General features: G+C 76.0%; 111 protein-coding genes, 2 tRNA genes, 2 pseudogenes and 1 riboswitch. Of the genes and pseudogenes, 59 read left to right on the top strand and 56 right to left on the bottom strand.

The window, feature by feature from the left end; all coding sequences use genetic code 11:
* Window positions 1-13 precede the first annotated feature (13 nt).
* The 5 genes from HL189_RS19835 (at window position 14) to HL189_RS19815 (ending at window position 3,167) form a co-directional block, all read left to right on the top strand.
* Window positions 14-157 carry a DLW-39 family protein gene (locus tag HL189_RS19835; RefSeq protein WP_369135451.1) on the top strand — a complete coding sequence of 48 codons (144 nt, stop codon included), beginning with the start codon at window positions 14-16 and terminating at the stop codon, window positions 155-157.
* A gap of 29 nt (window positions 158-186) precedes the next feature.
* Window positions 187-259 (top strand) — tRNA-Ala (locus HL189_RS19830).
* A 425-nt stretch (window positions 260-684) separates the two neighbouring features.
* Window positions 685-1,704, top strand: a complete 1,020-nt coding sequence (locus tag HL189_RS19825; RefSeq protein ID WP_369135450.1) for a S49 family peptidase — start codon at window positions 685-687, stop codon at window positions 1,702-1,704.
* Between the two features lie 45 nt (window positions 1,705-1,749).
* Window positions 1,750-2,286 (top strand): peptidylprolyl isomerase, encoded by a 537-nt coding sequence (locus HL189_RS19820; protein WP_369135449.1) that lies wholly within the window; start codon window positions 1,750-1,752, stop codon window positions 2,284-2,286.
* 56 nt (window positions 2,287-2,342) lie between these two features.
* Entirely contained in the window at window positions 2,343-3,167 is an 825-nt protein-coding gene (locus tag HL189_RS19815; RefSeq protein WP_369135448.1) for a rhomboid family intramembrane serine protease, read from the top strand.
* Between the two features lie 6 nt (window positions 3,168-3,173).
* On the opposite strand, the gene HL189_RS19810 is transcribed toward HL189_RS19815, so the two are convergent.
* Window positions 3,174-3,572 (bottom strand): PH domain-containing protein, encoded by a 399-nt coding sequence (locus HL189_RS19810; protein WP_369135447.1) that lies wholly within the window; start codon window positions 3,570-3,572, stop codon window positions 3,174-3,176.
* 92 nt (window positions 3,573-3,664) lie between these two features.
* Between HL189_RS19810 and HL189_RS19805 the strand changes: the two genes are divergently transcribed.
* Entirely contained in the window at window positions 3,665-4,825 is a 1,161-nt protein-coding gene (locus tag HL189_RS19805; RefSeq protein ID WP_369135446.1) for an acetyl-CoA C-acyltransferase, read from the top strand.
* Between the two features lie 567 nt (window positions 4,826-5,392).
* Here HL189_RS19805 and crgA read toward each other — a convergent pair.
* On the bottom strand, window positions 5,393-5,665 hold the full coding sequence (crgA, locus tag HL189_RS19800) for a cell division protein CrgA (RefSeq protein ID WP_369135445.1): 273 nt from the start codon (window positions 5,663-5,665) through the stop codon (window positions 5,393-5,395).
* Window positions 5,666-5,823: 158 nt separating this feature from the next.
* On the opposite strand from crgA, the gene HL189_RS19795 reads away from it, so the two are divergent.
* A complete protein-coding gene (locus tag HL189_RS19795; RefSeq protein WP_369135444.1) occupies window positions 5,824-6,564 on the top strand; it encodes a DUF881 domain-containing protein in 741 nt (246 codons plus the stop codon).
* 49 nt (window positions 6,565-6,613) lie between these two features.
* A complete protein-coding gene (locus HL189_RS19790) occupies window positions 6,614-7,285 on the top strand; it encodes an aminodeoxychorismate/anthranilate synthase component II (RefSeq protein ID WP_369135443.1) in 672 nt (223 codons plus the stop codon).
* Between the two features lie 93 nt (window positions 7,286-7,378).
* On the opposite strand, the gene pknB is transcribed toward HL189_RS19790, so the two are convergent.
* From pknB to HL189_RS19755, 7 genes are all read right to left on the bottom strand, one after another.
* The gene (gene pknB, locus HL189_RS19785; protein WP_369135442.1) at window positions 7,379-9,157 is read right to left on the bottom strand and encodes a Stk1 family PASTA domain-containing Ser/Thr kinase; all 1,779 of its coding nucleotides are present in this window, start codon (window positions 9,155-9,157) and stop codon (window positions 7,379-7,381) included.
* A 142-nt stretch (window positions 9,158-9,299) separates the two neighbouring features.
* Complete coding sequence (locus tag HL189_RS19780; RefSeq protein WP_369135441.1) at window positions 9,300-11,033, bottom strand: protein kinase; 1,734 nt, start codon at window positions 11,031-11,033, stop codon at window positions 9,300-9,302.
* On the bottom strand, window positions 11,033-12,466 hold the full coding sequence (locus HL189_RS19775) for a peptidoglycan D,D-transpeptidase FtsI family protein (RefSeq protein ID WP_369135440.1): 1,434 nt from the start codon (window positions 12,464-12,466) through the stop codon (window positions 11,033-11,035). Before HL189_RS19775 ends, HL189_RS19780 begins: the two co-directional genes overlap by 1 nt.
* The gene (locus HL189_RS19770; protein WP_369135439.1) at window positions 12,463-13,830 is read right to left on the bottom strand and encodes an FtsW/RodA/SpoVE family cell cycle protein; all 1,368 of its coding nucleotides are present in this window, start codon (window positions 13,828-13,830) and stop codon (window positions 12,463-12,465) included. The genes HL189_RS19775 and HL189_RS19770 overlap by 4 nt, the downstream gene beginning before the upstream one ends.
* Before the next feature lie 56 nt (window positions 13,831-13,886).
* Window positions 13,887-15,266, bottom strand: a complete 1,380-nt coding sequence (locus HL189_RS19765) for a PP2C family serine/threonine-protein phosphatase (protein WP_369135438.1) — start codon at window positions 15,264-15,266, stop codon at window positions 13,887-13,889.
* The gene (locus HL189_RS19760) at window positions 15,263-15,718 is read right to left on the bottom strand and encodes an FHA domain-containing protein (RefSeq protein WP_369135437.1); all 456 of its coding nucleotides are present in this window, start codon (window positions 15,716-15,718) and stop codon (window positions 15,263-15,265) included. The genes HL189_RS19765 and HL189_RS19760 overlap by 4 nt, the downstream gene beginning before the upstream one ends.
* Window positions 15,719-15,785: 67 nt before the next feature.
* Complete coding sequence (locus HL189_RS19755) at window positions 15,786-16,568, bottom strand: FhaA domain-containing protein (protein ID WP_369135436.1); 783 nt, start codon at window positions 16,566-16,568, stop codon at window positions 15,786-15,788.
* A gap of 280 nt (window positions 16,569-16,848) precedes the next feature.
* On the opposite strand from HL189_RS19755, the gene HL189_RS19750 reads away from it, so the two are divergent.
* From HL189_RS19750 to HL189_RS19725, 6 genes are all read left to right on the top strand, one after another.
* A tRNA-Leu gene (locus tag HL189_RS19750) sits at window positions 16,849-16,931 on the top strand.
* Window positions 16,932-17,074: 143 nt separating this feature from the next.
* Window positions 17,075-17,734 (top strand): GntR family transcriptional regulator, encoded by a 660-nt coding sequence (locus tag HL189_RS19745; protein WP_369135435.1) that lies wholly within the window; start codon window positions 17,075-17,077, stop codon window positions 17,732-17,734.
* A 138-nt stretch (window positions 17,735-17,872) separates the two neighbouring features.
* Window positions 17,873-19,297, top strand: coding sequence for an MFS transporter (locus HL189_RS19740; RefSeq protein WP_369135434.1), 1,425 nt, complete (start codon window positions 17,873-17,875; stop codon window positions 19,295-19,297).
* Window positions 19,298-19,324: 27 nt separating this feature from the next.
* Window positions 19,325-20,200, top strand: coding sequence for a transketolase (locus HL189_RS19735; RefSeq protein WP_369135433.1), 876 nt, complete (start codon window positions 19,325-19,327; stop codon window positions 20,198-20,200).
* Window positions 20,197-21,249, top strand: a complete 1,053-nt coding sequence (locus HL189_RS19730; protein ID WP_369135432.1) for a transketolase family protein — start codon at window positions 20,197-20,199, stop codon at window positions 21,247-21,249. The genes HL189_RS19735 and HL189_RS19730 overlap by 4 nt, the downstream gene beginning before the upstream one ends.
* Window positions 21,250-21,284: 35 nt before the next feature.
* Window positions 21,285-22,046, top strand: coding sequence for an SDR family NAD(P)-dependent oxidoreductase (locus HL189_RS19725; protein ID WP_369135431.1), 762 nt, complete (start codon window positions 21,285-21,287; stop codon window positions 22,044-22,046).
* Between the two features lie 16 nt (window positions 22,047-22,062).
* Here HL189_RS19725 and HL189_RS19720 read toward each other — a convergent pair whose 3' ends face one another.
* Together HL189_RS19720 and HL189_RS19715 are read right to left on the bottom strand one after the other, a co-directional pair.
* Complete coding sequence (locus tag HL189_RS19720; protein ID WP_369135430.1) at window positions 22,063-22,722, bottom strand: response regulator; 660 nt, start codon at window positions 22,720-22,722, stop codon at window positions 22,063-22,065.
* Window positions 22,719-23,723 (bottom strand): histidine kinase, encoded by a 1,005-nt coding sequence (locus HL189_RS19715; protein WP_369135429.1) that lies wholly within the window; start codon window positions 23,721-23,723, stop codon window positions 22,719-22,721. Before HL189_RS19715 ends, HL189_RS19720 begins: the two co-directional genes overlap by 4 nt.
* 157 nt (window positions 23,724-23,880) lie before the next feature.
* Here HL189_RS19715 and HL189_RS19710 point away from each other — a divergent pair, with 157 nt between their 5' ends.
* Window positions 23,881-24,213, top strand: a complete 333-nt coding sequence (locus HL189_RS19710) for a hypothetical protein (protein WP_369135428.1) — start codon at window positions 23,881-23,883, stop codon at window positions 24,211-24,213.
* A gap of 24 nt (window positions 24,214-24,237) precedes the next feature.
* Here HL189_RS19710 and HL189_RS19705 read toward each other — a convergent pair whose 3' ends face one another.
* A complete protein-coding gene (locus tag HL189_RS19705) occupies window positions 24,238-24,762 on the bottom strand; it encodes a DUF1707 domain-containing protein (RefSeq protein WP_369135427.1) in 525 nt (174 codons plus the stop codon).
* Window positions 24,763-24,901: 139 nt separating this feature from the next.
* Between HL189_RS19705 and HL189_RS19700 the strand changes: the two genes are divergently transcribed.
* Genes HL189_RS19700 through HL189_RS19690 form a run of 3 tightly spaced genes read left to right on the top strand, consistent with a single transcriptional unit; the run spans window position 24,902 to window position 26,817 of the window.
* The gene (locus HL189_RS19700; RefSeq protein ID WP_369135426.1) at window positions 24,902-25,864 is read left to right on the top strand and encodes an aldose epimerase; all 963 of its coding nucleotides are present in this window, start codon (window positions 24,902-24,904) and stop codon (window positions 25,862-25,864) included.
* Window positions 25,861-26,583, top strand: a complete 723-nt coding sequence (locus tag HL189_RS19695) for an MOSC domain-containing protein (protein WP_369135425.1) — start codon at window positions 25,861-25,863, stop codon at window positions 26,581-26,583. Before HL189_RS19700 ends, HL189_RS19695 begins: the two co-directional genes overlap by 4 nt.
* 18 nt (window positions 26,584-26,601) lie before the next feature.
* Window positions 26,602-26,817 (top strand): RNA-binding S4 domain-containing protein, encoded by a 216-nt coding sequence (locus tag HL189_RS19690; RefSeq protein WP_369135424.1) that lies wholly within the window; start codon window positions 26,602-26,604, stop codon window positions 26,815-26,817.
* A gap of 187 nt (window positions 26,818-27,004) precedes the next feature.
* Here the strand turns inward: HL189_RS19690 and HL189_RS19685 are convergent, their stop codons facing one another.
* Window positions 27,005-28,036 (bottom strand): endonuclease/exonuclease/phosphatase family protein, encoded by a 1,032-nt coding sequence (locus HL189_RS19685; RefSeq protein WP_369135423.1) that lies wholly within the window; start codon window positions 28,034-28,036, stop codon window positions 27,005-27,007.
* 11 nt (window positions 28,037-28,047) lie between these two features.
* On the opposite strand from HL189_RS19685, the gene HL189_RS19680 reads away from it, so the two are divergent.
* The 5 genes from HL189_RS19680 (at window position 28,048) to HL189_RS19660 (ending at window position 33,512) form a co-directional block, all read left to right on the top strand.
* On the top strand, window positions 28,048-29,283 hold the full coding sequence (locus tag HL189_RS19680) for an FAD-dependent monooxygenase (protein WP_369135422.1): 1,236 nt from the start codon (window positions 28,048-28,050) through the stop codon (window positions 29,281-29,283).
* Between the two features lie 121 nt (window positions 29,284-29,404).
* Window positions 29,405-30,994, top strand: coding sequence for a CHAD domain-containing protein (locus HL189_RS19675; RefSeq protein ID WP_369135421.1), 1,590 nt, complete (start codon window positions 29,405-29,407; stop codon window positions 30,992-30,994).
* A gap of 22 nt (window positions 30,995-31,016) precedes the next feature.
* Window positions 31,017-32,303 (top strand): metallophosphoesterase, encoded by a 1,287-nt coding sequence (locus HL189_RS19670; protein WP_369135420.1) that lies wholly within the window; start codon window positions 31,017-31,019, stop codon window positions 32,301-32,303.
* A 93-nt stretch (window positions 32,304-32,396) separates the two neighbouring features.
* Window positions 32,397-33,137 (top strand): GntR family transcriptional regulator, encoded by a 741-nt coding sequence (locus tag HL189_RS19665; protein ID WP_369135419.1) that lies wholly within the window; start codon window positions 32,397-32,399, stop codon window positions 33,135-33,137.
* Between the two features lie 39 nt (window positions 33,138-33,176).
* Window positions 33,177-33,512: an EthD family reductase gene (locus tag HL189_RS19660; protein WP_369135418.1), complete on the top strand. Its 336-nt coding sequence runs from the start codon at window positions 33,177-33,179 to the stop codon at window positions 33,510-33,512.
* Here HL189_RS19660 and HL189_RS19655 read toward each other — a convergent pair whose 3' ends face one another.
* A complete protein-coding gene (locus HL189_RS19655; RefSeq protein ID WP_369135417.1) occupies window positions 33,513-34,601 on the bottom strand; it encodes a GAF domain-containing protein in 1,089 nt (362 codons plus the stop codon).
* Between the two features lie 153 nt (window positions 34,602-34,754).
* Here HL189_RS19655 and HL189_RS19650 point away from each other — a divergent pair, with 153 nt between their 5' ends.
* Window positions 34,755-36,614, top strand: a complete 1,860-nt coding sequence (locus HL189_RS19650; protein ID WP_369135416.1) for an EAL domain-containing protein — start codon at window positions 34,755-34,757, stop codon at window positions 36,612-36,614.
* On the opposite strand, the gene HL189_RS19645 is transcribed toward HL189_RS19650, so the two are convergent.
* Entirely contained in the window at window positions 36,575-37,213 is a 639-nt protein-coding gene (locus HL189_RS19645) for an MBL fold metallo-hydrolase (protein ID WP_369135415.1), read from the bottom strand. The two genes, HL189_RS19650 and HL189_RS19645, sit on opposite strands and share 40 nt — an antisense overlap.
* A gap of 157 nt (window positions 37,214-37,370) precedes the next feature.
* Here HL189_RS19645 and HL189_RS19640 point away from each other — a divergent pair, with 157 nt between their 5' ends.
* Complete coding sequence (locus HL189_RS19640) at window positions 37,371-37,586, top strand: hypothetical protein (protein WP_369135414.1); 216 nt, start codon at window positions 37,371-37,373, stop codon at window positions 37,584-37,586.
* A gap of 69 nt (window positions 37,587-37,655) precedes the next feature.
* Here HL189_RS19640 and HL189_RS19635 read toward each other — a convergent pair whose 3' ends face one another.
* The 4 genes from HL189_RS19635 to HL189_RS19620 are packed head-to-tail and all read right to left on the bottom strand — an operon-like array spanning window position 37,656 to window position 43,234.
* Window positions 37,656-37,946 (bottom strand): hypothetical protein, encoded by a 291-nt coding sequence (locus HL189_RS19635; RefSeq protein WP_369135413.1) that lies wholly within the window; start codon window positions 37,944-37,946, stop codon window positions 37,656-37,658.
* Window positions 37,947-37,997: 51 nt separating this feature from the next.
* Complete coding sequence (locus HL189_RS19630; RefSeq protein ID WP_369135412.1) at window positions 37,998-38,777, bottom strand: enoyl-CoA hydratase-related protein; 780 nt, start codon at window positions 38,775-38,777, stop codon at window positions 37,998-38,000.
* A 60-nt stretch (window positions 38,778-38,837) separates the two neighbouring features.
* On the bottom strand, window positions 38,838-41,333 hold the full coding sequence (locus HL189_RS19625) for a LuxR C-terminal-related transcriptional regulator (RefSeq protein ID WP_369135411.1): 2,496 nt from the start codon (window positions 41,331-41,333) through the stop codon (window positions 38,838-38,840).
* Entirely contained in the window at window positions 41,330-43,234 is a 1,905-nt protein-coding gene (locus tag HL189_RS19620) for an Hsp70 family protein (RefSeq protein WP_369135410.1), read from the bottom strand. The genes HL189_RS19625 and HL189_RS19620 overlap by 4 nt, the downstream gene beginning before the upstream one ends.
* A 303-nt stretch (window positions 43,235-43,537) precedes the next feature.
* On the opposite strand from HL189_RS19620, the gene HL189_RS19615 reads away from it, so the two are divergent.
* From HL189_RS19615 to HL189_RS19605, 3 genes are all read left to right on the top strand, one after another.
* Window positions 43,538-44,536 (top strand): IniB N-terminal domain-containing protein, encoded by a 999-nt coding sequence (locus tag HL189_RS19615; RefSeq protein ID WP_369135409.1) that lies wholly within the window; start codon window positions 43,538-43,540, stop codon window positions 44,534-44,536.
* 118 nt (window positions 44,537-44,654) lie between these two features.
* A complete protein-coding gene (locus HL189_RS19610; RefSeq protein WP_369135408.1) occupies window positions 44,655-46,508 on the top strand; it encodes a dynamin family protein in 1,854 nt (617 codons plus the stop codon).
* Window positions 46,505-48,010 carry a dynamin family protein gene (locus HL189_RS19605; RefSeq protein WP_369135407.1) on the top strand — a complete coding sequence of 502 codons (1,506 nt, stop codon included), beginning with the start codon at window positions 46,505-46,507 and terminating at the stop codon, window positions 48,008-48,010. The genes HL189_RS19610 and HL189_RS19605 overlap by 4 nt, the downstream gene beginning before the upstream one ends.
* Here HL189_RS19605 and HL189_RS19600 read toward each other — a convergent pair.
* Window positions 47,978-48,556, bottom strand: coding sequence for a hypothetical protein (locus tag HL189_RS19600; RefSeq protein ID WP_369135406.1), 579 nt, complete (start codon window positions 48,554-48,556; stop codon window positions 47,978-47,980). The genes HL189_RS19605 and HL189_RS19600 overlap by 33 nt on opposite strands.
* Window positions 48,557-48,812: 256 nt before the next feature.
* On the opposite strand from HL189_RS19600, the pseudogene efeO reads away from it, so the two are divergent.
* Window positions 48,813-49,934: pseudogene (gene efeO, locus HL189_RS19595) on the top strand (iron uptake system protein EfeO); the annotation flags it as partial.
* A gap of 79 nt (window positions 49,935-50,013) precedes the next feature.
* Window positions 50,014-51,180: pseudogene (locus tag HL189_RS19590) on the top strand (Dyp-type peroxidase); the annotation flags it as partial.
* 155 nt (window positions 51,181-51,335) lie between these two features.
* On the opposite strand, the gene HL189_RS19585 reads toward HL189_RS19590, so the two are convergent.
* Complete coding sequence (locus HL189_RS19585; protein ID WP_369135480.1) at window positions 51,336-52,238, bottom strand: thioesterase family protein; 903 nt, start codon at window positions 52,236-52,238, stop codon at window positions 51,336-51,338.
* A gap of 24 nt (window positions 52,239-52,262) precedes the next feature.
* On the opposite strand from HL189_RS19585, the gene HL189_RS19580 reads away from it, so the two are divergent.
* Entirely contained in the window at window positions 52,263-53,378 is a 1,116-nt protein-coding gene (locus HL189_RS19580) for a glycerate kinase (RefSeq protein WP_369135405.1), read from the top strand.
* 184 nt (window positions 53,379-53,562) lie between these two features.
* Window positions 53,563-55,257, top strand: a complete 1,695-nt coding sequence (locus tag HL189_RS19575) for a protein kinase (RefSeq protein WP_369135404.1) — start codon at window positions 53,563-53,565, stop codon at window positions 55,255-55,257.
* Between the two features lie 14 nt (window positions 55,258-55,271).
* Here HL189_RS19575 and HL189_RS19570 read toward each other — a convergent pair whose 3' ends face one another.
* Window positions 55,272-55,625: a hypothetical protein gene (locus HL189_RS19570; RefSeq protein ID WP_369135403.1), complete on the bottom strand. Its 354-nt coding sequence runs from the start codon at window positions 55,623-55,625 to the stop codon at window positions 55,272-55,274.
* Window positions 55,622-56,461, bottom strand: a complete 840-nt coding sequence (locus HL189_RS19565; RefSeq protein WP_369135402.1) for a hypothetical protein — start codon at window positions 56,459-56,461, stop codon at window positions 55,622-55,624. Before HL189_RS19565 ends, HL189_RS19570 begins: the two co-directional genes overlap by 4 nt.
* Window positions 56,462-56,629: 168 nt before the next feature.
* Between HL189_RS19565 and HL189_RS19560 the strand changes: the two genes are divergently transcribed.
* The 4 genes from HL189_RS19560 to HL189_RS19545 all read left to right on the top strand — a co-directional run bounded on the left by HL189_RS19560 (window position 56,630) and on the right by HL189_RS19545 (window position 60,794).
* Entirely contained in the window at window positions 56,630-57,913 is a 1,284-nt protein-coding gene (locus HL189_RS19560) for a competence/damage-inducible protein A (RefSeq protein ID WP_369135401.1), read from the top strand.
* Window positions 57,914-57,963: 50 nt separating this feature from the next.
* Window positions 57,964-58,356, top strand: a complete 393-nt coding sequence (locus HL189_RS19555; protein WP_369135400.1) for an SRPBCC family protein — start codon at window positions 57,964-57,966, stop codon at window positions 58,354-58,356.
* 36 nt (window positions 58,357-58,392) lie between these two features.
* Window positions 58,393-60,012, top strand: coding sequence for an acyl-CoA dehydrogenase family protein (locus tag HL189_RS19550; RefSeq protein WP_369135399.1), 1,620 nt, complete (start codon window positions 58,393-58,395; stop codon window positions 60,010-60,012).
* A gap of 92 nt (window positions 60,013-60,104) precedes the next feature.
* Window positions 60,105-60,794, top strand: coding sequence for an NYN domain-containing protein (locus HL189_RS19545; RefSeq protein ID WP_369135398.1), 690 nt, complete (start codon window positions 60,105-60,107; stop codon window positions 60,792-60,794).
* A 157-nt stretch (window positions 60,795-60,951) separates the two neighbouring features.
* Here the strand turns inward: HL189_RS19545 and HL189_RS19540 are convergent, their stop codons facing one another.
* Together HL189_RS19540 and HL189_RS19535 are read right to left on the bottom strand one after the other, a co-directional pair.
* A complete protein-coding gene (locus tag HL189_RS19540) occupies window positions 60,952-61,299 on the bottom strand; it encodes a PRC-barrel domain-containing protein (RefSeq protein ID WP_369135397.1) in 348 nt (115 codons plus the stop codon).
* 85 nt (window positions 61,300-61,384) lie between these two features.
* On the bottom strand, window positions 61,385-61,873 hold the full coding sequence (locus tag HL189_RS19535) for an ATP-binding protein (protein ID WP_369135396.1): 489 nt from the start codon (window positions 61,871-61,873) through the stop codon (window positions 61,385-61,387).
* Window positions 61,874-63,000: 1,127 nt separating this feature from the next.
* On the opposite strand from HL189_RS19535, the gene HL189_RS19530 reads away from it, so the two are divergent.
* Window positions 63,001-64,821 carry a gamma-glutamyltransferase family protein gene (locus tag HL189_RS19530; protein WP_369135395.1) on the top strand — a complete coding sequence of 607 codons (1,821 nt, stop codon included), beginning with the start codon at window positions 63,001-63,003 and terminating at the stop codon, window positions 64,819-64,821.
* On the opposite strand, the gene HL189_RS19525 is transcribed toward HL189_RS19530, so the two are convergent.
* On the bottom strand, window positions 64,803-65,930 hold the full coding sequence (locus HL189_RS19525) for a hypothetical protein (protein WP_369135394.1): 1,128 nt from the start codon (window positions 65,928-65,930) through the stop codon (window positions 64,803-64,805). The two genes, HL189_RS19530 and HL189_RS19525, sit on opposite strands and share 19 nt — an antisense overlap.
* A gap of 125 nt (window positions 65,931-66,055) precedes the next feature.
* Here HL189_RS19525 and HL189_RS19520 point away from each other — a divergent pair, with 125 nt between their 5' ends.
* Complete coding sequence (locus HL189_RS19520) at window positions 66,056-68,602, top strand: SpoIIE family protein phosphatase (protein ID WP_369135393.1); 2,547 nt, start codon at window positions 66,056-66,058, stop codon at window positions 68,600-68,602.
* Between the two features lie 7 nt (window positions 68,603-68,609).
* On the opposite strand, the gene HL189_RS19515 is transcribed toward HL189_RS19520, so the two are convergent.
* The 7 genes from HL189_RS19515 to HL189_RS19485 all read right to left on the bottom strand — a co-directional run bounded on the left by HL189_RS19515 (window position 68,610) and on the right by HL189_RS19485 (window position 73,875).
* On the bottom strand, window positions 68,610-69,047 hold the full coding sequence (locus HL189_RS19515; RefSeq protein WP_369135392.1) for an ATP-binding protein: 438 nt from the start codon (window positions 69,045-69,047) through the stop codon (window positions 68,610-68,612).
* A 99-nt stretch (window positions 69,048-69,146) separates the two neighbouring features.
* On the bottom strand, window positions 69,147-69,782 hold the full coding sequence (locus HL189_RS19510; RefSeq protein ID WP_369135391.1) for a thiamine phosphate synthase: 636 nt from the start codon (window positions 69,780-69,782) through the stop codon (window positions 69,147-69,149).
* Window positions 69,779-70,579 (bottom strand): thiazole synthase, encoded by an 801-nt coding sequence (locus HL189_RS19505; RefSeq protein ID WP_369135390.1) that lies wholly within the window; start codon window positions 70,577-70,579, stop codon window positions 69,779-69,781. Before HL189_RS19505 ends, HL189_RS19510 begins: the two co-directional genes overlap by 4 nt.
* Window positions 70,580-70,581: 2 nt before the next feature.
* Window positions 70,582-70,788, bottom strand: coding sequence for a sulfur carrier protein ThiS (gene thiS / locus HL189_RS19500; RefSeq protein ID WP_369135389.1), 207 nt, complete (start codon window positions 70,786-70,788; stop codon window positions 70,582-70,584).
* Window positions 70,785-71,918, bottom strand: coding sequence for a glycine oxidase ThiO (gene thiO, locus HL189_RS19495; RefSeq protein ID WP_369135388.1), 1,134 nt, complete (start codon window positions 71,916-71,918; stop codon window positions 70,785-70,787). Before thiO ends, thiS begins: the two co-directional genes overlap by 4 nt.
* Window positions 71,915-72,538: a thiamine phosphate synthase gene (gene thiE, locus HL189_RS19490; protein ID WP_369135387.1), complete on the bottom strand. Its 624-nt coding sequence runs from the start codon at window positions 72,536-72,538 to the stop codon at window positions 71,915-71,917. Before thiE ends, thiO begins: the two co-directional genes overlap by 4 nt.
* Window positions 72,535-73,875, bottom strand: coding sequence for a cytosine permease (locus HL189_RS19485; RefSeq protein WP_369135386.1), 1,341 nt, complete (start codon window positions 73,873-73,875; stop codon window positions 72,535-72,537). The genes thiE and HL189_RS19485 overlap by 4 nt, the downstream gene beginning before the upstream one ends.
* A riboswitch (TPP riboswitch) is annotated at window positions 73,866-73,976 on the bottom strand. Its footprint overlaps the gene before it by 10 nt.
* A gap of 45 nt (window positions 73,977-74,021) precedes the next feature.
* On the opposite strand from HL189_RS19485, the gene HL189_RS19480 reads away from it, so the two are divergent.
* The 4 genes from HL189_RS19480 to HL189_RS19465 all read left to right on the top strand — a co-directional run bounded on the left by HL189_RS19480 (window position 74,022) and on the right by HL189_RS19465 (window position 78,492).
* Window positions 74,022-74,618, top strand: a complete 597-nt coding sequence (locus tag HL189_RS19480) for a TenA family transcriptional regulator (RefSeq protein ID WP_369135385.1) — start codon at window positions 74,022-74,024, stop codon at window positions 74,616-74,618.
* The gene (locus tag HL189_RS19475; protein WP_369135384.1) at window positions 74,615-75,229 is read left to right on the top strand and encodes a TenA family protein; all 615 of its coding nucleotides are present in this window, start codon (window positions 74,615-74,617) and stop codon (window positions 75,227-75,229) included. The genes HL189_RS19480 and HL189_RS19475 overlap by 4 nt, the downstream gene beginning before the upstream one ends.
* Window positions 75,230-75,335: 106 nt before the next feature.
* Window positions 75,336-76,091, top strand: coding sequence for a 3-oxoacyl-ACP reductase FabG (gene fabG, locus HL189_RS19470; protein WP_369135383.1), 756 nt, complete (start codon window positions 75,336-75,338; stop codon window positions 76,089-76,091).
* Between the two features lie 118 nt (window positions 76,092-76,209).
* Entirely contained in the window at window positions 76,210-78,492 is a 2,283-nt protein-coding gene (locus tag HL189_RS19465) for a hypothetical protein (protein ID WP_369135382.1), read from the top strand.
* A gap of 2,064 nt (window positions 78,493-80,556) precedes the next feature.
* Here HL189_RS19465 and HL189_RS19460 read toward each other — a convergent pair.
* The 3 genes from HL189_RS19460 to HL189_RS19450 are packed head-to-tail and all read right to left on the bottom strand — an operon-like array spanning window position 80,557 to window position 82,641.
* A complete protein-coding gene (locus HL189_RS19460; RefSeq protein WP_369135381.1) occupies window positions 80,557-81,339 on the bottom strand; it encodes an SDR family NAD(P)-dependent oxidoreductase in 783 nt (260 codons plus the stop codon).
* Between the two features lie 49 nt (window positions 81,340-81,388).
* Window positions 81,389-81,946 carry a dihydrofolate reductase family protein gene (locus tag HL189_RS19455; protein WP_369135380.1) on the bottom strand — a complete coding sequence of 186 codons (558 nt, stop codon included), beginning with the start codon at window positions 81,944-81,946 and terminating at the stop codon, window positions 81,389-81,391.
* 11 nt (window positions 81,947-81,957) lie between these two features.
* Entirely contained in the window at window positions 81,958-82,641 is a 684-nt protein-coding gene (locus HL189_RS19450; RefSeq protein WP_369135379.1) for a DUF5701 family protein, read from the bottom strand.
* Window positions 82,642-82,736: 95 nt separating this feature from the next.
* Between HL189_RS19450 and HL189_RS19445 the strand changes: the two genes are divergently transcribed.
* A complete protein-coding gene (locus tag HL189_RS19445; RefSeq protein WP_369135378.1) occupies window positions 82,737-83,225 on the top strand; it encodes a hypothetical protein in 489 nt (162 codons plus the stop codon).
* 31 nt (window positions 83,226-83,256) lie between these two features.
* On the opposite strand, the gene HL189_RS19440 is transcribed toward HL189_RS19445, so the two are convergent.
* Window positions 83,257-84,540, bottom strand: coding sequence for an Nramp family divalent metal transporter (locus HL189_RS19440; protein ID WP_369135377.1), 1,284 nt, complete (start codon window positions 84,538-84,540; stop codon window positions 83,257-83,259).
* A 116-nt stretch (window positions 84,541-84,656) separates the two neighbouring features.
* Window positions 84,657-85,070, bottom strand: coding sequence for a VOC family protein (locus HL189_RS19435; protein ID WP_369135376.1), 414 nt, complete (start codon window positions 85,068-85,070; stop codon window positions 84,657-84,659).
* Window positions 85,071-85,124: 54 nt separating this feature from the next.
* Here HL189_RS19435 and HL189_RS19430 point away from each other — a divergent pair, with 54 nt between their 5' ends.
* Entirely contained in the window at window positions 85,125-85,679 is a 555-nt protein-coding gene (locus tag HL189_RS19430; protein ID WP_369135375.1) for a dihydrofolate reductase family protein, read from the top strand.
* On the opposite strand, the gene HL189_RS19425 is transcribed toward HL189_RS19430, so the two are convergent.
* Both HL189_RS19425 and HL189_RS19420 read right to left on the bottom strand, forming a co-directional pair.
* A complete protein-coding gene (locus HL189_RS19425) occupies window positions 85,664-86,284 on the bottom strand; it encodes a GNAT family N-acetyltransferase (protein ID WP_369135374.1) in 621 nt (206 codons plus the stop codon). The two genes, HL189_RS19430 and HL189_RS19425, sit on opposite strands and share 16 nt — an antisense overlap.
* Window positions 86,281-87,045: a Mut7-C RNAse domain-containing protein gene (locus HL189_RS19420; protein ID WP_369135373.1), complete on the bottom strand. Its 765-nt coding sequence runs from the start codon at window positions 87,043-87,045 to the stop codon at window positions 86,281-86,283. Before HL189_RS19420 ends, HL189_RS19425 begins: the two co-directional genes overlap by 4 nt.
* A 63-nt stretch (window positions 87,046-87,108) precedes the next feature.
* Between HL189_RS19420 and HL189_RS19415 the strand changes: the two genes are divergently transcribed.
* From HL189_RS19415 to HL189_RS19405, 3 genes are read left to right on the top strand one after another with little or no spacing between them, the layout of a single operon-like run.
* Window positions 87,109-87,654, top strand: a complete 546-nt coding sequence (locus tag HL189_RS19415; protein WP_369135372.1) for a GNAT family N-acetyltransferase — start codon at window positions 87,109-87,111, stop codon at window positions 87,652-87,654.
* Between the two features lie 46 nt (window positions 87,655-87,700).
* Window positions 87,701-88,351, top strand: coding sequence for a GntR family transcriptional regulator (locus HL189_RS19410; protein WP_369135371.1), 651 nt, complete (start codon window positions 87,701-87,703; stop codon window positions 88,349-88,351).
* The gene (locus HL189_RS19405; protein ID WP_369135370.1) at window positions 88,341-89,357 is read left to right on the top strand and encodes a 1-aminocyclopropane-1-carboxylate deaminase; all 1,017 of its coding nucleotides are present in this window, start codon (window positions 88,341-88,343) and stop codon (window positions 89,355-89,357) included. The genes HL189_RS19410 and HL189_RS19405 overlap by 11 nt, the downstream gene beginning before the upstream one ends.
* On the opposite strand, the gene HL189_RS19400 is transcribed toward HL189_RS19405, so the two are convergent.
* From HL189_RS19400 to HL189_RS19390, 3 genes are all read right to left on the bottom strand, one after another.
* Complete coding sequence (locus HL189_RS19400) at window positions 89,358-90,098, bottom strand: alpha/beta fold hydrolase (RefSeq protein ID WP_369135369.1); 741 nt, start codon at window positions 90,096-90,098, stop codon at window positions 89,358-89,360. It lies immediately after the preceding gene.
* A 30-nt stretch (window positions 90,099-90,128) separates the two neighbouring features.
* Entirely contained in the window at window positions 90,129-90,365 is a 237-nt protein-coding gene (locus tag HL189_RS19395) for a hypothetical protein (RefSeq protein ID WP_369135368.1), read from the bottom strand.
* Window positions 90,366-90,477: 112 nt separating this feature from the next.
* On the bottom strand, window positions 90,478-91,329 hold the full coding sequence (locus HL189_RS19390; protein ID WP_369135367.1) for an SDR family NAD(P)-dependent oxidoreductase: 852 nt from the start codon (window positions 91,327-91,329) through the stop codon (window positions 90,478-90,480).
* Window positions 91,330-91,393: 64 nt separating this feature from the next.
* On the opposite strand from HL189_RS19390, the gene msrA reads away from it, so the two are divergent.
* From msrA to HL189_RS19375, 3 genes are all read left to right on the top strand, one after another.
* The gene (msrA, locus tag HL189_RS19385; RefSeq protein ID WP_369135366.1) at window positions 91,394-92,056 is read left to right on the top strand and encodes a peptide-methionine (S)-S-oxide reductase MsrA; all 663 of its coding nucleotides are present in this window, start codon (window positions 91,394-91,396) and stop codon (window positions 92,054-92,056) included.
* 67 nt (window positions 92,057-92,123) lie between these two features.
* The gene (locus HL189_RS19380) at window positions 92,124-93,242 is read left to right on the top strand and encodes a class I SAM-dependent methyltransferase (protein ID WP_369135365.1); all 1,119 of its coding nucleotides are present in this window, start codon (window positions 92,124-92,126) and stop codon (window positions 93,240-93,242) included.
* A gap of 41 nt (window positions 93,243-93,283) precedes the next feature.
* The gene (locus HL189_RS19375) at window positions 93,284-94,366 is read left to right on the top strand and encodes a cyclopropane-fatty-acyl-phospholipid synthase family protein (RefSeq protein ID WP_369135364.1); all 1,083 of its coding nucleotides are present in this window, start codon (window positions 93,284-93,286) and stop codon (window positions 94,364-94,366) included.
* 59 nt (window positions 94,367-94,425) lie between these two features.
* On the opposite strand, the gene HL189_RS19370 is transcribed toward HL189_RS19375, so the two are convergent.
* From HL189_RS19370 to uraD, 3 genes are all read right to left on the bottom strand, one after another.
* Window positions 94,426-94,917 carry a phosphoribosyltransferase gene (locus tag HL189_RS19370; protein WP_369135363.1) on the bottom strand — a complete coding sequence of 164 codons (492 nt, stop codon included), beginning with the start codon at window positions 94,915-94,917 and terminating at the stop codon, window positions 94,426-94,428.
* Between the two features lie 48 nt (window positions 94,918-94,965).
* Window positions 94,966-95,283 (bottom strand): hydroxyisourate hydrolase, encoded by a 318-nt coding sequence (gene uraH, locus HL189_RS19365; RefSeq protein ID WP_369135362.1) that lies wholly within the window; start codon window positions 95,281-95,283, stop codon window positions 94,966-94,968.
* 79 nt (window positions 95,284-95,362) lie between these two features.
* Window positions 95,363-95,890, bottom strand: a complete 528-nt coding sequence (gene uraD / locus HL189_RS19360; protein ID WP_369135361.1) for a 2-oxo-4-hydroxy-4-carboxy-5-ureidoimidazoline decarboxylase — start codon at window positions 95,888-95,890, stop codon at window positions 95,363-95,365.
* 327 nt (window positions 95,891-96,217) lie between these two features.
* Here uraD and HL189_RS19355 point away from each other — a divergent pair, with 327 nt between their 5' ends.
* On the top strand, window positions 96,218-97,228 hold the full coding sequence (locus HL189_RS19355; protein ID WP_369135360.1) for an anti-sigma factor RsbA family regulatory protein: 1,011 nt from the start codon (window positions 96,218-96,220) through the stop codon (window positions 97,226-97,228).
* Window positions 97,229-97,245: 17 nt separating this feature from the next.
* On the opposite strand, the gene HL189_RS19350 is transcribed toward HL189_RS19355, so the two are convergent.
* From HL189_RS19350 to HL189_RS19340, 3 genes are all read right to left on the bottom strand, one after another.
* A complete protein-coding gene (locus HL189_RS19350) occupies window positions 97,246-97,788 on the bottom strand; it encodes a sugar O-acetyltransferase (protein WP_369135479.1) in 543 nt (180 codons plus the stop codon).
* Window positions 97,789-97,862: 74 nt separating this feature from the next.
* The gene (locus tag HL189_RS19345) at window positions 97,863-98,291 is read right to left on the bottom strand and encodes an STAS domain-containing protein (protein WP_369135359.1); all 429 of its coding nucleotides are present in this window, start codon (window positions 98,289-98,291) and stop codon (window positions 97,863-97,865) included.
* A 29-nt stretch (window positions 98,292-98,320) separates the two neighbouring features.
* Window positions 98,321-98,878 (bottom strand): NUDIX domain-containing protein, encoded by a 558-nt coding sequence (locus HL189_RS19340; protein ID WP_369135358.1) that lies wholly within the window; start codon window positions 98,876-98,878, stop codon window positions 98,321-98,323.
* A gap of 41 nt (window positions 98,879-98,919) precedes the next feature.
* Between HL189_RS19340 and HL189_RS19335 the strand changes: the two genes are divergently transcribed.
* Window positions 98,920-99,411, top strand: coding sequence for a DUF1992 domain-containing protein (locus HL189_RS19335; RefSeq protein ID WP_369135357.1), 492 nt, complete (start codon window positions 98,920-98,922; stop codon window positions 99,409-99,411).
* A gap of 99 nt (window positions 99,412-99,510) precedes the next feature.
* On the top strand, window positions 99,511-99,666 hold the full coding sequence (locus HL189_RS19330) for a hypothetical protein (RefSeq protein WP_369135356.1): 156 nt from the start codon (window positions 99,511-99,513) through the stop codon (window positions 99,664-99,666).
* Window positions 99,667-99,685: 19 nt separating this feature from the next.
* Here the strand turns inward: HL189_RS19330 and HL189_RS19325 are convergent, their stop codons facing one another.
* Entirely contained in the window at window positions 99,686-99,862 is a 177-nt protein-coding gene (locus tag HL189_RS19325; RefSeq protein WP_369135355.1) for a hypothetical protein, read from the bottom strand.
* A 117-nt stretch (window positions 99,863-99,979) separates the two neighbouring features.
* Between HL189_RS19325 and HL189_RS19320 the strand changes: the two genes are divergently transcribed.
* Window positions 99,980-100,147: a hypothetical protein gene (locus HL189_RS19320; protein ID WP_369135354.1), complete on the top strand. Its 168-nt coding sequence runs from the start codon at window positions 99,980-99,982 to the stop codon at window positions 100,145-100,147.
* A gap of 29 nt (window positions 100,148-100,176) precedes the next feature.
* Here HL189_RS19320 and HL189_RS19315 read toward each other — a convergent pair whose 3' ends face one another.
* Complete coding sequence (locus tag HL189_RS19315) at window positions 100,177-102,027, bottom strand: hydantoinase B/oxoprolinase family protein (protein ID WP_369135353.1); 1,851 nt, start codon at window positions 102,025-102,027, stop codon at window positions 100,177-100,179.
* A complete protein-coding gene (locus tag HL189_RS19310; RefSeq protein ID WP_369135352.1) occupies window positions 102,024-104,099 on the bottom strand; it encodes a hydantoinase/oxoprolinase family protein in 2,076 nt (691 codons plus the stop codon). The genes HL189_RS19315 and HL189_RS19310 overlap by 4 nt, the downstream gene beginning before the upstream one ends.
* A 48-nt stretch (window positions 104,100-104,147) precedes the next feature.
* Between HL189_RS19310 and HL189_RS19305 the strand changes: the two genes are divergently transcribed.
* Window positions 104,148-104,522 (top strand): VOC family protein, encoded by a 375-nt coding sequence (locus HL189_RS19305; protein WP_369135351.1) that lies wholly within the window; start codon window positions 104,148-104,150, stop codon window positions 104,520-104,522.
* A 4-nt stretch (window positions 104,523-104,526) separates the two neighbouring features.
* On the opposite strand, the gene HL189_RS19300 is transcribed toward HL189_RS19305, so the two are convergent.
* The 3 genes from HL189_RS19300 to HL189_RS19290 form a co-directional block, all read right to left on the bottom strand.
* The gene (locus HL189_RS19300) at window positions 104,527-105,375 is read right to left on the bottom strand and encodes a dienelactone hydrolase family protein (RefSeq protein WP_369135350.1); all 849 of its coding nucleotides are present in this window, start codon (window positions 105,373-105,375) and stop codon (window positions 104,527-104,529) included.
* Between the two features lie 47 nt (window positions 105,376-105,422).
* Window positions 105,423-105,833, bottom strand: a complete 411-nt coding sequence (locus HL189_RS19295) for a hypothetical protein (RefSeq protein WP_369135349.1) — start codon at window positions 105,831-105,833, stop codon at window positions 105,423-105,425.
* An 81-nt stretch (window positions 105,834-105,914) separates the two neighbouring features.
* On the bottom strand, window positions 105,915-106,334 hold the full coding sequence (locus HL189_RS19290; protein ID WP_369135348.1) for a MarR family winged helix-turn-helix transcriptional regulator: 420 nt from the start codon (window positions 106,332-106,334) through the stop codon (window positions 105,915-105,917).
* A 73-nt stretch (window positions 106,335-106,407) separates the two neighbouring features.
* Between HL189_RS19290 and HL189_RS19285 the strand changes: the two genes are divergently transcribed.
* Genes HL189_RS19285 through HL189_RS19275 form a run of 3 tightly spaced genes read left to right on the top strand, consistent with a single transcriptional unit; the run spans window position 106,408 to window position 110,335 of the window.
* A complete protein-coding gene (locus HL189_RS19285) occupies window positions 106,408-108,255 on the top strand; it encodes an ABC transporter ATP-binding protein (RefSeq protein WP_369135347.1) in 1,848 nt (615 codons plus the stop codon).
* A gap of 58 nt (window positions 108,256-108,313) precedes the next feature.
* Entirely contained in the window at window positions 108,314-109,189 is an 876-nt protein-coding gene (locus HL189_RS19280; protein WP_369135346.1) for a diguanylate cyclase, read from the top strand.
* Window positions 109,190-110,335 carry an alkene reductase gene (locus tag HL189_RS19275; RefSeq protein ID WP_369135345.1) on the top strand — a complete coding sequence of 382 codons (1,146 nt, stop codon included), beginning with the start codon at window positions 109,190-109,192 and terminating at the stop codon, window positions 110,333-110,335.
* A gap of 70 nt (window positions 110,336-110,405) precedes the next feature.
* Here HL189_RS19275 and HL189_RS19270 read toward each other — a convergent pair whose 3' ends face one another.
* Window positions 110,406-111,467, bottom strand: coding sequence for a M24 family metallopeptidase (locus HL189_RS19270; RefSeq protein ID WP_369135344.1), 1,062 nt, complete (start codon window positions 111,465-111,467; stop codon window positions 110,406-110,408).
* 273 nt (window positions 111,468-111,740) lie between these two features.
* Here HL189_RS19270 and HL189_RS19265 point away from each other — a divergent pair.
* Window positions 111,741-111,883: ATP-binding cassette domain-containing protein (locus HL189_RS19265; RefSeq protein WP_369135478.1), on the top strand; the 143-nt coding region annotated here is incomplete at its 3' end.

Below are 111,883 nucleotides of genomic sequence, written 5' to 3'. Positions count from 1 at the left end.
GAGGAGGTTCCGCGTGCTGAAGAAGCTGGCGGTGGCAGCGATCGCTGCCAGCGCCGTGATCGCGGTCCGCAAGCGCGTGGCCGGCAAGGGCGACGCCGACCTGTGGGCCGAGGCGACCAGCGGCCCGGGCGCGGTCAGCACCCCCCGGGCCTCCTGAACCCGCGGGCGCGGCTCCCGCGCCCGTCCGGGGACGTAGCTCAATTGGCAGAGCACCGCCTTTGCAAGGCGGGGGTTAGGGGTTCGATTCCCCTCGTCTCCACCCATCGTCTCCACCCACCGTCGACCCCGGCCTGCCGGCGCGCGACCCGTGGTCCCGGCGCAGCGGGATGGTCACGTGGTGGGGACGTCGCGGCGCGGGAACGGACCGCTGTCGGCGCCCACGGATATCGTCGCGGCCTCGCTGTCCCGTGACCTGTCCTGAGCTCTGGAAGGACCCCGATGAGCACGCCGCCGCCGGCACCCGACGCACCCCAGCCGCCGGCCTCCGACGCACCCCGGCCGCCGGCCTCCGACGCACCCCGGCCGCCGGCCTCCGGTGCGTCCCCGCCGCCAGTGCCGGCCTCCGACGTGCCGCCGCCTGCCTGGCGGCCGGTACCGGCACCTCCGGTCCGTGAACGCGGCTCGTTCAAGCGCGGGTTCGCGCTCGGTTTCGGGGCGAGCCTGGGCGCCGGTGTGGTGCTGGCCGTGCTCGCTCTCGGACTTGCGGTGGTGATGGTGCTGGCTCTGGTCGGGCTGACCTCGGCGGCCGGCGACAGCGTGCCCAGCGGGCCGACGACCGAGACCGTGTGGGGTGCGGCGGACGCGCCGGACCGGCTGGTCGCCGTCCCGGTCACCGGCGTCATCCTGGGCGGCGAGAGCGACGGCGTCCCCTTCGGTGGCGCGACCTACGGCTACGACGTCGCCGAGACCATCGACGGGCTGGAGGCCGAGGACGCCGACGGGCTCATCCTGGAGCTCAACACCCCGGGTGGCACCATCTACGGCTCCCGCGCCATCGCCGACGCCGTCGAGCGCTACCAGAAGCGCACCGGCAACCAGGTGATGGCCTACGTGCAGGGCATGTCGGCCTCGGGCGGGATGTACGCCATGGCCGGCGCCGACCAGATCGTGGCCGACCACGGGAGCCTCGTCGGCAGCATCGGCGTGATCATGGGCCCGTTCCAGCGCTTCCGGGACGTCACCGGCATCCCGGGCTCCCTGCTGGAGCCGGGCGTGACCACCGAGGGCGGCGTCACCGAGGAGTACCTCAGCCGGGGGCGCGGCAAGGACTTCGGCAACCCCTACCGCGACATGACGCCGGAGGAGCGCGCGGTCCTGGGAGCCGGTCTGGACCGCGAGTACGGGGAGTTCGTCAGCTGGGTCTCCCAGGCGCGGGGCATCCCGGCGCAGACGATCGTCGACGAGCTGGGTGCCTTCGTGTTCGACGGCAACACCGCCGTCGACCGTGGCCTGGTCGACCGGGTGCTCGGCCGCGAGGAGGCGTACCGCTACGCCGCCGAGATGAACGGCGCCGACCCCGACGGCACCCGCGTGGACCGGATGGTCGGTCCGGGCTTCCTCGAGTCCCTCCTCGCCGCCGAGTCGCCGATGGGCGGCGCCGGTGCCGGCGCGGTGGCGGGCGAGCCCGGCCGCAGCATCGTGTGCACGGGCACCCCGCTGGTGCTCGCGTACCACGGGGAGCTCTCGGCCGCCTGCACGCGCTGAGGCACCCCCGGGTCGCGGCCGGGCGGTGAGTGGGAGAGTGGTGCCGTGACCGACTCGACCTCCGCCGCCCGGCGTGCCGTCCTGCACACCAACCACGGCGACATCACCATCGACCTGTTCCCCGACCACGCGCCCAAGACGGTCGCGAACTTCGCGGACCTCGCCGAGGGCCGCCGCGAGTGGACCCACCCCTCCACCGGCGCGAAGAGCACCGACCCGCTCTACGACGGGACGATCTTCCACCGGGTCATCAACGGTTTCATGATCCAGGGTGGCGACCCGCTGGGGCAGGGCTTCGGTGGTCCCGGCTACCAGTTCGGCGACGAGTTCCACCCCGAGCTGGCGTTCACCAAGCCCTACCTGCTGGCCATGGCCAACGCCGGCCCGGGCACCAACGGCTCGCAGTTCTTCATCACCGTCGCGAACACCCCGCACCTCAACCGGAAGCACACGATCTTCGGTGAGGTCGCCGACGAGGAGAGCCGCCGGGTCGTCGACGCGATCGCCAACGTCCGCACCGCCCGCGGCGACAAGCCCGTCGAGGACGTCGTCATCGAGTCCGTCGAGGTGCAGCGCAGCTGAATCCGCCCGACGTCCCCGGGGGTGCCGGCGCGGGTGAACCGCAGCCGGCGCCCCCGGTGTCCACCTGCTACCGGCACCCGGACCGGCCCACCGGCGTCCGCTGCGTGCGCTGCGGCCGGCCGATCTGCCCGGACTGCATGAACCCGGCCGCGGTCGGCTTCCAGTGCCCGGACGACGTCCGGGCCGGCAACGCCGGCGTGCGCCGGCCCAGCCGCCGGGCCGCGGTCCGCCGGGCCGGGCGCCGCTGGGGGCCGGTCACGCTGTCCCTCATCGCGCTCAACGTGGCGCTGTTCCTGCTCACCGCGGGGCTCGCCGTCCTGGGCGGCCGCACCCCGCTGGACAACTGGTCCTCCCGGCTGTTCCAGGAGCTGGCCCAGGTCCCGGTCCTCGTCGACGCGGGCCAGTGGTGGCGGCCGCTGACGGCGGCCTTCCTGCACTACGGGCTCCTGCACCTGGCGCTGAACATGCTGGCCCTGCTGGTCTTCGGCTCCGAGCTCGAGCGGACGCTCGGCCGGGCCCGCTTCCTGACCGTCTACCTGGTGTCGGTGCTGGGCGGCGCGGCGTCGGTGCAGCTGTTCGAGGTGCCGTTCGGCCAGGTGGCCGGCGCCTCCACGGCCATCTACGGGCTGATGGGTGCCCTCGGTGTCGTGCTCCTCCACCAGCGGCAGGAGCTGCGCGGGCTGCTGACCCTGCTCGCGGTGAACCTGCTGATCAGCTTCCTGCCGGGGGTCTCCCTGGCCGGGCACGTGGGCGGCCTGGTGGCCGGCGCCGCGGCGACCGGCGTCCTGGTCGCCGCCCGGCGGCAGCGCCCGCTGGCCATCTCCGGGATCGCGGCGCTCTCCGTCGTCCTGCTCGTCCTGGTCTACTCCGGGCTCGGCTGACCCCGGTCAGCCGGCCCCGGCCGCCTGCAGGGCCTCGGCCACGATCCCGGGGTCCTGACCCAGGTCGCGCCGGCCGAGCACGACGAGGACCGCGTCGTCGCGGGTGTCCTCCAGCTCCAGCGTCCGGGACCGCACCCCCCAGCGCCGCTGCTCGCGCAGCCGGGCCCGCAGCGCGGGCCAGGGGATCGTCCGTGCCCCGCCCAGCGCGCGCACGGTCACCCCGGCCGCGTCGGCGCGCACGCGCGGCCGCAGGACGGCGTCCCGGGCGGCCAGGGCGAGCGCCACCAGCGCGGCTCCGCCGAGCAGGACCCGGCCCAGCGGGTCGACGAGCAGGACGGCGAGGGCGAGCGCGAGCCCGACGACCGCCGTCGCGACCGTCTCGCCCACCCGGGGGGACCACTGCACGGCGTCAGCTTCCCAGCAGGTGGGCACCGCCTAGCATCGCGGGCACCGGAGCGGTCCTCCGGTGCGGGTCCGCGTCGACACGAGGAGAGCCCATGCGCGATGCCGTCATCTGCGCCGCCGTCCGCACCCCGGTGGGCCGGCGCGGCGGAGGGCTGGCCGGCGTGCACCCCGCCGACCTCTCCGCCGTCGTCCTCGCGGCGCTGGCCGAGCGCGCGGGCGTCGACCCGGCGGTCGTCGACGACGTGATCTGGGGGTGCGTGAGCCAGGTCGGCGAGCAGAGCGGCAACATCGGCCGGGTGGCCGTGCTGGCGGCCGGCTGGCCGGAGTCTGTGCCCGGCACCACCATCGACCGGCAGTGCGGCTCGTCCCAGCAGGCGGTGGCCTTCGCCGCCGCGGCCGTGGCGAGCGGCCAGGCCGACGTGGTGGTGGCCGGCGGGGTGGAGTCGATGAGCCGGGTGCCGATGGGCTCTCCCGTCGGCGACGGCTCGACCGGGCGCCCGCTGGGTCCGGCCTTCCTCGCCCGGTACGACGGCGTCGAGCCGCACCAGGGCACCGGGGCGGAGATGATCGCGGCGCGGTGGGGCCTCAGCCGCACGCAGCTCGACGAGTACGCGCTGCGCTCGCACGACCGCGCCGCCAAGGCGCAGGCCGACGGCGCCTTCGACGCGCAAGTGGTCCCGGTCCGGACGCCGGAGGGCACGGTCGTGACCGCCGACGAGGGGGTCCGCGTCGGCGGCACGCTCGAGACGCTCGCGGCGCTGCGGACACCGTTCCAGACCGACGGCGTGGTCAGCGCCGGCAACGCCAGCCAGATCTCCGACGGCGCCGCGGCCCTGCTGGTCACCACCTCCGAGCGGGCGCGCGAGCTCGGTCTCCGCCCGCTGGTCCGGGTGCACACGACCGTGGTGGCCGGCGACGACCCGGTGGTCATGCTGACCGCGCCCATCCCGGCGACCCGCAAGCTGCTGGACCGGGCCCGGGTGCCGCTGGCCGAGATCGGCGCCTTCGAGGTGAACGAGGCGTTCGCTTCGGTGCCGCTGGCCTGGCAGCGGGAGATCGGCGTCCCGGACGAGGCGCTCAACCCGCTCGGCGGCGCGATCGCGCTCGGGCACCCGCTGGGCGCCGCCGGTGCCCGGCTGATGACCACGCTGGTGCACCACATGCAGGCGACCGGCACCCGCTACGGCCTCCAGACGATGTGCGAGGGCGGCGGCACGGCGAACGCCACGCTGCTGGAGCTGCTCCCCGGCTGACACCGGGGCGGTCCGTCCTCCGTCCACAGCCCCCGTCCGCCCGGACGGGGGCTGTGCTCTTCCCCAGCGCGGTCCACCGGTCGCGGCCGGGGCCGGGAACCGGGTCGGGATGTCGACAACACGCCCAGGAACGGCCCGTCACGCTCGCTGTTTGCGCCGACGGCAAAGGGGTAGTAGGGCCCGCCGCCGCCCCCCGGCCCGGCGCTCCGTCCACTTCTTCCCACAGGTGTGTACACAGCTGGGGACGGACTTCCACGGATGTAGTTACCCCCCTGCCGTTCCTGCACCACCTGTCACACGGCAGGTGTTCCCGCAGGTCAGCGGGGCCTGCGGGAGCGTGCGGACTCCACATGTCGTGGACAACCCGGTGGACGGGCGGTCCGGGGGCCTGTGGACGGCCGTCGCCGCTGTGCACAGTCCGGTGCGGGCCGGATCGGACGCCGGGTGGAGTCCGGGGACGGGTGCCGAGTCGACTCCTGCGGGCGGCCGCCTGCCCGTGCCGCAGCCGCGGGAACGACGACGGCCCCCGTCCCCAGGGGGACGAGGGCCGTCGGGTGGCCGGCGCGGTCAGCGCCAGCGCATCGACATGACCAGGCCGGCCACCATCACGCCGAAGCCGATCAGGAAGTTCCAGGGCCCGAGGGCGGTCAGGAACCCGATCCGGTCGCCGGCGACGTAGAACACCACGATCCACAACAGGCCGAGCAGCATGAGCGTGACCATGACCGGCGCGTACCAGCGCGGGCTGGGCGCCGCGGTACGGGCCCGGGCCGTGCTGGAGGGGAGCACGCCCTCCGGCGGCGTGTACACCGACTTCTTGCGCACCTTGGACTTCGGCACCTGCGGACTCCCTCCCGGGCCGGGGCCTGTCGCCTCCGGCGTGTACTGCCTCCAGCCTAAGCTGCCCAGGGGACAGGACCGGTTCGGCCGGCGGCGCGCCTCCCCTGCCCGGGGCCCGGCGTCCCCCGCCGGACCCCCGGCAGGCAGGAGGACGGAGCATGGCCCCGCCGCGGCGCCTCACCGTGTGGACGGCCCTCGTGCCCGTGGTGGCCCTCGCCGCCGGCCTGCTGTTCGCCACCTCCGGGCAGACCGCCCAGGGCACCGACCTCCGCGCCGGGGAGAGCTCCCAGCTGTCCACGCTCATCGACCAGCGCGAGCAGGCCGTCGCCCGGCAGCAGGCCGAGCTGGCCCGGTTGCAGCAGCAGATCGACCTGCTCACCGACGTGGCCGCGTCCCGCGACGGTGAGGTGGCCGAGGTCCAGGCGCAGGCCGGCGCCGGGCTGACCGCGGCGGGCCTGACCCCGCTCACCGGCACGGGGGTCGAGGTGGTCCTGGACGACGCACCGCGGCAGCCCGGCGGTGGGCTGCCCAGCGGCGCGACCGGGGACGACGTGGTGATCCACCAGTCCGACGTCCAGGGCGTGGTGAACGCGCTGTGGGCGGCGGGGGCGGAGGGCGTGGCCATCATGGGCCGGCGGCTGATCACGACCAGCGCCGTCCGCTGCGTCGGCAACACCCTCCTGCTGCAGGGGCGCACGTACTCGCCGCCGTTCGTGGTGACGGCCATCGGCGACCCGCGGCAGATGCGCCAGCAGCTGGCCGCCTCACCGGACGTGCGGCTGCTGGCCCAGGCCGCCGACGAGTACGGCCTCACCTACGACGTGGCCGACGAGTCCCGGGTGGAGCTGCCGGCCTACGAGGGCACCCCGGCCATGCGGTACGCCTCGGCCGTCCGATAGCGGAGGGGCCGGGCGGCCGGGGACGGCGCCCGGCGTGTACACCTGGGGCGTGCGTACCGACAGGGAGCCGGCGGCTCGACCGGTGCTGGTCGTCGACAACTTCGACAGCTTCGTCTACAACCTCGTCCAGTACCTGGGTCAGCTGGGCGTGCCGAGCGTGGTCCGGCGCAACGACGCGGTCACCGTCGCCGAGCTGGCGGACCTCGACGTGGCCGGCGTCCTGCTGTCCCCGGGCCCGGGCACCCCGACCGACGCCGGCGTGACCGTGCCGATGGTGCGGGCCGCCGCCGACGCCGGGTTGCCCGTGCTCGGCGTCTGCCTGGGGCACCAGGCGATCGCGGAGGCGTTCGGGGGCGTCGTCGGCCGCGCGCCGGAGCTGCTGCACGGCAAGACCAGCCAGGTCGTGCACGACGGCGTGGGGGTGCTCACCGGGCTGCCCTCCCCCTTCACCGCGACCCGCTACCACTCGCTGGCGGTCGAGTCCGACAGCGTGCCCGCCGAGCTGGAGGTCACCGGCCGGACGCCGTCGGGCATCGTGATGGCGCTGCGCCACCGGGAGCTGCCGATCGAGGGCGTGCAGTTCCACCCCGAGTCGGTGCTCACCGAGGGCGGGCACCAGCTGCTGGCCAACTGGCTCGCCGCCTGCGGCGTGGCGCCCGAGCCGGCCGTCGTGGAGGCGGCCGCCGCCACCGTCCGGCGGCTCACCGTGGCAACCCTCTAGAGGCCACCCTCCAGGGGCCCGCGCCGAGCGTCGACGGCCCCGTCCAGAGGCTCGCCCCGAGCTTGCGAGGGGTGAGGAGGACGGGGTCCTTCATCAGTCCGTCGGGCTGGGTGCCGTCGGCGGGGCGGTGGTGGACGGCTCGCTCGTGGGCGGAGCCGTCGTCGTCGGCGTCGGCTCGCCGGGGACCGGGACGGCGACCAGCAGGGTGACCTCGTCACCGGCCGCCACCGACGACCCGGCGCCCGGCTCGGTGCCCACCACGGTGCCCTGGGGGACGTCGTCCCGCTCCACCTGCTGGGCGACGATGAGCGCGTTGTCCAGCCCCGCGGCGATCAGCTCCTGGCGGGCGGCGGCCTCGGTGAGACCACCGACGTCCGGCAGGGAGATCGTGCCGGTGGAGATGCCCAGCCGGAAGGAGGCGTCCGGCGCGGCGGCCGTCCCCTCGGCGGGGTCGATCGACACGACCGTGCCCTCGGGCTCCAGCGAGTCGACCTGGTCGGTGCTGGTGCTGCCGGTGAAGCCGGCGGTCTCCAGCTGGTCGATCGCCTCGTCCTGCTCCAGGCCGATCACGTTCGGGACGGCCAGGGTGTTCGGACCCGACCCGATGACCAGCGCCACCGCGGTCTGCTCGTCGACCTGGACGCCGGCCGCCGGGTCGGAGCTGAGCACCAGCCCCCGCTCCGCCTCGGTGCTCGTCTCCTGCGACACCGTGCCCACGACCAGCCCGGCACCGGTGATCGCGGCCCGGGCGTCCGCCTCGCTCTCCCCCACCACCGCCGGCACGGCGACCTGCGCCGTCTCCGGCGGCACGTCACCGCCCTCGGACAGCGTCAGGGCGATGCCGACGGCCGCGGCGATCAGCACCACGGCCGCGGCGACCAGGGCGATCAGCCGGTTCCGCTTCTTCCTCCGGGCGTCCTCGTCGTCCTCGCCGTCCCAGGCCTGGTCGGCGTACCGGGTGGCGGGGAAGGCGGCGCCGCCGATGACCGTGGTCTTCTCGGCGTCGCTCATCACCGGCGTCGCCTCGACCCGCTGGCCGGCGAGGGCGCGCAGCAGGTCGGCGCGCATGTCGGCGGCGGACTGGTACCGGTTGGCCGGGTTCTTGCTCATCGCCTTGAGCAGGATGGCGTCCAGCTCCGGGGGGATCTCCGGGTTCAGCGAGGACGGCGTCCTCGGGTCCTCGCGGACGTGCTGGTAGGCGACGGAGACAGGGGAGTCCCCGGTGAACGGCGGGGTGCCGGTGACCAGCTCGTACAGCAGGCACCCGGCGGAGTAGACGTCCGAGCGCGCGTCGACGCTCTCCCCGCGGGCCTGCTCGGGGGACAGGTACTGGGCGGTGCCGATCACCGCGGCGGTGGAGGTCATCGTCGCGGCCGAGTCGGAGACGGCGCGCGCGATGCCGAAGTCCATCACCTTGACCGTCCCCTGGGGCGTGATCATCACGTTCCCGGGCTTCACGTCGCGGTGCACGATGCCGTTGCGGTGGCTGAAGTCCAGCGCCGCGCAGATGTCCGCGGTCAGCTCCATGGCGCGCTCGGCGGACAGCCGGCCCGAGCGGCGCAGCACGTCGCGGAGGGTCTCGCCCTCCACGTACTCCATGACGATGTACGGGGTGGCCCCGGTGGGGCCGCGGTCCTCGCCCGTGTCGTAGACGGCCACGATGGCCGGGTGGTTCAGCGAGGCGGCCGCCTGGGCCTCCCGGCGGAACCGCACCTGGGACGACGGGTCGCGGGCCAGGTCCTGGCGCAGCACCTTGACCGCGACCTCGCGGCCGAGCCGCAGGTCCCGGCCGAGGTGCACCTCCGCCATGCCGCCGCGGCCGAGCACCCCACCGATCTCGTAGCGCTCGCCGAGCACCTGCGGGCTGGTCATCGGGGGTCCTCTCGGGCGGTGCGGTACAGCTGGGCCGGCCGGCCGGCCGGCGGGCGCACGAGGGCGTACGCCGCGCCGTCGGGGAGCCTAATCGCTGGCGGCAGCTGTCCCGGCGCGACGCGGAGGGGGCGGGGCGCGTGTGTCATGGGGTACCCGAGGGGTGCAGGACGACCGCCTTCCCCACACCGGCCTGCTCGTCGGCCTCCGCGCTCGGCGACGTCGTGGGGGCTGAGGACTGGGTCGAGGGCGAGGGCGGCGGCGCGCTCGACGTCTCAGGGGGCGGCCGGGAGCTGGAGCTCGTCGACGCCGAGCTCGAGGACGTCGACGGGGGTGCGACCGAGGTCGGCGGCGCGCTGCTCTCGGCCTCGGTGGGCGCTGCAGTGGTGGCCGGAGCCTCCGTCGTGGGCTCGGCGTCCTCCGTCTCCTCCCCGGGCGGCGTGTAGCCGTCCGGGGTGAAGAACAGGACGATCTCCTGGCCCTGGGCGAGCGTGCCCGACGCCGGGTCGGCGGTGACCACCGTGTCCTCGCCGAGCGGCCGGCCGACCGCGGCGAGCTGCTCGTCGCCGGCCTCCTCGGGGTCGACCTGCAGGCCCAGCCCCTCGAGCTGCTCGGCGACCTCGTCGACGTCCTGGCCGACGTAGCCGGCGACGTCGAACTCGATGCCGCCGGTGGAGTTCGTGCTCGCCGACTCCGTCGGGGCGGCACTGGTGGCCGACCCGGGGCCGGCGGTGTCCCCGGCGTCCGGGTCCTCGCCCCCGGACAGCAGGGCCCACGCGGTGCCGGCCAGGACCAGGAGCACCGCCAGCGCGCCGGCCACCCACAGCATCCGCCGCCGGGAGGCGGCCCGGTCGGCGTCGCCGCCGCCGTCCCAGCCGCCGGGACCGGCACCGTCGCCGCCGTCGCCGCCGGTCGGCGGCCCCTGCAGCGGTGGCATGGTGCGCGGAGCGGTGCCCGGCTCCGCGCGCAGCGTCCCGGTCGCGAGCATGCTCGTGGCGGCGTCGGCGGAGGTCAGTGCCGTGGTCACCGCCGTCGGCGGGGGCGCGGCTCCCCCGGCCGCCACCTGCCGGACCGCGGCGGCGAAGGCGCCGCCGTCGGGGAACCGGGCGGCGGGGTCCTTGGCCAGCGCCCGCTCGATGAGCGCCTTGACCGGGGCCGGCACGTCGGCCGGCATCGGCGGGGGCGGCCGGTTGATCTGCGCCAGGGCGATCGCGACCTGGGACTCCCCGTCGAACGGGCGGGTCCCGGCGACGCACTCGTAGCCGAGGACGCCGAGTGAGTACACGTCCGAGGCGGCGGTGACGACGAAGCCCTGGGCCTGCTCGGGGGAGAGGTACTGCGCGGTGCCGACCACCATGCCGGTGCGGGTCAGCGGGGCGGCGTCGCGGGCGTAGGCGATGCCGAAGTCGGTCAGCTTCACCACGCCGTCGGGGCGCACCAGCAGGTTGCCGGGCTTGATGTCCCGGTGGACCATCCCGGCGGCGTGGGCCGCGGACAGCCCGTCGCCGGCCTGGGCGAGCACGTCGAGGGTCTGCGCCGGGGTGAGCCGGCCGTGCTCGGCGAGGATCGTCACCAGGGGCTTGCCCTCGACCAGCTCCATCACCAGGTAGGCCAGCCGGTGCCCGTCGACCACGGTCTCGCCGTAGTCGTAGACCGAGGCGATGTTCGGGTGCGAGAGGGCGGCGGTGTGGCGCGCCTCGTTCCGGAACCGGATGAGGAAGCTCGAGTCGCCGGTGTACTCGCTGCGCAGCACCTTGATCGCCACGGCCCGGCCCAGGGTGCGGTCGCGGCCGCGCCAGACCTCGCCCATGCCGCCGGTGGCGATGGGGGCCGTGACCTCGAAGCGGTCGGCGAGCACGGTCCCGATGTGGACCGCCATCAGCCGCCACCCTGGCCCAGGTAGGCCTCCATCACCTGGCGGGCGATGGGCGCGGAGAGGTCGCCACCGGTGCCCCCGCCGTTGCGGACGAAGACGGCGACGGCGATCTGCGGGTCGTCGGCGGGGGTGAAGCCGATGAACCAGTTGTGGTCGGGGCCGGCGTTCTCCGCCGTCCCGGTCTTGCCGGCGACCTCGACGCCGCTGATCTGCGCCCGCCGGCCGGAGCCGTTCTCGACGACGCTGGTCATCATCGCGGTGAGCTGGTCGGCGACCTCGCGGGAGACCGGCCGGCTCATCTCCTCCGGGTCGGTCTGGTCGACCACCGTGAGGTCGGGGGCCTGCACCGAGTCGACCAGGTAGGGCCGCATCAGCGCGCCGTCGTTGGCGACGGCGGCGGCGATCATCGCCGCCTGCAGAGGCGTGACCACGACGTTCTGCTGGCCGATCGAGGCGACGCCGAGCTCGGCGGCGGTCGCGATGTCCCCGACCGTGCTGCCGGCGACCGGCAGCGGCATCTCGAAGCCCTCGTCGTCGAGCCCGAACGCCTCGGCCATCTCGCGGACCTGCTCCTCGCCGAGGTCGATGCCGAGCTGGGCGAAGGCGGTGTTGCAGGAGATCGTCAGCGCGTCGTTGAGCGACTGCTGGCCGCTGGGGTCGCAGGCGGAGTCGCCGAAGTTGCTCAGCGTGGTGTTCGTGTTGGGCAGCGTGAGCTCCTGCGGCGCGGGCACCACCGTGTCGGGCGCGTAGTCGCCGGATGACAGCGCGGCGGCGGACACGATGACCTTGAAGATCGAGCCCGGCGGGTAGCGCTCGCTGATCGCCTGGTTGGTGAGCTGGTCGTCGTCCAGCGACTCCCGGTAGGCGCGGATCGCGGCCGGGTCGTGGCTGGACAGCTGCGCCGGGTCGAAGGTCGGCGTGCTGGCCAGCGCGAGCACCCTCCCCGTGGACGGTTCCAGCGCCACCACGGCGCCGGTGAGGCCGTCGAGGGCGCCCATGGCCACCTGCTGCGTCGCGCCGTCCAGGGTCAGCTGCACGTTGCCGCCGGAGGGGTCGCGCCCGGTGAAGAGGTCGGCGAGCCGGCGGACCCACAGCCGGTCGTCGGTGCCGGCGAGGACGTCGCTCTCCGCCCGCTCGATCCCGGTGTTGCCGTAGATCACCGAGTAGTAGCCGGTGACCGGGGCGAACACCGGTCCCTGCGGGTACTGCCGCAGGTAGGTGAGGGAGTCGTCGGTGGGCACCGAGGAGGCGACCTCGTTGCCGTCGACGACGATCGCCCCGCGCTCGCGGTCGTACTCCTCGGCGAGGATCCGGGTGTTCCGCGGGTTCTCGCGCAGGGAGTCCGCCCGGACCACCTGGATGATGTTGACGTTGATGATCAGCAGCGTGAACAGGACCAGGACGCTGATCGCGACCTTGCGCAGCGGGGCGTTCACGGGCGCACGACCTCGGTCGGGGCGTCGGTCAGCTTCGGCGGCGTCGGCGCTGGGGGCGCGGTGGGCCGGCGGGCGGCGTCGCTGATCCGGACCAGCAGCGCGACCAGGCCGAAGTTGGCCACCAGCGAGGAGCCGCCGTAGGCCAGGAACGGCGTGGTGAGACCGGTCAGCGGGAGCAGGCCGGTCACCCCGCCCAGGACGACGAACACCTGCCACGCGACGGCGAAGGACAACCCCGCTGCCAGCAGCTTGCCGAAGCCGTCGCGCACGACGAGGGAGGTCCGCAGGCCCCGCTCGACCAGCACCAGGTACAGCACGATCACCGCGACCAGGCCGAAGAGCCCCAGCTCCTCACCGATCGCCGAGGCGATGAAGTCGCTCTTGGCCACCGGGACCTGGTCCGGCCGGCCACCGCCGAGCCCCGCGCCGAACAGGCCGCCGGTGCCCAGGCCGAACAGCGACTGGACGATCTGGTAGCCGCCCTCGTCGGCGTAGGCGAACGGGTCCAGCCAGGTGTCCACCCGCACCCGCACGTGGCCGAAGAGCTGGTAGGCGACGAACGCGCCGCCGCTGAACAGCAGCAGGCCGATGATCAGCCAGCTCGCCCGCTCGGTGGCGACGTAGAGCATCACCACGAAGATGCCGAACAGCAGCAGCGAGCTGCCCAGGTCCCGCTCGAAGACCAGCACCAGGATGGAGGCGGCCCAGGCGACGAGCACCGGGCCGAGGTCGCGGCCGCGGGGGAGTTCCAGCCCGGCGACCTTGCGGCTGGCCAGCGCGAGCACGTCCCGCTTGTCGACCAGGTACGCGGCGAAGAAGACGATCAGGCAGATCTTGGCGAACTCACCGGGCTGGATGGAGAAGCCGGCCACCCGGATCCACAGCTTGGCGCCGTAGACCTCGGAGATCGAGGCGGGCAGCACCGCGGGGATCGCCAGCAGCACGAGACCGACCAGGGCCAGGGTGTAGGCGAAGCGGGCCAGCACCCGGTGGTCGCGGACCACCACCAGGACGGCGGTGAACAACCCGAGCCCGACGGTCGCCCAGAGCAGCTGGACGGGGGCGTCCTCCCCGCTGCCGTTGCTCCCGAGCTGGTTCCCCGCCATGTCCAGCCGGTGGATCATCGACAGCCCCAGGCCGACCAGCACCGCGACGCAGGGCAGCAGCAGCGGGTCGGCGTAGGGCGCGAACCGGCGCACCAGGACGTGCGCGACCAGCCACAGGGCGGTGAACCAGGCGCCGAAGGTGGCCACCTCGCTGGTCAGCGACCCGGTCATGGTGATGTCGACGATGCACTGGGCGGCCATGGTGATCACCACCGCGAACCCGAGCAGCACCAGCTCGGTGCCGCGCCGGGTCGGCACGGGCCCGCTGCCCGCCGCGGACGCCCGGGGGTCGGTCCCCGGTCCGGGCGTGACCACTAGTCGGCCTCCCGGCAGTCCACTCCCGGCTCATCGGAGCGGGACTGCCCCGTCGTCGTCGGGGTGGACGGCGGCGCCGACCCGGTGGCCGGCGGCGCGTCGGTGCTGGTCGGCTGGGCGCCGTCGGTCGTGGGGGCGGCGCTGCTGGGGGAGGCGGTGCTGGAGGCCGTGCGGCAGACCGGCAGCTGCTGGGCGCGGAGGTTGTCCAGGATCCGCTCGGCGTCGTCCCGGTCGTCGGCGGTGATGCCGCCGGCCACGCGGTTGCGCGCGGCCTGGGTCAGGTCGGTGGTGGCCATCGCGGTGGCCTGGTCCAGGCGGTACAGCTCGAGCCCGACGATGGAGGTGTTCAGGCCCTGGAAGACCGCCACCCGCTCCCCGTCGTCGGTCTCGGCGACGCCGACGAACCAGTGGCCGAGCACGAAGGCGTAGGCGCCGATCGCGGCGGCGCCCACGAGCGCGGCCGCGGCCACCACCACGAGCGCGGTGCGCAGGGGACGGCGGTGGTGCTCCGGCGGGGAGACGGTGGCGGCGGTCGCCGACGGGGCGGCGGCCGCGGGGCCGGCCAGTGCGGCTCGCCCGGCCGCCGATCCGGGGTCGACCTGCCGCTGGCCGGCGTTGTCACCGGCGGCGCCGTCCACGACCGGCTCGATGGAGACGCGGCCGTCGTCCTCGACGACGTCGGCGACGATGCAGGTGATGTTGTCCGGGCCGCCGCTGCGCAGCGCGAGCTCGATCAGCCGGTCCGCGGTCGCCTGCGGATCGGGGTCGCGCAGCGCCTGGGCCAGCGTCTCGAAGCTGACCACCCCGGACAGCCCGTCGGAGCAGAGCATGTAGCGGTCCCCGGCGCGGGCGTCGCGCATCGACAGGTCCGGCTCGACGTCCTGGCCGTTGAGGGCCCGCAGCAGCAGCGAGCGCTGCGGGTGGCTGTTGGCCTCCTCCTCGGTGATCCGGCCGTCGTCGATCAGCGTCTGCACGAAGGTGTCGTCGTGGGTGATCTGGCTGAGCTCGCCGTCGCGCATCAGGTAGGCGCGCGAGTCACCGACGTGGCACAGCCCCAGCCGCCCGCCGGCGAACAGGACGGCGGTCAGCGTGGTGCCCATGCCCTCCAGCTGCGGCTGCTCCCGGATCACCTCGCGCAGGTGCTCGCTGCCCTCGAACACCGCCTGCCGCAGCGCCTGCAGCAGGTCGCCGGAGGGGGCGTCGTCGTCGAGGTGCTCCAGCGCGGCGATGACCACCTTGCTGGCGACGTCACCCGCCGCGTGGCCGCCCATGCCGTCGGCGACGGCGAGCAGCCGCGGACCGGCGTAGACCGAGTCCTGGTTCGTGCCGCGGATCAGTCCGCGGTCGGAGCGCGCGGCGTAGCGCAGGACGAGCGTCATGAGCGGAGCTCCAGCACGGTCTGACCGATCCGGATCGGCTGGCCGGGGGAGACCAGCAGCGGGCCCTGGACCCGTTGCTGGTCGAGGTAGGTGCCGTTGGTGGAGCCGAGGTCCTCGACGTACCACTGGCCCCCGCGGTTGGTGAGCCGCGCGTGCCGGGAGGAGGCGAAGTCGTCGGTGAGCACCAGCGTCGAGTCGTCGGCGCGGCCGATCAGGATGGCCTGCTCCCCGAGGGTGATGCGGGTGCCGGACAGCGGGCCGGCGGTGACCACGAGGTGGCGCGGCCCGCGGCGCTTGCGGCCGGCCTGCGCCCGCGGCGGGACCGAGGTGACCCGCCCCGTGCGGCCGCCGAACAGGTCGGCGCGGACCACCCGGAACGCCGCGAAGATGAACAGCCAGAGCAGCAGCAGGAACCCGAACCGGAACGCCTGGAGCACGATCTCGGAGGTCACGACGCGGCCTTCCCGGCGCTCGTCGGCGGGGGCCGGTGGGTCTTCCCGGGTGCGGTGCCCCGAACGGTCACGGGCCGTCCTGTCGGTACACCAGCACGGAGTGACCGATCCGGATCACGTCGCCGTCGGCGAGGTCCTGCCGGCTCACGCGCCGGCCGTTGACCAGGGTGCCGTTGGTCGAGCCGAGGTCCTCGACGGTCACCGTGCCGCCGGACAGCTGCACGTCGACGTGCTTGCGGCTCACCCCGGTGTCGGGGAGCCGGATGTCGGCCTCGGTGCCGCGGCCCAGCACGTTGCTCCCCGGCTCGAGCACGTGCTTGGTACCGGGGCCGTCGACGACCAGCACGTGGGTCGTGCGCGTCCCGACCCGCCCGGTGAAGGCCGGGTCCTGGGCGCCGGTGTCGGTGGGCATCCGGCCGCGGCCGGCCAGCGGCGGCAGCGGCGGGACGCCGGAGGTGGCGGGCTGCTCGCGGGCGGGCGCGCCGCTGACGTGCGAGGCCACCTCGAAGACGCCGGTGCGCAGCTCCTCGTCGCGCTCCAGCCGCACCTCGACGTCGTCGAAGGTCTGGTACCCCTCGCGCTGGATGTGCTCGGTGACCATGGCGGCCAGCTCGGCCGACAGCTGCTCGGACCACTCGGCGAGGTTGTCGTGGTCGACCGGGCCGAGCGTCACGACGTAGACGTTGGGGGCGAGCACGCGGCCGCCGCTGAGCACGTTCCGCTGCTCGTCGGCCTCGCGCTGGAGGGCGTTGGCGATCTCCGCGGGGTGGACCTTGCCCTTGAAGACCCGGGCGAAGGCGAGCCCGACCATGCCCTCGAGGCGTCGCTCGAAGCGCTGCAGCACACCCACAGTCGCTCCCTTGCGCTCGCTGACCTCCCACCGACCTGAGCGCTGATCGTAACCGGGGGAGGGTCGCCGGGCCGGTCGCAAGCGCAGGACGCCCCGGACCGTTCTCGTCCTGCCCCGGGCGTTCGGCTCTTGTGTACCAGTGCGCGGCCCCGTGCGTGCGCGACCGCGCCGTGCCGGTGCCGGCGGGTGGCCGCGGGTGTCCTCGGAGGGCACCGCGCGGGCCCCGGGAGAGGGGGTCCTCGGGCCGCGCGAGGAGGGCTGATAGTGTCCTTCCTCGCCAGGGCAAGTGGCGGAATGGCAGACGCGCACGGTTCAGGTCCGTGTGTCCGAGAGGACGTGGGGGTTCAACTCCCCCCTTGCCCACCCAGCTGAGGGCCGGTGACCGACGGGTCACCGGCCCTCGCTGCGTTCCCGGTGTCCGCTCACCGGTCGGCCAATGTCGACAGTCGGCACGCCGTTGTCGACACAGACGCCCGGTAGGGTGCGGAGCGACGAGGAGGTGCCGCGTGAGCATCGAGCCGCTGGCCAGCCTGGACCGCAGCACGCTGCGGGAACGGGCGCTGGAGGTGCTCCGGGCGGCCATCCTCTCCGGCCGGTACGGCCCCGGGGACCACCTCGGCGAGGTCGAGCTGGCCGGGTCCCTCGGGGTCAGCCGCGGCACGGTCCGGGAGGCGCTGCGGCACCTGCAGCAGGAAGGGCTCGTCACCGCGGGCAACCGGGGCATGTTGCGGGTCAGCACCCTGAGTCCGCACGAGGTGCGCGAGCTCTTCCGGGTCCGCGAGGCGCTCGAGGGCCTCGCCGTCCGTGAGCTCATCGCCTCCCCCGGACGGGGGTCCGCGGTCGCAGCCCTGCGGACGGCGCTGGACCAGATCACCGACGACGGGGACCCCGCGTCGCGGATCGAGGCGGACCTGGCCTTCCACCTCCAGCTCTGCCGGCTGTCGGGCAACTCCATGCTGGTCGAGGCCTGGCAGCGCCTCGAGGGCCGGATGCGCGTCGCCATCCTCAACGGTGCCGCGTGGCAGGCGCCGATGATGGCCCGCGACCGGCACGCCCCCATCGTCGACGCGATCGAGCAGGGCGACGTGGCTGCGGCCCTCGCTGTCGTCGAGGAGCACATGGCAGCCGCGGCGGAGCACTTCGCCGCGGCGTCCGACCCCTCCTGACGGCTCCGCCGGCGTGAGTCGGCGTTCTCGAGGTGACCCTTGACACTGTGGCGGGGGCCATTCATCCTCGTTGGCAGTCGACTGTTAACAGTCAACTGATAACGGGGAACCGACGCCCACTGACCACCGGAGGTCACCATGACCGAACGGCCCCCCACCGTGCGCGACCCACATCTCGGGGACGTCGCCGCCTGGCACCCCATCGAGGGCACCCCGACCAAGAAGAAGGTCGCCATGGGGTGCTCCGTCGGGGCGACGATCGAGACCTACGACTTCATCGGCTTCGGCATCGCCGCGGCGCTGTACTTCAACACCGCCTTCTTCCCGGCAGGCGACCCGTTGTCGGGCACGCTGCTGTCCTTCGCCACGCTGGGCATCGGCTTCGCCGTCCGCCCCCTCGGCGGGATCATCGGCGGCTACCTCGGCGACAAGATCGGCCGCAAGCCCGTCCTCGTCGGTTCCCTGCTGCTCATGGGGATCGCGACGGTCCTCATCGGCTGCCTGCCCACCTACGACCAGGTCGGCATCTGGGCCGGCGTCCTGCTGGTGCTCGTGCGGGTCGTGCAGGGCCTCGCGTTCGGCGCGGAGTGGGGCGGCGCGATCCTCATGTGCTTCGAGCACGCGCCGTGGCGCAAGAAGGGCCTGTACACCGGCATCACCCAGGCCGGCTTCCCCGTCGGCCTGCTCCTGGCCAACCTGGCCTTCCTGGCCAGCGTCCCGCTGGGTGGCTCGTGGGCGTGGCGGGTGCCGTTCCTGCTGTCCGCCGTGCTGATCGTCGTGGGCATCGTGATCCGGCTCAAGGTGGAGGAGTCCCCGGAGTTCGAGGAGCTCAAGGAGGAGGGCGAGCTCTCGAAGAACCCGCTCCTCGAGGTGCTCCGCGACGACTGGCGCAACATCCTGCGCGCCTTCTGCCTGCGGGTCACCGAGACCGCCGGCTACGCGGTGTCGGTCACGTTCATGCTGTCCTACGTCGTCGCCGAGGACCTCGCCGACCGGTCGGTCACGCTCACGGCGACGATGATCGCGGCCGGGATCGGGATCTTCGCCACCACCTACTGGGGCGCGCTCACCGACCGGATCGGCCGGCGCCCGGTGTACCTGCTGGGCACCGCGCTGCACGTCCTGTGGGGCATCCCGCTGTTCCTCATGGTCAACACCGGCGCCGCGGTGGCGATCGTCATCGCGTTCGTCGTCAGCTACGCGGTCCTGCAGAACTCGCTGGCCGGGGTGCAGGGCGCCTGGTTCTCCGAGCTGTTCGCGACCAAGACCCGCACCACCGGCGCGTCGCTGGCCTACCAGCTGTCGGCCGTCGTGTCCGGGTTCACCCCGCTGATCACCACCGCGCTCTACGCCGGGTACGGCTGGACCGGCCCGGCGCTGCTCTTCATGGGCTACGGCCTGCTCGGCCTGGTCGCCGCGCTGCTGACCCGTGAGACCTGGGGTCGCACCGAGCGCGACGAGGTGGCCGCCCTGGAGCGCTCCCTCACCGGTGGAGCCGCCGTCCCCACCCCCCGCACCCGGACGTCGGAGCGGCAGCTGGCCTCCGGCCCGACGACCGACTGACCCACCCGACCGAGAGGAGCACACGTCATGACGTCACCGCGCACAGCACAGGCCGCGGCCGCCCCGGTCGACCGGGCAGAACGGATCGAGCGGATCCGGCAGGCCGCGTACCGGATCCGGCGGAACGCACTGGACATGGGGGAGGTGCAGGGGCAGGGCTACATCGGCCAGGCGCTCGGCGTGGCCGACGTGCTCGCCGTGGTCTACACCGACCAGCTGCGGTACCGGCCCGAGGACCCGCACTGGCCGGACCGCGACCGGTTCCTGCTGTCCATCGGGCACTACGCGATCGCCGCGTACGCCGCCCTGGCCGAGGCCGGGACCATCCCGCTGGAGGAGCTGGAGACCTACGGGTCCGACGACTCCCGGCTGCCGATGTCTGCGATGGCCTCCTACACCCCCGGCATGGAGATCTCCGGCGGCTCGCTGGGCCACGGGTTGGGCGTGGCCACCGGGATGGCCCTGGGACTGCGCCACCAGGGGAACCCGGCACGGGTCTACGACCTGCTCTCCGACGGCGAGTTGGACGAGGGCTCGACGTGGGAGGCCGCGATGGCCTGCGCCCACCACGGCCTGGACCACGTGACCGCGATCGTCGACGTGAACGCCCTGCAGGCCGACGGACCCACCGCCGGCGTGCTGCGCACCGAGCCGGTCACCGACAAGTGGCGGGCGTTCGGCTGGCACGCCCTGCGGGTCGACGGCAACGACGTCGCCGCGCTCGTCGACGCCTTCGACGAGGTCCGGGAGCACCGTGGCTCGCCGTCGGTGCTGATCTGCGACACCCGGATCGGCTCCGGCGTGCCGATGCTCGAGAACCGGGAGAAGGCCCACTTCATGCGGGTCGACGAGCACGAGTGGCAGCTCGCCCGCACCCAGCTCCAGGAAGGACTGGCCCGATGACCAGCACCGCCCCCCGCAAGCGGCTGACCACCTCGGCGATGATCGCGTCCTTCGCCGACCCGGGGCAGCGCACCACCAGCGCCCCGTTCGGGCATGCCCTCAACAGGCTGGCCGAGGAGCGGCCCGAGATCGTCGGGCTCTCCGCCGACCTGGCGAAGTACACCGACATGCACGTGTTCCGCGATGCCCACCCCGACCGGTTCTTCCAGATGGGCATGGCCGAGCAGGTGATGCTCGGCGCGGCGGCCGGCATGGCCGAGGTCGGCCTGGTGCCCTTCGCGTCCACCTACTCGGTGTTCGCCACCCGGCGCGCCTACGACTTCCTGTGCCTGGACATCGCCGAGCCGGGGCTCAACGTCAACGTCGTCGGCGCGCTGCCCGGGCTCACCACCGGTTACGGGCCCAGCCACCAGGCCACCGAGGACCTGGCGATCCTCCGCGGCTGCCCTGGCCTGACGATCGTCGACCCGTGCGACTCGGTCGACATCGAGCAGGCCGTGCCGGCGCTCGCGGCCGCCCCCGGGCCCACCTACCTGCGACTGCTGCGCGGGGCGGTGCCGACGGTGCTGGACGAGTACGACTACCGGTTCGAGCTGGGCAAGGCCGCCGAGCTGCGCACCGGCCGGGACGTCGTGCTGATCTCCACCGGGCTGATGACCATGCGTGCCCTGCAGGCGGCCGCCAGGCTCGAGGCGGACTCCGTCGACGTCGCCGTCCTGCACGTGCCGACGATCAAGCCGTTCGACACCGAGGCGGTGCTGCGGGCGGCGCGGACCGACCGGCTGGTGGTCACCCTCGAGAACCACACGGTGATCGGCGGGCTGAGCGAGGCGGTCGCCTCGACGCTGGCCTTCGCCGGTGCGGGCACCCGGGTCGTCCCGATCGCGCTGCCCGACGAGTTCCTCGCCGCCGGCGCCCTGCCCACGCTGCACGACCGCTACGGCCTGTCGACCGACGCGATCGTCGCCAAGGTCAAGCACGAGCTGGGCGGCGCCGGCCGGCCCGTCCGCGCGGCCTGGCCGGCCGACCCCGCGCCGGCCACCGCCTGACCCCCACCCACCCCCGACACACCCCAGGAGAAGACATGTCCGTCCACGGCAGGACCGCCGTCGTCACCGGCGCCGGCTCCACCCGCGGCATCGGCCGCGCCACCGCCCACACCCTGGCCGCCGCCGGCTGGGACATCGCCGTCCTCGACCTCGACGAGGCCAGCGCGAAGGACGCCGCGCACGAGATCGGGGAGCGGCACGGCGTGCAGGCCGTCGGCCTCGGCTGCGACGTCACCGACGAGGCCTCTGTCGACGGCGCGCTCGCCGTCCTCCAGGAGGCGCTGCCCCCGGTCGGCGCCCTGGTCAACAACGCCGGCATCACCTCCCCCACCCGGTTCCTCGACGTCACCGGGGAGGAGTGGGACCGCATCTTCGCGGTGAACGTCCGCGGCGCCTTCAACGTCACCCGCCGGATCGCCCCGGGCATGGCCGAGCGCGGCTTCGGGCGCATCGTGTTCCTGGCGTCGGTGTCGGCGGAGCGGGGCGGCGGCGTGTTCGGCGGGGTCGCCTACTCCGCGGCGAAGGCCGCCCAGCTGGGGTTCACCCGCGCGCTGGCCCGCGAGCTGGGTCCCGACGGCGTGACGGTCAACGCCGTCGCCCCGGGCCTGATCGACACCGACATCACCGGCGGGGCACTCGAGGGGGAGCGCAGGGCGGAGCTCGTCGCCGGGATCCCGGTCGGCCGCAACGGCAACGTCCACGACGTCGCAGATCTCATCACCTACCTGTGCCGCGAGGAGTCCGGCTACATCACCGGGGTCACCTACGACGTCAACGGCGGCTCGCACATCCACTGACCGGCCCGGGCCGGCCTCACGGTTCGATGAGGCCGGCCCGGATCGCGTACCGGGTGAGCTGGGTGCGGTCCCGCAGCTCGAGCTTCTGCAGCACGTTGGCCCGGTGGCGCTCCACCGTCTTCACGCTGATCACCAGCAGGGCGGCGATGTCCTTGGACGACCTCCCCTCAGCGATCAGCTTGACGACCTCCTCCTCCCGCGGGGTGAGGACGTTGCCGGGCAGGCGTTCGCCGCGCCGCGCCCGCCGCAGGTGCTCCCGCATGAGGGAGGTGAGCGCGTCGGGGTAGATGAACGACTCCCCCCGCACCGCCGCCCGGCACGCCTCGACGAGGTCGCGATCGGCCACGGACTTCAGCACGTAGCCGCAGGCGCCGGCCTTGAGGGCCTCGAAGAAGTACTGGTCGTTGTCGTACATCGACAGCAGCAGGATCCGCGGCGACGGCGACCGCCGGGACATCTCGCGGGCGGCCTGCAGACCGGTGAGCCCGGGCATGGCGACGTCCAGGACGGCCAGGTCGACGTCGATGACCCGGGACAGCGCGAGCGCCTCCCGGCCGTCGCCGGCCTCGGCCACCACGGTCAGGTCGGGTTCGTTCTCCAGGATCAGCCGCACCCCCCGGCGGACCAGCGCGTGGTCGTCGGCCAGCAGGACCCGGGTGATCCCGGCCGTGCTCATGCCCAGTCCCCCCGCACGGGCACCGGCACGAACAGGAGGAGCTCGGTCCCGCCCTCGGGGTGGTTGCCCGCGGTCAGCGTCGCGCCCACCAGCATCGCCCGCTCGCGCATCCCCCGGATCCCCGCCCCCTCCGGCGACCGGCGGCCGAGTCCCCGGCCGTCGTCGGTGATCCGCAGCAGGACGGCGTCGCCCGCGAGCGTCGTGGAGAGCTCCACGACGACACGGCTCGCGTCCGCGTGCCGGGCCACGTTGGTCAGCGCCTCCTGGGCCACCCGGTAGACGACCAGCTCCGCCTGCGCGCCGAGCTCGGGGAGGTCCGAGCTGAACCGCCGGCACGCCTCGGCGCCGGTGAGCCGGGCGTGCTCGGTCACCAGCGAGGTCAGCGCGCTGACCAGGCCCAGGTCGTCGAGCACCCCCGGCCGGAGACGGCGGGCCACCTGGCGGACCTCGTCGAGGCTGGCCCGCGCGGTCTCCTGGACCAGCAGCACCTCCGGCGCGAGGTCGGCGGGCACCCGGTCGGCCACCCGGCGGAGGCCCAGGAGCACCGCGGTCAGGCTCTGCCCCACCTCGTCGTGCAGCTCCTGGGCGACCCGCTGCCGCTCGGCCTCCTGCGCCGCCAGCGCCAGGGCGCTGCTCGAGCTCCGCTCGGCCTCCAGCCGGGCCAGCATCGCGTTGAAGCTGCGGATCAGGTCCGACACCACCCCGTTGCCCACCTCGGGCAGCCGCTGCCCCGGCTGGAGCAGGTCCACGCCCTCCATCAGGTGGCGCAGGCGGTCCAGCGGGGCCAGCGTGGCCCGCAGCAGTGCGCCGTTGGCGAGCAGGATCAGGGCCAGCCCGACGGCCAGGACGACGGCCTCGGTGGCGAGCACCGGGGTCGAGACGGTCGCCGGTGAGGCGGCGAGCACCGCCGTCCCCGCGGCGAAGACCACCCCGTTGATCAGGCACACCCGCCAGAACAGCGACCGGCCCCGGCCCGCGGCCACCTCGGGTGCTTCGCTCATGGTCGCCGTCCCCACCGCCCGACCACTCCGCCGGTGGCCGCTGCCCCCGAGACTCGGCCATCGGAGCGCGCGGGCCAAGGGGCCGGGCCGGAGATGGGGGGAAGCCCCCATCCCCGCCCGGCGCCGGTTGCTGCCGCCGCGACGCTAGGTTCGCCGCATGCAGGCGGCGCGCTCGGGTTCCCTGGCCGGACCGGTGGTCACGCTCGCGCTCGCCGGCTCCGCAGCCCTCGTGCTCGGCGCCGGTGACGCGATCGGGTTCCGCAGCGCCGGCGCGGAGGCGCTGCTCACCATCGCGTGGCTCCTCGGCTGGACGCTCCTGGCCTGGGCGACGGTCCTCGGGGGAGTCTGCGCGGTCGGGCTCGTCCGCCGGCTCGTGGCCTGGCGGGGTGCCGCCTGGTCCGAGGTCTCGCTCGTCGTCGTGGGCGCCGCGGTCATCGTCGCCGTGATCAGCACCCATCCCCTGTGGGGGAGCGGCTCGGGCGCGGGATAGCGACCACGTGGCGCGGCGCGGGCCTCAGTGGCCGGACGGGAGCCCGCGCCGGTCGCGGTCCCGGTCGCGGCCGCCGTCGCCCAGCCGGCCACCCAGGGTCTGGGCGAGCAGCACCGCGCCCCACGGCCCGATCACCCAGATCGGCCAGAAGTACTGCCAGCCCGCGACGAGGGACGTGGCCAGCCAGATGGTCAGCACGATCACGCCGGTGCCTGCCCAGCTCGCCCACGCGGCCCGGACGCCGCTGCCGCCGGCCCACGCGCCGCCGCCCCACGGACTCCAGCCCGCGTGACCGTGGGCGGGCGGCGCGTGCCAGGTGCCCGGGACCGCCGTCGGCGCCACGGTGGGGCGCTCGAGCGGGGGCAGGTCCTCGGTGAGGGGGTCGAGCTCGCCGTAGGTGCGGGCGGCGTAGGCGCGGGCCAGCCGGTCGTCGAACTCCTCGACGGTCAGCCGCCCCGCGGACAGGTGCTTCCCCAGCAGCTCGGCGACCCGCGCCCGGTCGGCATCGGCGGCGCGGAGGTGCGGGGCGTGGGATGCGGGGTCGGGCATCGCGTTCTCCTCGGGTCAGGTGGATCGAGTCTCGGGTGGCGGCGCCCCCGGGTCCACTGACGTCTGTCACGACTTCCGGTTCCACGTGGAACCGTCCGCCCGCTGTGGTGAGGTGTTCCCGACGCCCGAGGAGGACCGCATGCCGCTCGACCCCGAGCCCGCCCCGTCCGACGACGACGCGACGGCCGGCCCGTGGCCGCCCACCGCGCCGCGGGAGGCCCGGGTGCGCGCCGGCGCCGCCGAGCTCGCCGTCGACCTGCGCGGCGGGGCGCTGCGCCGGCTGCTGGTGGGCGACTGGGACGTGCTGGACGGCTATCCGGCCGGCACCGTGCCGGCGGGCCGCCGCGGCGGCGTGCTGGTGCCGTGGCCGAACCGGCTGCGCGGCGGGCAGTGGTCGTGGCGGGGGGAGGACCTGCAGCTGGAGGTGGTCGGGCCCGCCGCGCCGAACGCCGTGCACGGGCTGCTCACCGCCCAGCCCTGGACGGTGCTCACCCAGCGGGACGACGCGGTCTCGGTCGGCACGGTGCTCGAGCCGCGGTCGGGCTACCCCTTCCGGCTCGCGGTCGCGCTGGACCACACGCTCGCCCCGGACCGGCTCACGGTGACCGTGCGGGTGCGCAACGCCGGTGACGGCGAGGCCCCGTTCGGCGTTGGCATGCACCCCTACCTGCACGTCGGGGCCCTGGAGGAGGGCGGCCTGGCCGACGCGGAGCTCACCGTGCCCGCCCGGCGGGCGCTCGACGTCGAGGAGGGGCTCCCCACCGGGAGCAGCCGGCCCTTCGACGGGGCCGTCGGCCGGATCGGGGACAGGCAGCTCGACGACCCGCTCACCGACCTGGTGCGCGACGACGACGGCTGGGCCCGGGTGCGGCTGCGCGGCCCGGCGGGGGAGCTGGAGCTGGCCGTCGACCGGTCGTGGCCCTGGCTGCAGGTCTACTCCGGCGACACGCTGCCGGCCGGGCAGCGCCGCCGCAGCCTCGCCGTGGAGCCGATGACCTGCCCGCCCAACGCGCTGGCCGACGGCGTGGACCTCGTCGTCCTGCCGGCCGGGGGCACCTGGTCGGGCACCTGGACCCTGCGCTGGACCCCGGCGGCGCCGTGAGCCTGCAGGTCCTGGAGGTGTGGCGCTTCCCGGTGAAGTCGCTGCTGGGGGAGCGTCTCGACGCCGCGGAGGTCGGCCCCCAGGGCGTTGCCGGGGACCGCGCGTGGGCGCTGTTCGACGCCGCGACCGGCCTGGGGCTGACCGCCCGGCGGGTACCGCAGCTGCTGTTCGCCGCCGGCCGGCTGCGCGCCGACGGCGGGGTCGAGGTGGTGCTGCCCGACGGCACGGTCACCGCCGACGAGGCCGTCCTGTCCGGCTGGGCCGGGCGCCCGGTGGCGCTCCGCCCGGCCGCAGAGGTGACCGGACCGCGCCGGTACGAGAACCCGGAGGACGCCGAGGACGAGGAGCGCGGGCGCTGGAACCCCTTCTCCGGCGCCGACGGCGCCTTCCACGACAACGCCGACGCGCGGGTCACCCTGGTGTCCACCGGCACCCTCGGATCCTGGGACCGCCGGCGCTTCCGCGCCAACCTGGTGCTCGCGGGCGGAGGCGAGGACGACCTGGTCGGCAGCCGGGTGCGGCTGGGCGGGGCGGAGCTCGACGTCGTCCGGTCCGTGCCGCGGTGCGTGATGACGACCCGGCCGCAGGCCGGCGGGATCGCCCGGGACACCGGGGTGCTGAAGACCATCCACCGCGAGCTCGGCGGGGCGCTCGCCGTGGGTGCCCTGGTCGCCCGTCCCGGCCGGGTCGCGGTGGGCGACGCGCTGGTCCGGATCTGAGCGGGGCAGGATCGCGCCGTGCGCACCGTCGAGCTCCGTCCCGGGGACGAGTCCATCCGGCTGGGTCAGCTGCTGAAGCTGGTCGACGCCGTCCCCTCGGGCGCCCAGGTCAAGGACGTCCTCACCGCCGGTGACGTGCGGGTGAACGGCGAGCCGGAGGACCGCCGGGGCCGGCAGCTGCGCCGTGGTGACGTCGTGTCGGTGACCGGCCAGGAGGACGTGCGCGTCGACTGAGCGTGAGCAGATCTTGCTTCTGCGTGATCTTGCCTCGGCGTGTCCACAGATTGCCAGGAACCTCACAGGCCACAGGTGAATGCCGGAGGATCCGGGGCATGGGCGGTTCAGCCCCCGGGCGGTGGTGGTGGTGCGGACCCGCCGCCCGGGGCTGCAGCTTCTACCCCGGCCCCTCCGCGCTGAACCGTCACGCACGCGGGATGCGCAGGTCGGCGACCAGCGCCCGGTGGTCGGAGCCCGGCAGGCGCACCACCCGCAGCCCGGCCACCCCCACCCGCGGGTCGACGAGGACGTGGTCCAGGGTCAGCCTCGGCTGGGGGAACCGGACCGGCGCCCAGGTCGCCCGCAGCCCCTGTCCCGCCGCGCGCCCGGCGTCCACCCAGCCGCGCCGCACCAGGCGGCGGAACGCGGCGTGGTCGGCGCTGGCGTTGAAGTCACGGGCCAGCACCGGGACGGCGTCGCCGCCGGGCGCCGGCAGCCCGGCCAGGTCCTCCTCCCAGGCCCGCACGCCGGCCGTGAACGGTAGCGGCGGATGGGCGTGCACAGCGGTGACCTCGACGTCCGGCCCGCCCGGCAGCGCCAGCCGCAGCAGCGGCTGCTCGAAGTGCCCGGCCGCCCGGCTCCGCGCGACGACCGGCAGCCGCGTCCACACCGAGCCCCCGGCACCGAGCCGCGCCGGGTCGGCCGGCAGCAGGGTGTGCTCGGCGGGCAGCAGCCCGGGGAGGCCGGCGGCGACCAGCCGGTCCCGGCCGTCCCGGGTGACCTCCATCAGGGTGAGCACGTCGGCGTCGCAGCCGGCGACCAGGTCGACCAGCGCGCCGGCGTCCGCCCGGCCGTGGAACGTGTTGGACGAGACCAGCCGCAGCCGCCGGCCCGCCGCGGCAGCGGGCTGTCGCCGGGCGCGGGCGAGCACCGGCACGGCCAGGGCCACGGTCGCCCCCGCGGCCAGGGCGGTGGCGGCCCGTGACCGGGCGAGCAGGGCCGCGCCCAGCGGCAGGGCTCCGGTGGCCGCCGCGTACGGGGTGAACGTCAGCGCCGGCACCAGCGGGAACCCGCGTTCGGCCCCGGTCAGCCGCAGCGCGGCCCAGACCGCCCACGGCACGGGGAGCAGCAGCGCTCCGCGCTCGGGGACGGGCTGGCGCGGGCGCACGCCGTCCATCGTGCCCGGGGCGGCCCCGCCGCGGCCGAACGCCTTGTCCGGCCCCCGGCCTCCGGTCATCCTCGGGACGCATGGACGTCGTCTGCGTCGGCGGGGGCCCGGCGGGCCTGTTCTTCGCGGTGTGCGCCCGGAGACGGGTGCCGGGGCTGTCCGTCCGGGTCGTGGAGCGGACCCGGCCGGGGGCCACGTCGGGCTGGGGCGTCACCTACTCCGACCGGCTGATGGACCTGCTGCACGCGAACGACCCGGGAGGCGCAGCGGAGGTCCGGGCCCGCTCGGTCGCCTGGCACGAGCAGGAGTGGCGGCTGCACGGCTCCTCGGCCTACGTGCCGCACTTCCGGTCCGCCCTCGAGCGCTCCGCCCTGCTGGAGATCCTCACCCGGCGGGCCGTCGAGCTCGGCGCGGAGGTCGAGTTCGGCCAGGAGGTGGATGACGTGTCCGCGCTGCGGGGCGCGGACCTCGTCGTCGCGGCCGACGGCGTGGGCAGCCGGGTGCGGCGGCAGTTCGGCGAGCACTTCGGCACGACGACGGTGACCGGGCGCAACCGCTACCTGTGGCTGGGCACCGACCGGGTGTTCCCGCGGATGACCTTCCCCTTCGAGCGGACCGACGCCGGCTGGATCTGGATGCACGCCTACCCGTCGAGCCGCACGTCGAGCACCTGCGTGGTCGAGTGCCCACCGGAGACGTGGGAGGGCCTCGGCCTGGACACCATGCCGACCGACCAGGGGCTGCGGCTGCTGGCGGAGGTCTTCGCTGAGCCGCTGCGCGGGCGGCCGCTCACCGGCCGGTCCGCGCACGACCCGGGGTCCTGGCAGCGCTTCCAGCACCTGACCAACCAGAGCTGGGTCCACGAGAACGTCGCCCTCATGGGCGACGCGGCCCACGCCGCGCACTTCACCTGGGCGTCGGGCACCCGGCTGGGCATGACCGACGCCGCGGCGCTGGCCGAGAGCCTGGCCGCGGAGCGCGATCCAGCCGCGGCGCTGGCTGCCTACGACCGGCGGCGCCGGGAGCGGGCCAACCGCACCGTCGAGTCCGCCCGGCGCCGCGCCGAGCGCTGGGAGCAGCTCGACGGGCAGCTGGACAGGGACGCGTTGACGTTCGTGTACGGCAAGAGCGGACGCCGGGACGAGGCCACGCTGCGGCGGCTGCGCCCGGTGTACCAGGTGGGGCAGCTGGGCGTCGTCCGGGCCGCCGGCCGCCGGGCCCGCGCGGCCCGCCGCTGGTACCGCAACCGGGGGCGCTGGCCGAGCGGGAACGGGGCGCCGGTGGTGCCCGCCGGGGACCGGGTGCCCTCCCGCTGAGCGCCCGGCAGGCCCTCCGCCGGGTCGCGTCCGCCGATGTCGGCGAAGATGAGCCGGACAGGGCGTCCGCGACGGGTCCGCCAGGAGGCGGGCGGTCGCGGCGACAGAGGGAGTGGCAGCGGTGGCGGTCGAGCACGTGGAGATCGAGCGGAAGTTCGACGTCGAGGAGTCCTTCGTGCTGCCCGACCTCCGGGACGTCCCCGGCGTCACCGAGGCGTCGCCGCCGGTCGAGCACCTGCTGGAGGCCACCTACTACGACACGGCCGACCTGCGGCTGGCGCGCGCCCGGGTGACCCTGCGCCGCCGGACCGGGGGGAGCGACGCCGGCTGGCACGTGAAGCTGCCGGCGGCGGCCGGGGCGCGGCGCGAGCTGCACTCGCCGGCCGGGCGGGCCGCCCGCACCCCGCCGAAGGCGGTGCTGGAGCCGGTGCTCGGCATCGTGCGGTCCGCGCCGGCCGAGCAGGTGGCCGCGCTGCGCACCCGGCGTCAGGTCGTCGAGCTGCGGGACGCCGAGGGCGGGGTGCTCGCCGAGATCGCCGACGACCACGTCACCGGGACCGTGCCGTCCACCGAGCCCGGCGGGGCCGCCGTCGTCACGGCGTGGCGCGAGCTGGAGGTCGAGCTGGTCGACGGCGACGAGGCGCTGCTCGCCGCGGTGGCCGAGGCGGTGCAGGCCGCGGGCGCGCGGCCGGCCGCCTCGCCGTCCAAGCTCGCCCGGGTGCTGGCCGACCGGCTGGCCGGCCTCGACGGGGCGGCGCCGGCGGGCGCCCCCGAGCCGGCGACCGGCAAGAAGGGCAGGAAGGGCAAGAAGAAGCAGCAGGCGGACGGCGGGGACCCCGGCCGCCCCGCGGGCGTCGTCCTCCGCGAGGTGCTCCGCGACCAGGTCGCCGCGCTGCAGGACGCCGATCTGATGGTCCGCACCGGTCAGCCCGACGCGGTGCACCAGGTCCGGGTGGCCTGCCGCCGGCTGCGCAGCACCCTGGCCGCCTTCCGCCCGGTGCTCGACCGCGCCCAGACCGACGCGCTCCGGCAGGAGCTCTCCGAGGTGGGGGCCGCGCTGTCCGGCGGCCGGGACGCCGAGGTCGCGCTGGGCCACCTGCGCGCCCTCGTCGCCGGCCAGCCGGAGGAGCTCGTGCTCGGCCCGGTGGCCGCGCGGCTGCAGCAGGCCGAGATCAAGGAGCTGCAGGCGGCGGAGGGCACGGCGCGCACGGTGCTCTCCGGCGCGGCGTACCTGCGGCTGCGCGACGACCTGGACGCGCTCGTGGCCGATCCGCCGCTCACCGAGCACGCCGCGGCCCCGGCCGACGAGGTCGCGCGGGAGGTGCTGGCCCGGACTGCGAAGCGGCTGCGCCGGGCCGTCTCCGGCGCGATGGACACCGACGACCCGGCCGCGCTGCACGAGGTCCGCAAGGCCGCCAAGCGGGTGCGGTACTCCGCGGAGGCGGTGGTGCCGGTGCTGGGGGAGCCGGTGGCCGAGCTGGTCGACGCGCTCAAGGACGTGCAGGACGTGCTCGGCGCCCTGCAGGACACCGTCGTCACCCGCGAGCTGTGCACCCGGATCGGGCTGCAGGCCTTCGGGGCGGGGGAGAACGCCTGGACGTACGGTCGGCTGCACGGCCTGGAAGAGGCCCGGGCGGACCGGGCCGAGCAGGACTTCTGGGCGTGCTGGCCGGTGCTGAGGCCCGTGCTGAAGGCCGCCGTCCGACCGTGAGGCGGCCGTCGCGTGGGGAGGAGTGGTCCTGATCGGCTTCGCGGTCGTCGTGCTGGTCGCGATGCTGCTGTTGCACGGGTACCTGTGGTGGCGGCTGGTGCGCGCGACGACGCTGCCGGGCCGGGTCCGCCGCGGGCTGACCCTGCTCGTCGTCGTCCTGGCGCTGTTGCCCACGCTGGCGGTGACCCTGCGGGGCAGCATCCCGCTGGCGGCCTACACGCCGCTCGCCTGGGCCGGGTTCAGCTGGCTGGGGCTGGCGTTCTACACGTTCCTGGCCCTGCTGGTCACCGAGCCGGTCCGGCTGGCGGCCCGGCTGCGCCGCCGCGACCCGGCGCCGGCACGGCAGGAGGTCCTCGTCCCGTCCGGGCCGGACACCCCGGCTCCGGCTCCGGCCCCGGCTGCGGCTCCGGCTCCGGCTGCGGCTCCGGCTCCGGCGGAGCCGCCGGAGCTCCCGCGGCGGTTGTTCCTCGCCCGCACCCTGGCCGCCGGGGCCGGCGCGGTCGCGCTGGGGACGGCGGGGACCGGCGCGGTGCTCGCCAACTCCGCGCCCGTCGTCCGCCGGGTGCCCGTGCGGATCCCGCGGCTGGACCCCGCGCTGGCCGGCCTGCGGATCGTCACGTTCTCCGACGGGCACCTGTCGGCCACCTACGGCGGGCGCCGGTTCGAGCGGGTGGTGGAGACGGTCAACGCGCAGCGCCCCGACGTCGTGGCGATCGTCGGCGACCTCGTCGACGGCGAGGTCGACGAGCTGCGCGAGGACGTGGCGCCGCTGGCGGACCTGGTCAGCGAGCAGGGCGTCTACTTCGTGACCGGCAACCACGAGTACTTCGCCGACACCACGGCCTGGCTGCGCCACCTGCCCACGCTGGGCGTCGACGTGCTGCGCAACGAGCGGGTGGAGGTCCGCCGCGGCGCGGCCGCGTTCGACCTGGCCGGCATCGACGACCGGACGGCGGTGATGTCGGGGCTGCCCGGGCACGGCGCGGACCTCGACGCCGCGCTGGACGGCCGGGACGACACGCGCCCGGTAGTGCTGCTGGCCCACCAGCCGGTGCAGGTGGCCCAGGCCCGCGCGGCGGGGGTGGACCTGCAGCTGTCCGGCCACACGCACGGCGGCCAGCTGTGGCCCTTCGACTACGCGGTCCTGCTCGACCAGCCCGCCGTGGAGGGCTGGTCGATGCAGGGGGACACGCAGCTCTACATCACCGCCGGGGCGGGCTACTGGGGTCCGCCGATGCGGGTGGGGGCCCGGCCCGAGGTGACGGTGATCGAGCTGCAGCCCGGGCAGCCGGTGGACCCCGGGCGCTGAGGCCGGCTCCCCGGCCGCCGCCCCGGGCCGCGGCGCTGCGGGCTTCGTACGTCATGACGTCTAGACGTCTCCTCGTGCAGTACCTTTCTCGGCGTGGCGAGTCTGGAGGCCGGACCCAAGTACCTCGCGGTCCGCGAGGCGCTCCGCCGCCGTGCCTCCGCCCTGCCGGAGCACACGCTGCTCCCGCCCGAGCCGGTGCTGTGCGCCGAGTACGGCGTCAGCAGGATCACCCTGCGCCGCGCGGTCGACGGGCTGGTGGCCGACGGGCACCTCGTCCGCGAGCAGGGGCGCGGCACCTTCGTGAGCCGGCCCGGCATCCGGCACGAGTACCGGGAGAGCTTCGTCCACCGCATCGCCGGGTTCCACTCCGTGATGACCGAGCAGGGCGCGCAGGTCGGCACCACGGTGCTCGCCCAGCGGGTGGTGCCTGCCGCACCCGCCATCGCCGCCGAGCTGTCCCTGGGCGCGGCCGAGGACGTGGTCGAGCTCGTCCGGCTGCGCAGCGTCGACGGGGCGCCGAACCACGTCGTCCGCAGCTTCCTGCCGGCCGAGCGCTACCCGACGGCGGCCGCCGAGGACTTCGGGCACGGCTCGCTGTACGAGTTCCTGCGCCGCGAGTACCAGGCCGACCTCGCGCACGCCCGGATCGTCGTGGACGTCGGGACGGCGGCCGCCGACGAGGCCGACCTGCTGGAGGTGGTCGCCGGGTCGCCGCTGCTGGTGGTCCGCACCACGGTCCGGGACACGAGCGGCCACCCGCTGGTGCACAGCTTCTCCCGGCTCCGCCCGGACGTCAGCCAGGTCGAGTTCGAGGTGTCGGTCGGCGGGCGCTGACCCGCCTCCTCCCGCGTTCCCGCCGTCCGGCTCGGGTAGGTGCCCCGCACGACGGTCAGCTTCTTCGCGCTCCACCGCACCCCCGACGACCCGGCCGACTTCGACGAGAAGTACTTCGGGACCCACGTCCCGCTGGTCGAGAAGACCCCCGGACTGGTGGAGGACCGCGTCCACCGGGTGCGGCGCCAGGTGGTCGGCAAACCGAGCTACCACCTGCTCGCCGAGCTGGTCTTCGGGTCGAGGGAGGCGATGAGGGCCGCCTTCGACTCGCCGGAGTGGGCGGCCAGCGGCGCGAACCTGCAGGAGTGGGGCGGCATGGACCTGGTGACCAGGTTCACCGCGGAGCCCTTCGGGCCGGGGGCCGGCTCCAGCTGATCAGGCCGACAGCTCGAACGGCGAGGCCTGCAGCCGCAGCCGCTGCTCGCGCAGCAGCACCCGGTCGACGGCGTGCTCGACGTGCCGGGCCAGCCCGGTGACCGCCGCGAGGACCGACTCGTCCAGCGGGCGCTCCTGGTCCCAGCCGACCATGAGCGCCCCGATCGAGGAGTGCTGGCCGAGGACGAGCGGCACGGCCAGGCCGGCGGCCACGCCCCCGGCGGGGAGGCGGGCCAGGGCGGTGAACTGGCGCGCCCCCTCCTCCCGGCTCGGGACGGTCACCAGCCGCCGGTCGCGGGCGGCCGCGCCCATCGGGTGCTCGTCGCCGAGGCAGACCGTCGCCACCGGGCCGGCGGACGGCGGCGCCCCGGTCACGGCCGCCCACACCCGCAGGTCGGTGCTGCCGGCAGCGCCCAGGCCGAGCAGTGTCGCCGTGGCCCCCAGCGGCGACCGGACCAACCGGTCCACGGTGCGCAGCACCTCGGCGAAGGTCTCGACCGGCAGCAGCGCCTGGCTGAGCCGGGCGACCAGCCGGGCCCGGTCGGCCTCGGCCTCCGCGGCCAGCAGCGCGACGCGGGCCGACTCGGCCGCGGCGGCCGCCGAGGCGTCCGCGCGCCGGGTGGCCGCCCGCGACTCCTCCTCGGCCAGCTCGACGGCGCGCAGCTGCAGCTGCCGGGAGCACTCCGCGGCCAGCCGCTGCAGCACGGCCAGCTCCCGCGCCGTCCAGGTGCGCGGCCGCACGTCGACCGCGCACAGCACGCCGATCGGGTGCCCCTGGCCGTCGACCAGCGGCATGCCGGCGTAGGCCACCACGCCGAGGGCCGTCACCGCCTGGCTGTCCGGGGCGTTCGGTGCGTTGCCGAAGTCCCGGATCACCAGCGGGGCGCCGGTGAGCACCACGGGCAGGCTCAGCGACTCGCTCAGCGGCGAGGAGCGCTGGCTGACCCACGGTTCCGGGAGCCCGAACATGCCGGGGAAGACCTGCCCGCCCTTGGAGACGAGCACGACGAAGGCACGTGGGGCGCGCACCTGCGCGGCGAGGTCGGCGGCCAGCCGGTCGAACACCGGGTCCGGCCGGGCGGGCAGCACCGACCACGTGGGCAGGTCGTTGAGCTTCTCTCCCGTGGTGACCGCCCCCGTCGTCCTCGTGCCCGCCGCTTCCCGGCGGGCTGCTCACCCCTTCGTGGCACCCCGATGCTGTCAGACTCGGGAACCGGCTGTCCGGGCCCGATGGGGGACGACGTGCACCTGAATTCCCAGGCGGCGGCCGCGGCCGTCCGTGCCGTGCTCGACGACGGCGCCGTGACCAGCCTGTTCCAGCCGATCGTGGACCTGGACGACGGGCGTGTCGTCGCCTACGAGGCGCTCGCGCGGGGGCCCGAGGGGCCCCTGCGGGCTCCCGACACGCTCTTCGCCGCCGCGCGCGCCGCGGGCTGCCTCCCCGAGCTGGACCAGGCCTGCCGGTCGGCGGCGTTGCGCGGCGCGGTCGCCTCCGGCCTGCTCGCGCCGCTGACCGTCTTCGTCAACGTGGAGCCCGACGCGCTGGACGAGGCGCCGCTCGCCGCGCTCTTCCCGGGGGTCGACGAGCTGCCCGGCGACCTGCGCGTCGTCCTGGAGATCACCGAGCGGGCGCTCGCCGCCCGCCCCGCGGAGCTGCTGCGGACGGTGGCCCGGGTGCGCGAGCGCGGGTGGGCCGTCGCCCTGGACGACGTCGGCGCGGAGCAGCTGTCGCTGGCCTTCATGCCGCTGCTGCGCCCGGACGTGGTCAAGCTGGACCTGCGGCTGGTGCAGGAGCGCCCGGGCCCGGCGATCGCCGAGATCATGAACGCGGTGAACGCCTACGCCGAGTCCAGCGGCGCCGCGGTGCTCGCCGAGGGCATCGAGGACACGACCCACCTGGCCATGGCCCGCGCGCTGGGCGCGACCCTGGGGCAGGGCTGGCTGTTCGGCCGGCCGGGCCCGGGGGCCGTCCGGGGGCAGCGGACCGGCTCCCTGCGGCTGCCCGCCGCGCAGCCGGCCGACGGCGGCGCCGGGGAGGTCTCCCCGTTCGCGTGCCTGCCGGAGACCGTCGCCGCCCGGGAGGCCCCCAAGGCCCTGCTCATCGAGCTGAGCAAGCAGCTGGAGCGGCAGGCGATGCGGCTGGGGGAGACCTGCGTGGTCGCGGCCGCGTTCCAGGAGGCGCGGCACGTCACGCCGTCCACCCGGCAGCGGTACCGCGACCTGGTCGAGCGGGTCGGCTTCGTCTGCGCGCTGGGGGAGGGCCTGCCGGTCGAGCCGCTGCCCGGTCTGCGCGGCGCGGACCTGGCACCGGGGGACCCGGTGCGGGGCGAGTGGGACATCGTGGTGCTCAGCCCGCACTTCAGCGCGGCGCTGCTGGCCCGCGACCTCGGGGACGGCGGCCCGGACCTGGAGCGGCGGTTCGCCTTCGCGCTGACCTACGAGCGGGACACCGTGGTGCGGGCCGCCCGCGCCCTGATGTCCCGGGTCGCGCCGTCCGGGGACGGCGCCTCGCGCACCGCCGCCCTGCGCGACCGTGCCCCGCGCGCCGACACCGCGCCACCGCCGGCGGCCGGCCGGCTGTTCACCAGCGGCGGCAGCCCCGGTGACGCGGTGCTCGCACGGGCTCTGGCGGTGGTCGACACCGGGGTGACCGTGGTCGACCTGCGACTGCCCGACCAGCCGCTGGTGTACGTCAACCCGGCGTTCGAGCAGCTGACCGGGTTCCCGGCCGCGGAGACGCTCGGCCGCAACTGCCGCTTCCTGCAGTGCCCGGACACCGACGCCGCCGCGGTGGCGCGGCTGCGCGCGGCGGTCACGGCCGGCGAGGAGGTCCGCGAGGTGCTGCTCAACCGGCGGGCCGACGGCAGCACCTGGTGGAACGAGTGCCACCTGACGCCGGTGGCCGACGCCACGGGCACGGTGGTGCAGTACATCGGCATCCAGGCCGACGTGACCGAGCGGGTGGACGCCGAGCGGGCACTGGCCACCGAGCGGGACCGCCGGCTCCGCTCCGAGGCCCGGCTGGCCGAGCTCGACGCGCTGCTGACCGTGCCGGGGAACGGTCACACGTCGGTGGACTCGCCGGCGGCCAGGCGCGCGTAGGGCGTCGGCTGGCCCGGCCCCCGCTCGCCGAGCAGGCCGGCGACCCCGGCCAGGCCGGTGTCGTTGAGCAGGCCGTCGTGCACGGCGTAGGCCCGCTCGGCGCGCACCGCGCGCAGGTAGTCGATCAGCTCACCGGTCTTCGACCAGGGGGCGTGCGCGGGCAGCAGCAGGGTGGGGACGGCGACCTCCGGCACGGTCAGCGCGTCACCGGGGTGGAACACCTGCCCGGCGACGAGGAAGCCGACGTTGCGGACCCGCGGGAGCTCCGGGTGGATCACCGCGTGCCACTCGCCGTGCACCGAGACGTCGAAGCCGGCGGCCGTGACGGTGTCGCCGGGGCCCACCACGTGCACCCGGCTCCCCGCGCCCTCCAGCTGCCCGGCGACGGAGGGGTTGGTCCACACCTCGAGGCCGGGATCGGCGTCGAGGGCCTGCCGCGTCCGGTCGGCCTGGAAGTGGTCCCGGTGCTCGTGCGTGATCAGCAGGGCGGTGGCGCCCCGCCAGGCGTCCTCGGCGGTGAACGCGCCGGGGTCGATCAGCAGGCGCTGGTCGCCGTCGGACAGGACGACGCAGGCGTGACCGTGCTTGGTGAGCTGCACCGGACCTCCTGGGCTGGGTTGGCTGGCTGGTCTGGGTGGATCGGCAGCACGGTGCCACGGCTGCCCGGCGGGACGCGGACCGGCTCCCGGCACCCCCTTCGGGTGGGACGCGGCGTCCCGGCTCAGGCCGGCCAGCCGGGATGCCGACTCCGAGAGCATGGTCATCTCGCTCACCTTCGTCGCCGCCCGCAGCCGCGCCCACGGTCCGACCGCGGCGCTCTGGCACGCCGTGGAGGTGCACCGGGCCCCCGACGACCTGGACGGCGCCTGCGAGCTCACCGTCTGCGGCGTCCTGGCCCGCGTGACGACGGAGCGCACCTGGCCGGCCACCGGCACCGACGTCTGCCCGACCTGCCTCACCCACGCCCGCTGACCAAGGACCACCCTTCCCCCCGACACCTCGCAAGCTCGGCGCGGGCCCCCTAAGGGCGGCCGTCAGCGGTCACCCGCCGGGCCGGTCTCCAGTTGGCCCAGCAGCCGGTCGATGCGCCGTCCCTGCCAGCGGATCGCGACGCAGCGGGACAGCAGGACGGCGGCGGCGCGTCCACCAGACGAGACCCGTCGCGAACGGCGAGAACAGGACGAACCGGAGGGCGACGCCCGTCCAGTACCAGCCCTCACCCTGAGCCACGTCGACCAGGCCGAGCCCGACCGCGTAGACCGCGCCGGCGAGCGCCCCCAGGACGGGCGCGGGCAGGCGAGCCGGCGCTGCTCCGCGTGATGGCTGGCTCATCCGGTCATGATCACCAGGGGGCACAGCGACCGCAATGCGGGAAGGCGCTGGTCAGCGGCCTCTGAACCGTGCCGGGCGCTTGGCGAGGAAGGCCTCGACCGCCTCGCGGTGGTCCTCGGTCTGGCCCAGCTCGAGCTGCAGCCGCGCCTCCCGCCCCAGGGTCCGCTCCAGCGGGTCGGTGGCCGCGGTGGCCAGCACCGTCTTGATCGCCCGGTAGGCCAGCGTCGGTCCCGCCGCGAGCCGGACGGCCAGCGCCTGCGCCGCCGGCAGGACCAGCTCCGGGTCGACCACCGAGTGCACCAGCCCCCACTCGGCGGCCCGCTCGGCGGTGAACGGCTCGGGGAGCAGCAGCAGCTCCGCGGCCCGGGACCCGCCGACGCAGTGCACCAGCCGGGACGCCAGCCCCGAGTCGCTGGACAGCCCGATGCCGGCGAAGGCGGTGGTGAACTTCGCCCCCGCGGCCGCGATCCGCAGGTCCCCGGCGAGCGCCAGGCCGAGCCCGGCACCGGCGCACGCGCCGTTGACCGCCACGACCACCGGCACCCGCAGCGCGGACACCGCGAGGACCAGCGGGTTGTACTCGTCCTCCACCACCGACAGGGAGCCTGCCGCGTCCCCGCGGAGCACCTCCACGTGCTCGGCCAGGTCCTGCCCGACGCAGAACGCCCGGCCGGTGCCGGTGAGCAGGACCGCGCGCACCGCATCGTCGGCGGCTACCTGCTCCACCAGCCCCCGCAGCTCGGCGCGCATCCGGGAGGTGAGCCCCGGCCGCTGCAGGGTCAGCGTGGCGACGCCGTCGGCGTCGGTGCGGATGACCGTCGGATCGGACATCGTCGTCCTCCTGAGCTCGGCGGGCGGTCGTGGCGGCCATTCTGCCGACGGCGACCGTGCTCAGGCCCCCTGGGCCAGCTCGGCCCGCAGCCGGGCGAGCAGGTCCGAGCGGGTGCTCGCGCCCAGCCGCTGCCGCATCCGGGACACGTGGTGCTCGACGGTCTTCGCCGAGATGTACAGGCGCCCGCCGATCTCGTTGTACGTCTGCCCGGCGACCACCAGCTCGGCGACGTCCCGCTCGCGCTGGCTGAGCAGCCCGGGCGCGGCCGGGGTGCCCGCCGGGGAGCGGCTCGGCGGGGACGGCGCCGCGTCGTCCGCACTCCCGGCCAGCGAGCGGGCGCACTGCAGCAGCCCGGCCCGGTCCGCCGGGCCGACGGCGCGGGCGGCCGCCTGGCCGGCGAGCCGGGAGCCGTCCCAGGCCAGGCCCACCGCCGCCAGCCCGGTGGCGGCGCCGGTCACCGCCGCCGCGTCCACCTCCCCGGCCAGCAGCCGGTGCCAGCACCGGGCCCCAGCCGCGGCAGCGGCGGCGTACGGACTGGTCCGTCCCGCGTCCTGGAGGGCGGCGGCGTGCGGTTCCAGCGCCGCCGGGGTGTCGGTCAGGACGGCGGCCTGCGCGCAGCTCCAGTGCAGGTGCGCCGCCCAGACGGGTGGATCGCCGAGCCGGGCCAGCAGCGCCTGCGCCTCGGCCAGGTGCGGGGCCAGCCGCTCCCCGTCGGTCAGCCGCGCCCCGGCCACCACCAGCTCGCCGAGCGGCAGCAGCGAGAACAGGTCGACGGGATGGCGCAGCACCGCCTGCCGGGCCTGCGCCCACGCCGTCCCCAGCGCGAGGCGGTCGCTGGCCCGGCGGGCCAGGCCGGCCTCCAGGGCCCGGGCGACGAGCTCGTCGCGCGGTTCGAGCCGGCCCGCCCCCGCCCCCCGGGCGAGCAGCTCGCCCGCCGTGTCGCTGCTACCGCGCAGCATCGCCGTCCAGGCCCGCAGCAGGAGGTGCCGGACCCGGGCGTTCGGGCCACCGACGTCGGCGGCCAGGGCCCGCTCGAGCACCTCCTCCGCGGTGGTGAGCTCGCCGGTGTGCAGGGCGAGCACGGCGGCGAGTGCGGCCGGGGTGTCCGGCAGCAGCACCGCCTGTCCGACCGGCTCCAGCAGTCCCGCGGCGCGGGTCATGTCCGACAGCGCGGCGGCGACGTCCCCGTCGGTGGCGGCGGGACGCAGCGAGCGGAGCAACCCGGCGGCCGCCAGCCGCTCGCTCCGGGACACCAGGGTGGGCGGTGCGGACGACGCCAGGACAGCGGCCGCTCCCTCGGTGGCACCCAGGCCCAGCAGCGCCACCGCCGCGGACCCGGCGTGGTCCGGCCCGGCCAGTCGCAGCAGCTCGGCACTGTCGGCGAGCAGCCCGCGCCGGGCCAGCACGGCCGCCGCCACCCCGGCCGCGCGGGCCCGGTCGGGAGCCGCGTCGTCGGCCAGCGCGCAGTCGGCCCAGCGCAGGGCGGTGTCGAGGTCCCCGGTCAGCGCCGCCGCGGCCGCCCGCCGGGCAGCGAGGCCGTCCGGCGGCGCTCCGCAGGCCGCGGCCTCGTCCAGCAGCACCCCGGCGAGCGCGGGGTCGGCGCCCAGCGCCGCGCTGCCGGACTCGGCCAGCAGAGCGGCCCCGCGCCGGTCGCGCACCCGGTCGGCGGCCATCGCCCGGGCCACCGGCAGGGCGTCCTCGCCCCGGTCCAGCAGCACCCCCAGCAGCCGGCGGCGCACCGCCCGGGTGACGTCCGCCGGCCCGGCCGCCAGCAGCGCCTCGGCGGCGACCGGGACGACGGTCCCCCCCGGCAGCAGCAGCCCGGTGGCGCGGGCCCGGCAGAGGAGCTCCGTGGCCCGACGCGGGGCCACCTCCAGCACCTCGGCCAGCACCTCCGCGTCGGCCGGGGCGCCGGCGACCAGGGCGTGCAGCACGGACCGGTCGTCCTCCGGCAGCAGGGCGAGGAGCGACCGGAGCAGCTCGCCCGGCTCGGGGCTCGGCTTCCCGGCCGCCGCGGCGCCCCGCCGGAGCGCGTCGGCGACGAGCACCGGCAGGCCACCGGTCCGCCGGGCCACGGACTCCCCGAGCTCCGCCGGCACGGCACCGAGCACCGCGGTCACCCAGCGCTGGACCGCCTCCCTGCTCAGGTGCCCGAGCACGACCACCGCCCGGTCGTCCACCGCCTCCTCCAGCGCGGCCAGCAGTCCGGCGGGCCGCGGCCAGGGCCGGGCGGCGACCGCCACACGCACGCCCGGCGCGCCGAGCAGCTGCCGCAGCCGGGCGGTCTCCGCCGGGGTCAGCCGCTGGGCGTCGTCGACCAGCACCGCCCGCGGGCCGGGCCCGGTGAGGGGTGCGGCGGCCAGGTCGGTCACCGGGACGCCGGCGGCGCGCCAGGCGGCGGCCAGCTCGGCGAGCAGCAGCGTCTTCCCGGTGCCCCCGGCCCCTTGCACGAGGACGCACCGCGGCCCCTCGTCCGCCCGCAGCCGGCGGAGCAGGTCGGCCGCCCCGGCCGGCACCGCCCAGCCGGTTGCCGCATCGCGTCGTCCGGCGGTCACCGCCCGTCCGCCGCGCCGTCCGCTGCGCCGTCCGCCGGTGGGGACGGGGCCGGGTCGGGAGCCGAACCGCCCCCGGGAGTCGGCTGGGTGGTCGACCCCCCGCCGGCGGGCGGCTCGGTGCTCGGGGGCGGTGGCTCGGTGCTCGGCGGCGGTGGAGTCGTGCTCGGGGGCGGTGGGGCTGTGCTGGGCGGTGGCAGCGGCGGTTCCGTGCCCGGCGGCGGTGGCTGGGTGCCCGGTGGCTGGGTGCCCGGTGGCGGCTGGTTGCCCGGCGGCAGCGGCTCGGTGTCGGGCGGGAGGGGCTCGCTGCTCGGCGGGCCACCGGGGGGTGGGGCCCCGGTGTCGCCCGGCCCGGGGGAGGACGTGGTCCCCGGCTCGCCCGCGAGGGAGGGCGGCGTGCTGCCCGTCGTCCCGGCAGGCGTCGTCCCCGGAGGCGTCGTCCCGGGGAGTGTCGGCCCGGCGGCCGTTCCCCGGAGCGAGCCCGGCGCGGTCCGGGCCGGCAGCGGGGCCGCCCCCGGCGCGCCACCGGGGTCGGCCAGCTCCGGAGCCGCAGGAGTGAACCCGCCTCCGGGAGCACCGGAACCGGCGACGTCGTCGTCGGTGCCGCCGCTCGCCGCGGCGGTGGGCACCTCCGTCGTGCGCCAGGCGGACACGACGAGGGTCCCTCCACTCGTGACGACGAGGAGGAGGGCCAGCACCACCAGCGCCCGCGCTGCGGTCCGGTGTCCGGCGCGGCGGGGAGTGGTCCGGCGGCGGGGGGTGACCCTGTGGGGGAGCGGCGCGGGCGGTCCGACGGGGGCGGCCGCGGGCTCGTCCACCTCCGGGGGTCCGGCGGTCAGCAGCTCGGCCGCCAGCAGGGCGGCACCGCGGGCTGCGGAGAGTCCCGGCTGCGGATCGCTGACGACCGGGCGGTCGAGCCCCGCCGAGACGGTCGCGGCGACGAGCGGCATCTGCGCGCTGCCTCCCGCGAGCACCACGGCGGCGAGGTCGGGCACGGACCAGCCGGCCTCGGCCACGGTCCGGGAGAGCGTCGCGACGGAGGCCTCGACGTCCTCGGCGACGAGCTCCTCGAGGTCGGTGCGGACCAGGCGGAGGGCCACCGGCCGGCCGGCCGCGGAGAGGACGACGCGGGTGTCGGTGGCCGACGACAGCTCCTCCTTGGCGGCGACCGCGGCCGCGCGCACCGCCGCGGGGGCGGGCCCGTCGCCGTCGGGCACCTCCTCGGCGCGCAGGCAGTGCCCGATCAGCGTGACCACGGCGTCGTCCAGGTCCCGTCCGCCCCACGGGAGCGGCGGCGGTGGGACGGCGGCCAGTTCGGCGGCACCGTCCGGGGCGACGGTCACGACCGCGGTGTCGAGGGTGCTGGCGCCGAGGTCGTAGACGGCGACGGTGCTGCCGGGCGCCACGGGCGTCCCGGCGTCGGCGAGGGAGGAGGCGACGACGGCGACCGGGCCGGCGACGAGCGCGACCGGCGCGAGACCGGCCGCCTGCAGAGCGGCGATGAGCTCGTCGCGCCGGTGCTCGCCCCAGGTGGCGGGCACGGTGAGGACGGTCGCGGACGGCGGTGCACCGTGCCGCTCCTCGGCCACCTGGCGGGCACCGGCGGCCAGGGCGGCGACCAGGTCGGCCGGGCGGAGCGCGTGCGGACCCGCGCGCAGCGGCACCGGTGAGCCGACCCGGTCCAGGGCCGAGCCGAGCAGGGCGTCGCCGGCGCCGGGTGGAACGGGGCCGGGGAGCGGCAACGGCCGGCCGTCGGGTGCCACGCGCACGACCGCCGGCCGGGCGAGACCGTCGCCGGCCAGGGGGAGCGGCTCGGGCCGTCCGCCGTCGTCCAGCCGCCAGACGGCGGCGACCACCGTCCGATCGCCGACGTCGATCCCGAGCGTGTACGGCGCCGTGCGCATGTGCTTCCCCCCGCAGTGCGGCTGGACACCGTCGCCCCAGCCGCCGGGAACGTAACCGGCCGGTGGCATTCCGTGCGGCTGCTGACGACATGTGGGACGGAGCGATCGCCGCCGACCACCGACACCCCGGAAATCCTCACGCTCGGTCAGCATCCGAGTGCGGGACGGCGCCACCGGGGGTCGGTTCCCCCATCGGGCCCCCGCAGGTGGGGGGCCGGTCCCCGATCCCCCGGCCACCCGGGGGGCCGTTGACTGCTGTCGGCAGCCGGGCGAGGGAGCCCGGTCCGGACCTGGGGGGACCTCATGACCAACATCGCGAACTCGCTGCTCGAGTTCATCCTCGAGCTGCTGCGCGACCCGGAGACGGCGCGCGAGTTCACCGCCGACCCCGAGGGGACGCTCGCCGCTGCGGGACTCGCTGACGTCTGCCCCGACGACGTGCACACCGTGCTGCCGATGCTCGCGGACTTCGCCCCGGCCGCGGCCATGACCGCCGTTCCGGCGGCCGCAGCCGCCGCATCGCCGACGTTCGTGGCCGGGGCCGTCCGGCCGTCCGGGGATGCCTCGGCGGTCGAGCAGATCCGCTACATCCACTCCACCTACAGCTACCAGCACACGACCGAGATCGACGCCTCGAACGGCGTGTGGGCCGACGGCGACCTCTACCAGGTGTTCGGTGAGGAGGTCGTGGTGGCCACCGGCGGCAGCCTGGTCGCCGGCGGCGACATCGAGGACGCCCGGGTGGACAACAGCACGGACAACTCCGTCGCCGTCGACATCGAGGACTCCTTCAACCCGGAGGACTCCTTCAACACCGACATCGACCTGGAGAACTCCGGGAACACGGTGCGCGGCGACGGCAACGCGGTCGGCGAGGGCAACGACGTCGACAACAGCGACCGGTCGGTCGACGTCGACGTCGACGACTCGTTCAACGGCAACGCGCTGGGCGACGGCAGCACGGTGCAGAACGGCGACGACGTCACCGTCGACGACGTCCTGCTGGGCAACGGCAACGTGCAGGGCAACGGCAACGTGGTCGGCAACGACGTCGAGGACTCCTTCACCGAGTCCACCGAGAACACCTCGATCGACACCACGTTCACCGACTCCTTCGACGACGAGTCGATCGACGTGGAGCTCGACGACGTGGTGCTCGGCAACGGCAGCGCCGGCGGCGAGCTCAGCTACGACGTCGACGTCGAGGACAGCGGCAACGGCAACTTCGCCGGCAACGTCACCGACAGCGCGGTCGCCGCCGACGACGCCCTGGCGGTCGAGGAAGCGAACCTCACGATCTGACCTCCGGCCCCCCGGTGGCCCGGTTCCTCCCACCCGCAGGGTGGGCGTGGGACCGGGCCGCCGGTCGGGGAGGGCGTCACACTGTCGGCCGGGTGCCGACCGACGTGGGGGGTGGGACGTGGCGACACCGAACGAGGCGACGCCGGTCGCGCTGGTCGACGCGGTGCTGGCCGCGGCGACGGCGTGCGAGCGGCCGGACCTGGTCCGGCGGCTGACCGCGGCCCGGCAGCGGATGCTGCGGTCGAGCACCCGGGTGCTGGTCGTGGGCGAGTCGGGCAAGGGGAAGAGCTCGCTGGTCAACGCGCTGGTGGGCGCCCCGGTCTGCGGGGTCGACGCGGTCTCCCCGACCCGGGTCCCCACGCTCGTGCGCGGCGGGGACACCGCCGCCGCGCAGCTGCTGCTCGCCTCGGCCGCCGTCCCGGGTGATCCGGCGCTCAGCGGCGAGCCGCAGCTGGAACGGGTGACCGTGCCGGTCGGCGAGCTCCCCGCGGCGGTGGCCGCGGCCGCCGCCGGGACCAGCGGCGAGCGCCGCCTGGTGCGGGCCGAGGTGGAGCTGCCCCGCCGGCTGCTGGGAGGGGGTCTGGAGGTCGTCGACACCGCGGGCGTGGGCGGGGTCGGGGCGGGCGCGGACCTGGCCGTCCTGGAGCTGCTGCCCACCGCCGACGCCGTCCTGCTGGTCTCCGACGCCTCCCAGGAGTTCACCGCTCCGGAGATGGCCTTCCTCCGCCAGGCGGCGGCGCTGTGCCCGGCGGTCGCCTGCGTGCTCGCCAAGACCGACGCGTACCCGGAGTGGCGCCGGGTCGCCGACCTGGACCGCGGCCACCTGGCCGCGCACGAGGTGGCCGCCCCCGTCCTCCCGGTGTCGGCGACGCTGGAGCTGCTGGCCGTGCAGCGGCGCGACCGCGAGCTGCACGAGGAGAGCGGGATGCCCGCGCTCGCGGCGTACCTGCGCCGCGAGGTGGTCGACCGCGCGCACGCGCTGCGGCACCGGGCGCTGCTCGCCGACCTCCGCTCGGTCACCGGCCAGCTGTCCCTGGCGCTGCGCACGGAGCTCGCGGCGCTGCAGGACCCCGGCCACGCCGAGCGGTTCGTCCAGGAGCTGGAGACGGCGAGGGACCGGGTCGACCAGCTGCGCCGGCAGTCCGCCCGCTGGCAGCAGCTGCTCGCCGACGGGGTCACCGACCTGATGGCCGACATCGACCACGACCTGCGGGACCGGACGCGGGCGGTGATCCGGGAGGCCGACGAGGCGATCGACGCCCACGACCCCGGCGCGTGGTGGGACGACTTCGCCGCCTGGCTGGACCAGCGGGTGGCCGCCGCGGTGGGGGACAGCTACGTGTGGGCCACCCAGCGGTCGGAGTGGCTGGCCGGCCAGGTGGTGGAGCAGTTCACCCGGGACGGCGGGGAGGCGCTGCCGGACCTGACCGTGGGCGACGGAGCCGACGTGCTCGGCCAGCTGGTCGAGCTCACGGACATCGACCGGGGGGTGCTGACGGTCTCCCAGCGGGTGCTGATCGGCATGCGCGGGTCCTACAGCGGCATCCTGATGACCGGCCTGGTCACCAGCCTCGCCGGGATGGCCCTGATCAACCCGGTGTCCCTGGCGGTCGGCCTGGTGATCGGCAGCAAGGCCTACCGGGACGACAAGGCGGTGCGGCGGCAGCGCCGGCAGGCCGAGGCGCGGGCCGCGGTGCGCACCCACCTGGACGAGGTGGTCTTCCAGGTGGCCAAGCAGCTGAAGGACCGGCTGCGCCAGGTGCAGCGCACCCTGCGGGACCTGGTCACCGACACCGCCGACGAGACCTCGCGCACCCTCACCGAGGCGCTGCGCTCGGCGCAGCGCTCGGCCAAGACGGGGACCGCGGACCGGGAGGCGCGGCTGCGGGTGCTCCGGCAGCTGCTCGACCAGGTCGACCGGTGCAACCGGGACGTCGAACGGCTGGCCGGGACGCCGGTGGCGGCGGCGTGACGGCGGCCGGCCCGCCGGACCTGCCGGCGGAGGTGCGCGGCCTGCTGGACCGGGCCCTCGACGAGCACGCCGGGCGACCGGCGGCGGTCGACCGGCTGCGCGCGCTGCGCGGTCGCCTCGACGAGCCGCTGCGCGTGGCCCTGGCCGGCCGGGTGAAGGCGGGCAAGTCCACCCTGCTCAACGCGCTGGTGGGCGAGCGGCTCGCGCCGACCGACGCCGGGGAGTGCACCCGGGTGGTCACCTGGTACCAGCGCGCCCCGCTGCCCCGGGTGGTGCTGCACGCCGCCGACGGGACCCGGCGCCCGCTCCCCGTCCGGCGGGAGCACGGCGAGCTGCGCCTGGACCTGGCCGACACCCCGGCCGACGAGGTGGACCGGCTGGTCGTCGAGTGGCCGGCGACCGGGCTGGCGCCGGCGACGCTGATCGACACCCCCGGCATCGCCTCGCTGTCGGCCGATGCGAGCGCGCGCACGCAGGCCGTCCTCGACGCCGGCGACCAGCTGTCCGGAGCCGACGCGGTGGTGTTCCTGACCCGCCGGTTCCAGCCCGGCGACCTGGCCTTCCTCGCCGCGGTGCAGGAGTCCTGCGGCGGCTCCCCGGCGACGACCCTGACCGTCTTCTCCCGGGCCGACGACGCCGGGGGCGGGCGCCTGGACGCGCTGCTCACGGCGCAGCAGCTGGCCGCCGAGGCCGCCGAGCTGCCCGCCGTCCGGGCGCTCTCGGCGACCGTGCTGCCGGTGGCCGGGCTCCTCGCCCTGGCCGGCCGCACGCTGCGGCACGCGGACTTCGTCGCCGTCCGGGCACTGGCCCGCGCCGACCGGGCGGACACCGAGCCGCTGCTGCTGACCGCGGACCGCTTCCTCCGGCCCGAGGCACCCGGTGGTCTGCCGCTGCCGGTGCGGGCCTCGCTGCTGGAACGCCTCGGCCTGTTCGGGGTGCGGCTGGCGGTCGCCCTGGTGCGCACCGGGGTGGACGACGCTCCGGCGCTGGCCGAGGAGCTCGTGACCCGCAGCGGCCTGCCGGAGCTGCAGCGCCTCCTGGCGGTCCAGTTCACCCGGCGCAGCGACCAGCTCAAGGCCGGCACGGCGCTGGCGCTGCTGGAGCGGCTGCTGGCCGGGCTGCCGCCCTCGGCGGACGGCGTCCTGGAGCGGGACGTGGAGCGGGTCCGGGCCGGTGCCCGGGACCTGGCCGAGCTGGAGCTGCTGACCCGGACCCGGGCTCCTGACGGTCCCTTCCCCCGGGCCCAGCGGGAGGAGGCCGAGCGGCTGCTCGGTGCCCACGGCACCGACGCCGCCATCCGGCTGGGCCTCCCCCCGGACGCCGCCGTGGAGGACGTGCGGCAGGCGGCGCTGACCGCGCTCCGGCGCGCGCGGGCCCGCGCGGCGGACCCGGCCGCCCGGCGGCCGGAGTCCGACGCGGCCGAGGAGCTGGCCCGGGCGGTGGAGGCGGTGCTGGCCGGGCTGCCCGGCTCAGTGGCGGCGACCACCCGCGACGGCCGCTGACGGCGCCAGCAGCAGACCCGTCCCGGCCAGCGCCAGCACGCCCTGGACCAGGAAGGCCCAGCGGTCGACCTCCGGGCCTCCGGCGACCACCGCCTGGCTGAACGCGTCGGCGACCGCGAGCAGGGCGCCCAGCCCGATGAGCAGCCAGCGGCGGCCGGGCCGGCGCCGGCGCAGCGCGGGCACCAGCGCCACCGCGACCAGCACGGTCAGCGCAGCGGTCGAGCCGAGGACGAGCGCGATGGTGGTGTCCGCGCCGTCGCGCAGCAGCGCGTCGGGAGCCGAGGGGTCGGCGGCCCGCGCGGTGCCGGTGACCCGTTGCCGGGTCCCGGCGAGGTCCACGGCCGCGGTGACCAGCCCGGCCAGGCCGATCAGGACGGCTCCGGCCCAGCACCAGGCAGCGGCCCGCAGCGACGCCGGCGCCCGGCGCGGACGGTGCGGGGCGGGCGGGGCGAGCGGGCTGCGCACCGGCGGACGCGGCGGCGGCCCGCCCGGGCTCACCGGCCGGCCGGCTCCAGCCCCGGGTGGCCGGCCCTGTCCGTCGGCCATGGTGGGCCTCCTCTCCGTGCGGGCCTCCCGCCCACCGGCTCCGCGCACCCGCTCCGGGACACCGCCGTCCATGACCGCAGGCTTACCAGGCCGGGGCGCCGCGCCGCACCGCCCGGGCCAGGACACCCGGAGGCTGTACGGGTGAGGTCGGACTTACTGAGGTGAGCCTTCCCTACGTCGCCGGTCGCAGGGACCGCCCCGCTCGTCCCGGAGGCCTCCGCCCCGGCCACGACCGTCGTCCCGGAGACCACCCAGCATGTCGATGCGCGTGCGCAGCCGTACCCGCCTCACCGGGCTCACCGCCCTGACCGCCCTGGCCCTGACCGCCTGCGGGGGGTCGTCGGACCCCGCACCGCCGGCGGACGGCGCCGAGGCCGTCGCGGTCGCCGCGACCGACGACACCTGCGAGGTGGCGACGGCGGAGCTCGACGCCGGGGTGCACACCTTCAGCGTCACCAACACCGGCTCGAAGGTGACCGAGTTCTACGTCTACGCCGAGGGCGACCGGGTCATGGGCGAGGTCGAGAACATCGCCCCCGGCGGAGCCCGCGACCTGCGCGTGGAGCTCCCCGCCGGCGACTACGAGACCGCCTGCAAGCCCGGCATGACCGCGGACGGGATCCGCTCGGGCCTCACCGTCACCGGCGAGGCGGCCCAGCTGTCCGACGATGAGGCGCTCGCCGAGGCCGTCGACGGCTACACCCGCTACGTGCAGAACCAGGTCAGCGCCCTGCAGGAGCGGACCCGGGAGTTCGTCGACGCGGTGAAGGCCGGCGACATCCCGGGTGCGCAGGCGCTCTACCCGGTGTCCCGTGCGTACTTCGAGCGGGTGGAGCCGGTGGCCGAGAGCTTCGGCGACCTCGACCCGAGGATCGACGCGCGGGTGAACGACGTCGAGGAGGGCGACACCTGGACCGGCTTCCACGTGCTGGAGCGGGACCTGTGGGAGACCGGTGACATCTCGGCGTCCGGCCCGGTGGCCGACCAGCTGATGGCCGACGTCGACGACCTCGCCTCCCGGGTGCAGACGATCGAGCTGCAGCCGCTCGACCTGGCCAACGGCGCGCTCGGCCTGCTCGACGAGATCGCCACCGGCAAGATCACCGGCGAGGAGGACCGGTACCCGCCCACCGACCTCTACGACTTCTCCGCCAACCTCGAGGGCTCGGAGGCGGCGATCCAGGCGCTGCGCCCGGTCATAGAGGAGCGCGACCCGGACCTCGCGACCGCCCTGGACGAGCAGTTCGCCGCGGCCACGGCCGAGCTGGGCACGTACCGTGCCGGGGACGGGTGGACCATCTACACCGACCTGACCGAGGACCAGCTGCGCGGGCCGTCCGACTCGATCAACGCGCTCGCCGCCGAGGTCAGCCAGGTGCCGGCGGTGGTCGCCGAGCAACCGACCGGACGTCGCCCCGGGCGCTGCCGCGCGCCCGCCGGGCAGCTGAGCAGGAGACGTGGTGCGCAAGTCCCGTTCCGGTGCCGTCCAGGGCACGGACCCCCAGCAACCGGCCGCCGGGCTCTCCCGGCGCCGGCTGTTCGGCCTGGCCGGCGCCGGGGCGGCCGGCGCCGCGGTCGCCGGCGTCACCGGCGGGGCGATCGGCCGGGCGACGACCGGGGAGCCTGCGCCGGCGGCCCGCTCCACCGCCGCGGACGCCGTTCCCTTCCCCGGCCCGCGCCAGGCCGGCATCGTCACGCCGCAGCAGGACCGGCTGCACTTCGTGGCCTTCGACGTGACCACCGACGACCGCGACCGGCTGGTCCGGCTGCTCCAGGACTGGACCGCCGCCGCCCGCCGGATCACCGCCGGGCAGGACGCCGGGCCGGTCGGCGCGGTGCCGGGCAGCCAGTACGCCGTGCCCGACGACACCGGCGAGGCGATCGGCCTGCCCGCCTCCGGGCTGACCCTCACCATCGGGTTCGGGCCCACGCTGTTCCGGACGGCGGACGGCGTCGACCGCTTCGGGCTCGCCGACCGCCGGCCGGCGCAGCTGCGGGAGCTGCCGGCCTTCCAGGGCGAGGAGCTCGACCCGGCGATCAGCGGCGGCGACCTGTGCGTGCAGGCGTGCGCGAACGACCCGCAGGTCGCGGTGCACGCCGTCCGCAACCTGGCCCGGCTCGGGCTGGGCGTGGTCACCATGCGGTGGTCGCAGCTGGGCTTCGGCCGGACGTCCTCGACGTCCACCGGGCAGGCCTCCCCGCGGAACCTGTTCGGGATGAAGGACGGCACCGACAACCTCAAGGCGGAGAACACCGCCACGCTGGACCGGTTCGTCTGGGTCGCCGACGGCGACGGACCGGACTGGCTCACCGGCGGCTCCTACCTGGTGACCCGGCGGATCCGGATGGAGATCGAGACCTGGGACCACCAGTCGCTGCTGGACCAGGAGCAGACGATCGGCCGCACCAAGGGCACCGGCGCCCCGCTGGGCCAGCGGGAGGAGTACGACCCGGTCGACTTCACCACGCAGGTGGACGGCGAGTTCGCCATCCCGGAGACCTCGCACGTCTTCCTCGCCCACCCGACCAACTCCGGGACGGCGATCCTGCGGCGCGGCTACAGCTTCGTGGACGGCTCCGACTCGCTCGGCCGGCTGGACGCCGGGCTGTTCTTCATCTGCTTCCAGCGCGACCCGGAGACCGGGTTCGTGCAGGTCCAGCGCAACCTGCGCACCGACAAGCTCCCGAGTACATCCAGCACACGTCCTCGGCGGTGTTCGCCTGCCCGCCCGGGGTCACGGGGGGCGACGACTGGTGGGGCCGCGCGCTGTTCAGCTGATCAGCGGGACCGGACCAGCAGCGGCTGGGACACCTCCCCGACCGGGCCGCCGGCGTCGGCGAGCGTGCCCGAGCACAGCCCGAGGCCGTCCTCGGCGAGCACGGTGCAGGCGTCCAGGTGCACCCACTCACCGACCGCCTCGCGCAGCAGGGTCGCGGTCATCCCCGGCGGGATCGACCACCACGTGTCGATGGGCAGCTCCGCGGAGACGCCGTTGGCCGCGTCGGCGGCGACCAGCACGCGGTCCAGGCCGGTCAGCTCCTGGCCCGCGACCAGCGGCAGCCGGACCCGGGTCCACACCGCGGCCGGGCCCGGCTCGTGCGGGGACCCGGCGGTGTACCGCCACTCCAGCGCCTGCCCGAAGCCCCAGTCGGTGAGGTGCGGCAGCACCTGGGCCGGGGTCGCGGACGCCGAGGGCAGCGCGGGCGGGGGCGCCGGCTCGCTGACCACCGGCGGGCGGGGCCCGGTGAGCAGCGACCACACCCGGGCCACCGCCACCGCCCGGCCGTCGACCAGCATCCGGGCCTCGGTCAGCGCGATCAGCCGGCCGGGGCGCACCGGGGCCACCTCGACGGTGAGCTCCCGGCGGGGGATCGGGCCGAGGAAGTCGACGCTCACCCGCGCGGCCCGCTGCCCGGGGCCGGCCGCGGCGGCCGCCAGGTGGCCGAGCAGCGCGGACGGCGGACCGCCGTGCTGGGCGCTGTGGTCCCAGGGGCTCTCCGTCGCCCGGGTGGGCGCGAAACGGCCCTCGCCCAGCGGCAGGTAGAAGGCCTCCGCGGTTCCCGTCACGCGCGCACTCCCGTCCGGAGCCGACCGGCGGGCGTCCGCCGCCGTCACCCCGCATACTGCCGCCCGCCCCCGGGCTTGCCGCACCGGCCCCCCACCGGCCAGGCTGCCGGGCATGGCTACCGGAACCGAGGGAGAACAGTGAGCGGTCGGCTGAAGGTCGTGCTCGCCCCCGACTCGCTCAAGGGCACCCTCACCGCGACCGCCGCGGCGGACGCGCTAGCCGCGGGCTGGCGCCGCCACCGTCCCGACGACGAGCTGGTGACGCTGCCGCTCGCCGACGGCGGCGAGGGGACGCTCGAGGCGCTGGGGCACGACCTGCCCGACGCCTGCTGGCACACCGAGGGCGTCAGCGGCCCGGACGGCCGCCCGGTGCAGGCGCGCTGGCTGCTGCTGCCCGACGGGACGGCGGTGGTCGAGATGGCCCAGGCCGCGGGCCTGCCGCTGCTGGAGCGGCCGGATCCGCTCAACGCGACCACCCGCGGCCTCGGCGAGCTGCTGGCCGCGGTGGTCGCCGACCCCGGTGTGCATCAGGTGATGCTCACCCTGGGCGGGTCGGCCACCACCGACGGCGGCACCGGCGCGCTCACCGCGCTCGGCGCCCGGTTCCTCGACGCCGACGGCGCCGAGCTCCCCCCGGGCGGCGGCGCGCTGGCCCGGCTGGCCACCGCCGACCTCAGCGGGCTCACCCCACCACCGCCGGGCGGGGTGCGGTGCCTGGTCGACGTCACCGCCCCGCTGCTCGGGCCGCTGGGCGCGGCCGGGCAGTTCGGCCCGCAGAAGGGGGCCACCCCCGAGCAGGTGGCCGAGCTCGACGCCGCGCTGGCCCACCTCGCGGACCTGCTCGGCGGCGACCGGGACGCGGTCGGCGCCGGCGCGGCCGGCGGCACCGCCTACGGCTTCGCGGTGGCCTGGGGCGCGGAGTTCGTCAGCGGGGCGACGGCGGTCGCCGAGGCGGCCGGGCTGGACGACGCCCTGCGCGGCGCCGCGGTGGTGGTCACCGGCGAGGGCCAGTTCGACGCGCAGTCGCTGCGGGGCAAGGTGGTCGGCAGCCTGGTCGAGCGGGCCCGCGCGGCCGGCGTCCCGGTCGCCGTGGTCGCCGGCCGGGTGGACGCCGGCGACGACCTCCCGGTCGCCCGGGCCGTGTCGCTGACCGAGCTGGCGGGCTCCCCGGAGGCGTCGATGGCCGAGCCGGCGCGCTGGCTGACCGAGGCCGGCGAGCTGCTCGCCCGGGAGTGGTCGGCACCACGGGGCTGACGGGAACGGTCCGTCACGTCCCGGTGTTCCATGCTGCGTCGGACCGTGTGTCCGAACCGTGTCCGAACCCATGTGTACGACCGGCCGGGTGGGGCATGCCCTGTCCCGGTGCGTCCGGCTCGCCGGCGCCGGCCGAGGACGGGCCGGGCACCGGACGAGGCAGTGGGACGAGGGGGACGCGCACGTGGTGGAGCCCGCGAGGAGCACCCTCGGGAACCGCTACGGACTGCGCTCCCTGCTCGCCACCGGCGGCATGGGCCAGGTGTGGCGGGCCGACGACGAGCTGCTCGGCCGCCCGGTCGCCATCAAGGTGCTGCGCAGCGAGTACACCGGCGACGAGCTCTTCCTCGCCCGGTTCCGCGCCGAGGCGCACCACGCGGCTGCGCTGAGCCACCCCAACATCGCCGCGGTGTACGACTACGGCGAGGAACCGGCGATCGACGGTTCCGGTGAGCACCTGGCGTACCTGGTGATGGAGCTCGTCGAGGGCGAGCCGCTCTCCGCCGTCCTGGCCCGGGCCGGCGCCCTGCCGCCGGACCGGGTGCTCGACGTCCTCTCCCAGACCGCTGCCGCACTCGGTGCCGCGCACGACGCCGGCGTCGTCCACCGGGACGTGAAGCCGGGCAACGTCCTGGTCCGCCCGGACGGCACCGTCAAGATCACCGACTTCGGGATCGCCTGGTCCGCGGGCAGCGTGCCGCTCACCCAGACCGGTCAGGTGATCGGCACCGCGTCCTACCTGTCCCCGGAGCAGGCGGCCGGCGCGCACGCGACCCCCGCGAGCGACGTGTACGCGCTGGGGATGGTCGGCTACGAGCTGCTCACCGGCCACCGCGCCTTCGACGGCGACAACTCCGTGGCGATCGCGCTGCGCCACCTGCGCGACCAGCCCGAACCGCTGCCGGAGACCCTGCCGGCCGGCGTCCGGACCCTCATCGAGCGGGCGCTGGTCAAGGACCCGGCGCAGCGCTACCCCGACGGGAACGCCGTCGTCGCCGCGATCGACCAGCTGCGCGCCGGGCGCACCCTCCCCCCGGTGCAGCGCACCGACACGCAGAGCTTCTGGCTGCTCCCCGAGGCGGCGGTGTACGCCAGCGGCAGCGCGCCGGCCACCTCGCCCGGCACCCGGGCGCCCGGTGCGGACCGGGCGGGCGGCCGGGTCGGTCGGCTGCTCGTGCCGCTGATCGCCCTCCTGGTCGGCGCGGGCCTCGCCGTGCTGGTGCTGCAGTCCTTCGCGCCCGGGGACCCGGGGACCGCGGCGGCCGCGGCCGAGGTGGCCGGGCCGACGGTGACCGCCGAGCCCGCGGTGGTCGACCTCGACCCCGCCGACTACGTCGGCCGGCCGGTGGACGCGGTCCGGATCCAGCTGGAGGCGCTCGGCGTGGTCGTGCAGACCCAGCCGGTGGAGACCCGCGCCAGCGACCCGGGCCTGGTCGTCGACGTCGCGCCGCTCGCCCACCGGCTGGAGGCTGGCGACACGGTGCTGGTGAGCTTCGCGGCGGCCCCCGCGGACAGCGCGTCGGGGAACAGCGCGCCGCAGGCCCCGGTCGAGCAGGTGACCCGAGCGGCCGCCGTCCCCCCGACGTCAGCGCCGGCCGCCGAGCCCCCGGCACCCACCCCGCCGCCGCCCCCGACCCCCGAGCCCACCGAGACCCCGGCCCCCAGCGGCGACGAGGACGGCGAGGACGCCGGTGCCCCGGAGGCCGCCGAGGGCCCCGACGGCTCCGAGGAGGGCAGCGACGGCGGCACCGGGTCCGAGGAGGGCGCCGACCCGACGGACGACGGCTCCGGCGACGGCTCCGACGACCGCTCCGACAAGGGGAACGGGAACGGGAACGGGAACGGGAACGGCAACGGCGACGGGGGCCGCAGGGGCTGACCGGTCCTGGCCGGTCAGCGCCGGGTCGCCCCGTTCCGGGCCCGGGCACCGCCGGGGTCGACCGACCGGGCGCCCAGCACGAGGCAGACGACCGCGGCGGCCAGCGCCAGCCGGCCCGGCGAACCCGTCGGCTGGGTGAGCCCGCCGCCTCCGAGGGCACCGGCCGCGCCGACCACGGCGGCGGCGACGGTCACCCGGTCCCGACCCGTCCGCACGCCCACGACGGCGAGCGCCGCCCCCAGCACGACCGCGACCCGGGCGGGCAGCTCCGCGCCGATCAGCTCACCCGCCCACGGCAGCCCGAGCGAGGCGCCGGCGAGCAGTGCGGCCGCGGTGAGCCAGGCCCGGCCGCGCTGCTGCGCACTCACCCGGTGCGGCCGGGCGAGAGCCAGACGGCGGCGCCGGCCGCCGCGGCCGCGGCGGTGAGCCAGAACCCGCGGTCGCTGGCGACCAGCGGCAGCCCGATCAGCACCCAGAACGCGGCCACGCCCGCGGCGCCGACCGCCCCGATCCGCCACGCGGTGCGCGTGGACGGCCGCCCGGCGAGCCGGGCCACCGCCGGCACCAGCGCCACCAGGGCGGCGACCGTCGCGAAGGCCGACCAGGTGGGGACGACGTCCCACAGCGACTCGCTGCCGAAGCCGAGGACCAGCCCGACCTCGAGCACGGCCAGCCCGGCCACCCCCAGCCCCAGCGCGGCCAGCACGGCCCCGCTGCGCCCGGCCGGGCTCCCGGCCGAGCGCCCGGCCGAGCGCACGGCGTCGAACGCCGAGTGCCGGGCGGCGGGTGCCGCGGTGTGCCCGGCGGCGTGGTGCGGCGCCGCACCCGGCCCCGGGACGGGCGACGGCGGCACGGGCGGCGGACCGGCCGGGTTCACCCCGAACGGGCTCCCCGGCGTCGTCATCGGACCGGGGACCGGCGGCGGCGCACCGCTGGGCGCGGCCGCCGGCTGCGCGGCTCCGGCCGGGGCGGCGGAGCTGCCGGTGGACTCCGCACCGCCGAACCCGGGCACGACGTGCGCCGGTCCGGGGTCGGCGTGCTCCTCGGCGGGGGTCGCCGGGATCGGCGGGGGCTGCTCGGCCGGCGCGGACGTGGGGCGTTGGCTGGGCGGCAGCAGGATCGACCGGGTACGGGGGTCGTCGTCCCCGGGGTCGTGCGGCGGCTGCTGCTGCGGCTCCGGGATCGGCGGATGGGGCTGGCTCATCGGTCCTCCTCACGGGACGGGCGGCGATGGGCACCCGCAGCGCACGGGGCATCGGGCTCGGTCGTCGAGAGCCGCGGACCACCGTACTGGCGGGGTAGGGGGCGCTCGGGGAGCCGACGCCGACACCACCGGCCTGCCGGACGGCGGCGGTCACCCTAGGGTCGGCCCGTGGCAGTGCGCGCGGGGATCGTCGTCACCGGGACCGAGGTGCTCACCGGTCGGGTGGCCGACCGGAACGGGCCGTGGCTGGCCGAGGCGCTGCGCGCCCGCGGCGTCGACGTCGGGCAGGTCGTCGTGGTCGGCGACCGGCGCGAGGACCTGGAGTCCGCGCTGGAGTTCCTGGTCGGCCGCGGAGTGGACCTGGTGATCACCACCGGCGGGCTCGGCCCCACCGCCGACGACCTGACCGCGGCCGTGGTGGGAGCCTTCCAGGGGCGCCCGTCGTCGGTGGACCCGGCGCTGGAGCAGCGGATCCTCGCCGTCGTCGCCCGGCTCACCGCCCTCCGGGGGTGGCAGACCGCGCCGGAGGCCAACGCCGCGGGCATCGCGAAGCAGGCGCGGGTGCCCGCGGGGGCCACGGTGCTGGAGCCGGTCGGGACGGCGCCGGGCCTCGTCGTCCCGGTCGCCGAGGGGCGCACCGGCCCGCCGGTGCTGGTGCTGCCCGGCCCGCCGGCCGAGCTGCAGGGCATGTGGCCGGCCGCGCTGGCGGCGGAGCCGGTGCGCCGGGCGCTGGCCGGGGCCACCGAGCTGCGGCAGCGGACCCTGCGGCTGTGGGGCCCGCCGGAGTCGGAGCTGGCGGTGACGCTGCGCCGGGTCGAGGACCAGCTGGCCGGTCTGGAGGTCACCACCTGCCTCCGGGACGGCGAGCTGGAGATCGTCACCCGCTACGCCCCGGACGCCGAGGAGGCGTACGCGCGGCTGACCGCGGCCGTCTCCGCGGACTTCGGGGTGGCGCTGTACAGCGAGGGGCCGTCGGTCGACGAGCTCGTCGCTGCGGCGCTCGACGACCGCGGCTGGACCGTGGCGGTGGGGGAGTCGTGCACCGGCGGGCTGCTCACCGCCCGGCTCACCGCGCCGGCCGGCTCGTCCGGGCGGGTGCTCGGCGGGGTGGCGGCGTACGCGGACAGCGCCAAGGAGCAGCTGCTCGCCGTTCCGGCGGAGACGCTGGCGGCCGGTGGCGCGGTCAGCCCCGCGGTGGCCACGGCGCTGGCCGAGGGGGCCCGGCGGCGGTTCGGTGCCGACGTGGGGGTGGGGGTCACCGGGATCGCCGGTCCTGGCGGCGGATCGCTGGACAAGCCGGTGGGGACGGTGCACCTGGCGGTGGTCGGCCCCGACGGCGCGGCCGCCAAGTCCGCCGCCGTCCGGGGCGGCCGGGAGGCCGTGCGGCAGCGCTCGACGACCCTCGCCGTCCACCTGCTGCGCCAGCTGCTGCTCGGCGGCCCCCCGGCTTGACCCGTCGTCGTCGGGTTCCACGGCGAACCCGGCGGGGCACTGCCGGGAAGGTGACGACGCTGACGCTGCACGCCACCGGGCCGGTCGACCCCGCGGAGGCATGGGACCGCTACCTGTACCCCGCCCGCTGGTCGAGCTGGGCGCCGCAGATCACCGGGGTGGAGACCGACGCGGCGCGGATCGCGCCGGGCGTCACCGGGCGGGTGCGGGGGCCGGTCGGGGTGTCCCTGCCCTTCGTGGTCGACGAGGTGGACGACGGCGGCCGGCGCTGGCGCTGGACGGTCCAGCTGGGCCCGATCCGGCTGCGCCTGCTGCACTGGGTGTCGCCCGGCCCGGACGGGGGGACGACGACCGGGCTGCGGATCCAGGGACCCGCCCCGCTGGTCCTCGGCTACGCCCCCGCCGCGCTGCTCGCCCTGAACGGTCTGGTCCGCCGCTCCTGAGCCCGGACCGGCACCCCGGTCTCGTACGGTGCGGCCATGAGCGTCACGCACACGGTGACCAACCAGGTGCCCCCGCTGCTCGGGTACGACCCGATCGCCGGGGACGCCGCGCTCGCGGAGGCATGCGTCCGGCACGCCGACGCCCCGACCCTCACCTCGCTCGCCGATCTCGGCGCCCTGGCCGGCAGCGAGCAGGCGCAGGAGTGGGGCCGGCTGGCCGACGAGAACCCGCCCCGGCTGCGCACCCACGACCGGTACGGGAACCGGGTCGACGAGGTGGAGTTCCACCCGGCCTGGCACGAGCTGATGGGCACGGCGGTCGGGCACGGACTGGCCGGGGCGCCCTGGGCAGACCCGAGCCCACACGGGCACGTCCGCCGGGCGGTGGGCTACCTGGGGTGGACGCAGGTCGAGGCCGGCCACGCCTGCCCGGTGACGATGACCTACGCCGCCGTCCCCGCGCTGCGCGCCGCTCCCGACCTCGCCGCGGAGCTGGAGCCCGGGCTCACCAGCCGCACCTACCGGTTCGGGCTGACCGACCCGTGGAAGAAGCCCGGGCTGGTCGCCGGGATGGGCATGACCGAGAAGCAGGGCGGCTCCGACGTCCGGGCCAACACCACCCGGGCCGGCGAGAACGGCGACGGCAGCTGGTCGCTGACCGGGCACAAGTGGTTCACCTCCGCCCCGATGAGCGACCTCTTCCTCGTCCTGGCCCAGACCGGGGAGGGCCTGTCCTGCTTCCTGGTGCCCCGCGTGCTGCCCGGTGGCGAGCGCAACGTCTTCCGCCTGCAGCGGCTCAAGGACAAGCTCGGCGACCGGTCCAACGCCTCCAGCGAGGTGGAGTTCGACGGGACGACGGGCTGGCTGGTCGGCGACCCGGGCCGCGGCGTCCCGACGATCATCGAGATGGTCGCCACCACCCGGCTGGACTGCGTGCTGGGCTCCGCGGCGACGATCCGCGCGGCGCTGACCCAGGCCGTGCACCACGCCCGGCACCGGTCCGCCTTCGGCGCGCTGCTCGTCGACCAGCCGCTGATGCAGAACGTGCTGGCGGACCTGGCGCTGGAGAGCGAGGCGGCGACGGCGCTGGCCGTGCGGCTGGCCGCGGCCCAGGACGCCGGCGAGCGGGACCTGCTGCGGCTGGCCGGCGCGGTCGCCAAGTTCTGGGTCTGCAAGCGCACCCCCACCGTCGTGGCCGAGGCGCTGGAGGTGCTCGGCGGGAACGGCTACGTCGAGGAGTCGGGGCTGCCGCGGCTCTACCGCCAGGCCCCGCTGAACTCGATCTGGGAGGGGTCGGGGAACGTCATCGCCCTCGACGTCCTCCGCTCGCTGGGCAGCGGCTCGGCCGCGCTGGCCGCGGTCACCGCCGAGCTGGACACCGCCCGCGGCGCCGACCCGCGCTACGACGCGGCGCTCGGGACGCTCGCCGCGGAACTGGGCGACCCCGACCAGCTCCCGCTGCGGGCCCGCCGGATCGCCGGCCGCCTGGCGCTGTGCCTGCAGGCGTCCCTGCTGCTGCGGTACGCCCCGCCGGCCGTCGCCGACGCGTTCTGCGCCACCCGGCTGGGGGGCGACTGGGGTGCGGTGCCGGGCACCCTGCCGGCCGGGCTGCCGGTGCGCGAGCTGGTCCGGCGGGCCGCGGTGACGCCCGGGTGACCGACGACGGGCGGGTGCGCAGGCGCCGCCGGGCCACCTCGCCGGCGGGTGCGCCGCCCCCGGCGCCGACCCCGGACCGGCACACTGAGCCGGTGACCGACAGCTACGAGGTGGGGACCGTGTCCGCGGACGGCCGGTTCGACGTCGCTCGGCCGGCGCTGGACCTGCTGGTCTGGGACGCCCCGAACATCGACATGACGCTGGCGACCGTGATCGGGGCGCGGCCCACCGCTGCCTCCCGGCCCCGGTTCGACGCGATCGCCGCGTGGTTCGTCGACGGCGCCGAGGACCCCACGGCCCCCGAGCCGCCGGACGTGGAGGCCTGCGTCTTCGCCAACGTCCCGCCGCAGCACGTCACCTCGCTGCAGCGCTGGGTGGAGGCGCTGCGCAGCTTCGGTTACGCCGTGTTCGCCCGGCCCAAGCTGCAGCCGGACGACGACATCGACCAGTCGATGCTCGACCACATCAGCATGCGTGCGCACAGCAACCGGCTGCGCCGCCTGGTCGTCTTCTCCGGTGACGGGCGGAACTTCGCCGAGCCGCTGGAGGACCTCGCCCGGGCCGGCACCGAGGTCGTCGTCGTCGCCTTCAGCGAGGTCGCCGGGTACGCGATCAGCTCCGAGCTGCTGCAGTTCATCGACATCGAGGACGTGCCGGGCGCCTTCGCCGCCCCGCTGGACCGCGTCCGGCTCGACGCGCTGCCGGCGGACGGTGCGTGGCTGCGGCCGACGAAGAGCCTGCGGGACGCCGCGAACCTCTTCGCGGCCCGCCGCAGCGCCTGACCGCTCCGACCTGCCCCGCGAGCCGGCCGGGTACCGGGCACGGCGGTCCCGCCACCTCGGAGCAGCACGCGTCGGCGGGGGAACTCCGTGGCGGGCGCGCCGTGTCATCGCGCGCCGTGTCTTCGCGCGTCGTCGCGCACGTCCGCGGTCAGCACACCTAGCGGCGGGCGAGCCGCCGCACGCCCGGGGTGTAGGGCAGGGAGTAGTGCGCGAAGACGTCCGGCTCCTGCTCGGCGGTGAGCTCCCCGTCGGTGTCGATCGACGGCGCGTTCTTCGCGAGGTCCTTGCTCACGGCGACCCGCACGTGGTCCGGTGAGACGGTCGCCCCGGTGAGCGGCACGAACGTGAGCTTGTGCCGGCCGATGATCCCGGTGGTGACGGCGGCGAAGAACGGCTGGTCGGTGGTGGTGTCCACGTAGACCGACTCCAGGGTGCCGATCTTGGATCCCTCCGGGTCGACGACGTTCATCGTGCGCCAATCACGGATGTTCTCGGCCGGGAACACACGGACCTCCTCTGGTCGCGGGCAGCTGCCCGTGTCTGCCCTCCCCGGGGGACGCTCAACCGCCGGGGTGCTCCGGGGTCGATCCTCAGGCGGTGCCGGCCGGGCCCGACGAGCTGCGCGGGTGCGGCACCGACGTGGCCCCGAGACCGGAGGGCAGCCGGGCCCACACCCGCTTGCGGCTCGGCTCGCTGCACCAGCCGAAGTCGACCGACAGCTGGGCCACCATCGGCAGGCCCATCCCGCCGAAGGCGGGGTCGCGGTCGATCTCCGGCCGCGGGGGCGCGTCGGGCGAGCCGTCGGTCAGCACGACGACCCAGCCGCTCGGGATCGCGGTGATCATCGCCTCGACCGCACCGCCGCCGTGGCGCAGCGCGTTGGACGAGAGCTCCTCGAAGACCAGGAGCAGTCCCTCCCGGGCGTCCTCGGTCGAGCGGGCCGCCAGTGAGGGGTGGGCGAGCCGGGCCCGCAGGTCCATCCGCACCCGGCTCGCGTCGTGCACGGTGGGCAGCTCCCAGCGCCACACGTCACCGTCCTCGGTGGGGACGGGGGCAGACGGCCAGACCAGTCCGCTCATGTCAGCCCTCCCCTCGGCCGGGTGCTCCGCCGGAGACCATGGTGGCCGACGCCCTCGGGGCGCGCACCACGGGGTCCGGTCGCCGGGCACCCGGGTCGCGACCGGTCCCGGGCGTCCGGTGAGCACCCGGAGACCCGGGCAGGAGGGCGGCCGACAGCACTGTCGGTCACCGGTTCATCCCACCAGACCCGTGCGACACGCCGGTGCGCCGCCCCGACCGCCAGGGTGACCGACCGGTCATCGCGAGGGTGACCTGGTCTTTTCCCCGGTCGGAGTCGACAAGTGACCGGCCCGGAGGACGGTCACCGCCCGGCACGGAGGGTCAGGGCAACGGTTCGGTCACGCGGCCGGGCGGAGGGCCTCCGGAAGCGGGTCCGCGGGCGCCGTCGTCCCTAGTTTCTTCCTTGTCCGCGGTCCCTTCCCCGACTGCGGCACTACCTGAGGAGGCAAGCGATGGACGACGCACGATCGGTCGCCACGGTCGCTCCTGCCCTCCGGCACGGGACGGCCCGGGTCCCAGCTGCACCGGCGCCCGGAGGCCACCCGGGCGCCGGGCTCCGGGGCCTGCTCCGGCGCTCCGGCAGCTGGGGGGCCGGGACCGACGGCGAGTGGCTCGCCTGGGGCGGCACGCCCCGGACCGTGCACAGCCTGGGCAGCGGCCCTGCCCCCGCGCCGCGCCCGGCGCCGGCCCGGCGCCCCGCAGCGCCGCGACCGGTCACGCCCGGCCCTGCCCCGGCCCGGGTGGACCCCGCGCTGGAGGCCGCCCTGGCATCCGCCACGGACCTGACGGCGGACCTGCTCGCCTCCCCCGTGCCCGGGCGGCACGCCTCCGTCGCCGCCCGGCTGGCCGGCCGCGTGCTCGACCCGCTGCGCGCGGTGGCGCACCGCGCGGCCCGCTGGGGCAGCGGCGCGCACGGCACGCGGCTCGCGTGGAACCGGCCGGCGCCCCCGACGGTCCACCGGCTGACCCTGCCGGCAGAGCACTCGCCGGTGCTGCGGCGCCGGGCCCCCGAGAGCGACCGGCCGGTGCCGATGCGTGAGCTGCCGAGCACGCCGACGACCGCCGCGCCGCCGCGGGGCCCCGCTGGACCCAGCGCGACCCGGCCGCGGCTCCTTAGGCTGGCTACGTGTTCACCACGCGGCCGGAGCTCGCCGGCACCTTCGGGATGGTCGCCTCGACGCACTGGCTCGCCAGCGCAGCGGGCATGGCGACCCTCGAGGCCGGTGGCAACGCGTTCGACGCTGCGGTCGCTGCAGGGTTCACCCTGCAGGTCGTCGAGCCGCATCTCAACGGGCCGGGCGGTGAGGTCCCGGTCCTCTTCGCCCGAAGCCCGCGGGCAGCCACCGGTGCGGGGGTCCCCGTCGTCCTCTCCGGTCAGGGCGTGGCCCCGACCGGTGCGACGACCCAGGCGTTCGCCGACCTCGGACTCGGGCTCATCCCCGGGACGGGTCTGCTGGCCGCCACCGTGCCCGGCGCCTTCGGCGCCTGGCTGACGCTCCTGCGCGACCACGGCACCCTGCCGCTGGACGCCGTCCTCCGCTTCGCCATCGAGTACGCCGAGCACGGCCACCCGCTCCTCCCGCGGGTCGCCGCGACCGTCGCCTCGGTCTCCGAGCACTTCACCACGCACTGGCCGACCTCGGCCGCCACCTGGCTCGCCGCCGACGGAGCTCCCCCCGCGGCCGGCCGCCCGTTCCGCAACCCGGTCCTCGCCTCGACCTACCGCCGACTGCTCGACGCAGCGCGCGGTCCCTCCCGAGAGGCGCAGATCGACGCGGCACTCGCGGCCTGGAACACGGGGTTCGTCGCCGAGGCGATCGACGAGTTCTCCCGTCATCCGGTCATGGACGACTCCGGTCGTCCGCACCGCGGCTTCCTGACGGGTGAGGACCTGGCCGGCTGGCGCCCGACGTACGAGCCGCCGGTCACCCTCGACTGGCGCGGGTGGACGCTCGCGAAGGCCGGGCCGTGGTCCCAGGGCCCGGCACTGCTCCAGGCGCTGGCGATGCTGGACGGCGTCCTGCCGGCCGGGCCCCGCGGTCGGTCCGCCTCCGCTGCCCCCGACGCCGAGCTGGTCCACGCCGGCGTCGAGGCGGTGAAGCTGGCGATGGCCGACCGGGAGGCCTGGTACGGGGACGACGCGAGCGTGCCGGTGGACGACCTGCTGTCGGCCGCCTACACCAGCGGACGGCGGGCGCTCATCGGCGACCGGGCCAGCACCGAGCTGCGGCCCGGCTCACCCGGTGGGCGCCCGCCGCGGCTGCCCGCCTTCGTCACCGACACCTCCGGGCGCGAACGCCCCTCCGGCGCCACGGTCGCCGGGGTCGGCGAGCCCACCGTCGACGCACGCGGCACCACCCGCGGCGACACCTGCCACGTGGACGTCGTCGACCGCTGGGGGAACATCGTCTCGGCCACCCCGTCCGGCGGCTGGCTGCAGAGCTCGCCGGTCATCCCCGCCCTGGGCTTCCCGCTCGGCACCCGGGCGCAGATGTTCTGGCTGGAGCCCGGGCTCCCCAACTCCCTGGTGCCGGGCAAGCGCCCGCGGACCACGCTCTCCCCGTCGCTGGCCCTGCGCGGCGGCGTCCCCACCCTGGCCTTCGGCACACCGGGCGGGGACCAGCAGGACCAGTGGCAGCTGTGCTTCTGGCTGGCCCACACGCTCGGCGGGCTGGACCTGCAGGCGGCCATCGACGCGCCGGCCTGGCACACCACCAGCTTCCCGTCGTCGTTCTACCCGCGGGACATGACCCCCGGTGAGGTGGTCGTGGAGTCCCGCGTCGGCGACGACGTCATCGGCGAGCTGCGCCGGCGCGGGCACACGGTGACCGTCTCCGACGGGTGGTCGCTGGGCCGGCTGTCGGCGGTGTCCGTCGACCCGGAGACCGGCGTGCTGCGGGCGGCCGCCAACCCGCGGGGCATGCAGGGCTACGCCGTCGGCCGCTGAGCCTGCTCAGCCGGCTGTTCCTCCTCGGCGAGCTCCTGCGGGACGACGGCGGCCAGGGCCCGCCGGATCCCGACCAGGATGCTGCTGGCCACGAACAGGTCGTCCGCGCTCCGGGCCCGGGTCGTGCGCAGTGCGCCGGCCAGCGAGTGCAGGGCGTCGTAGGCCCGCCGGGTGACGTCGGGGTCGGCGGTGGCCCCCTCCACCGAGCGCAGCGCGCCAGCCAGCGCGGCCAGTGCGGTGGCGGCGGGCGGCCGCAACCCCGGACCGAGCGCCACCCGCGCGGCCGCCGCGGTCTCGGTCTCCGAGATCACCTGGGTCAGGTCCTCGATCAGCAGTGCCAGGTGCTCCAGTGCCCGCGCCTGGGCGTACTGCCGATCGACGTCCTGGCGGTACCGCCGGGCACGGCGGTTGCCCCGGCGGGCCTCGGCGGTCTCCTGCACCGCCGACCGCATCTGGGCCAGCACCGGGTCGATGCGGTGGATCCGCTCCTGCCACTCCTCCTCGGTGGGCGGGCGCTCCTGCCGCAGCCCGTCGGCGAGGTCGTCCAGCTGGGCGGCGAGGGTGTCCCGCAGCCGGGCCAGCTGCGCCTGCGAGGAGGCCAGCGGCAGCGGTGGGAAGGCCGCGGTCACGGCCACGCCGACCACCGCGCCCAGGGCGGTCAGCCCGGCGTAGCCGAGCACGTAGCCGACCGGGTCCTGGCCGCCGATGATCAGGACGAACAGAGCCGCGGTGGGCACCCAGCTGCGGGCGCTGCCCAGCCGCTGCCAGCCGGCCAGCAGCACCCCCGCGCCCACGACCAGGGCGATGGTCACCACGTTGGGCGGGGCGAGCGCGTCCACGGCCAGCGCGATGCCGGCGCCGGCCACGATCGCGGCGACGGTCTGCGCCGCCTCCCGGGCCGAGCCGGCCAGGGTGGTGGTCGTCGCGAGCATCGCCCCCAGCGGGGCGTAGTAGGGGTACTCCCCGGCCGGGTCGGGAACCGCCTGCGCCACGGTCCAGGCGAGGGCGGCCGCCACGGCCGCCTTGACCGCCAGGCCGAGGCGGGGGTGCCGGGCCCAAGCCCGCTGCAGCGGCCCGGCCCGAGGGCGGAGTCGGTCGACGGCCTCCATCGGCACATCCTCCCGTCGCCCGGGCTCCGGAGGTGACGTGGGCGGGTCCCGGGCCACCAGGCATGATCGGGGGACAGCACGCGGAGGGGCAGCCGGCCACCGCGCCGGCGGAGGGGACCGCGACGATGCCGCTGCACGACCCCTCCCGGCTGGCGGCCGGCCGCCGCGCACCCGGTCCGGCGGTGGGCAGCCCGGGTCTGCAGCGGCTCACCGACCTGGCCGCCACGCTGCTGCACATGCCCTCGGCGGGGGTGGCGCTGACCGCGCAGGTGCAGACGATCGCCGGCGCGTCCGGCCGCCCGGCGTGGCGGGTGGGCGAGCAGCGGCCGCTGGACGAGACGCTGGCCGGGACGGTGGTGGCGGCGCGGGCCCCCCGGGCCTACCGCGACGTCCGCACCGACCCGCGGGTGTCCGGGCTGGCCGCGGTGCGCGCCGGCGAGGTCGCCGCCTACCTGGGCGTACCGCTGTTCGACACCTCCGGCGGGGACGTCGTCGGCGTGCTGGCCGCGTTCGGGCCGGAGCCGCACGACTGGTCCGACGCCGACGTCGTCCTGCTCGAGCGGCTGGCCGGCCCGGTCGTGACCGAGCTGGAGCTGACCTCGGTCACCGCCGAGCTGGAGGCCGGCCGGCTCCGCTGGGACCTGGCCATCGACGCGGCCGGCATCGGCAGCTTCGACTGGGACCTGGTCACCGGCCGGCTGACCTGGGACGACCGGCTGATGGCGATGTTCGGCCACGACCGCTCGTCGTTCACCGGCTCCATCCGCGACTTCCTCGCGCGCACCCACCCGGACGACGTCGACCGGGTGCGGTCCGCGCTGCAGAGCGCGATCGACACCTGCGGGCTGTACGACGCCGAATTCCGCGCCGTGCTCCCGTCCGGGGAGACGCGCTGGATCCGCGGGCGCGGCCGGGCCCTGGCCGACGAGCGCGGGGTCGCCGTCCGGCTGGTGGGCGCCGCGCACGACACCACGGTGGAGCGGCAGGCCGACGCCCGGGTGGCCCGGGTGCTGGAGTCGATGTCCGCGGCCTTCTTCTCCCTGGGCCGGAACTGGACCTTCACCTACGTCAACGGCGAGGCCGAGCGGCTGCTGGGCCGGCCGCGCGAGGAGCTGATCGGCGGCGAGATCTGGGAGCTCTTCCCCGCCGCCGTCGGCAACGACTTCGAGTTGCACTACCGGGGCGCCATGGAGTCGGGGCGGATGGCGACGTTCCAGGCGTACTACCCCCCGCCGCTGGACAGCTGGTACGAGGTGCGGGCGTGGCCGGACCCGGACGGGCTGGCGGTGTACTTCCTCGACGTCACCCAGCGCCGCCGGGCCGAGGAGGCCGCGCGCCGGCGGGAGCAGCGGCTGTCGCTGACCACCCGGGTCTCCGACGTGCTGTCGGCCGCGCTCGTCGAGCGCCGCGGAGCCCGGGCGGCGGTGCAGGAGCTGGCCCGCGCCGTCGTCCCCGAGCTGGGGGACTGGGTGATCGCCAGCCTCGTCGAGGAGGACGGCCGGCTGCACGACGTCGCCAGCTGGCACCGCGACCCGGAGCGGCGGCCGACGGTGGCGCGGTACGCCGAGCTGCGCCTGGCCGCCCTCGACAACACCGCCCCGCTCGTCCAGGCCCTGGCCTCCAGCGGCGTCCGCGTGGTGCCCGACGTCGCCGCCGCCGTCGGCAGCGGGCTGCCGGCGGGGGCCGTGCGGGACGCCTACTGGCAGCTGGACCCCGGGACGGCGGTGACCCTGGCGTTGCGCGCCCGCGGCCGCGTGCTGGGCGCCATGAGCGTGTACCGCGACCGGGGCCGCGAGCCCATGGACACCTGGCAGCAGGAGACGCTGGGCGAGCTCGCCGACCGGGTGGCGCTGGCCCTGGACGGCGCGGCGCTGCACGAGCAGGAACGCCGGATGGCGGAGGACCTGCAGCGCAGCATGCTCACCGCCCCGCCCGAGCCCGACCACGCCGAGATCGCCGTCCGCTACGTCCCGGCCGGCCGCGCCGCCCAGGTGGGCGGCGACTGGTACGACGCCTTCCTGCAGCCCAGCGGCGCGACCATGGTCGCGATCGGCGACGTGGTCGGCCACGACACCGTCGCGGCGGCCGCGATGGGCCAGCTGCGCAGCCTGCTCCGCGGGATCGCGTACAGCACCGGCGGCGGGCCGGCGGACGTCCTCGCCGACCTGGACCGGGCGATCGCGGGCCTGCAGGTGCACACGCTGGCCACCGCGGCGGTGGCCCGGTTCGAGCAGACCCCGGAGGAGCGGGGGCGCGGGGAGACCCGGCTGCGCTGGTCGAGTGCCGGGCACCCGCCGCTGATGGTGCTGCACGTCGACGGCAGCGTGGAGGTGCTGGCCAACGAGCGGGCCGACCTCATGCTGGGCGTCCACCCCACGGCCCCCCGCAAGGAGCAGGTGGTGACCCTGCGGCGCGGGGCGACCGTGCTGCTCTACACCGACGGGCTCGTGGAGGGGCCTGGCCTGCTGCTCGACGACGGGGTGGCCCGCCTGCGGGAGCTGGTCGCGGAGCTGGGGGAGCTGCCGCTGGCCGAGCTGTGCGACCAGCTGCTGGCCCGGATGCGGCCGGGCGGGTCGGAGGACGACGTCGCGCTGGTGGCCGTCCGGCTGCACCCGGAGGACCGTCCGCGTCCGCCGGAGGCCGGTCCCCAGGTCCTGCCGCCGCGGCCGTAGGCCGGGTTCAGCCCCGGGGCAGGAGCGCCCAGACGGCCTTCTGGCCGTCGGCGACGTGCCAGCCGTGGTCGTGGGCCATCTCGGCGATCAGGTAGAGCCCGAGGCCGCCCTGGCTGGGATCGCGGCCCACCGCGGGCTGCGGCGGCCGGGACGCGGCCGCGTCCCGGACCTCGATCAGCCAGCCGTCGCGGGTGGCCCGCACCTGCGCGCGCACCTGGCCGCCGCCGTGGCGCAGCGCGTTGGAGGCCATCTCGTCGAAGGCGAGGACGACGGCCTCGTCGAGCTCGTCGGTGGTGTGCCCGCGGGCGGCGGCGGCGAGGCCCCGGCGCAGGTCCTGGCGGACCCGGGGCAGCTCGGCGACGGAGGTCAGCTCCCAGTTCCAGCCGTCGCCGGCAGGGGGCGGGGGAGACGAGGGCCACGAGGATCCGGCCGGCCCGCCTGCCACACGTTCTCCTCGCGTTCGTGCCGAAGTCGACTCAACGGCGACCCCCTGTCTTGGCTCGCCGGATCGCCGTCAAACCCCGCCCGGGCTGTGAGTCGCGCCTCAATCGTGCCGCAGGGCCTCCGCCCGGTCGCGGCGGGGGGCTCGGGTGGGCCGGCCGGCCGGGAGGGAGCCCAGGTACGCCCGCACCGAGCCCGGGTCGGCCATGACGGCGCCCATGACCGCGATGCCGGCGGCGCCCGCGGCCAGGCACGCGCCGACGTCCCCGGGGCGGACCCCGCCCAGCGCGTACGCCGGAGGTGCTCCCGCGACCAGCGCGGCCAGTCCGGCCGGGCCGAGCGCCGGGCCGTAGCCCGGCTTGGAGGAGGTGGGGAAGACGGGGGAGACGAACACCCAGTCGCAGCCCTCCGCGGCGGCCTGCGCCACCTCCGCCCGGTCGTGGCAGGACCGGCCGACCAGCGCCGGGCGGGGGGAGGGGAACGGGTCGCCCGCCGCCAGGTGGACGGCGTCGGCCGTCCCGGTCGGATCGGCACCGGCGACGACCAGCACCCCGCCGACCGGGTCGAGCACCTCCTGCAGTTGCGCGGCCAGCCGCGCGCGCTCGGCGGCGGGCAGGTCCTTCTCCCGCAGGACCACCGCCCGGGCGCCGGCCGCGACCGCCGCGGCCACCGTGCCGGTCAGGGACCCGGCACAGCGGGTGCGGTCGGTGAGGACGAGCAGCCGGGGCAGCGCGGTCACAGCTCGGGCAGGCCGGCCATCGGGGTGGAGGCCTCCGCGTGCCACCGGCGCGGGATCCGCCCGGCGGTGCGCGCCAGCCGCCCGGCCTCGACCGCCTGCCGCATGGCGTGCGCCATCCGCTCCGGATCGCGGGCCCGGGTGACCGCCGAGGCCAGCAGCACGGCGTCGCAGCCGAGCTCCATCGCGAGAGCGGCGTCCGAGGCGGTGCCGATCCCGGCGTCCAGCACGACCGGGACGTCGACCGCCTCCCGCAGCAGCGCGATCGAGTGCGGGTTGCGGATGCCCAGGCCGCTGCCGATCGGCGACCCGAGGGGCATCACCGCGGCGCAGCCGGTGTCGGCCAGCCGCCGGCCGAGCACCGGGTCGTCGGTCGTGTAGGCGAGCACGGTGAACCCCTCGGCGACGAGCTGCTCGGCGGCGTCGAGCAGCTCGACCGCGTCCGGCAGCAGGGTCTGCTCGTCGCCGATGACCTCCAGCTTCACCCAGTCGGTGCCGAACGCCTCGCGGGCCAGCCGGGCGGTCAGCACTGCCTCCCGGGCGGTCCGGCAGCCGGCGGTGTTGGGCAGCAGCCGCACCCCGCAGCGGTCGAGCACCTCGAGCATCGCGCCGCTGGTGGAGGCCTCCACCCGGCGCAGCGCGACGGTCACCAACCCGGTGCCGGACGCGCGCAGCGCGCGGTCGAGGACCTCCAGGCTCGGCACGCCGCCGGTGCCCAGCAGCAGCCGGGAGGTGAAGGTCTCCCCGGCGATGGTCAGCGGGTCGCCGACGGGCGTGGGGGCGAGCTCAGTGGTGGTCATGGTCATCCTCCTGCGGTGGGGGCGAGCACCTCGACGACGTCCCCGGGCTGCAGGGACGTCGACGGCCAGCTGCTGCGCGGGACGACGTCGCCGTTGCGGGCGACGGCGACCCGGTCGTGCCCGCCGCTGCGCGCGGCGACCAGGTCGGCGACGGTGGTGCCGGCGGCCAGGTCGGCCGCCGCGCCGTTGACGGTGACGGGAACGCTCATCGGTGGGTGAACCTCTCGGCGGTGAAGGGAGCGGCGAGCCCGGGGAGCACGCCGGTGGCGAGCAGCTCGGCGACCACCTCGCCGGTCACCGGGGTGAGCAGCACGCCGTTGCGGTGGTGGCCGGTGGCCAGCACCAGGCCGGGGAGCGATGAGGGCCCCAGCACCGGGGCGTTGTCCGGGGTCCCCGGGCGCCAGCGGGCCAGCGTCTCGGTGAGCTCCAGCTCGCTGACCGCCGGCACCACCTCGATGGCGTCGTGCAGCAGGTCGTGCACGCCGCCGGCGGTCACGGTCGCGTCGAAGCCGCGGTCCTCGACGGTGGCCCCGACGATGAGCCGGTCGCCGCCGTAGGGCACCAGGTAGACGTGCCGGCCGCGGACCAGCGCCCGCACGGTGCCCTCCAGCAGCCCCGCCGCGCCGGCCATCCGCAGGATCTGCCCCTTGACCGGGCGCACCGGCAGCGGCGGGACGCCGGGCAGCGTCGCGCTGCGGGCTCCCAGGGCCAGGACGACGTTGCCCGCGGCCAGCCGGGCGCCGTCGTCCAGCCGCAGACCCGCCGCCCGGCCGCCGTCGACCAGCAGCCCGGCGACCCGCTGCCGCAGCACCCGGACCCCGGCCGCGGTGGCGGCGGCCAGCAGCGCGCGGTGCAGGGCCCGGCCGTCGACGGAGTGGTCGCCGTCCACCGCGAGACCGCCGCGCACCCGCGGGGTGAGCGACGGCTCGCGGCGGCGGGCGGCCCGCGGCGTCAGCCGCTCGGCGGCCAGCCCCAGCTCCCGCTGGAAGCCGTGCAGGACGTCCAGCTGGCGGACGTCGTCCTCGTCGAACCCGACGACGAGGGTGCCGGCGGTGCGCAGGCCGACGGGCAGACCGGTCGCCTCCTCCAGCTCCGCGGCGAAGGCCGGGTAGCGCTGCAGCGAGGCGGCGCACAGCCGCAGCAGCGCCTCCTCGCCGTAGGACGCCTCGGTGACCGGCGCGAGCATGCCCGCGGCGGCCGCGGAGGCCCCGCTGCCGGGCGCGTCGTCCACGACGGTCACCCCGAGGCCGCGCTGGGCCGCCCGCCAGGCCACCGCCAGGCCGACCAGCCCGCCGCCGGCGACGGCGACGTCGCCGGTCACCCAGTCGCCGCCGGTCATCGAGCACCCAGCGCGCGCAGCAGCTCCCGGGTGGCCGCGCGGGGGTCGGGCGCCGCGGACACCGCACCGACCACGGCCACCCCGGCGGCTCCGGCGGCCAGCAGGTCGGCGACCCGCGCGACGGTCACGCCGCCGATCGCGATGACCGGCACGTCGACCGCCGTCGCCACCGCGCGCACCCCGGCCGGGCCGAGCGCGTCGGGGAGCCCGGTCTTGGTGCTGGTCGGCCACGCCGGGCCGACCCCGAGGTAGTCGGCACCCTCCGCGACGAGCAGCCGCGCCCGCGCGGGGTCGCGGGCGGTGCCGCCGAGCAGGTGGCCGGGGCCGGCCACCCGGCGGGCCGCGGCCAGCGGCAGGTCGTCGGCGCCCAGGTGCGTGCCGTCGGCCCCGGCCGCCAGCGCGACGTCGACCCGGTCGTTGACCAGGCAGGTGGCCCCGGCGGCGGCGCAGACCTCGACCACCGCCCGGGCGAACGCGTACAGCTCCCGGTCGGTGCTGCCCTTGGCGCGGACCTGCACGACCGGCGCGCCGGCGGCGACCGCGGCCTCGACCGCGGCGAGCGCGGCCGGCCCACCGCGCGCGTCGGTGAGCACGTGCAGCGGCCCGAGGGGGCGGCTCACCGGCGTCGCCCGCGCGCCGCCGCGGGGAGCAGCACCGCCGCGGTCAGCAGCACCGCGACGGCCAGGCTGACCAGCGACGCCGACCAGCCGTTGGCCGGGTCGATGCCGAGGTCGGTCTGCCGCGCGGTCCACCACGCGGTCCAGCCGGCGCCCGGGCCGGTGAGGTACGTGGGCAGGGTCAGCTGGTAGGCGACGAAGCCGGCCGCCCAGGGCACCAGCAGCGCCGGCCGGGCGGGTGCGCTGTCGGAGGTGTCCCAGGCGCCCCGGGGCACCAGCCAGTACGCCACCACGAACACCCCGGCCAGCGGCACGAACACCGCGCCGATCAGGAAGAGGAACGGCTCGTAGGCGGCGATGTCGAAGGTCAGCGCCAGCACGGTCGCCGCGGTGCCGACGGCCAGCGCCAGCAGCCGGCGGTCGGCCCGGGCCACCACGTTCTGGGCGGACACCGCCGTCGAGTAGAGGTTGGCGAAGGCCTCGTCGAGCTCGACGACCACCAGGACGAGCACGGCCAGCGCGCCCAGCGGCACGGCGAGCAGCGCGTCGACGACGTCCAGGCCGGAGCTGCCGTAGGCGGCCAGCGCCAGCACGCCGAGGGTGAACATGACGACGGTGGCGAGGCCGTAGCCGACGCCCGCCCCGACCCCCGCGATCCGGGCGCTGCGGGCGTGCCGGGTGTAGTCGGCGGCCAGCGGCAGCCAGGAGATCGGCAGCGCGATGACGATGTCGGCTGCCGTCCAGAACGACGTCGCCCCGCCGCCGCTGATCGGCGGCAGCGGCTCGGCCAGGACCTGGGCGAACAGGTAGGCCAGCGCGGCCAGGGCCGCCCAGACGGCGTACCGGGCGAGCACCCGGACGACGCCGAGCGGGCGCAGGGCCATGGCGGTGGCCAGCACGCCGGCGGCGAGCGCGAACGGCCAGCGCGGCGCGTCGAGCACCCGGGACGCGGCCTCGGCGATGATCACGATCTCGAACGTGGCCCAGCCGATGCACTGCACGAGGTTCAGCGCGGTCGGCAGGTAGGAGCTGCGCCGGCCGAGCAGCCCGCGCAGCAGCACCATGGCAGGCACCTGCTCGCGGGCGCCGGCCGCCGCGGCCAGCCCCAGCAGGGTCCCGCCGATGAGCGCCCCGACGACGATCGCGGCGAGGGACGTGCCCAGCGAGCCGTCGGGGAGGACGACGAAGACGGCGGCGACCGGCAGCAGCAGGCTGATGCCGAGGTTGCCCCACAGGCCCAGCGAGTCGCGCAGGCCCAGGGTGCGCGGCGGGCGCTCGGCCAGGGTGAGCGGTGCGTCCCCCCGGGCCGCGGACGGACGGGTGGTCGAGCCAACGCTCACGAGACGCTCCCTACGCCGGCATTACCCGGTCAGGTTCCAGCGGTCGGCGGCGCTCAGCCGCCCTCTCAGCCCGGTCTGCCCGAGCTCCCGCACATGGCCTCCAGCCATGACAGGGGTCACCCTAGCCACCTCGTAGAGTCCGCGCCGTGCCGGTCGCCGATCTCCCCGCCCGCCGTGCCGACGCCTGGCGCGACGCCACGGACCACCCGTTCCTGCGCGGCGTGCGCGACGGCAGCGTGCCGGTGGCGGCGTTCGACACCTGGCTCGTGCAGGACGCCCGGTTCGTCGCCGACCTGCTGCGGTTCCAGGCCCGGCTGCTCGCCCGGGCGCCGCGGCCGGCGCAGGCCGTGCTCGCCGGCGGGGCGGTCGCGCTGGTCGAGGAGCTGGCCTGGTTCGAGGAGCTGGCCGCCGGGCGCGGGCTGGACCTGGCCGCTCCGGCGCTGCCGGCCACCCGCGGCTACGCCGCGCTGCTGGCCCGGCTCGAGGGGGCCGACGTGCCGACCGCGCTGACCGCGCTGTGGACGATCGAGCGCACCTACCTGGACGCCTGGTCCGGCGCGCTCCCCGGCGCGCCGGTCTACCGGGAGTTCGTCGAGCACTGGACCGTCCCGGGGTTCGCCGGGTACGTGGCCGGGCTCGCGGCGGCGGCCGACGCGCTGCCCGCCGCCGAGCCGGAGGCGGTGTTCGACGAGGTGGTGGCCGCCGAGGTCGCGTTCTGGGACATGGCGCTGGCGGCGGGATGAGCCTGTCCGGAGAGCTGTGGACGGCGAACGCCGACCTGGCCGCGGCCGCGCTGGCCCATCCGTTCGTGCAGGGCATCGCCGACGGCTCGCTGCCCCGGGAGCGGTTCGCCGGCTACGTGGCCCAGGACGCGTTCTTCCTGGAGGCGTTCGCCCGCGGGTACGCGCTCGGCGTCGTCCACAGCCGGGACCGGGCCGGCCTCGACGCGTTCGCCGACCTGCTCGCCGGGGTGCGCGAGGAGCTGCGGCTGCACGCGGCGTACGCCGAGCGGTGGGGGATCGACCTGGCCGCGGTGGAACCGCTGCCCGCGACGTCGGCCTACACCGACTTCCTGGTGGCCACCGCCGCGGTGGGCAGCGCGGACCTGACCTGCGCCGCGATGACGCCGTGCATGCGGCTGTACGCGCACCTCGGTCAGGCGCTCGCCGGGCAGGCCCGCGGCGACTACACCGAGTGGGTCGACACCTACGCCGACCCCGGGTTCGAGGAGCTCGCCCGCACGCTCGAGGCGCTGCTCGACGCCGGCCCGGACTCCCCGGCGCTGCGGCGGGCCTACCGGCGGGCGATGCAGCTGGAGGTCGGCTTCTTCGACGCCGCGTGGCGCGGGGCCTGAGGGCCGCCGGGGGCACCGTCGTCCGCCGGTCCGAGGCGGCTTGATGGAATGCGCGGAGACGTGGCGGCCGCCGGCCGCCACGCAGCGACTGGGCGAGGAGAACGCAGTGGCACAGCACAGGACGGCGATCGTCACCGGGGCAGCGCGCGGCATCGGCGCGGCCATCGCCCGGCGGCTCGGCTCGGACGGCATGCAGGTCGCGGTGCTCGACCTCGACGAGGCCGCGTGCGCCGGCACGGTCGAGGCGATCACCGGTGCGGGCGGCGAGGCGCTCGCGGTGGGCGCGGACGTCGCCGACGAGGCCTCGGTCACCGCGGCGGTGGAGCGGGTCGCCGACGAGCTCGGCGCCCCGACCGTGCTGGTCAACAACGCCGGGATCATCCGCGACAACCTGCTGTTCAAGATGAGCGTCGACGACTGGGACGCCGTGATGGGCGTGCACCTGCGGGGCTCCTTCCTGATGACCCGGGCGGCGCAGCAGCACATGGTCGCGGCCGGGTGGGGCCGGATCGTGAACCTGTCGAGCACCTCGGCGCTGGGCAACCGCGGCCAGGTCAACTACTCCGCCGCCAAGGCAGGCCTGCAGGGCTTCACCAAGACCCTCGCCATCGAGCTGGGCCGCTTCAACGTCACGGCCAACGCCATCGCACCCGGGTTCATCGAGACCGAGATGACCGCGGCGACCGCCGAGCGGCTGGGGATCCCGTTCGAGCAGTTCAGGGAGATGGCGGCCCAGCAGATCCCGGTGGGCCGCATGGGCCAGCCCGACGACATCGCGCACACCGCGTCGTTCCTGTGCAGCGAGGGCGCCGGTTTCGTGTCCGGCCAGGTGATCTACGTGGCGGGCGGCCCCAAGGACTGACCCCGGCGGGAGGTGACCGAGTCGCCAAGTCACCTCCCGGGTGTGGTCGCTGACCGATAGTGACTGGTGTGGCGAGTCCTTGGGCTCGATCCCACGCGTCGCGCCCTACGTTCCGTCCGTGATGACCAGACGGCCCGCTCGCCGGCCGAAGCACCGGCCGACTCGCAGCCGGCTCGCGGCATGGGTCGCGGCGCTGACGGCGGCGACCGTGCTGCCGGTCGGCCTGGCCACGGTCGTCGCACCCCCCGCCGTGGCGGCGACGACGGCGACGGACTTCACCATGCCGGCGGGAGGTGTGGCCCGCATCGCGCTGACGCCGGAGGGCTCCGCCTACAACAGCAACGCCAACGCCAACACGGTGTCCCGGGTCACCGACGGCGGTGTGGTGACCGAGGTCGTCGCGTCGGTCGGGGGGATGCCCATGGGCATCGTCGCGGCGGCGGACGGCACGGTCTACACGGCTCAGTTCCTCGGCAAGACCATCGCCAGGATCGCCCCGGACGGGCAGGTCACCCCCGCCTGGGCGTCCTTGCCGTACAACGCCTACGCCCTGGCGATCGACCCAGCCGGGAACCTGTACACGGGCAACCCCGGCGGGGCGAACGTCACCAAGGTGGCCCCCGACGGCACCGTCACGGGGGCGTGGGGGCCGGTGGGGGCCCAGCCGGTCCTCCTCGCCGCTGACCCGCTGGGCGGGGTCGTCACCGCGAACAGCAACGGCAGCCTGACCCGCCTGGACGCCAACGGCGCGGCGACGGTGCTGCGCGGCGCGACAGGGTCGACGCCGGTCGGGGTCGCGGCGGGTCCCGACGGGACGGCGTACGTCGTCGACCCCGACGGGACGATCACCCGCATCACACACGCCGGGGTGGTCACCCCCGCATGGGCGACGGTCCCGAGGGCCCCGGGCGGCATCGCGGTGGACGGCGACGGCGACGTCTACGTCAGCCTGGCCTCGCCCGGCGCCATCGCCAAGGTCTCCCCGGACGGCACGGTCGACGCGGCGTGGGCCCTGCTCACCCCGTCACTCCAGCCCGGTTGGGTGGCCGTCAACGCGGCGGGCAGCCGGCTCTGGACTGCGGGACTGAACACCACCGGGATCACCCGGGTGGTCGAGACGCTCCCGCCGAGCGCGGTGGGCGCCCTGGCCGTGACCGGGCAGCACGAGGCGCTGGCCCTGTCCTTCGATGCCCCGACCAGCGACGGCGGGTCGGCGGTGACCGGCTACGAGGCCAGCACCGACGGCGGGACGACGTGGGTCGCGGTGTCGCCCGCCACCGCCGGTGGCCGGCTGACCGCGGTCCTCAGCGCCACCTCAGCCGGGAGCGCCCTGGTGAACGGCACGAGCTACGACGTGGTGGTGCGGGCGCTGAACGCCGCGGGCACCGGTGCCGTGTCGACCACGGAGGCCGCCACCCCGCGGACCGTCCCCGGCGCGGTCGGCGCCCTGGCCGTGACGGGGCGCGACGCGGCGCTGGAGCTGGTCTTCGACGCCCCGGCCAGCACCGGGGGGTCGGCGGTGACCGGCTACCAGGTGAGCACCGACGGCGGCGCGACCTGGGCGTCGCTGGCCACGGCGGTTGCCGGCGGCCGGCTGACGGCGACCGTCGCGACGGCGTCGGGCGGCGGCGCGCTGGTGAACGGCACGAGCTACGCCGTGGTGGTGCGGGCGCTGAACGCGGCGGGTGTGGGTGCGGACTCAGGGGCGGCCGCGGCCCCGGTGGCGCCGGCGGCCCCCGCGGCCCCCGCGGCCCCGCCGGCCCCGCCGGTGACCGCTCCTGGTCCGCCGGCCGAGGTCACCGTGACATCCGGGGACGGGCAGGCCACGGTCTCCTGGACCCCGCCGGTCCACGATGGTGGCTCGCCGATCTCCGGGTACACGGTCGTGGCCGCCCCCGAGCGGGCGGGAGGCGGAGCGGCGATCGCTCCGGCGGCCCTGCGCGGGAACCGGGTCGCTGCCACCGGGCTGGGTGGGGAGCGGCTGGCGCTGGCGGCCGACACCGTGGTGATCGGTGAGGAGCGCAGCTGCACCACGACCGGGACCTCCTGCACGGTGACCGGGCTGACCAACGGGGTGAGCTACCGGTTCACCGTGACGGCGACGAACAGCGCCGGGACCTCGCTGGCGACGGCCATCCTCGCCGCGGTGGTGCCGACGGCGCCGGCCGGTGCCCCAGCAGGGCTGCCAGCGACGACCCCGGCGCCGACGACCGTGACGCCGCCGGCCGGGGCGGCGGGGACGACCGCTCCGCGCCCGGCGACCGCGAGCCCGGCCGGGGGCCTGGCCTACACCGGGTTCCCCGTGCTCGTCGCGCTCCTGGTGGCGTCCCTCCTGCTCGCCGCCGGCGGACTCGCGCTCGCTGCCGGCCGGCGCAGGTCCGCGTCCCCGGTCCGGGACTGAGGGCAGGGGTGGTGCGCCCGTGAGCTCTCGGTTGCGTGGGGTCCTGCCCGGTCGCCGTCGACTCGCGGCCTGGGTCGCGGTGCTGACCGCAGCGGCCGTGCTGCCGGTGGGCCTGGGCACCGTCGTCGCGCCGCCCGCCGCGGCCGCGACGACGGTCACCGAGTTCCCGCTGGACGCAGGTCAGCCCGAGCAGGTGGCACTGGCCCCGGACGGCACCGTCCACGTCAGCCACTGGTACGACAACGCCGTCTCCCGGATCACCGACGCGGGCACCGCGGCAGGCCCCCCGACGGCGGTGCCCGGCGGGCCGGGCGGCATCGTCGTCGCACCGGACGGCACCGTCTACAGCGCCCAGTGGGGGGCCGGGGGCGACACGATCGCCAGGATCGCGCCCGACGGCACGGCCGACCCCGCCTGGGTGAGTGTTCCCGGGGGCCCGGTCGACCTGAGCGTCGACGCGGCCGGCAACCTGTACACGGCGAACTACCTCACGCGGACGGTCTCCAAGGTGGCCTCCGACGGGACCGTCACCGGCGCCTGGGCCACCGTTGCGACGCGGCCCTGGTACCTCGCCTCGCATCCGGGCGGTGGGGTGCTGATGGCCAGCTACGACGGCACCGTGACCCGGATCGACGCCGACGGGGTCCCCACCGTCGTCCGCGGTGCCACGGGGACGTACGCGGCGGGGGTGGCGTACGCCCCCGACGGCACCGGCTACTTCGCCGACTTCAACGGCTCGATCAGCCGCATCTCGGCCGATGGCGTGCTGACCGCAGCGTGGGTGACCGTCGCCGGGAGGCCCGGCGGCATCGCCGTCGACGGGGACGGGGACGTCTACGCCACCCTCATGGACGTCGACGGCATCGTGAAGATCGGTGACGGGGGAACGGTGACGTCGCCCTGGGTCACGGTTGCCGCCGGATTCATGCCCGGCTCCCTGGTCGTCGACGCGGCGGGCTCCCGGGTCTGGGCGATCTCGCTGGCGAGGACGGCGATCGCCCGGGTGGCGGTGTCCTCCCCGCCTGCCGCCGTCGGCGACCTGACCGCGACCGGGCAGGACCGGGCGCTCGGGCTGTCGTTCGAGCCGCCGGCCCGCGACGGCGGGTCACCCGTGACCGGCTACGAGGTGAGCACCGACGGCGGCACGACCTGGGCCGCACTGGCGGCGGCGACGGCCGGGAGCCGGCTCACGGCCACCGTCGTGACGGGGTCCGACGGTGAGTCGCTGGTCAACGGCACGAGTTACGACATCGTCGTCCGGGCGGTGAACGCGCTGGGGTCCGGAGCCGTCTCGGGCACGGTGGCCGCGGCTCCGGTGGCGCCGGCGGTGACCGCGCCGGGTCCGCCGACCGAGGTCGCAGTGGTGCCCGGGGACGGGCAGGCCGCGGTGTCCTGGCAGCCGCCGGCCGACGACGGCGGCGCGCCGGTGTCCGAGTACACGGTGGTGGCCACTCCCGCGGTGGGCGGCTCGGCGGTGACGGTCGGGGGTGCGGGCCCCGGAGGGCGGGTGGCCGTGGCCGGCACCGGGGCGCGGGTGATGCGCGCGATGGTCGCCACGGCGGCGGCCACCGATGACCGGAGCTGCACGACCGGTGGGACGTCGTGCACGGTGACCGGCCTGACCAACGGGATGAGCTACCGGTTCGCGGTGACCGCGACCAACAGCGCCGGCACCTCGGCGCCGACCACCTTCGCCGCGGCCGTGGTGCCCGCCGCCCCGCCGGGTGGCGGGGGTGGACCTGCGGTGCCCCCCGCGGTGCAGCCGGCTCCCGACCCGGCGCCCGCGACGGTGGGGCCACCCGCGGCCACGGGGGCGCCGACCCCGATCACGGCCCCGGTGACCCGGCCGCAGGGGCGACCGGCGCGTCGACGACCGGCGCGGCGGCGACGGCAGCCGCGGCGACCGGCGCACCGCACCCGGCGACCGCGAGCCCGGCCGACGGCCTGGCCCACACCGGCTTCTCGGCGCTCTCCGTGCTGCTGTTCGGCGCGCTGCTGGTGGCGGGCGGCGTCCTGGCCCTCGTCGTCGGCCGGCGCAGGACGGCCGCCGTCCCGGACTGATGCTCAGGGGGTCGCCCGGCGCTCCGGGCCGCCGTGCAGTCCCCGTCGGGCCAGGCCGGCGGTGAGCGCCGTCCAGGCGCGGACCGGCACCAGCCGGGCCGCCTTCATGAGCAGCATCATCGGCACCGGGAAGACGATCTCCGCCTTGTCCCGGGCGATGCCGTCGGCGATCGTCCGGGCGGCCTGGTCCACCTCGATCAGGAACGGCATCGGGAACCGGTTCCGGTCGGTCATCCGGGTGCGGACGAAGCCGGGGTTCACCAGCTGGACGACGACGCCCTGCGGCGCGAGCGACCCGCGCAGGCTCTCCAGCAGGTTGATCAGCGCCGCCTTGCCGGCGTTGTAGGCCTCCGACCCCGGCAGGCCGCGGTAGCCGGCGACCGACGCCACCCCGACGACCCGCCCGCGCCCCTCCGCCAGCATCCGGGGGACGACGGCCTCCATCGAGTGCACCGCCCCTAGCACGTTGACCTGCAGGTGCTCGGCGAACAGCGCGGAGTCCCAGGGTTCCACGTGGAACCGCGACCACGTCCCCGCGTTCAGGACGGCGACGTCCAGCCCGCCGAGCGCCTCCCGCACCCGCTCGCCGGCCGCGACGGTGGCGGCGCGGTCGGTGACGTCGACCGGCACGGCGACCATCCGGTCCCCAGCGACCTCGGCCAGCTGCTCGGCGTTGCGCGCACTGATCGCCACCCGGGCCCCGCGGTCGGCCAGCTCCCGGGCCAGCGCAGCCCCGATGCCGGCCGACGCGCCGGTGACCCAGATCCGCGCTCCGGAGATCTCCATGCCCAGAGCGTGGCCGATCCGGACGGGCGGCCGGCACGGGGGTGGGGAGTCAGCCGGCTGCCGGCCCGTAGGTGAGGTGGGCGACCCCGTTGCTCAGCCGCTCCGCGCCGAGCAGCGACAGCGGCGTCTGCGGTGCGCCGTCGGGGAACAGCCGGATCCCGGTCCCGACGGCGAGCGGGTAGACGTACAGGTGCAGCTCGTCGACCAGGCCGTCGGCGAGCAGCGCCCGCACCAGGGTGGCGCTGCCGCTGACGTACAGGTCGCCGTCCGTCTCCTCCTTCAGTGCGCGGATCCGGCCGGCGTCGTAGCCCCCGAGGACGGTCGAGTTCGCCCACACGGACTCGGCGTCGGCGAGCGTGGAGGTCACCACGTACTTGCGGGTGTCGTTGAAGAAGGGGGCGCCCTCGTCGTCCTCCGCCGTCCGGGTGGACCAGGCCGGCGCGAACATCTCGAAGGTGGTGCGGCCGAGCAGGATGCCGGACGCCGACGCCGTCAGCGCGCCGATGGAGGCGGCCAGGTCGTCGGGGAAGCCGTACTCGACCGTCCACATCGGGGCGTCGACCACGCCGTCGACGGTGGTGAACTCGTGGACCTTGATCGCGCCCATGCGCCTGCCCTTCAGGAGACCGGGGAGACCCGGCCGGTGGTGGTGTCGTCGAGGAGACCCTCGTCGGTCGCGGATCTCATCGGTGCGGTCCGGCCGGCGGTGGAGGCGAAGCCCAGCCACGTGTGCCGGTTGCCGGCCCAGCACCAGCCGACCTTAGGTGCATGGCGCCGCTCCCGGCCGTCCCGGCCGGTGCCGTTGCTGAGCCAGAGCGCCGGGGTGCGGGTGTCGAGCCGCCCGTCGGGACGGCGCAGCCGCGAGCCGATCGTCATGAAGCAGTGGTTGCGGTCCAGCGCGGCCGGTTGCTGGAGCAGCCAGTGCAGGCCCTCGGTCAGCGTGAGCGGGGAGCGGCCCGCCGCGGTGAGGGCCGGCAGCGCCTCGTCGGGGCTCCAGTTGGCCATCGCGTCCCCCCGGTCGGGGGCGGAGACGACGTAGACCGGCGCGTCGGGGAGCGCGGCCTCCGGGATGGGGGAGAAGGCGTCGACGTCGGTCATGTCCGCGACGACGAAGCCCCGCCTGCCCTCGCGCTCGACGCACTCGGCGAGCCGGGACGCGGGCAGGCAGGTGGGGTGGACGGCGAGCAGGCTGCCGTCGGGACCGGTGTCGGCGGCCGCGCGGAGCTCCGCGACGGGGAGTCCGGGGATCGACAGGGCGGCGAGGCGCTCGGCCTGGTCGGTCAGCGAGGGCAGGGGCAGCACGGGACCTCCACGGTGGGCGGGCCGGGGATGGACGCGGTGGGACGGACCGGGGGTCAACGAGGTGCGCCGGGCCGGAGTTCCCCGATGATCGGGGCATGTCCCCGCGCAAGCAGCCGCGCCGGTCCGCGGCCCCGTCCCCGGGCGTGGCCCACGGCGAGTACGTCGTGTACCCGGGCACCCGCCCGGAGGTCTACGACCTGCTCGAGCGCCTGAGCGCGGCCGCCGGGGACTCACCCGACTTCGGCACGCCGGGTCTCAGCCTCGACCGCACCCGGCTGACCGTCCGCTGGTTCGGCGAGCCGCCGCCCGAGGTGCGGCGGGTCGTCGACCGGGCCGGCCCCGGCCTGACCGTGGTGGTGGAGCCGACCGAGTTCCGCCCCGGCGACCTGCGGGGAGAGGCCGAGCGGCTGGGCCGCGAGCACGCCGCCGTCGTCCGGTCCGCCGGCCCGCGGCCGGAGGGCGACGGCATCGAGCTGCTCATCGACCCGGCCGCCGTCCGGAGGGCCGGCGGCCCGGCCACCGCGGTGCTCGACGCCGGGATCGAGAGCGGCTTCCCGCTGTTCCCGGAGGAGGCCTCGGACTGACCGTCGGCCATGTTGGCCAACATGGCCGCCATCAGCGGACGAAGCTCACCAGCAGGTAGCCGTTCAGCCCGATGATCAGCGCGGCCACGACCGCGCCCGCGAGCGTGGTGACCCGCCGGTTCACCCAGGCGCCCATCACGTCGCGGCGGCTGGTCAGCCACAGCAGCGGGACCAGGGCGAACGGGATGCCGAAGGAGAGCACCACCTGCGACCAGACCAGCGCGGTCGTCGGGTCGCCGCCCAGCCCGAGCACGAGCAGGGCCGGGGCCAGGGTGATCAGCCGGCGGACGAGCACGGGGATGTGCCGGCGCAGGAACCCGGCCATCACGACCTGACCGGCGTGCGTGCCGACCGAGGAGGCGGCGAACCCCGAGGCCAGCAGGGCGATCGCGAAGGCGAGCGCCGCTCCGCTGCCCAGCTGGGCGCCCAGGCCGGCGTGCACGCTCTCCAGCGAGCTGATGGCGGTGTCCCCGGTGAACAGCTGCGCGGCGATCACCAGCATCGCGGCGTTCACCAGGCCGGCGAGGCCCATGGCGAGCAGCACGTCGAGGCGCTGGGCGCGCAGCAGCCGGCCGCGACCGGCCTTGCTGCGCCCGGCGGTGATCGAGTCGCCGTACCGGCCGGGGGTGAGCGCGGAGTGCACGTAGATGACGTGCGGCATCACCGTCGCCCCGAGGATGCCGGTGGCCAGCAGGAGGCTGTCGGTGCCGGCGAAGCCGGGCACCAGCCCCGAGGCCACGCCTCCGGCGTCGACCCCGGAGGCGACCAGCGTGTAGGCGAAGCCGCCGCCGATGACCAGCAGCAGCCCGGCGATCACCCGCTCGAACGGGCGGTACCCGCGGGACTGGGCGGCCAGCAGCACGAAGGCGACGACGGCGGTGATCACCCCGCCGATCGGCAGCGGCACCCCGAAGAGCAGGTAGAGCGCGACCGCGCCGCCGACGATCTCGGCCAGGTCGGTGGCGACGGCGACCGCCTCGGCCTGCGCCCACAGCCCCCAGGTGACCGGCCGGGGGAACCGGGCCCGGCAGTTGCTGGCCAGGTCACGGCCGGTCGCCAGGCCCAGCTTGGCGGTGAGCGCCTGGATGAGCATCGCCATGAGGTTGGCCGCGACGATCACCCACAGCAGGGTGTAGCCGAACGAGGCGCCACCGGAGAAGTTGGTCGCGAAGTTCCCGGGGTCGACGTAGGCCACCGCCGCGACGAACGCGGGGCCGAGCAGCGGCCACAGCCGCCGCCGGGTCCGGACGGCGGGGGGCCGGCTGCCGACCACGGTGGTCGACAGGACGGCGGCCTCGGTCTTGGACAGGTACACGGCACGACCCCCGGGCTGCGTGGTTGGGCTGGCTCTCCTGCTCTGCCCGGCCCGGGGGGACCGCGGGGGCCGACCTGTGGCCCCCGGGGGTCAGGTCAGCCTTGCCTCGGTGGGCGTCAGGTGGCCGCGCCTGCGATGTTGACCATCCACGCGATGCCGAACCGGTCCACGCACATGCCGAACTCGTCGCCCCACATCTGCTTCTCCAGCGGCACGGTGACGGCGCCGCCCTCGGAGAGCTTCGTGAAGTACCCGCGCAGCTCCTCGGTGTCGTCCCCGCTGAGGCTGATCGAGACGTTCGAGCCGGTGCTGAGCTCCATGCCCGTGGGGGTGTCCGAGACCATCAGCGTGTAGCCGGCCGGCGTCTCCAGCTGACCGTGCATGATCTTGTCCGCATCGGGGCCCTCGGCGCCGCCGCTCTCGCCGAAGGTGCTCAGGGACACCTCCCCGCCGAACACCCCGCGGTAGAAGTCCAGCGCCTCGCGGGCCGAGTTCGGGAAGTTGATGTAGGGGTTGAGACGAGAGGGCATGTCATCCTCCGGAGAGTGGGAGCGGGCCGCTCAACGTAGCGGGAGGGGAGCCCCGTGGGCCGGATCGTGATCACCGAGAACATCGCCCTGGACGGCGTCGTCGAGGCCGACGGCGGGTGGTTCGCGCCCGCCGGCGGGGCGGACGACGCCGACCAGCTCGCGGCGGTGCAGGAGCAGGCCGCCGCCTCCGGCGGGTTCCTGACCGGGCGGGTCACCTTCGAGCAGATGCGCGGCTACTGGCCGCAGCAGTCCGACGACCGGACCGGCGTCAGCGCGCACCTGGACCGGGTCGCGAAGTACGTGGTTTCCCGCACCCTGACCGATCCGCAGTGGGCCAACACCACGGTGCTCGCCGGGCCGCTGGCCGAGGAGATCGGGGCCCTGCGGGAGCGGCCGGGCGGCGACGTCGTCACCACCGGGAGCATCACCCTCGTCCACGACCTGGTGCGCCTCGGGCTGGTCGACGAGTACCGGCTGTTCGTCTTCCCCGTGGTCCTGGGCCGCGGGCGCCGGCTGTTCCCCGACGGCACCGGCGTGCCCGCCCTGCGGCTGCTCGAGTCGCGGCGGTTCCGCAGCGGCGTGGTGCTGCTGCGCTACGCCTCGGCCTGATCGCGGCTCGGCCGGCGCACGAGGGTCCAGATCGGCAGCTCGTGGTCGACGGCGGTCCGGGTGCTGTGGGTGACGGCGAAGCCGGACCGCTGCAGCCAGCGGACGGCGGTGGAGGTGTAGACCGTGGTCGCCGCCGGAACACCGTCGGCGTCGCACCGCTCGAGCACGGGACGCAGCACGGCGGCGCCGAGCCCGCGGTGCCGGCCGGCCGGCCGGGTGCCGACGGCGTGCAGCCACCAGTGCGGCTCCTCGGGCCGGCCCGGCGCGCCCAGCCGCTCGCTGGCGAGCACGACCGGCTGGCGGGGGCCGAACACCCGCGGCAGGTCGCGGTCGATGACGGCCTGCAGGTCGGCGGCGGGCGCACCGGCGTCGGGCGCGACCCAGGACGCGGCGGAGGTGACGTCGTCGGTGACCCACGCCGTCCCGTCCAGGACCGGCACGAGCGCGCCCCACAGCTCGGCCCAGCGGTGCAGCCGCTGGGTGCGGCCGTCCTCGGGGAGCGCCCAGGACGTCCACCGGTAGTCGGGGTAGGCGGCGGCCAGCGTCGCGGCCAGCCGGGGGACGTCGGCCCGCGTGGCGCGCCGGACGACGGGGGAGTCGCTCACCCGCCGATCCCATCACGGGGGCGCCCCCCCGCCACGCCGGCCTGTGCCACCAGGGCGTCGATCCGCCGGGCGTGGGCGCCGCGCCAGTAGACGCGCCCGCACCGGGTGCACCGGCTGAAGTCGTCGAACGAGCGCCGGGTGCCCGGCTCCAGCTGGGCGGTCACCTCCGCCTTGGCCACCGGCACCAGCGCGCCGTTGCAGGCCGTGCACCGGGTCAGCGGCGCGAGGACCGGGACGAACCGGTCCAGCACGTCGGTGAGTTGATCGTCCGGATCGCTGCCGCGGACCAGCGCGCCCTGCGGGAGGGCCCGGCGCATGAGCAGCCGGCGGTCCTGGGTGAGCAGCACCCGGTCCTCCGCGACGGTCTGGACGACGAGCTCCGGGTCGTCGGCGGCGTTGGACCAGGCGGCGTCCAGCCCCAGCAGACGCAACCGGCGGGCCAGCGCGCCGAGGCCGACGTCGAGCAGGAAGCCGCCGGGTGGGACGGGTTGCGGCCGGAGCACCGGGTGCACCTCGATCACGGATCCGGACCGCGTCCGGGCGTCCGGCGCGGCCGGCGCCCCGTCCAGGACCAGGTCCCCGACCTCGGTCAGCGGCACGCCCGCCGTCTGGACCAGGTGCCCGACGGTCGCGTCCGGGTCGAACCCGAGCACCCGCTCCCCGGCGCCCCGCAGCCGGGGTGGCAGCAGCCACCGCAGGTCCGGGTCGAGCCGGACCAGCACGGTCCGCTCGTCGCCCGTTCCTGCCGGCAGGGGGTCCATGCGGCCGTCCTACCCGGTCCGCACGCTCTCCCTCCCCGCCGGTGGACCTGCCAGGCTCCCGGCGTGGAGCCGTTCGAGCTGCCGGTCGGGGAGCTGCTGCTGCGGCCGTGGCGGGAGGACGACGTCCCCGCCGTCTGGGCTGCGCTGCGGGACCCGGCGCTGCGGCTCTGGAACGGCGCGGGGGCGGGGTCGCTGGACGACGCCCGGGCGGTGCTGGCCCGCCGCCGGAAGTGGGGCGAGGGCGACCACGCGTCCTGGGCGGTCGTCGACGGGACCGACGGGCTGCTGGGCTCGCTGTCCCTGCACGCGATCGACCGGCTTCAGGGCAACGCGGAGATCGGCTACTGGACCGTGCCGGCCGCCCGGGGCCGCGGGATCGCGCCGCGGGTGGTCGACGCCGCGTGCCGGTGGGCGTTCGGCGCCCTGCCGGTCGATCGCGTCCAGCTCTTCCACGCCGTGGAGAACGAGGCGTCGACCCGGGTGGCGGCCAAGGCGGGTTTCACGCTCGAGGGCCGGCTGCGCCGCTCGTACCGGTACGGGGACGGCGTGAAGCACGACGACCTGCTGCGGGGACGGCTGGCCGACGACCCGCCGCCCGACCTCCGGTGACGTCTTGACTTCTCGCTAGCTGACATCTGAGATGTCAGTTGTGTCGATGGCTCCCGTCCTCCGCGTGCTGCTGCGCGACCAGGCGCTGCAGCTGATCCGGGACGCCATCGTCAGCGGCGAGCTGGCGCCCGGGGCCGTGGTCAAGGACGCCGAGCTGGCCGCCCGGCTGGACCTGTCGGTGGCACCGGTGCGCACGGCACTGGCGCGGCTGGCCGACGAGGGGCTGGTGGAGGCCAAGCCGCAGAGCCACACCCGGGTCACCCCGCTTGTGCTCCGGCAGGTGCGGGACGCCGCCGTCGTCGTCCGGGCGATGCACGAGCTCGCCGTACGAACGGCGGCCGGCCGGGTGACCGGGGACGACGTCGCGGCGATGCGCGCCGCGAACGGCCGGTTCGCCGACGCGCTGGCCGCCGACGACCTCCCGGCGGCCCTGGTCGCGGACGACGAGCTGCACCGGATCCTGCTGGACCGGTGCGGCAACACCGCGGTGACCGCCACGGTCGAGCGGTTCACCCCGGCGGTGCGCCGGCTGGAGCGGCAGCGGTTCGCCGCGGCGCACGGACGGGAGTCCGTGGCGCTGCACGACCGCCTGATCGCCGCCTGCGCGGCCGGCGACGTCGAGGACGCCGTCGCCACCACCACCGAGATCTGGACGGCGCTGCTGTCCGAACTGGAGGAGACCCCCGATGCTCGCTGACTTCCCCCGTTTCCCGCTGCTGTTCGGCCCGTCCCCGGTGCACCGGCTGGACCGGCTGACCGAGCACCTCGAAGGCGCCGCCGTCTGGGCCAAGCGGGAGGACGTGAACTCCGGCATCGCGTTCGGGGGGAACAAGACCCGCAAGCTCGAGTACCTGGTGGCCGACGCGCTCGCGCAGGGCTGCGACACGCTCGTGTCGATCGGCGGGGTGCAGAGCAACCACACCCGTCAGGTGGCGGCGGTGGCCGCGCGGGTGGGCCTGAGGTGCGTGCTCGTGCAGGAGAGCTGGGTCGACTGGCCGGACGCGGTCTACGACAAGGTCGGGAACATCCTCATCAGCCGGCTGGCCGGCGCCGACGTGCGGCTGGTGAAGGCCGGTTTCGGCATCGGCTTCAAGGAGAGCTGGGAGGCCGCGCTGCGGGAGATCGAGGAGCGCGGCGGCAAGCCGTACCCGATCCCGGCCGGCGCCTCGGACCACCCGCTGGGCGGGCTCGGGTTCGCGAACTGGGCGCACGAGGTCGCCGCGCAGGAGGCGGAGCTCGGGGTCTTCTTCGACACGGTCGTGGTGTGCTCGGTGACCGGCTCGACCCAGGCGGGGATGGTCGCCGGGTTCGCGCAGCTGGAGGAGCAGGGCGGCCGGCCGCGGCGGGTGCTGGGCGTGGACGCGTCGGCGAAGCCGGCCGAGACGCGGGACCAGGTGCTGAGGATCGCCCAGCGCACCGGGCAGGCGATCGGCCTGCGGCGGGAGCTGACCGCTGCCGACGTGGAGCTGGACGAGCGGTACCACGCGGGCATCTACGGGATCCCGGACGCCACCACCATCGCGGCGATGGAGCTGGCCGCCCGCACCGAGGGGATGGTCACCGACCCGGTGTACGAGGGGAAGTCGATGGCCGCGACGATCGACCTGGTCGGGCGCGGGGAGATCGACCGGTCGTCGACGGTGCTGTACGCGCACCTGGGTGGTCAGCCGGCGTTGAACGGCTACAGCGCGCTGTTCTCCTGATCAGAGCGGGACGCTGAGGCCCTCCGGGCTGGGCTGCCGGAGGGCCTCGGCGACGTCCGCGCGCATCGGGGCGAGGCCGGTGCCGGCGAGGACGACGTCCCGGGCGAAGGCGTGCCACCGGGAGGACCGGCGGATCATCGAGTGGCCGCCCGCGATGGTGAAGCGGGCGACGCGGGCGCCGGCCCGGCGGGCGCGGACGGCGAAGTCCGCGGACAGCCGCGGCGGCACCCAGCGGTCGCCGAGGCCGTGCAGGATCGCGACCGTCTGGCCGCGCAGGTGCATCACCGGCTCGCCGGGCGGCGTCCACGGGGCGAGCGCGCAGACGGCGGTCACCGACCGCTCGCCCCCGGCCCGGAGCACCGCGCGCCCGCCCATGGAGTGGCCGACCAGGACGATCGGCACGTCGGTGCCGTGCTCGTCGCGCAGCCGCTCGATCGCCCAGCGCACGTCCTGGTAGGCGTCGGCGGCCTCGCCGTTCCAGCCGGCCACCCGGTAGCGCAGCAGCCCGGTCGCGATGCCCCGGTCGGCGGTGGCGCGGTGGACGAACTGCTCGAACGCGCGCATCCGGACGAGGCTGAGGGCCTGCTCGCGGGGTGGGTCGAGGCTGGCGACGGTGCCGCCGTGGCAGAACAGCGCGATGCCGCGGGTGTCCCCGTGCGCGGCACGCTGCTCGAGGGACTGGGCGTGCGGTGCCCGGCCGGGATCGGGGGTGTCGGGGTCGGGCGGGAGCTGGGGATCCACGGTTTCTCTGGGTCCACGGTCGCCGAGGGATCAGCGTCGACGGCGGCCGCCGCGCAGCCGGGACCGGGCGCGGTCCCCCAGGTCGCCCGCCTTGAGCAGGCCGTTGCTCACCGAGGACGGCCCGTTGCGACGTTCGAGCGCCTGGCCGACGCGGCGCAGCAGCCCGGTCGCGAGGGGGACGAGGAAGGTCAGCAGGACCCAGGTCCGGAACCGGCGGGTGAGGAAGAGCCACATGTCCAGCCGGTGCCCCGGGAGCGGCCGGCCCAACCGGGGGGCGGTGGACCGCCCCTCGCGTTGATCATCGCCGCGTTGCCGGCCGGACGGCGTGGCGTCGCGTGTCCGTGGCGACGCGCCGATGATCAACGGGCGGCCGGTGAGCTCACCGCGGGAAGTCGGGCTCGTTCCGCGGCACCACGAAGACCTCGGGCACGAAGCTCGTGTCCGGCATCGTGACCACGGTCAGGACCATCCGGGCGACGTCGGTCGGCGGCATCATCCGGTGCCCGGGGATGCCCCAGCGCTCCATCATGGGCGTGTCCATGGCGGCCGGGACGATGCTGTGCACCCGGGCCGGGAACGGGACCTCCACCCCGTCGGACCCGACCGTGGCCTTCTCCCGCAGTTCCCGCTGGATGCACCGGGTCGCGCTGCGGAACGCCGCCTTGGAGCTGTTGTAGGCGATGGCCCCGCTGCCCGAGGTGACCGCCGACAGCGAGGTCACGTGCACGACGTCGGCAAGGGTGTCCGCCGGGCGGTGCTGCACCCGCTTGAGGAACTCGCTGGTCAGGAACACCGGCCCCTCGCAGTTGACCGCGTGCACCTGCCGGTAGTCGGCCAGGTCGATGTCCACGACGTAGCCCGGGCGGTCGATCCCGGCCACGTTGACGAGCAGGTCGAAGCCGTCGCCGTGCCGCTCGAACAGGTCGGCGACCACCTGCTTGCGGGCGTCGTCGTCGGTGACGTCGAGCTCCACAACCTCGGCCCTGCCGCCGGCGGCCTCGACCTCCTTGCGGGTGTTCTCGGCGCCGGCGACGTCCACGTCACCGAGGGCCACCGTCGCACCGGCGGCGGCCAGCGTCGCCGCCACCGCGCGGCCCAGCCCGCTCGCCGCCCCGGTCACCAGTGCGACCCGTCCCGTCAGCTCGTCGGTGCTCATCTGCTCCCTGTCCTCGTCGGCGCCGGGCCCGACGCCCGGTCCCGCCACCTTGACGCAGGTGATCGACTCCTGCATGGCGGAGGAGCGGGCAGCTGGTCGGCCCGCGGTCGGTGTCGCACGACCGAACTACAGTGGAGCCATGTTCTTCTCCCGCGCGAAGACCCAGCCGGTTCCCGCGGAGGACGCCCTGGCCGGCCGCCAGGCCCCGCTGTACGGCGTCCCCGAGGTGCACGCGGTCAACGGCAACCGCATCCAGCCGCCGTTCCCCGAGGGGATGCAGACCGCCGTGTTCGGCGCCGGCTGCTTCTGGGGTGTCGAGAAGGTCTTCTGGGAGACGCCCGGCGTCCACTCCACGGCGGCCGGCTACGCCGGCGGTCACACGCCGAACCCCACCTACGAGGAGGTGTGCACGGCCCGCACCGGGCACACCGAGGTGGTGCTGGTGGTCTTCGACCCGGCCGTCATCTCCTACGAGCAGCTGCTCAAGGTGTTCTGGGAGGACCACGACCCGACCCAGGGCATGCGGCAGGGCAACGACATCGGCACCCAGTACCGCTCGGCGATCTACTACGCGACGCCGGAGCAGGAGGCCGCCGCCCGGGCCACCCGCGACGCGTACCAGGAGCGGCTGCGCGCCGCCGGGTACGGCGACATCACCACCGAGATCGCTCCGCTCGGCGAGTTCTACTACGCCGAGGAGGACCACCAGCAGTACCTCTACAAGGTCCCCCACGGCTACTGCCCGGTGCACTCCACCGGGGTCAGCTGTCCGATCGGCCTGGGCGTGCAGAGCGCGGACTGATGAAGGACCACCCTTCCCCCCACGCCTCCCAAGCTCGGCGCGGGCCCCTGGAGGGTGGCCGGATGCGATGACCGTCGAGCTCTTCGCCCGGCTCCGCCGTGAGCCGGACGTCGAGGCGCCGGACCTGGTCGCCGTCGACGCCACCGACCGGTTGCTCCTCGACGAGGCGGCGGCCGGGATCGCCGCGCACCCGGAGGGCGTCGTCCTCGTGGAGGACTCGCACGGCGCCCTCACCCTCGGCGCCGTCGCCCTGCACGGCGCCGCGCGGCCGCGGGTGCACCAGGACGCCCTGCTCGGCGAGCTCGCGTTGGCCGCCAACGCCGACCGGGTGGGGCTGGCCGGGTCGTACCGGTCCCTCGACCTCGGGCCCGAGCTGGTGCAGGGCGCCACGACCGTGCTGGTCAAGGTACCCAAGAGCCTCGACGCGCTCCGCGAGGTCGCCGAGGTCGTCGCCGCGGACGCCGACCCGGGCGTGACCCTGCTGGTGGGTGGGCGGGTCAAGCACATGACCCACGCGATGAACGACGTCCTCCGGGACTCCTTCACCGACGTGCACGCCACCCTGGCCAGGCAGAAGTCCCGGGTGCTGGTCGCCCGCGGGCCGCGGCCGGGCGGCCGCTCCTTCCCGCGCTGCCGCGAGCACGCCGACCTCGGGCTCACCGTCTGCGCCCACGGCGCCGCCTTCGCCGGGACGAAGGTCGACCGCGGCACCCGCGCCCTGCTCGCGGTGCTGCCCGGCGCGGTCCCGGAGGCAGCGACGGCGCTGGACCTCGGCTGCGGCACCGGCGTCCTCGCCGCCGCCCTCACCCGGGCCCGCCCGGCGCTGCGGGTGACCGCCGCCGACCAGTCGGCCGCCGCCGTTGCGTCGGCACGGGCCACCGCCGCGGCGAACGGGCTGGTGGAGCGGATGCACGTCGTCCGGGACGACGCCGCCGCCGGCCTCCCTCCCGGGAGCGTCGACCTGGTCGTGTGCAACCCGCCGTTCCACCTGGGGACGACGGTCTCCGACACGGTCGCCGAGCGGCTGTTCACCGGGGCCGCGCGGGTCCTGCGGCCGGGGGGTGAGCTGTTCTGCGTCTACAACAGCCACCTGCCGCACCGCCGGGCGCTGCAGCGGATCGTCGGCCCGACCCGCCAGGTGAGCCGCGGCCCGACGTTCACCGTCACCGCCTCCGCGCGCCGCTAGCCCCTTCCGCCGTCCGGCCCGTCCGAGGACCCTCGGAGGCCATGACGACGACCTCCGCGCCCCCGCTCCCCGCCCTGTCCGACCGGCTGTTCGCCGCCGTGGTCGGCGGCTACGAGATCGCCGCGGTGGCCCTCGGCCACCGGCTCGGCTGGTACCGCGCCCTGGCCGACCACGGGCCGGCGACCGCCGCGGAACTGGCCGACCGCACCGGCGCCGACGCCCGCTACGCGCGCGAGTGGCTCGAGCAGCAGGCCGTCTCCGGCTACCTGGGCGTCGACGACCCGGCCGCCGGGCCCGAGGACCGCCGGTTCTCCCTGCCGCCCGAGCACCGCGCCGTGCTGGTCGACGAGCTCGACCCCGACCACCTGATGCCCCTGGCCGACATCACCGTCGCGTTCATGCGCTTCGTGCCGCAGTTGGCCGAGGTCTACCGCGGCACGCGCACGTTGTCGTGGGACGAGCTGGGGGACGACGTCCGGGACGCCCAGGCGGCCGCCAACCGGCCCTTCCTCCTCGGCCCGTTGGTCGACGACCTGCTCCCGGCGGTGCCCGGGGTGGACGACGCACTCCGTGCCGGCGGCCGGGTCGCCGACGTCGGCTGCGGCTACGGGTGGAGCTCGATCGCCATCGCGCGGCGCTGGCCCGGCTGCCGCGTCGACGGGTTCGACGTCGACCTGCCCTCGGTGCAGCGCGCGCACCGCAACGCGGAGGAGGCGGGGGTCGCCGAGCGGGTCACGTTCCGCACGGCCGACGTCCGGGAGACGGAGCCCGGTGCGGACTACGACCTGGTGGTCGCCGTCGAGTGCGTGCACGACATGCCCGAGCCGGTCGGCGTGCTCGCCGCGATGCGGCGGATGGTCCGGCCCGGCGGCACGGTGCTGGTGCTCGACGAGGCGGTGGCCGAGCAGTTCACCGTCCCCGGGGACGACGCCGAGCGGCTGTTCTACGGCTACAGCGTGCTCTGCTGCCTGGCCGACGGCCGGTCCTCGGAGCCGTCAGCGGCGACCGGCGCGGTGATGCGCCCGGACACCCTGCGCCGCTACGCGCGGGACGCCGGCTTCACCGACGTGGAGGTGCTCCCCCTGGACGCCGGCTTCTTCCGCGTCTACCGGCTCGTGATGTGACCTGAAGGACCCCCTCCTCCCCACCCCTCGCAAGGTCGGGGCGGTGCCCTGGAGGGGGCCTAGTGGTCGAAGCCGCCCCGGGAGACCACCGGGGGCAGCGTCGACCAGGGGAAGTCGATCCAGGCGTCGGTCCGCTTCCACACGTAGTCGCAGCGCACCACCGAGCGCGGCTTCTCGTACACCACCGCGGTGCGCACGTCGGAGACGTGCCCGCTGCAGAAGTCCACGACGAGCTCGAGGGTCTTCCCGGTGTCGGCGACGTCGTCCGCGATCAGCACCCGCGAGCCGGTCAGGTCGACGGCGTCCAGCGTCGGGGGCAGCACGACCGGCAGCTCCAGCCGCTGGTCGACGCCGGTGTAGAACTCCACGTTCATCACGAACAGGTTCTTCACGTCCAGCGCGTAGCCCAGCGCCCCGCCGAGGAACAGCCCGCCCCGGGCGATCGACAGGATGAGGTCGGGCTCGAACCCGTCGTCGGCGACCTGCTGGGCCAGCTCGCGCGCCGCGCGACCGAAGTCCTCGTAGGTCAGCGTCTCCCGCTGCTCGCTCACGCCGCCGATCTCAGCAGAGCGGCGATCCCGGCCGGACCCCGGGGTGCCTCAGGAACCCCGGTAGGTCGAGTAGGCGAACGGGGAGAGCAGCAGGGGCACGTGGTGGTGCTCCGCCGGCTCCCGGACGGCGAAGGTGAGCACCACCTCCGGCCAGAACGTCTCCGTGCCCTGCGCGCGGGCCCACGCCCCGGTCGCGAAGACCAGCCGGTGCGCGCCGGCGGCGGTCGGCTGCTCGGTCAGCCGGCAGCGGCCGTCGGCGTCCGTGGTCCCGGAGGCGACGACGCCGTCCGGGCCGAGCAGCTGCACCGCCATCCCGGCCGCCGGTCGACCGGCCACCGCGTCCAGCACGTGCGTCGAGACGCTCATCGTGTCCTCCGATCCGCTCCGGGCTCGTTCCGCTCCTCGCTCGCTGGCGCTCGCTGCGATGCTCGCTCGCCCGTCGTGTTCACTGTGCGCCGTTCTGGACCAGCCGGCGCACCCGCAGGCCGGTGATCTGGGCCAGCTGCTCGACGACCTCGGCCCGCTCGGTCGCGGCGTCGTTGGCCAGCCGGCGCCGCAGCTCGGCGAGCATCTCCTCCGCGGACCGGCCCGCGGCACGGATCAGGAAAACGTGGTGGAACCGCTGCTCGTAGGCCCGGTTCCCCTCGATGAAGGCCGCCCGCACCTGGGCGGCGACCGCGTCCATCCCGCTCTGCTCGCGCCGGGAGGCCACTGCCTCGGCCGAGGAACCCTCGACCCGGTCACCGATCCGGGGGTGGGCGCTCAGCGCCACGGCCACCTCGTCCCACGGCAGGACCCGGGTCACCTGCTCGGCGCGCGCCACCAGCGAGTCGACGTCCGGGTACGGGCGGCCCACCGCCAGCTCGGTCGCGAACCGGGGGGCCGCGTTGATGGCCTGCAGCACCTCCTCGACCCGCTCGACCGGCTCGGTGTTGAACCGCTCGAGGGCTGCGGGGACGTCGGCGTCGGGCACGCAGCAGAGGATGCCAGGCGGGGACGACGTTCGAGAGGACATCGGCCGGTCGAACGGACACGGCCGGCCGAGAGGGCACGTCGGGATGCGTCCATGAGCGGTCACCGTATGATGGCGGACAGTAAGTGCCGCGCTCCGGCACACCGCCTCGACTCGCGACACGCCGGTGGCGCCTCGCACCATGGGGCGCACCTGTGCAACCGCACTGGTCAGCAGCGTGTCACCCGATGGTGTGACGGGGAAGGCGAGGGGTGGTTGCCCGCCCCGGGCTCGGGTGATTGAGAATGCGACGAGCTCGCTGACCCCTACGTCCCTCAGAGAGGCCCCGTGTCCGTGATCGGTGATCACCCCCCGCGCTCTCTTCAGCGCGGCCAGGTGCACGCCGGCGGCGGGCCGCGCGCACCGCGCGGGCACGTCCACGGGGCCGTCGTCGTGGCGGGCCGGGAGCAGGTCCTCGCCGCCGCCGTCCCCTTCCTGGAGTCGGGGATCCGCGCCGGCGACCTGGTCGTGCTCGCCTGCGACGAGGCGACCGCAGCACCACTGCGGGCCGAGCTCGGAAAGCACGACGCGCTGCTCAGCGAGCCGCGGATCGCGCTGCGTGGTGCCCGCGCCCCCGACGCGTTCGGCCTCACCCGCCGGCTGCTCGACCGAGCCGCCGCGTCCGGATCCGGCCGGCTGCGCATCCTGGGGATCCCGGAGTTCGGGCCCGACCCGATCAGCTGGCGCGAGGGGCAGCGGTACGAGTCGGCGGCCAACACGGTCCTGCGCGACGCGCCGCTCTCGGCCCTGTGCGTGTACGACACCGACGTGCTGCCGGCGCCCGTGGTGGCCAGCGCCTGCGTGACGCACCCGTACCTGCTCGCCCGCAGCGACCTGGCCGCCAACCCGGACTACCGGCCGCCGCGCCGTTACCTCGCGGAGCTGCCGTTGCCCCGCGAGCCGGTGGAGGACGGCGCCCCGGTCTTCGTGGTCGACGCCGTGGCGGCGCTCCCCGACCTCCGCCGCCAGCTCGGCGCCGTGCTCGCGGAGTGGGTGCCCGACCGGGACCGCCGGGAGGACCTGCACCTGGCGGTCAGCGAGATCGCGGCCAACGCCTTCCGGCACGGCACCCCACCGGTGTCGGCCCGCATCTGGGCGGGACCCGACCGGATCGTGTGCACGATCAGCGACGGCGGCGCCGGCCTCGTCGACCCGGTGGCCGGGTTCCAGCCGGCTCACGGCGACGACCTCTCCCGCGGTGGCATGGGCCTGTGGCTCGCCCGCAAGCTCTGGGACCACGTGGACCTGCTGCACGGGCCCGACGGCTTCACCGTGCGGCTCAGCTCACCGCTGAACTGAGCCCGGCGCCGGGTCGCTCAGCCGATCTCGCGCACCACCCGCGCCGGGTTGCCGACGGCCAGCACCCCCTCGGGCAGGTCCTTGGTCACCACCGCACCCGCGCCGACGACCGTCCGGGCACCGACCGTGACGCCCGGCAGCACGATCACGCCCCCGCCGAACCAGACGTCGTCCCCGATGGTGATCGGCGCCGACCCCTCCCAGCCCTCACGGCGGCGGCCGGCGTCGAGCGGGTGGGTGGCCGTCAGCAGCTGCACGTTCGGGCCGAACTGGACGAAGTCGCCGATGGTGATCCGCCCGACGTCCAGCAGGACGGCACCCCAGTTGACGAACACGTTGGCGCCGACGTGGACGTTGTAGCCGTAGTCGCACCGGAGGTCCGGGCGGATCGAGGTGTTCGGCCCGACCGACCCGAGCAGCTCGCCGAGGAGCTCGCGCCGCGCGCCGGGGTCGAGCTCGGCGTTGTAGCGGGCGGTCAGCTCGGCGGCTCGCCGGCCGTCCGCGATGAGATCGGGGTCGTTCGCCATGTACTCCTGGCCGGCCAGCATCCGGTCCTTCATCTCGCCCACGCCCGCACGGTAGGGGACGGCCCCCGTCTCGGGCGCGCCCGACCTGGACGGAGCGCGGCCCGGCGTCAGCGGTGCTCGATGCCCGGCCGCATCGGCTCCCTCGTGCGCTGCGGCGTCCCCTCCCGGCGGTCGACGATGGTGAACCGGCGCCACAGGCCGCTGACCTGCAGCGGCCGGGTGACCCCGGTGGTGGCGACGATCAACGGCATCTCGATGCCCCGTGGCTCGGCCATCCGCTCCAGCTGGACCAGCGTCGAGACGCCGGCGGAGTTCATGTAGTCGACCCCGCTCAGGTCCAGCTCCACCCGGCGCAGCTGGTGGGAGGCGAGCATGAGGTCGGTCATCACCCGCACCAGCGGACGGCGGGCCTCCTCGGTGAGCTCGCCGACGACGCGGATCTCCGCGCTGTGGCCGTCCTGCGTCGTGGTGACCGTGATCTCGGGGGTGCTCCCCGAGGACTCCGGGGCGTCGTTGCCTGCCGTGGGCTCCTGCATGGCTGTCGGGTTCCCGGACGGCGGCGGGTTCATGCCAGGCGCTCCGTCGCGGCGTGCGCTGCCGACCGGTCGAGCAGCAGCAGGGCGTAGGCCGCCAGCGAGGGACCGTCGGTGAACCGGCCCTCGCGCACCATCGCCCGCAGCTCGGCCTCGGTCACGAACGCGTGCCGCATGTCGGCCTCGGTGACCTCGCGCGCGGGCGGGCCCGGCGTGAGCCCGGCGGCCAGCCACACGTCGAACTGCTGGGTGGACAGGCCCGGGGCCAGGTCCAGGCGCCCGAGGTGGCGCAGCTCGGCGGCCCGCAGGCCGGTCTCCTCGGCGAGCTCCGCGCGGGCGAGCTGCTCCGCGGTGCCGCCCTCCCCGGCCGTCCAGGTGCCCTGCGGGAACTCCCACGCGCGCCTGCCCAGCGGGTGGCGGAACTGCTCGACCAGCCAGAAGCCGTCCCGCTCGGCCGGGACCACCAGCCCGAAGTGCGGCTTCTCGACGACGCCGTAGACGCCGGTCGAGCCGTCCGCGCGCACGACGGCGTCCTCCCGCACGCGGATCCAGGGGTTCCGGTAGACCTCTCGGCTGCTCGTCGTCCGCACGCGGCCCAGACTGGCAGACGACGGGAGCGAGGAGGACGCCGATGACGCAGCGCAAGCCGACCGGGATGTCGTTCGAGACGTGGGTCGAGCAGCAGATCCGGCGGGCCCGCGACGAGGGCGCCTTCGAGGGGCTGTCCCTGGCGGGCAAGCCGCTGCCCCGCATCGACCGGGAGAAGAGCAGCCTCGAGTGGGCGCTGGAGTGGGCCGCCCGCGAGGAGGCCGACGTCACCGCGATGCTGCCGACCGGCCTGGCCCTGCGGAAGGAGCGGGAGGAGCTGCCCGGGCTGATCGCCCGGCAGACCTCCGAGGTCGCCGTCCGGGCGCTCGTCGAGGCGCACAACGCCCGGGTCGACCAGTACTACCGCCGTCCGGTCGAGGGTGTATGGGTCCCGGTCGGGATGGCCGACGTCGAGGAGACGGTGGCCCGGTGGCGGGAGGACCGGCCGGCTCCGCCCGCCGCTGCCCCACCACCGCCGGCGCCCCCGGTCGCCCGCCGGCGGTGGTGGTCGCGGCGCCGGGCGGGGGAGTCCTGATGCGCTTCGTCCTCGAGGTCGGCGTCTGGCGCGTCGAGCAGAGCTGACGAACCGGGAGCACAGTGGGAGCTCCGTTCCTGCTGCCCACCGGGAGGCCCCGTGTCCGAGAACATGCCCGACGCCGCCGACGCGTCCGAGCTGATCGCTTCGACCGACGGCCAGGCCGACCCTGGTGGGGGCGAGGAGCTGGACGGGGTCGCCGGCGCGGAGGACGACACGGAGGGCGGCGGGGCCACCACGGCCCCGGACGCCTGATCCGGGCGTACCGGCGGGGTCAGCCGTCCCCGTCGGCCCGGTCGTCCTCGTCGTCCGCGGCGGCCCCGTCGCGTTCGGTGCGCTCCGCGTGCTCGCGGGCGGCGAGCTCCCGGGTGGCCATGCCGCCCTGGCCACCCTCGTCGTGCTGCCCGGGGTGCAGGTTGGGCTCGTCGGCCCGGTGCGCTGGCTCGTTCATGCCCGCAGAGCCTGCCGACTCCCGGTCCTTCGCGCAGGGCGAACTCCTCCGCCGGTTCGCGACCCGGTGCCCGGGTAGGCCGACCGGGACCGATCCACCGCCGGACAGGAGGTCCCGATGACCGAGACGCCAGGTACCGACCGCGACGAGGCCCGGGAGAACGTGCTGCACGAGACGCCGCTCGTCCCGGAGTCGGTGGAGGACACCGACGACGACCCGCGCAACACGGACGACCCGGCCAACCGCGGCGACGACGGGGTGACCGGCGACAGCGTCAAGCCGTAGCCGGAGGACCCGGCGGCCGGGATCCTCCTTCAGGGCAGGTCGTACTGGTTGAACGCCGCGCCGCCGGAGAGCCGCGCGTACCCGGGGCCGCGGTCGAAGAAGGGCTGCTCCGCGGGGCGGCCGGCGCGCATCGCGGCCCGCAGCGCCTCGGTCGCGGGCTCGTCGGCCGCGCCGTCCGCCCCGATCACCACGCCGTAGTCCTCGCGGGCGCCGGCTCTGCTCACCTTGCGCCAGGCGATGTCGCGCAGCACCTCGACGACCGGGCGGTCCAGCGGGTCGCCCCAGCCGCCGCCACCCGTCGTCCGCACCCGCACCACCGTGCCGGCCCGCAGCGGCTCGGCGTCGGCCAGCGCGTCGACCTCGTGCTCGTCCGGCCCGCCCGGGTCCACCGTGATCGAGAACGGCCGGCCGGCCCGGCCGCCGTTGACGCCCCAGCAGGACAGGATCGAGCGGTCGGCGATCGACATGAAGTGCGCGTCGCGCAGCACCCGGATGTGCTTCTCGTAGCCGCAGCCGCCGCGGTACCGGCCAGGGCCGCCGGAGTCGACCGCCAGCCCCAGCCGCTCGACGCGCAGCGGGAAGCGGGACTCGGTGAACTCCGTGGGGAGGTTCCGGGAGTCCGGCACGACGTGGATGGTGTCCTCGCCGTCGGCGTAGTACCGCCCGCCCGAGCCGCCGCCGAGCACCTCGCGCATGAGGTAGGGCTCGCCGGCGTCGTCCGTCCCGTACACCCCGGTGTAGCGGATCGTCTCCTGGTCGGCGGGCATCCGGCCGCCGGTGGCCTTGGCCAGCACGCCGGCGAGCACGCCCAGCAGCCGCAGGATGACGAACGTGCGGGCGTTGGTCGGCGCGGGGAAGACCGGGGTGAGCAGCGTGCCCTTCTCCGGGAACCGCATCTCGATCAACGGGACGACGCCCTCGTTGACGTCGAGCTGGGCCATCCGCTCGGGGGACTCGGCCAGGTTGCGCAGGACCGGCGCGAGCCACTTCTTCAGGAAGTTGCCGTCGGCGTAGTCCCCGCAGTGGTTGATCGGGCCCTTGGCCTGCGGTCCGGTGCCGGTGAAGTCGATGACCAGCGGGGTCTCCCGCGTGGAGTCCATGGTCAGCGTGATCCGCTGCCGGTGCAGGGTCGGCGGGTCCACGCCGTCGTGCTCGGCGTAGTCCTCCCAGACGTAGGTGCCGTCGGGGATCCGGGAGAGGACTTCCCGCCGGTACACCTCGGTCGAGGTGCTCAGGATCGTCTCGAAGCAGGTCTCCACCGCGGCCACGCCGTACCGGTCGAACAGCTCGCCCAGCCGCCGGGCGCCGGCCAGGCAGGCCGAGCACTCCGCGTCCAGGTCCGCGGCCAGGGAGTCGGGCATCCGCGAGTTGCGGGTCATGATCGTCAACGCCGCCTCGTTGCGGACGCCCCGGTCCCACAGCTTGATCGGCGGGACCATCAGCCCCTCCTCGAACACGCTGGTCGCGGCGGACGGCATGGACCCGGGGACCGCTCCGCCGATGTCGTCGTGGTGGCCGAACGCCTGCACGAAGGCGACCACGGTCGGTGCGCCGTCCACGTCGGCGAAGACGGGCACCGTCACGCACAGGTCGGGCAGGTGCCCGATCCCGCCCTCGGAGAGGTAGACGTCGTTGTGGAAGAAGACGTCGCCGGGGTTCATGGTCGGGATCGGGTGGTCGCGCACCACCGGGTGCACCAGTGCGGAGTAGGAGCGGCCGGTCAGCTTGCGCAGCCGGCGGTCGTGGATGCCGGCCCGGAAGTCGTGCGCGTCGCGGATCATCGGCGACCGGGAGGTCCGGCCGATCGACGTCTCGACCTCCTTCTCGATCGCCGCGAGCGTGCCGGCCACGATCTCCACGAGCACCGGGTCAGCGGTCATGCGGCGGGCTCCCTCGTCAGCAGGAGGTTGCCGAACCGGTCCACGGTGGCGGCGAACCCCGGGTGGACGGGCACGGTCGCGCCGAACTCCTCGATCACGGCGGGCCCGACGACGACGTCGCCAGGGGCCAGGCCGGGCCGCGCGTGCACCGGCGTCTCCACCCAGCCGTCGTCGAAGAGCACCGGCCGGGTGCCGGTGACGGACCGGTCCGCCCCTCCCGCGCGGGCGGGCAGCTCGACGACGTCGGGACGGCGGATCGGCCCGATCCCGCTCACCCGCAGGTTCACCCACTCGACCGCCTGCCGCGGGTCGGCCGCGAAGTCGTAGCCGTAGAGCCGGCGGTGCGCTGCGTGGAACGCGGTCGCCACCAGGTCGACGACGGCATGGCCGAGCGGCCCGTCGCCGACCGGCACCCGCACCTCGAAGGCCTGGCCGACGTAGCGGAGGTCCGCCGTCCGCTGCATCTGCTGGTCGCGCCGATCGAAGCCCTCGGCGTCGAGGGCTCGCGCGGCCTGCTCCTCGAGGGCGCTGAAGGCGGCGTCGACGGCGGCCGTGTCCAGATCAGCGTGCCGGGACACCATCGTCTGCACGTAGTCGTTGCGGACGTCGACGGTCAGCAACCCGAAGGCGCTGACGTTGCCCGGGTTCGGCGGCACGAGGGTGCGCGGGAGCCCGAGGACGTCCATCAACCGGCAGGCCAGCAGCGGGCCGGAGCCGCCGAACGTGGTCAGCGTGAAGTCCCGGATGTCCAGGCCCCGGGCGACGGTCACCTGGCGCAGCGCGTTGGCCTGGTTCCAGGCGGAGATCTCCAGGATGCCGGTCGCGGTGCGCTCCAGGTCCAGGCCGAGGTCCTCGCCGAGCCGGGTGAGCCCGTCGCGGGCGGCCTCCACCGACAGCGGGATCTCCCCGCCGAGCAGGTGCGGCGGGATCCGGCCGAGGACGACGGAGGCGTCGGTGACCGTGGGGTCCGGGCCGCCGGCGGGGTAGCAGATCGGTCCCGGGTCGGCGCCGGCGGACCGCGGGCCGACCCTGAGCGTGCCCTCGGGCGAGATCCAGGCGATCGACCCGCCGCCCGCCCCGACGGTGACCACGTCGATCATCGGGATCTTCGACGGGTACCGGCCGACCGAGCCCTCCGTGGTCAGCGCCGGCTCGCCGTCGACCACCACGGTCACGTCGGTGGAGGTGCCGCCCCCGTCGCAGGTGAGCACCCGGTCGAAGCCCGCGGTCCCCGCGATCAGCGCCGCGCCGAGCGCCCCGGCGGCAGGGCCGGACAGCATCGTGGTGATCGGCTGGTGGACCACCTCGGCCGCCGAGAGCACGCCGCCGTTGCTCTTCATCACGTAGAACGGCACGCCGGGGGCGATCTCGTCCAGCCGGCGGCGGATGGTGCCGACGTAGGCGGACACCCGCGGCTTCACCGCGGCGTCGACCAGCGTGGTGACCGACCGCTCGTACTCCCGGTACTCGCGCAGCACCTGCGAGCTGATGCTCACCACAGCGTCCGGGTGCTCCTCGGAGAGCACGTCGAGCATCGCGCGCTCGTGTGCGTCGTCGGCGTAGGAGTGCAGGAAGCAGACGCCGATCGTGGTGATCCCGGCGTCCCGGAAGAACCGGGCGGCGGCGACGGCGTCCTCCCGGGAGAAGGGGCGCACCTCCGCGCCGGTGACGTCCAGCCGGCCGCGGACGGTGCGGACCAGGTCGGCCGGGACGATCCGCGGCGGTTTGACCCAGAAGTAGCTGTTGCCGTACCCGTCGGGCACCGACTGGCGGGCGATCTCCAGCACCGACTCGTAGCCCTCGGTGGTGATGAACCCGAGCCGGTCGAGCTTGCCCTCCAGCAGCTGGTTGGTGGCCACCGTCGTCCCGTGGCTGACCGCGGTGACCGCGTTCCCGTCCAGCCCGAGCCGGCCGAGGACACGGCGCACGCCGGTCAGGAAGCCGTCGGCCGGGTCAGCCGGGGTCGACGGGGTCTTCGTGGTGGCCACCTCGCCGGTCTCCTCGTCGACCGCGACGACGTCGGTGAACGTGCCCCCGGTGTCGATGCCGATCCGGACCCGGCGGCCGCTCATGCGCGGGGACCTTAGCGCCGGCGCTGCGGGGCCGGTACCTTGCCCGCCATGCAGGACCGGCCCCGCGCGACGCTGACCAGCACGGTCCTCGGCTGCCCCGACCCGCGGGCGCTGGGCCGGTTCTACGCCGAGCTGCTCGGCTGGCCGATGGGGACCGACGACCCCGAGTGGGTCACGTTGCGGCCGGGCGGCCCCGGGCTGTCCTTCCAGCTCGAGGCCGACCACGTGCCGCCGGCCTGGCCGCAGGGTCCGGGGGACCAGCAGGTGCAGGCCCACCTCGACGTCCTGGTCGACGACCTCGAGGCGGCCGGCGCGTTCGCCCGGTCACTCGGCGCGACCCTGGCGGAGTTCCAGCCGCAGGAGCACGTCCGGGTGCACCTGGACCCGGCCGGCCACCCCTTCTGCCTCTACGTCGAGGACTGAGCCGCTACGTCGAGGACTGGGCGCCCGCTCCGGCCGGTACGCCCGCACCCAGGCGCTCCCGCAGGAACGCGACCACCTGGGCCCGGGCGTCGTTGGTCGGGTGACCGGGGGTCTCGACGTCCTCGCTCGTCAGCACCATGTGCTCGCGCCGGCCGATGCCGTGCGGGTTGCCCGGCTGGTTCCGGATCACGACCGGCAGCCAGCCGTCGCCGAAGGCGGCGCGCAGCGAGCGGAAGCGGTCGGTGGGGGAGGCCACGTCCTCGCTGAACCGCAGGCCCACCAGGGCCAGGCCCTCGTCCTTGATCCGGGCCGTGATCGCGTCGCGCTCCCGGTCGGACATGCCGAGGTCCCGCCGGCGCCCCGGCGTGAGGGGGAGCGGCAGGGTGGGCTGGCTGGCCACCGGCGCGAGGACGGCGGGCTCGGCGGCGGCGGCCAGCGCGAACCCGCCCGAGAAGCACATGCCGACGACGCCGACCCCCGGCCCGCCCACCTGGCCGTGCAGCCGCCGGGCGACCGCCCGCACGTACCCGGCGACCGGCCGGTCCGCGCGTCGGGCGAGGGCGCGGAACTCCCGGTCGACGAACGCCCTGGCCACGGTGCCGGCCACGTACCGCGGGGACGGCGGCCGGCCGGGCTCGCCGAGCAGCGATACAGCGGTGACGGTGAAGCCAGCGGCGACGAGGTGGTCGGCCAGCGCCAGGACCCGCGGCGTCAGGCCGGGGAGCTCGGGCAGCAGGACGACCCCGGGGCCGGTGCCGCGGGTGGCGAGGGTGTGGGTGAGGCCGGCCGCGGTGAACGGCTCGGACTGCCAGCCGGGCAGCTCGGCGGAGGCGACGACGGCGTTGTCGGTCATCGCGACATCCTGGGACAACCCCCGGTCGCCGTCCAGCGTGCCGTACGTCACCGCGGGTGGTCGTCCGGCCGGCCGGCCAGCCGGCGGGACCTCGCGACGGCGAGCTCGTCGAGGCCGCTGACCCCGTCGGTGCGGTGCTGGTCGGCCTGGTCGTCGATCCAGCGGGCATGGGTCTCCCACGCCGACTGCTTCGAGGTGCCCAGAGCCCGGCCGATCGCCGTCCAGGAGGCGCCGGCGGCGCGGGCGGTCCGGACGGTGAGCTGCCGCCCGTAGCCGGCCTTGCGGGCGATCACCTCGCCGAGGGCCAGCAGCTCCAGGGTCTCCTCCCGGGTGAGCCCGGCGGCCGGTGGATCGTCGTCGGGGTCGGACGCGAGGGCCTCACGGCTGCGCAGCTCGTCGAACCGGGCCACCGCCGTGCGGAGCGTGAGCCGGGTGTCCAGGTCGTCCGGGCTGGTCATGGGCCGAGCGTCCGGTCAGGACACCGTGACGTCAAGGTGTCCTGACGCGACTCCTGCCGCGGACCGCAGCGCGTCGGCCGCTCAGTCGACCAGCGCGCGCAGGATCCGGGCGAGGGTGGCCCGGTCCTCGGCGGAGAGGCGGGCGAACAGCTCCTCGGAGTCGGCGGCGCGGGCCGCGTCGACCTGGGCCTGCACCCGGCGTCCCTCGGGTGTGGGCCGCAGCAGCACTGCCCGGCGGTCCGCGGGGTCGGCGGACCGCTCGACGAGCCCGCGCTCCTGCAGCGCGTCGGCCACCTCGGTGGCCGACCGCGGGGCGATCCGCAGGACGTCGGCGAGCTCGGACAGCCGGACGCCGTCGTGCAGGCACACCACGCGCAGCGCCCGGGCCTGGTGCGGGGACAGCTCCCAGGGGGCGAGGGTCGCGTGCCAGCGGCGGCGCTGGGTGCGCGCGAACCCCATCAGCAGGTCGCCGAGCCCCGCCGCCCCCTCCTCGTCGCGCATGCCGGGAATCCTAGCCGCTCTCCTGCGGTTCCCTCATCGTGAGGTAGCCTCAGCAATTGATCGCAGAGAGAGGGTGGTCGCCGTCGACGACACCGTGTACCCCGGCCGTGGCGGCGGGCGCCCCGGCGGGCGGCCCGACCCGGCCGACCGCGCGCAGCTGGACCGCTCGCCCGTGCGGTGGAGCCGGGTGGCCGGTCTCTTCCGCCCCTACCGCTGGCAGCTGGCCGTCGTGGTCGCGCTCATCGTGGCCAGCTCCACGATCGCGCTGGCCTCCCCGTTCCTGATCCGGCTGGTCATCGACGAGGCGCTGCCCCGCCAGGACGTCGCGCTCCTGGCCTGGGCCGTGGCCGGCATGGTCGCCGTCGCCGCGGTCACCTCCGTCCTCGGCGTCGTCCAGACCTGGCTGTCCACGACCGTCGGCCAGCACGTGATGCACGGCCTGCGCACCGCGGTCTTCGCCCACCTGCAGCGGCAGTCGCTCGGCTTCTTCACCCGCACGCGGGGCGGGGAGGTCCAGTCGCGGCTCACCAACGACATCGGCGGCATGCAGTCGGTGGTCACCACCACCGCGACCTCGTTCGCGAGCAACGCCACCACGGTCATCGGGACGGCGGTCGCCATGGCCGCGATGAGCTGGCGGCTGTCGCTGCTGTCCCTCGTCGTCCTCCCGCCGGCGATCTGGCTGACCCGCCGGGTGGCGCAGATGCGCCGGACCATCACCGCGCAGCGCCAGCGGCACCTGGCCGACCTGCACTCCCAGGTCGAGGAGGGGCTCAGCGTGAGCGGCGTGCTGCTCGGCAAGACCCTCGGCGCGGGCCCCGCCCAGTCGCGGCGCTTCGCCGACACCTCCGACGTCCTCGTGGGTCTCGAGGTCCGGTCGCAGTTGGCCGGCCGCTGGCGGATGGCGACGATGAGCATCGTCTTCGCCGCCATCCCTGCGGTGATCTACCTCGCCGCCGGGCTGCCGGCGACCTCCGGCGGGATGACGATCGGCACCCTGGTCGCCTTCACCGCGCTGCAGGGCAAACTGTTCCGCCCGCTGATGGGCCTGCTGGACATCGGCGTCTCGCTGACCAGCTCGATGGCGCTGTTCAGCCGGGTGTTCGAGTACCTCGACCTGCCCGTGGACATCGACGACCCGGCGCGCCCCGTTCCGCTGGACCCGGCGCAGGTGCGCGGCGAGGTCCGGTTCGAGCACGTCGGCTTCCGCTATCCGGGCGGGCACCGGGACGCGCTGGACGACGTCGACCTCGCCGTCCCCGCCGGCGCGACCCTGGCGCTGGTGGGCGAGACCGGGTCCGGCAAGAGCACGTTGGCCTCCCTGGTGGCGCGGCTCAACGACCCGACCACCGGGCGGGTCGCGATCGACGGGACCGACGTCCGGGACGTCACCCTGGCCGATCTCGCCCGGACCGTCGGCGTGGTGTCGCAGGAGACCTACCTGCTGCACGGCACCGTGCGGGAGAACCTGCGGCACGCCCGGCCGGACGCCACCGACGAGGAGATGGTGGCCGCCGCCCGCCGGGCCCAGGTGCACGACCTGATCGCCGCCCTGCCCGACGGCTACGACACGGTGGTCGGCGCGCGCGGGCACCGGTTCTCCGGCGGGGAGAAGCAGCGGCTGGCGATTGCCCGCACGCTGCTGCGGGACCCGCGGGTGCTCGTGCTCGACGAGGCGACCAGCGCGTTGGACAACAGCACCGAACGGGCGGTCCAGGAGGCGCTGGACGAGGCCAGCCGGGGCCGGACGACGATCACCATCGCGCACCGGCTGTCCACCGTGCGGCACGCCGACCTGATCGCCGTGCTGGCCGGCGGCCGGGTGGTCGAGCAGGGCACGCACGAGGAGCTGCTGGCGCGCGGCGGCCGGTACGCCCGGCTGGCCGGCGCGGCGGAGCGGGACGCCGTCCTCGCCGGCTGACCCGGGCCCACCGGGCCTCGGTCGCCTGGACCGGCCCCTGCGCGGTCATACTCCCGTGGTGGCGGAACGGGGGGTCTGGTTGCCGGCGGCCGTCGTCCGGTCCACCCGCGCCCTGGTCTGCGTCGTCGACGCCGACTGCCGCATCGTGCTGGCGAACCCGGCGCTGGAGCGCTTCACCGGGATCCCCGCCGCGGAGCTGCTCGGGCGGTTCTTCCACGACGTCTACGTGGCGCCCGAGCACGTGCTGCTGGCGCAGGACGCCGTCGCCCGCGCGATCGAGACCGGCGTGGCCCATCCGCAGGAGGGCGACTGGCTGGCCGCCGGTGGTGTGCGGCGCAGGATCGCCATGCAGAACGACGTCCTGCTCGACGAGGGCGGCCGGCCGTGCGCGATCGTGTGCGTGGGCGTCGACGTCACCGAGGAGCGCGAGCGGGAGGCGCGGCTGCGCACGCGGGCGCACACCGACCTGCTCACCGGGCTGCCCAACCGCAGCACCCTGTTCGAGGCGCTGCACGCCGCCCTCGACCCGGCCGCGGGGGCCGGCTGCGCGCTGCTGTTCTGCGACCTGGACCGTTTCAAGGAGGTCAACGACCGGCACGGCCACGTGGTCGGTGACCAGCTGCTGGTGGAGGTCGCGACCCGGCTGGCCGGCGTCGCCGGCGCCGGGGACCTGGTCGCCCGGCTCGGCGGTGACGAGTTCGTGGTGCTCAGCCGGGACGGCGGGCCGTGGCAGCTGGCCGGCCTCGCCGAGGCGGTCGTCGACCGGTTCCGGGTGCCCTTCCACGGGCCCGACGGCGACCTGGCGATCGGGGTCAGCGTCGGCACCGCCGTCGGCCGTCCCGGTGACGCACCGGACGAGGTGATCTCCCGGGCCGACCGGGCGATGTACGGGGCCAAGTCGCGCCGGTGGCGGAGCGTGCCGCGCAGCGACTGAGTGACGATCGCCGCAGTCGGGAACGGGATGGTCGACCTCCGCAACCGCCTTGTCCCCGGCATGGACCTGTTCTCCCCTGTTCGGCTCGGCGACCTGCGGCTGGCCAACCGCGTCGTGATGGCCCCGCTGACGCGCCTGCGTGCGGGTGCCTCCGGCGTCCCCAACGACCTCGTCGTCGAGCACTACGCCCAGCGGGCCGGCATCGGCCTGATCGTCACCGAGGGCACGTACCCCAGCGCCGAGTCGCGGGCCTACCCGGGGCAGCCCGGCATCATCGACGACGAGCAGCAGGCCGGCTGGGCCCGCGTCGCCGAGGCGGTGCACGCCCGCGGCGGCACCATCGTCCTGCAGGTGATGCACGGCGGCCGGGTCTCGCACCCCGACATCACCGGCACCCCGCGGATCGTGGCGCCGTCCGCGATCGCCATCCGGGGCCAGGCGCGCACCCCGAACGGCAAGGTCGCCTACCCGGTGCCGCACGCGCTGACCGCCGAGGAGGCGCAGCAGACCCGGGCGGACATCGTGGCCGCATCCCGGCGCGCCGTCGCGGCCGGCCTCGACGGCGTGGAGGTGCACGGCGCCAACGGCTACCTGCTGCACGAGTTCCTCTCCCCGGCGTCCAACCAGCGCACCGACGAGTACGGCGGCACGCCCGCGAACCGGGCCCGCTTCGTGGTCGAGGTCGTCACCGCGGTCGCCGAGGCGATCGGTGCCGGCCGCGTCGGCCTGCGGATCTCGCCGGAGCACGACGTCCAGGACGCGCTGGAGACCGACCGGGACGACGTCCTGGCCACCTACGGCTCGCTGCTGGACCAGCTCCGCCCGCTGGGCCTGGCCTACCTGTCGATCCTGCACCGCGAGCCGGCGGGGGACCTGGCCCAGGAGCTGCGCCGCCGCTTCGCCGGCCCGCTCGTCGCCAACAGCGGCTTCGGCACCGTGACCACCCGCGCGGAGGCCGTGCGGCTGATCGAGGCCGCGCACGCCGACGCCGTCGCGGTCGGGCGGGCCGCGATCGCCAACCCCGACCTGGTCGAGCGGTGGCAGGGTGAGCACCCGGAGAACGAGCCGAACGCGGCGCTCTTCTACGCCAGCGGCGCCGAGGGCTACACCGACTACCCGTTCCTGGTCGCCAGCCAGAGCCGGTGAGGGCCTCTACGGCCCCTCTGCAGGGGCCCGCCGCGAGCTTGCGAGCGGTGGGGGGCAGGGGGGTCCTTGGTCATCGCACCAGCACGTCGGGGCGCGGCAGGCCGAGGCTGTCGGGGCTGGTCGGCCACACGCCGTCCGTCGTGAGCACCTCCAGGCCGTCCGGGCCGAGCAGGACGGTGTCCTCGCTCTTCACCCCGGGGCCCGAGGGGTTCCAGGCGAACGCCTGCCCGGCCACGACCGACAGGGGGCTGCCCGGCGTGGCCACCGGGTCGCGGCCGGCGTAGCCGGTCGGCCCGCCCTGGTGGTGCCGGGTCCACTCGTCGGCGGCGAACCCGTGCTCGGCGTAGGCCGCGGTCCCGGCGGCGAGCACCTCACCGAGCGTGGCACCGGGCCGGGTGGCACCCAGGAACGCGGTCTCCACCGCCCGGATGCGCCGGTCGGCGTCCTGCTGCCCGCTGCTCGGCGGGGTGAAGCGGACCCACCGGGTGGCGTTGGCGATCAGCCCGTGCCGCCGCGCGCAGACGACCATCATGACCCGCTCGCCCAGCGGCCCCGCGGTGGGCAGCGGGTGCCGGAACGCGCGCCGCGGCTCGCCGCTGACCAGCACGACCGTCGGGTCGGCGCCGCGGGCGACGAGCTCCCGGGCCAGCATCGCCGCGGCCTCCCGCTCCGGGGTGTCCGGCCGGAGCAGCAGCGCCGTCGCCGTCATCGCCTCCGCCGTGTCCCGGCCCAGCCGTCGGTAGCGGTCCTGCTCGCCCGGCAGCAGGGACGCGCGGGCCGCGCGCAGCCCCTCGGCGGCTGCCGGGTCGTCCTCGTGCAGCACGCCGGGGGCGCCGGGCTGGAGGTCCGGGCCGAGCAGCGGCTCCCACCAGGTGGTGACCCGCACGTCGACGTCGGCCGGCAGCTCCTCGGCGACCAGCCGTTCCACCTCGTTGGCCGGGGCCAGCACGAGGTCGCCGTCCGGCCCGGCCACGACGGCGACCACGCCCCGCTCGGCGGAGAGCACCACGCCGGGCCGGGCGCCGTCCAGGTACCAGGCCAGCGCGCCGACACCGGTGAGGACGAGGCGCTCGTGCCCCGTCCGCTGGAGCAGGTCGAGCACGAGGCGGCGCTTCTCGGCGCGGTCGCTCACGGATCTCCTCGGTCAGGCCGGCGGTCGCGTGCTGCCCCGCAGGACGACCTCAGCGTGCACCGTGACCGTGCGGGTGGGGGAGTCGGGGTCGGTGTCCAGCGCGAGCCGGGCCGCCCGGGCGCTCCGGAAAGAGCTCGCCCGGCGGTGGTGCGGGTTCGGGCACCGGCAGGCTCCACCCGTTCATGCGGTCCCCATTGACGACCGGAAAGCGCCTACCGCAAGGTGAGCGCAGTCATCCGGCGCCGGTCAGCGGCACCGAGCAAGGGAGCTCCCATGGCATCGGTCACCTACGACAAGGCGACCCGGCTGTACCCCGGCAGCGACAAGCCTGCCGTCGACCAGCTCGACCTGGAGATCGCCGATGGCGAGTTCCTGGTGCTGGTCGGCCCGTCGGGGTGCGGGAAGTCCACCTCGCT

The organism is Modestobacter sp. I12A-02662 (assembly GCF_041028325.1).
In the GTDB taxonomy this organism is placed as follows: domain Bacteria; phylum Actinomycetota; class Actinomycetes; order Mycobacteriales; family Geodermatophilaceae; genus Modestobacter.
This window is presented reverse-complemented; position numbering and strand designations above follow the sequence as displayed.

Excerpts from the sequence above, each read along its gene's own strand:
- HL189_RS19805 (WP_369135446.1), top strand. The coding sequence starts at position 3,665 with ATGCGCGATGCCGTCATCTGCGCCGCCGTCCGCACCCCGGTGGGCCGG.
- HL189_RS19795 (WP_369135444.1), top strand. The coding sequence starts at position 5,824 with ATGGCCCCGCCGCGGCGCCTCACCGTGTGGACGGCCCTCGTGCCCGTG.
- pknB (WP_369135442.1), bottom strand. The coding sequence starts at position 9,157 with ATGACCAGCCCGCAGGTGCTCGGCGAGCGCTACGAGATCGGTGGGGTG.
- HL189_RS19780 (WP_369135441.1), bottom strand. The coding sequence starts at position 11,033 with ATGGCGGTCCACATCGGGACCGTGCTCGCCGACCGCTTCGAGGTCACG.
- HL189_RS19765 (WP_369135438.1), bottom strand. The coding sequence starts at position 15,266 with ATGACGCTCGTCCTGCGCTACGCCGCGCGCTCCGACCGCGGACTGATC.
- HL189_RS19740 (WP_369135434.1), top strand. The coding sequence starts at position 17,873 with ATGACCGAACGGCCCCCCACCGTGCGCGACCCACATCTCGGGGACGTC.
- HL189_RS19735 (WP_369135433.1), top strand. The coding sequence starts at position 19,325 with ATGACGTCACCGCGCACAGCACAGGCCGCGGCCGCCCCGGTCGACCGG.
- HL189_RS19730 (WP_369135432.1), top strand. The coding sequence starts at position 20,197 with ATGACCAGCACCGCCCCCCGCAAGCGGCTGACCACCTCGGCGATGATC.
- HL189_RS19725 (WP_369135431.1), top strand. The coding sequence starts at position 21,285 with ATGTCCGTCCACGGCAGGACCGCCGTCGTCACCGGCGCCGGCTCCACC.
- HL189_RS19720 (WP_369135430.1), bottom strand. The coding sequence starts at position 22,722 with ATGAGCACGGCCGGGATCACCCGGGTCCTGCTGGCCGACGACCACGCG.
- HL189_RS19715 (WP_369135429.1), bottom strand. The coding sequence starts at position 23,723 with ATGAGCGAAGCACCCGAGGTGGCCGCGGGCCGGGGCCGGTCGCTGTTC.
- HL189_RS19710 (WP_369135428.1), top strand. The coding sequence starts at position 23,881 with ATGCAGGCGGCGCGCTCGGGTTCCCTGGCCGGACCGGTGGTCACGCTC.
- HL189_RS19705 (WP_369135427.1), bottom strand. The coding sequence starts at position 24,762 with ATGCCCGACCCCGCATCCCACGCCCCGCACCTCCGCGCCGCCGATGCC.
- HL189_RS19700 (WP_369135426.1), top strand. The coding sequence starts at position 24,902 with ATGCCGCTCGACCCCGAGCCCGCCCCGTCCGACGACGACGCGACGGCC.
- HL189_RS19685 (WP_369135423.1), bottom strand. The coding sequence starts at position 28,036 with ATGACCGGAGGCCGGGGGCCGGACAAGGCGTTCGGCCGCGGCGGGGCC.
- HL189_RS19680 (WP_369135422.1), top strand. The coding sequence starts at position 28,048 with ATGGACGTCGTCTGCGTCGGCGGGGGCCCGGCGGGCCTGTTCTTCGCG.
- HL189_RS19640 (WP_369135414.1), top strand. The coding sequence starts at position 37,371 with ATGGTCATCTCGCTCACCTTCGTCGCCGCCCGCAGCCGCGCCCACGGT.
- HL189_RS19635 (WP_369135413.1), bottom strand. The coding sequence starts at position 37,946 with ATGAGCCAGCCATCACGCGGAGCAGCGCCGGCTCGCCTGCCCGCGCCC.
- HL189_RS19630 (WP_369135412.1), bottom strand. The coding sequence starts at position 38,777 with ATGTCCGATCCGACGGTCATCCGCACCGACGCCGACGGCGTCGCCACG.
- HL189_RS19620 (WP_369135410.1), bottom strand. The coding sequence starts at position 43,234 with ATGCGCACGGCGCCGTACACGCTCGGGATCGACGTCGGCGATCGGACG.
- HL189_RS19615 (WP_369135409.1), top strand. The coding sequence starts at position 43,538 with ATGACCAACATCGCGAACTCGCTGCTCGAGTTCATCCTCGAGCTGCTG.
- HL189_RS19600 (WP_369135406.1), bottom strand. The coding sequence starts at position 48,556 with ATGGCCGACGGACAGGGCCGGCCACCCGGGGCTGGAGCCGGCCGGCCG.
- HL189_RS19585 (WP_369135480.1), bottom strand. The coding sequence starts at position 52,238 with ATGCCCGGCAGCCTGGCCGGTGGGGGGCCGGTGCGGCAAGCCCGGGGG.
- HL189_RS19565 (WP_369135402.1), bottom strand. The coding sequence starts at position 56,461 with ATGAGCCAGCCCCATCCGCCGATCCCGGAGCCGCAGCAGCAGCCGCCG.
- HL189_RS19550 (WP_369135399.1), top strand. The coding sequence starts at position 58,393 with ATGAGCGTCACGCACACGGTGACCAACCAGGTGCCCCCGCTGCTCGGG.
- HL189_RS19535 (WP_369135396.1), bottom strand. The coding sequence starts at position 61,873 with ATGAGCGGACTGGTCTGGCCGTCTGCCCCCGTCCCCACCGAGGACGGT.
- HL189_RS19525 (WP_369135394.1), bottom strand. The coding sequence starts at position 65,930 with ATGGAGGCCGTCGACCGACTCCGCCCTCGGGCCGGGCCGCTGCAGCGG.
- HL189_RS19520 (WP_369135393.1), top strand. The coding sequence starts at position 66,056 with ATGCCGCTGCACGACCCCTCCCGGCTGGCGGCCGGCCGCCGCGCACCC.
- HL189_RS19505 (WP_369135390.1), bottom strand. The coding sequence starts at position 70,579 with ATGACCACCACTGAGCTCGCCCCCACGCCCGTCGGCGACCCGCTGACC.
- thiS (WP_369135389.1), bottom strand. The coding sequence starts at position 70,788 with ATGAGCGTTCCCGTCACCGTCAACGGCGCGGCGGCCGACCTGGCCGCC.
- thiO (WP_369135388.1), bottom strand. The coding sequence starts at position 71,918 with ATGACCGGCGGCGACTGGGTGACCGGCGACGTCGCCGTCGCCGGCGGC.
- HL189_RS19475 (WP_369135384.1), top strand. The coding sequence starts at position 74,615 with ATGAGCCTGTCCGGAGAGCTGTGGACGGCGAACGCCGACCTGGCCGCG.
- HL189_RS19460 (WP_369135381.1), bottom strand. The coding sequence starts at position 81,339 with ATGGAGATCTCCGGAGCGCGGATCTGGGTCACCGGCGCGTCGGCCGGC.
- HL189_RS19455 (WP_369135380.1), bottom strand. The coding sequence starts at position 81,946 with ATGGGCGCGATCAAGGTCCACGAGTTCACCACCGTCGACGGCGTGGTC.
- HL189_RS19445 (WP_369135378.1), top strand. The coding sequence starts at position 82,737 with ATGTCCCCGCGCAAGCAGCCGCGCCGGTCCGCGGCCCCGTCCCCGGGC.
- HL189_RS19435 (WP_369135376.1), bottom strand. The coding sequence starts at position 85,070 with ATGCCCTCTCGTCTCAACCCCTACATCAACTTCCCGAACTCGGCCCGC.
- HL189_RS19420 (WP_369135373.1), bottom strand. The coding sequence starts at position 87,045 with ATGGACCCCCTGCCGGCAGGAACGGGCGACGAGCGGACCGTGCTGGTC.
- HL189_RS19410 (WP_369135371.1), top strand. The coding sequence starts at position 87,701 with ATGGCTCCCGTCCTCCGCGTGCTGCTGCGCGACCAGGCGCTGCAGCTG.
- HL189_RS19405 (WP_369135370.1), top strand. The coding sequence starts at position 88,341 with ATGCTCGCTGACTTCCCCCGTTTCCCGCTGCTGTTCGGCCCGTCCCCG.
- HL189_RS19390 (WP_369135367.1), bottom strand. The coding sequence starts at position 91,329 with ATGCAGGAGTCGATCACCTGCGTCAAGGTGGCGGGACCGGGCGTCGGG.
- msrA (WP_369135366.1), top strand. The coding sequence starts at position 91,394 with ATGTTCTTCTCCCGCGCGAAGACCCAGCCGGTTCCCGCGGAGGACGCC.
- HL189_RS19380 (WP_369135365.1), top strand. The coding sequence starts at position 92,124 with ATGACCGTCGAGCTCTTCGCCCGGCTCCGCCGTGAGCCGGACGTCGAG.
- HL189_RS19375 (WP_369135364.1), top strand. The coding sequence starts at position 93,284 with ATGACGACGACCTCCGCGCCCCCGCTCCCCGCCCTGTCCGACCGGCTG.
- uraH (WP_369135362.1), bottom strand. The coding sequence starts at position 95,283 with ATGAGCGTCTCGACGCACGTGCTGGACGCGGTGGCCGGTCGACCGGCG.
- HL189_RS19350 (WP_369135479.1), bottom strand. The coding sequence starts at position 97,788 with ATGAAGGACCGGATGCTGGCCGGCCAGGAGTACATGGCGAACGACCCC.
- HL189_RS19345 (WP_369135359.1), bottom strand. The coding sequence starts at position 98,291 with ATGCAGGAGCCCACGGCAGGCAACGACGCCCCGGAGTCCTCGGGGAGC.
- HL189_RS19335 (WP_369135357.1), top strand. The coding sequence starts at position 98,920 with ATGACGCAGCGCAAGCCGACCGGGATGTCGTTCGAGACGTGGGTCGAG.
- HL189_RS19325 (WP_369135355.1), bottom strand. The coding sequence starts at position 99,862 with ATGAACGAGCCAGCGCACCGGGCCGACGAGCCCAACCTGCACCCCGGG.
- HL189_RS19320 (WP_369135354.1), top strand. The coding sequence starts at position 99,980 with ATGACCGAGACGCCAGGTACCGACCGCGACGAGGCCCGGGAGAACGTG.
- HL189_RS19315 (WP_369135353.1), bottom strand. The coding sequence starts at position 102,027 with ATGACCGCTGACCCGGTGCTCGTGGAGATCGTGGCCGGCACGCTCGCG.
- HL189_RS19310 (WP_369135352.1), bottom strand. The coding sequence starts at position 104,099 with ATGAGCGGCCGCCGGGTCCGGATCGGCATCGACACCGGGGGCACGTTC.
- HL189_RS19305 (WP_369135351.1), top strand. The coding sequence starts at position 104,148 with ATGCAGGACCGGCCCCGCGCGACGCTGACCAGCACGGTCCTCGGCTGC.
- HL189_RS19300 (WP_369135350.1), bottom strand. The coding sequence starts at position 105,375 with ATGACCGACAACGCCGTCGTCGCCTCCGCCGAGCTGCCCGGCTGGCAG.
- HL189_RS19295 (WP_369135349.1), bottom strand. The coding sequence starts at position 105,833 with ATGACCAGCCCGGACGACCTGGACACCCGGCTCACGCTCCGCACGGCG.
- HL189_RS19290 (WP_369135348.1), bottom strand. The coding sequence starts at position 106,334 with ATGCGCGACGAGGAGGGGGCGGCGGGGCTCGGCGACCTGCTGATGGGG.